Source organism: Pyxidicoccus trucidator (genome assembly GCF_010894435.1).
Classification (GTDB): domain Bacteria; phylum Myxococcota; class Myxococcia; order Myxococcales; family Myxococcaceae; genus Myxococcus; species Myxococcus trucidator.
Genome location: NZ_JAAIXZ010000004.1, coordinates 453929 through 566481 on the forward strand (window position 1 = coordinate 453929; position 112553 = coordinate 566481).

Sequence of the window (112553 nt, forward strand, 5' to 3'; positions counted from 1 at the left end):
CCCGGGCACGCCGAACGACGCCCTCCGCTACATGGACGACCCGGCCAAGGACGGCGCGTCCAAGGACTGGGCGGCCAACGTGACGTCGGGCACCGACGTGCACTACAGCTCGGGCGTGCCGAACCTGGCCTTCGCCCTGCTCTCCAAGGGTGGCCTGCACCCGCGCGGCCGCTCCACCATCAACGTGCCGGCCATCGGCGTCGAGAAGGCCGGCCGCATCTGGTACAAGGCCAACACGGACCTCTTCACCGCCTCCACCACCTTCGCGCAGGCGAAGACGTGGACCATCCAGGCGGCCGTGGACCTGGGCTATGACGTGGCCACGCAGGACGCCGTGAAGGCCGCGTGGGAAGCCGTGGGCGTGGGCGTCACCACCCCGCCGCCGGCCACCGTCCCGCTGACCAACAACGTGGCTGTCACGGGCATCTCCGACAGCGCGGGCAACAGCAGGTTCTACACCCTGGTCGTCCCGACGGGCGCCACCACCCTGAAGTTCACCACCGCCGGTGGCACGGGTGACGTGGACATGTACGTGCGCTTCGGCGCCGCGCCGGACTCCGCCACGTACGACTGCCGCCCCTACGCCAGCGGCAACGCCGAGACGTGCACCATCACCAACATCCAGGCGGGCACCTACTACGTGATGCTCAACGCGTACTCGGCCTACTCCGGCGTGTCGCTGACGGGCGCGTACACCACGGGTACTCCCCCCACGGGCAACGTGCTGACGCGCGGCGTTCCGAAGACCGGCCTGTCCGGCGCCTCGGGCTCCGTGTCCGCGAACTACACCCTGGCCGTGCCGGCCAACACCGCGTCGACCATCTCCATCAGCGGTGGCACGGGCGACGCGGACCTGTACGTGCGCTTCGGCTCCGCGCCGACGACGACCGTGTATGACTGCCGTCCGTACAAGTCGGGCAACGCGGAGACGTGCTCGCTGGCTGCCAAGACCACGGCGGGCACGTTCTACGTGAACATCCGTGCCTACTCGGCCTTCTCGGGCGTGTCGCTGGTGGGTAACTACTAGCCTTCAGCGCTGAATGAAGCACCGGCACCCGGGGGCCTCACGGCCGCCCGGGTGCTGTCGTTCCAGGGGAGGCCTCCGCCGCACGTGCAGCTCTAGGTGTCCACCCGGGGACGTGCCTCGGGCTCCTCGAGCGGAGGCCCGGCGCACGGCAGCTCCACGGTGAAGGTGGTGCCGACGCCCACGGCGCTCTCCACCTGAATCCGCCCACCGAGCGCGGTGAGGATGGCCCGCACCAGGTGCAGGCCCAGCCCCAGGCCGCCGTAGGCGCGGATGGACACGGCCCGCTCGAAGGGCTCGAAGATGTGGGGCAGCCGGTCCGGGGCGATGCCGATGCCCAGGTCGCGGATGCACAGCCACGCCGTGCCGCGCTCCACTCCGGCCGCGACGGTGATGGGCTTGCCGGCGCCGAACTTGATGGCGTTGGAGAGCAGGTTGAGCAGCACCTGCGCCAGCCGCGTGGTGTCCCAGCGTCCGGTGATGGGGTCCTCCACGCGCAGCTCCATGGTGCAGCCCGCCTTGGCCAGCGGCTCTCGCAGCCGCTCGGCCACGCGGAGGATGACCTCCCGCAGGTCCACCCGCTCCAGATTCAGGTCCAGCCGGCCGGCATGGAGGCGCGAGACGTCCAGCAGCTCCTCGATGAGCGTGGCCAGCTTCAGCGACTGCCCGTCGATGGTGCGCAGGGCGCGCAGCGCGGGCTCCGGCAGGCCGGAGGGCACGTGACGCTGGAGCGACTGCACCATCAACCGCAGCGAGGTGAGGGGCGTGTTCAGCTCGTGCGAGGCGACGCTCAGGAACTCGTCGCGCAGGCGGACGGCGTCCTGGGACGCGCGGTACAGGCGCGCATTGTCGATGCAGATGGCGGCCCGGCGCGCCAGCTCCAGCGCCAGGTCCAGGTCCGCTTCGGCATAGCGGCGCCCGGACGCCCCGGAGGCGAGGGTGATGACCCCCAGCGTCTTGCCGCGCGCGATGAGCGGCACATGCATGGCCGTCTTCGCCCCTATCGAGCGCAGCGTCTCCACGTACTCGGGGCCGTTCCCCGCCTCCGCCAGCATCGCGGGCGTGAGCTCCTCGCGCAGGACGGGGCGGCCCGTCCGGAGGGCCCGGATGATGGCGGGCGGTGAGTTCCAGTCGGGTGGGTACGTCGCCATCAGCGTGCGCAGGCGGGCCTCCTTCACGGGGTCCACGTGCGCGAGGGCCATGGTGCGGATGCGCTCGCCCTCCTCGAGGACGATGAACATGCACCAGTCGGCCAGGAAGGGCACCACCATGCGGGTGGCCTTCGTCAGCGTCTGCTCCAGGTCCAGCGACTCGGCCAGGGCGAGGCCGGAGTCGGCCAGGAAGCGCACGGCGGCCTCGGCCCTCCGGCGCTCCTGCACCTCCACCTTGAGCTGCTCGAAGAGATGGCTGTTCTCCAGGGAGATGGCCATCTGCGAGGAGAGCGCGCGCAGCACGCCGACGCGCTCGGGGGTGAAGGCGCGCGTGGCCAGGGCGTTCTCCAGGTAGAGCACGCCCACCGTCTTCGCCTGCCGCTGAATCGGCACGGCCAGGGCGGACTTCACGACGCGCTCGACGATGCGCGGGTCCGTGACGAAGCGGCCCAGGTGCGCCGCGTCTCCCAGCACGAGCGTCTCTCCCGTCCGCCAGGCGTGCTCCACCACCGTGACGGGGACGGCGCTCGCGGAGGCCAGGAGGACGGGCTCCAGGTTGACGGGCTCGGAGATGGCGCCCTGGGCGCGCACCACGAGGGTGCCCGCCTCGTCCAGCACCAGCGCGCCGCACGTCGCGCCCGCGGCCTCCAGGCACACCGCCATCAGCTTCTCCAGCAGCTTGCCGCGCACCACCTCGCCCAGCAGTGTCTCCGACGCCTTGAGGAGGCTGAGCAGGTCCAGCGTGGAGCCGGGCGCTCCGCCCCGCGTCGGCGCGGGCTCGCTCCACGCCCGGTTGCCCATGGGCTTGAGGGCTGGGAATTCCTCCTCCAGCAGCGACACCTTCGCCCACGCGCCCCAGCGGGCATAGGCCTCCAGGGCGGCGCGCAGGTGGAGCGCGGCGAAGCGCGCGCGGCCCAGCGAGTGGTAGAAGCGCCCCGCCAGCTCGTTCGCCAGCGCCTCGTCCTGGAGGAAGCCCTCGCGGTGGGCCCCGTCGATGGCTCCGTCGTAGAGGGCCATCGCCTCCAGGCTCCGCCCCTCCATTCGGGCCACCTCGGCGGCCACGAGCTGGTGCTTGTGGCGGAAGTTCTCAGGGCTCAGCTCCGCCCACGCGCCGAGCTGGCGCTGGTTGTCGGCGATGCGCGCCAGGGTCTCCGCCCGCGCCTCCGGGGTGGCGTGGCCCCGGGCCGCCAGCGCCAGCGACGTCATGCAGTTGTACTCGGGCATGCGGTGCGAGCCCTGGAGGTGCACGGCGTAGCGGACCGCCCGCTCGGACATCCTCAGCGCCTCGTCGAAGTCGCCCAGCAGGTAGGCGACCTGCAGGCGCAGCATGGCGTGGAGGGCGCGGTTGACCTGCGCGAGGTGCTTCTCGCGAAGGAAGGTCTGCTCGTCGAAGTCGTCGTCGTCGAAGCGGGCCGGCAGGCGGGTGTGGCCCTGGAGGGCGCGGATGGCCTGGCGGAAGAGGATGACCGTGTCCCGCATGGGCAGCTCGCCACACTTGCGGAAGAAGGCGAGGCACGTGTCGATGGTGCCGAGCACGCGGGGCAGCTCGGTGCCCATCGCCAGCTCGGCGGAGGGGCCGTTGATGAGCGCATAGCCCGCGAAGTGCAGGTCCCCTCCGGCGAGCCCCATGGCGAAGGCGCGCCGCACCAGGGGGAGGTTGGTGCGCAGCGGCTGCTTCCAGTGGTTGAGGTGCAGGAGCGTGATGAGCGCCTGGCACTCCTGCCGGGGGGCTCCCAGCCGCCGGCCCAGCTCCACCGCCATGCTCGCGAAGGCGTGGCCGGCGTGGGGGTCCCCCAGGCCCGCGGCCAGCATCATCCCGTGAGCCCCGTACACCGCGGGCGCCCACGGGGTGTTGCCGTGCTTCAGCATGAGGTTGAGGGCGCGCGAATTGACGAGGGCGAACAGCTCCGGGTGGATGAAGTAGGCCACGTTGTCCACCTCCGCCAGCAGCCGGACACAGGCGCGCAGCTCGGGGGACTCGATGGGCGGTGCGTCCAGCAGGTCCTCCACCGTGCGGCCCCGCATGTTGACGGCCACCTCGGTCAGCTCGGCGGCGAGCGCCGGGGCGAAGTCGCGCTCCGGCAGCTCCAGTCCGAACAGCTTCAGCCCCGCGCGTCCCCACTGGAGTCCCTCGGCGAAGCGGGCGTTGATGGCATGCGCGAGCACGAGGAGGCAGTAGAGGTCCACCTGCTCCAGCCGGCCAGGTGCATACTCCAGGGCGGTCCGCACCAGGTCCCCGGCGAGGCCGAGGTTGACCGAGTAGTAGGCGCACTCCGCCGCCTCCGCGTGCAGGCGGAAGACCTGCTCGCGGCGCGAGTCCCACTGCGCCCGGGGGAGCAGGTCGATGCCTCGCAGCAGGTACACCAGCGCCGCGCCGAACGCCGACGTCCCCTTGGCCTTGAGGCCCGCGCGGAAGTTGAGCTCGGACACCTCCTGCCCCTCCACTGTGCCCCCGGGCCGCTCCAGGCCCAGGTGGAGGTGGTCCACCACCGCGAAGAGCCGCTCGTCGAGCGTGTCGCCCGGGGCCTCACGCAGCAGCCAGCGTCCGGCCTCGTGGTGGAGACGCCGACGCTCGTCCTCGGAGAGCAGGGCGTACGCCGCCTGACGGACCCGGTCGTGCGCGAAGACATACGTGGCCGCGTGCTCCCGGGTGCCGTCTTTTCTGGGGACGAGGAGCCCCTCGCGCAGGATGCTCCAGAGGGTGGAGGCCGCGTCACCCTCGGAGGCGCCCAGGAGCGCGGCCAGGAGCGACAGCTCCACGCGGTCTCCCAGGCAGGAGGCCACCTTCAAGGCCCACTGGGCCCGCTGCGGGAGGCGGCGGATGGTGGCCATCATCAGCTCCACCACGTTCTCCGTCATCTCCACCTGCTCCATCCGGGCCAGGTCCCATCGCCAGGTGCCGAGGTCCAGGTCGAAGGCCAGCAGGCCGGAGTGGTGGAGCAGCCGCATCAGCCGCGTGAGGAAGAGCGGGTTGCCCGCCGTCTTGCGCAGGAGGATGTCCGCCAGCGGGCGGACGTGCTCGGGCGCGCAGCGGAAGGTGTCGGCGCACAGCGCGGTGAAGGCGGGCAAATCCAACGGGGCCAGCTCCAGCGTCCGGAAGGGCATGGCCTCCTCCGCGCGCAGGGACTGGAGCAGCCGGGACAGGGGATGTTCGGCGTCCACCTCGCGGGGCCGGTACGCGCCCACCACCAGCACGTGGCGGGAGTCCGGGTCCATGGCCAGGTGGTGGAGGAGCTGGAGCGAGCCGGCGTCGGCCCACTGCAGGTCTTCCAGGAACAGCACGAGCACGTGCTCGGCGGACGCGAGCGCCTGGACGAAGGACTGGAAGACGAGGTGCAGCCGCGCCGCGGCCTCCACCGGCTCCAGCTTCAGGGGCTCGGGCTGTGGGCCCAGCAGCGCCTCGAGCCCCGGGAGGAGGTCGGCGATGACGCGGCCATTGGGGCCCAGCGCATCCAGGAGCTTGCGCCGCCAGACGTCGCGCGCCTCGGGAGGTTTCTCTTCCAGTTGGTGGAGGAGTCCCTGGAAGGCCTCGACGAAGGCGGCATAGGGCACGTTGCCCTGGAGCTGGTTGAACTTGCCCTCGAGGACGAGGTCCCTGGGCCCGGCGCGGCGGCGCAGCTCGCGGATGAGGGCCGACTTGCCGATGCCCGGCTCGCCCACCAGCAGCACGCCCTCGCTGGAGCCCTGGCGCACCCGCTCCAGTGTCTCGCGCAGCTGCGCCAGCTCGTACTCACGGCCGTAGAGCCGGTCCGGGAAGGTGAGCTGCCGGGCCAGGTCCACGCGGCCCAGCTCGAAGGTGCCCAGGGGGCCCGAGGCCTGCCGGCGCCGCGCCTCCAGCAGGTCCGCGAGGAGTGCCTCCGCGCTCTGGTAGCGCTCCTCCGGCATCTTCGCGAGCAGCTTCAGCACCAGGTCCGAGAGGAGCTTGGGGACGGCGGGGTTGGCGAAGGCGGGAGGCACGGGTGGCTTCGCCAGGTGGGCATGCACCAGCTCCGCCGGGTCCATGGAGACGAAGGGCGGCAGGCCGGTGAGCAGCTCGTAGAAGGTGGCGCCCAGCGAGTAGAGGTCGGCGCGGTGGTCGATGGGGCGGTTCATCCGCCCGGTCTGCTCGGGGGCGACGTAGGGCAGGGCCCATTGGAGCTCGCCCGGCAGCTCGTGGCCGGGCGTGAGGCCGGCGACCCGCGTGGCGAGGTCGAAGTCGATGACGGTGACGTGCCGGCTGCCGGCGCCCACCACCATGTTGGTGGGGTTGAGGTCGCGGTGGATGACGTGCTGCTGGTGGAGGCTGGCGATGATGCCGGCGAGCTGGAGGGCCAGCTCCAGGAAGGCGTCCATGGCCACCGGCCGGCGGCCCAGCCACTCCTGGAGGTTCTGCGGGCCGGCGTCCTCCAGGAGGAGGGACGGAATGCTCGCCTCGTCCTCCTGTAGCGCCACGGCGCGCGCCACGCCGGGCACCTCTTTGTTCAGCGCGCGCAGCAGCGAGTACTCGTGGCGCAGCATGACCCCGCTGCCAGAAGCGAGCGGACCCGCACGGACCCGCTTGACGACCAGGGGCTCGCCGTCCTGCTTGAAGCCTCGCAGCACCACGTAGCGGCGCCCGCGATGGATTTCCCGCAGTCCTTCGTCACCGAGCGCCTGGAACATTGCGACCTCTCCCGTCTCCCCACCTCCATAAAATCTGGATGGAAATGCCCCGAGGCACGCCCGGCGACGGCCCCCGGAGCGCTCGTGAGGTCGTTGGTGGTGTCATTGCCGGGGCAGCGCTGGCTTCCCACCTTCCCGGTATGAATGCTGCTTCACCCGAGAGTCAGGACGCGCGCAGGGACCGCCTGTTCCAGGCGCTGGAGAGCCTGCTCGCGCTCCCGGCGGCCGAGCTGCGGCCCACGCTGAACAGGGTCAGCCTGCTCATCTCGGAGCTGCTCCGCGCCGACAAGGTGGACGTCTTCCTCTTCGAGCGGTCCACCCAGTGCCTCGTGGCGGTCGGCACGAGCGACACCCCCATGGGGCGCCTGCAGAAGGCCATCGGGCTGGACCGGATGGCCCTGGCCAACGGCGGCCGCGCGGTGCAGGTGTACGAGCGGGAGCAGCCCTTCATGACGGGCCGTCAGGATGAGGACCCGGAGGAGCTGCCGGGCATCAAGCACCGGCTCGGAGTGAAGTCCTCCCTGATTGTGCCGCTGCCCATCGGCGGGGAGACGCGGGGCGTGCTGGGGGTGGTGTCGGCCCAGCCCGACTTCTTCAGCCAGGACGACTTGCGCTTCCTGCTGGCGGTGGCCGGCTGGGTGGGCACGGTGGCCCACCGGGTGGAGCTGGCGCGGGAGCTGACGAAGCTGGCCACGCGAAGCGCTCGCCGCGCGGCGGCCGAGGAGCTCGTCACGGTGCTCGCCCACGACATGGCCAACCATCTCATGCCCCTGCGGGCCCGCATCGAGCTCATCCAGCGGCGCGCCCGGCGCGACGACGCGCGGGACTACCTGCGCGACGCGGACGGCGCCGCCCAGTCGCTCAAGGCCCTCTCGCGCCTCATCAATGACCTGCTCGACCTGAGCCGCCTGGACCAGGGGCTCTTCACCCTGCGGCCCCAGCCGATGGACGTGGTGGCCCTGGCGAAGGACGTGGCCTCCTCCATGCGTGGCCCGAACCATGACCTTCAGTACCGGGGCCCGGAGGAGCTGGTCATCGTCGCCGACCCGGACCGCCTGCGGCAGGTGCTGGAGAACCTCGTCGCGAACGCGCTGAAGCACTCACCTCCGGGGTTGTCCGTGGGGTTGGACGTCCAGACACGGACGCGCGCCGAGGAGCGGTGGGTGTGCATCCGCGTGAGCGACCAGGGCCCGGGCATTCCTCCCGACATGCTCGACACCCTCTTCGAGCGCTTCGCTCGCGGCCCCGGCTCCACCGGGCTGGGACTGGGCCTGTACCTCGCGCGGCGGATTGCCACCGCCCACGGCGGTACCCTGGAAGTGACGTCAGCGCCGGGCGAAGGGACGCGCTTCGAGCTCACGCTGCCCGAGGCACCGTGACTTCCGGCATATCGACGGGCCGGGTGCGCCGCATTAGCGTATCCACACCATGGCGGACACCCGGCAGCAGCAGCCCCCCACGCGCTTCTCCCAGGAGGAAGCGGCGGACATCATCCGCGAGGCCACCACGCGCTCGCTCTCGGGGGACGTGGAGCGGCCCCTCTCTCGCGAGGACGTGCTCGCCATGGCGAAGGAGATGGGGCTGAGTGACGCCGCGGTGGAGGCGGCGCTCGCCTCCCGCGTCAGCAAGCAGCAGGACCAGACCCGCGTCCGCCACGCCATCACCGCGCTGGCGTCGCACGGCCTCAGCTACACCATCGTCATCGGCGGGCTCACCTTCATGGACCTGTTCGGCGGCCCGGGCTGGTGGGTGCAGTGGCCCGCCATCGGCTGGGGCATGGGGCTGGCCTTCCATGCCGCGGGCACGCTCATCGCCATCGTCAACAAGGACCTGCCGCGCGGCCGGAAGCGGGACCGGCGGTAGCGGACGCTTCCGGCTAGCTCAGGCGCCGCAGCCCCGCCAGGTCCTCCGGCCGCAGCGCCCAGCGGGGCGCGGCCGGCGGCGTGGAGAGGGTGCCCGTCTGGACGGCGGGGAAGCCCTCCACCCGCGCGCCATCCGGGAAGCTGGTGAGCGGCTTCACCAGGCTGCCCGCGCCCACCAGGCAGCCCCGGCCCAGCCGGCTCCCGTCGCTGAGGATGGCGCCCGGCTCCACCACGGTGCCCGCGCCCACGTGGCAGCCATGCACCACGCAGCCCGGGCCGATGATGACGCCGTCCTCCAGCACCAGGGCGTTGTCCGGTGACAGGTGCAACACCGTATTGCCCAGCAGCTGCACCCCCGCGCCAATGCGCACCGGGGCGTGCGAGTCGCCGACAATCTTCACCCCGGGGCCGACGATGCAGCCGGGGCCGATGACCACGTCTCCCGACACCTCGGCGGTGGAGAAGAGGGTGGCCGTCGGGTGGACCAGCGGGTGCTTGTCGCGAAACGTATAGAGCTGTCCCATGGGGGCGTCCTCGGCACGGTCTCTCGCGGAGAAGGCGGTGAGTGGCTGACCGGGCAGCGCGAGGCCGCCACCTCGCAGCCTCCGGAGCCGCTCCAGGTCCTCGGCGGTGGCGCGGCGGAGGACCTGGCCAGGACGGCCCTCCACCACCGACTCGTCCGGCACCACCATGCCGGTAGGCAGGACGGTGCCCGCGCCCACGAGGCAGCGCGCGCCCAGGCGGACGAAGGGCATGAGGATGGCGCCGCTGCCCACCTCGGACAGGGGCCCCACCTCGGCGCCCAGGACGACGCACAGCTGGCCCAGCACGGCCCGCTCTCCCACCGTGACGGGGAGCTCGGGCGTGCCGATGACGGTGGCGTTCTCCCGGACGGCCGAGCCCGAGCCCAGCCGCACGCTGCCCCCCTGCGAGCGGACCACTGCGCCCTGGGCGATGACGGCCCCGGGGCCCAGATGGACCGTTCCAAGAACCCTGGCGCTGCTGGCCAGACTGAAGTGCGCGGCCCCCCCGGTGGGCACTGCGGGCGGGCTCACGAGCGGCGGGCTCATTCCCATTGTTTCAGCACCCTACACCCGGCCTCCTCACTTAAAGACGGCCCCGCGGCGCGTGTGGGCTGTCCACCGGCGGACGCTCTGCCCGGAGGAGTCGCCCTCCAGTCCAGGACTTCCGCCCCGCGGGGCATGGCCCCGGGCCAGGTGGCTTCGCGCCGCGCCCGCGCCCGGTCGTGGAGCAGGCCGCCGCTCGGGCTCCTTCGGGCTCACGGTGACAGGCCTCACCTGGCCGGTCAGGCCGGGTGCCGGGTGCCGTCCCTGGACGCGGCTGTTCCTTCCTGACACAAGGGCGGCACGGAGGCAGACAATGTCGGACACATCCCCCGCCGAGGCAGGTTCCTCGCCGGTGGTCGAGGTGGGAGGTCCGCCCGATGGCGCCGTCCCAGGGTTATGGGCGTCCTTGAAGGAGGCCGTGCACGGAACGCGGCAGGACCTCACGCGGCTGCCGGTGCGGCGGGCCATCTTCCTGCTCTCCGTGCCCATGGTGCTGGAGATGGTGATGGAGTCCATCTTCGCCGTGGTGGACGTCTTCTTCGTCGGCCGCCTGGGCGCGGACGCGGTGGCGACGGTGGGGCTGACGGAGTCGCTGCTCACCATCATCTACGCCGCCGCCATGGGCCTGAGCATCGGCGCCACGGCGCTGGTGTCCCGGCGCATCGGCGAGGGAGACCCGGAGCGCGCCGCGCGCACCGCGGTGCAGGCGATTGGCCTGGGCCTGGTGCTGGCGGTGCCGGTGGCGGTGGCGGGCGTCGTCTTCGCGCGGCCGCTGCTGGCGCTGATGGGCGGCTCGCCGTGGGTGCTGGAGCACGGCGTGCGCTACACGCAGGTGATGCTGGGCGGCATGGGCAGCGTGCTGCTGCTCTTCCTCATCAACGCCATCTTCCGGGGCGCCGGGGACGCGGCCATCTCCATGCGCGTGCTGTGGCTGGCCAACGCCATCAACATCGTCCTGGCGCCCCTGCTCATCTTCGGCGTGGGGCCCTTCCCGGAGCTGGGCGTCATGGGCGCGGCGGTGGCCACCACCTTCGGCCGCAGCTGCGGCGTGGTGTACCAGCTCTACCGGCTGGCGCGAGGCAACGGACGGCTCCGGCTGCGCCGTGAGCACCTGAGGCTGGAGCCGGGGACGATGCTGGCCATGCTGCGGATGTCGGGCGCGGGCACCGCGCAGTCGCTGGTGCACACCGTCAGCTGGGTAGTGCTGGCGCGCATCGTCGCCACCTTCGGCAGCGCGGCCGTCGCGGGCTATACGATTGCATTGCGCATCGTCCTCTTCGCGCTGCTGCCCTCGTGGGGACTGAGCAACGCGGCCACCACGCTGGTGGGGCAGAGCCTGGGCGCGCGGAAGCCGGAGCGCGGCGAGCAGGCCGTGTGGACCGCGGCCCGCCTCAACGCCGCCTTCCTGGGCACGCTGGGGTTGCTCTTCATCATCTTCGCCAGACCGCTGGTGTCGGCCTTCGCGTTCGAGCCCGAGGTGGTCTCCCACGCGGCCACCGCCCTGCGCCTCGTCAGCTCCGGCTTCCTCTTCTACGCGTTCGGCATGGTGGTGACGCAGGCCTTCAACGGCGCGGGTGACACCACCACGCCCACCGTGCTCAACCTCTGCTGCTTCTGGCTGCTGGAGCTGCCCCTGGCGTGGGTGCTCTCCGTGCCGCTGGGGTTGGGGCCCTCGGGAGCGTTCGTCTCCATCTCCGTCGCCTTCTCCGTGCTGGCGGTGGCCGCCGTCATCCTCTTCCGGCGCGGCACCTGGAAGCACCGCGAGGTCTAACGCATGTCCCACCGGCTCTCCTCCTGCGTCCTGGCCTGCGCGGTGCTGCTGGCCGCCTGTGATTCCACGGTGGAGGTGGCGGACGACGCCGTCGCCTGCGCCGGGGCCCCGTGCACCGCGGGCGCGTGCTTCTCCAACGGAGGGCAGCCCGCGTGCCGCTGCGGCGCCTGGGAGGAGGCCGCGAAGGTGACTTGCGCGGTCGCCGCCTTCGAGGAGCCGGACGACCACGGCGGCTCGCCCGGGGAGGCCACCGTCCTGACGCTCCCCATGGCCCGGAGCACGGGCAGCATCGAGCGGGGCCGGCGTGACGACATGCGGGACAGGGACCTCTTCGCCTTCACCTCCGCGGCGCGCCACGCGTATGCCTTCCGCTGCGGCCAGGGGACGCTGCCCGACTGCAAGCTCCGCCTGCTGGACTCCTCCGGCAAAGGGGTGTCTTTCCTCCTGCAGGCGGAGGGGCGAATCTCGGTGGTCCTGGCCCTGTTGGACGCCGGCACCTGGTACGTGGAGGTGGCTGGCGGGGCGGAGGTTGGGACGTACACCTACGAGCTGCTGGACCTGGGCCCGGACGACCACGGCGACACGCGGGAGCAGGCCACCGTGCTCCAGTCCTCCAGCGGGCCCTTCCCGGTGCGGCACAGCCTCTCGTCGGACCGGGACGTCTTCACCTTCCGCGTCGTTCCGGACCATGGCTACCGCTTCAGCTGTGAGCACGTGGGCGCCCTGTTCCAGGAGCTGCGGCTGACGACGGCCGGTGGCACGCTGGTGGATTCCCTCGAGTCGCCCGACACGCACCGCGCCGGAGTGGGAGGGCGGGCGCAGATGGCGTCGGACTGGTACGTGGAGCTGCGCGCGACGGCGTCTCTCGGCTCCTCGACGTCCTCCTGCCGCCTCGAGGACCTGGGCGCCGACGAGCACTCGGACGTGCAGGTCGGCGCCACCCCCGTCACCCCGGGCGTCGCGGTCCCCGTCACCCTCCAGTGGACGGGGGACGTGGACATGCTGTCCTTCACCGGGGAGCCCGGTCACCTCTACACGGTGCGCACGGAGCCCTCCGGGCCGTGGGACCTGAAGGTGCTGGACGCCTCCGGGGTCGTGCTGCGGGACGCCACCACGGACACGGTGAGCTTCACGCCGAGCGTGCCGGGGACCTACTTCCTCCAGGTCCAGGGCGGGCTGCCCTGGCAGCCGCGCTTCCTCCTCGCGGTGATGGACCTGAGGCTGGACGACGAGATGTGAGCGGAGTCCATCACTCGGGAGGCCACTGCCCGGCGCCTGACGGGTGGCGTGTGCGCTGAAGAACACGGGCCGCGAGCACGCGGGGGGCGGTGCGTTGGCGGGACGGGGCGCCGTTCATAGCTCCTGTGCGCGCCGTCAACCCGAGGTCCGCGCTTGCGTTGCTCATCGCTCCACGGGGGATTTGCTCCCCTGGCCATCGTCCTCTTCATCGCCCTCTCGGGCTGCGACCCCACCGTCGAGGCGGTGGACGACGAAGTCGCGTGCGCGGGCGTGCGGTGCACGGCGGGCGCGTGCTTCTCCAACGGGGGGCAGCCGAGCTGCCGCTGCGGCCCGTGGGAGGAGTCGGCGGGGCTGCTGTGCCAGGTCGCCGTCTTCGTGGTGCCGGATGATCATGGGGGCTCGCCCGAGGAGGCCACTCCGGTGACGGTAGGGGAGGGGCCGGTGGAGTCCCGCATCAGCGCCAGCACGCGTGGCATGTCGGACCGGGACCTCTTCACCTTCACCGCGAAGGCGGGCCACAGCTACGTCTTCCATTGCGTGTCCGTGTCGCTGCCCCACTGTCAGCCCCGCCTGCTGGATGCCGCGGGTCGCCACCTGGGGGCCTTCACCCTCGACGCGAAGCGGTCCGCGTGGCTCTTCACGGGGCTGGAGGAGGGCACGTGGTACGTCGAGGTGTCCGGAGACGGAGGCAGCACGGGGACGTACACGTACCAGCTGCTGGACCTGGGCCTGGACGACTACGGCAACTACCCGGAGGCCGCGTCCCGGGTCAGCCCGTCCGAGGTGCCCTTCACGGTGACGAGCACCTTCCTGGCGGACGATGACGTCGTCCGCTTCCAGGCCGTCGAGGGACATGGCTACCGCTTCGGCTGCGAGCTGCCGACGTTGGAGTCCGGGGTGGTGCTGCGGCTGCTGGAGGCTTCGGGCCGGGTGGTGGACTCCGCCGAGGGACTCGGGACGCGCCGCCTGCCCCAGCTGGACTTGAAGGCCACCACCTCCGGACCCCGGTTCGTGCAGGTGAGCCCGACGTACGGGCAGACGCCGATGACGTTCAACTGCCGGTTGACGGACCTGGGCCTGGATGACCATGGGGACACGACGGCCACCGCCACGCGGCTGACGCCCGGGGTGCCCGTCTCCGTCCGCATGCACTCCAGAAAGGACGTGGACGAGCTCGTCTTCACCGCGCAGCTCGGCCACCACTATGTGCTGCGGCAGCAGCCGCCGGTTCCCGTGGACATCCAGCTCTTCGATGCCGGCGGGCGACGGCTGGGCGTGAGCGTCCCCAACGGGTACCTCTACGTCCCGGGGGGTGCGGGGGCGTATCACCTCAGGCTCACGGCGCCCCGGAGCGGCTCCTCGGACGAAGCCTTCAACCTGGTGGTGGAGGACCTGGGCCCGGACGACTACCCCGCCTACGTGACGGATGAGGCGCCCCATCCACTGGGCGTCCCGATTCCAGTGCGTGCCCACTCCGCGGTGGACCCGGACAGCCTCGACTTCGGCGTGGAGGCGAACGGTGTCTACGCCATGACGTGCGAGCCCGAGTGCCGGGCGAACATCTTCGTCACCGGCTCGTGGGACACCTCGGCTCCCGCGCTGGTGGGCTCCAAGCACTTCAGCGCCAACGGCGACACGTCCCTCAACATCACCCTGAGGCCGAGCGCCGTCCTGGGGGGCGCGCACACCGTGAAGCTGGAGCGGGTGGGGACGGATGACCACCCGAGCACCCAGGCCGGCGCCACGAGGCTGGCGCTGCCAGTCTCGATAGCGGGCAACTTCGAGGCGGAGAACGACCTGGAGTTCTTCATCGTCCCGCTGCAGGCCGGACGGGCCTACAGGGTGGAGGCTCCACCGTCCGTGAGGGTGTCCTTCCTGGGGCCGGACGGTTACTGGGAGGCGGCCATGGGCGGCCGGTACGTGGCGCGGGCGACGAGCAACCACGGGCTGACGCTCCGTCTGGAGGAGGGTGGCTTTCCGGGGACGTGGAGCCTGAAGCTCACGCCGGAGTGAGGGCCGAGCGCTTGACTCGGTGGGCCGGGCGGAGGGCAATGCGTCCCATGCGACGAGCGCTCCTGCTGGGTTCCCTGCTCCTGTCCTTCTCCGCCACGGCGGCGGAGGCTCCCAAGTCCTCCGCGGCGAAGGAGGCTCCCAAGTCCTACGTCCTCAAGGCCGCGCGCCTGTTCGACGCGAAGACGGGGCGGCTCGTCACGCCGGGCGTGGTGGTGGTGCAGGGCGGGAAGGTGGCGGCGGTGGGGCAGGGGGCGAGCGTGCCCGCCGGGGCCCGGGTGGTGGAGCTGGGTGACGCCACGCTGCTGCCGGGCTTCATGGATGCGCACACGCACCTGACGGGCGAGCCCGGCGACGACTGGCGCCAGGACGTCATCGACGACCTGCAGCGCACCATTCCCGAGCAGACGCTGGAGTCGCTGCCGAAGGTGCGCGCCACGCTGATGGCGGGCTTCACCACGGTGCGCAACCTGGGAGCGCCGGACTTCATCGACGTGGGGCTGCGCAACTCCATCCGCCGGGGCACGGTGGTGGGGCCGCGCATCCTCGCGGCCACGGTGGGGTTGGGCAGCACGGGCGGGCACTGTGACGGGGGCAACTCCTTCCGCAAGGGGACGTTCGTGGAGGAGTCCACGCGCGGCGTGGCGGACGGCCCGGAGGCGCTGCGCGCCAAGGTGCGGGAGAACCTCAAGTTTGGCGCGGACCTCATCAAGGTGTGCGCCACGGGCGGGGTGCTGAGCCTGAACTCGGACGTGGACTCGCCGCAGCTCACGCAGGCGGAGCTGGACGCCATCGTCGACGAGGCGCACGCGCGCAAGCGCAAGGTGGCGGCGCACGCGCACGGGGCGGAAGGGGCGAAGCGGGCCATCCGCGCGGGAGTGGACTCCATCGAGCACGGCTCGATGCTGGACGACGAGGCGCTGGATTTGATGACGCGCAAGGGCACCTGGTACGTGCCCACGGCGATGGCCTTCCAGGGCGTGAAGGAGCGGGCGGACCAGGGGAAGATGCCGGAGGAGAACATCCGCAAGGTGCGCGCGGTGGACGAGGCGCGGAAGCAGGCGCTGCGCAAGGCGATTGCGAAGGGCGTGCGGATTGCCTTCGGCACGGACGCGGGCGTCTTCGCGCACGGGCGCAACGCGGGTGAGTTCGCGCTGATGGTGGAGGCGGGGCTGCCCGCGGCCGAGGCGCTGCGCGCGGCGACGGTGAACGCGGCGGAATTGCTGGGCGTGTCCGCGACGCTGGGCACGCTGGAGCCCGGGAAGCTGGCGGACGTGGTGGCGGTGCCGGGCAACCCGCTCCAGGACATCCGCAAGACGGAGGCCGTCTTCTTCGTGATGAAGGAGGGCGTCATCCACCGGCACGACACGGCGACGGTGGCGCCGAACGCGGCGCGCTGAGCGCGGCTACGGCAGGCAGATTTCGAAGCCGGTGCGTCCGGGCGGGAAGGTGTCGCGCGGGCGCGAGGCGGGCGTCACGGCGTAGAGGTGGAAGTCGAGCCGGCGCTGGAGGAAGCCCTTCAGCGCCGGAGCCAGCGCGTCGTCCTCACCCTGGTAGAGGGTGAAGAAGTGGAAGCCCTGGCCGTGGAAGTCCGCGTACACGCGCTCCAGCAGGGCGCGGAAGATGGCGGGGTCCTCGCCGCGCACGCTGGTGTTGCAGAGGTAGAAGTAGCGGAAGTCGCTGCCCGGCGCGGGGAGGCGCGGCGCCCGCACCACGGACGCCATGGCATTCCAGCCGAGCCGCACCCAGCGCATGCCGCCCCGGTACGCGTGCACGCGGTAGCGCTTCACCGCCTCCGGGTTCCACGCGGAGGTGCAGCCCACCAGCCGCCCGCCCGAGTCGAAGGCGAGGTACGTGTCCTCCACGCGCAGGCCCGGCCACCGGGCGAAGCGGTGCTCCAGCTCGCCGGTGTCGTAGCGGTAGCCGAAGGGGCGCGCGCGGTGGTCCTCGTCGAGGAGCGTGGCCAGGGCGGGCACGTCCCCGGGGGTGGCGCGGCGGACGGTGAAGGGGCTGGGGCGTGGGCGGCGACGCAGGAGGAACTGGATGGAGACGGCGGAGAAGCGGCGGAGCAGGGCGTAGTGGGGCTGGGCCTCGCGTCCGGGCCGCCTGCGCACGAGCGCCTGGAGGGCGGTGGCATTGGAGGCCATGACGGCGGTGAGGAAGGTGTCCACGCCCAGGCGCTGCGCGGTCTCCTCGAGCACGGGGCCGAAGTAGCGGGCGAGGCCGCGTGCACGGCGCGCGGCGAAGCGGGTGCGCAGGTCGCCCAGGTACCCCACGCGGCAGGGGCGGCCTTCGAGCCAGCCGTCCCGCACGTGGATGGCGCCCATGCCGTCGAGCGGGCCGCCCTCGCCGTGGACCCAGACCTCGGCGTCACCGCGCTGCATGTCGAAGAGGGAGAAGTAGTCGGGGGCGCGCTGGGTGGAGAGGACCAGCTCGCCCTGCATGGGCACCGCGCCGAACAACTCGAGCAGCGCGGCATTGTCATCACGGGTGGCGCGTCGGAGCAGGCTCATGCGGCGGCGGGGAGCCTACGCGAGAACGTCGCGCAAGGCCCCGCGCTGGCCGTGCGTTGGCGGGGAGGCCGGCGCCGTGCTCACATCCGGACGCGGAGTGCCCCAAGGGGTACGGAAGGAAGGGCCATGCGGGAGCTGTTGCTGCGCCTCAACCGCCACTTCGCTGGCCGCCTGGCCACCACGGTGGTGGTGTTGATGGGGACCTTCCAGTGCTACTGGTGGCTGAACGCGAACCTGCCGCCGCGCTTCGACTTGTCCCTGCCGGTGGATTCGGCCATCCCGTTCCTGCCGTGGACGTACGCCGTCTATACGTCCTTCTTCGTCTTCCCGCTCGTGGCGGCCTGGGCGCTGGAGGCCGAGGAGTACGTGCGGATGCTGGGCGCGGTGCTGGTGGTGAATGCGCTGTGCTACCTGGGCTTCTTCCTCTTCACCTCGCACTTCCCGCGCCCGTCGGTGGAGTCGATTGAGTCGCTCTACTGGCGCGAGCAGTTCCGGGTGATGTGGTCTCAGGATTTGCCGGGCAACACGTTCCCGAGTCTCCACGTCGCCGTCACCGTGCTCGGGGCGCTGCGGCTGCGGCACCGGCGCGCGGGTGTGCTGTGGCTGGTGTGGGCCGGGCTCATCTCGCTGTCCACGCTCACCGTGAAGCAGCACTTCGTGGTGGATGTGGTGGGCGGCGTGGCGGTGGCGCTCGCGGCGCATGCGGTGTTCTTCCGGCGGTGGTCCGTGGGTGGAGCGGACGCCGGGACACCCGTGGGCGCGGTGAAGGTGCCGGGCGAGGTCCGCCCGTGAGTGGCGCACCCGTGGACATTCCCGCTCCGCCGGGGCGGCTCAACGTGGTGCTCGCGCTGGGCATCGTCGGTGGGGGCGTGGCGCTTCAGTGGCTGGCCTCACGCGCGGAGGGCTGGCCCGGAGTGCTCGGCGCGGGAGTGGCCTTCTCGTTCCTGTTCCTGCCGCTGTACTCGCTGCTGCACGAGTCCGAGCACCGCGTGTTCCACTCGAGGCCGGTGGTCAACGAGGGCTTCGGCCTGTTGCTGGCGGCGTTCTTCCCCGGGCCGTTCTCCTTCCTGCGCGCGTGTCACCTGGGGCACCACCGCCGCAACCGCAGCGACGCGGAGATGTTCGACCTGTACTACCCGGGAGACGATGTGCGGAGAAAGCGCGTCATCTTCTACTCGCTCTACCTGGGAGGCTTCTGGCTGCTGGTGCCCCTGGCGATGGCGGTGGTGCTGGTGGCTCCTGGGGCGCTGCGCGGAAGGCTGGTGAAGGACCCCTCCGCCGTGGCCATGGTGGAGGGCGTCCCCGAGTCCTTCATGCGCCGCATCCGCCTGGAGTGTGTCGGCGTGGTGCTGCTGCACGTGGGACTGGTGCTCGGGCTGGGGCTGTCGCCTGGGCGGTACCTGCTGCTGTATGCGCTCTTCGGGCTCAACTGGTCGGCGCAGCAGTACGTCACGCATGCGCACAGTCCGAGGCATGTGCTGGATGGGGCGCACAACCTGCGGGCCCATCCGCTGTACGAGTCCCTGTTGCTGCACTTCAACTGGCACCTGGCGCACCACCAGCATCCGCGCGTGCCGTGGCTGTACCTTCCGCGCCACGACGACCCGACCCGCGAGCGGCCGGGATACCTCACGGCCTTCCTGCGCTTCTGGCGCGGGCCGAAGCCCGTGGGGCCGGTGTCCGTGGGTGACTCGGCCTCGTCAGCGGGCTGAGCGCTCGCGGAGGCTCACGGAGCACAGCCAGCGTCGGGTGCCTGGAAAGTAGGAGCAGGCCTCACGGGGGCCGCAGGCATGGGCGTCCTTCGCGTCACAGGGGCGCCGACACTTTCCCTGCTCGCAGAAGGTTCCCGCGGGGCAGGGTGGACGGCCAGCGCCGCACCGTTGGATGCACTCCATGGCAATTTCACCTGGACTGCCGGGGAGATAGCCCGTGCGACAGGAAGCTCCTTCGGGACAGCCCTGGCGCTGACAGTTCTCCCCCCAGATTTTGCCACACACCGAGGAGCCATCCTTGAAAGGGACGCACTCCTGTCCCTCAGGGCAGGTGCGTCCCTCACAGGTCGGCATGCAGGAAGGCCCTTCGCGACCCTGCAAACAGATTGAGCCCCCAGGGCAGGAGCCCAAAACTCCAAGCTGGCACGGGCGCCCACAGTGGCTGTTGCAGAGCAGGCCCGGGCGACAGATTTCTTCCTGTTTGAAGGTGAAGGAGGAGTAGCAGGGCTCCCCCTCTTCCGCCGTACCTCGGACAACGCAACTGTGTATCCAGGGGCCTCCGCCCCGGCTCTTCAACGCCCGACAGGTGAACCCCTCCGCGCATTGGAGGTCCGTCTGGCACTCACTGGCCATGCAGATTGAGTGTCCAGAGCCCAGGCTCAGGCATCCGAGCGGGGGCTCACAGTCCTCCGCCTTCCGGCAGGAGCGCTCATGGGTCATGAGTGCACGGCGCTCATCAAGAGTCAGGATGGGGCTTACCGCCCTCACCTCCCCACGGTCCTCCCGGGCCATGGGCTTGCTATCGGACCGGAATCGCCCTGCGCCAACCGCCAGAATGAGCGGCAGCGGGAGCAGGAGCGTTGCAAGGGTTGCGAGAAAGGGGCGCCACTTCATTGGCAGACCCGGGGACAATCCGAATCGTCCTGCCCATCGTCCTCGTCGGCTTTATCGCAGTCCTTCTTCCAGCTCTGGCCTGGAGGACACTCCTGTTCCTGGGCCTCCCTCGTGTCCTTGCGCGCCGCCCGGTCCAGGAAGCCATCGCGCATGTGGTCATGCGGGCACCCCGTCCCGGCCGTGAGCAATACCGCCGACATGACTCCGTGGCGCCAGCGCATGACTCCCCCCGTGGCGGCGACAGCCCATTCAGGGTAGCGCCAGGGAGGGACACGCTGCGCACGAGGGCCCGCGGGAGTGCTCAACAGCCGACGGCCAGCGTCAGCGTTCCGAGGCCTTCTTGAAGCGAAGTCGCTTCAACTCCTCGAAGCGAGCCCTGCTGCGCGGCGGAGTCGTCGCCACCAGCCCCTCGAGCATGCGCTTCGAGCTCTGGTAGATCTCCTCCACGGCGATGTCGAAGGCGTCGGTGTTCTGCTTCGACGGCTTGCGCGTGCTGGCGATCTTCCGGACGAACTGCAACGCCGCCGCGCGGATGTCGTCATCCGTGGCGGGAGGCTCGAAGTTGAACAGCGGCTTGATGTTCCGGCACATGCCCCAAGGCTAACCCGAGGCCCGGTCAGAGCGCTCGCGGTGTGGAAGTCCCGAGGATGCGGGGGGACTCGGAGGGGCAGGCGGCCTGCGCGGCGGCGGGCGCCGCCTCGCTCGTCGTCGAGTCCCTGGCCCGTGGCCGCACCCGTCTCAAGATTCCCTGGGCGAAGATGCGGCTGCCCAGCACACAGGCGACCGTCCCGGGGCGGGCCAGGCGGCTTGCAAGAATCCAGGTGGGGCGAAGCCCTGTCCCACGGTCTCGCTGACGGAGCGGGCCGCAGTCGTTATAGAAACCGGAACCATGTCCTCTTCGTCTTCGCCCCGGACCTGTCTCGTCACCGACCGCGCGGAGCTGGAGCAGATTCTCCAGCTCCAGGCCGCCAACCTGCGCGACCACGTCGCTCCGGAGCAGGCCGCGCGCGAGGGCTTCGTCACGGTGGCCCACACGCTGGACGTGCTGGAGAAGATGCACGCGCTCGCGCCGAGCGTCATCGCGAAGGATGGCGGGAAGGTCGCTGGCTATGCGCTGGTGATGCCAGTGGGCGCGCGCGCCTTCGTCCCCATCCTGGACCCCATGTTCCAGCTCCTGGAGACGCTGAGCTGGCGCGGACGGCCGCTGCACGAGTGGGGCTACTACGTCATGGGACAGGTGTGCGTGGCCGAGGAGTACCGGGGCCAGGGCGTGTTCGATGCGCTCTACCGCGAGCACTGCGTCAGCTACGCGGACCGCTTTGCCTGTACGGTGACGGAGGTGTCCACGAGCAACACGCGCTCGCTCCGGGCCCACGCCCGCGTCGGCTTCGAGACGCTCCAGACGTACCGGGACGCCACGGACGAGTGGGCGGTGATGGCGTTGAGCCTGCGTGACAGTGCTCGCTAGTTCCGGGGAATGAGCGGAGCTGTTCAGCGTTGCATGGCCCCGGAAGCCGCGGGGGGCCTCCCCTTGTGTCCGGATGCTACGGTCCGGCGCCGCTTCCGTTCTCTCTTCACCCGGAGGGCCATACCCATGACGAACCGTCGACTCACGTCGCACCTGAGCATCCCGACCCTGGCCGCGCTCGTCTTCCTCGCCGCCGCGCCCGCGCTGGCGCAGAAGAGCATTCCGCCTGCGAAGGCGCCCGTCAGCCCGCTGGAGATGACGGCGAAGAAGCTGGACGACACGTACGTGAAGGTGACGTACAACTCGCCGCGCATCCAGGACCCGAAGACGGGCCAGAAGCGCGTCATCTTCGGCAAGCTGGTGCCCTTTGGCGAGGTGTGGCGCATGGGCGCGAATGCCGCCACGGAGCTGACCACCACGGGGGACCTCGAGCTCGCGGGCAAGAAGATTCCGGCCGGCACCTACTCGCTCTTCACCATTCCCCAGGCCGACAAGTGGACGCTCATCGTCAACAAGGACGTGGGGCAGTGGGGCGCCTACAAGTACAACAAGGACAACGACGTCCTGCGCGTGGACGTGCCGGCGAAGAAGTCCGCGGACACCTACGAGGCGTTCACCATCGCCTTCGATGACAAGGGCACCGCGCTGAACATCTCGTGGGAGAACACGCAGGTCTCCGTCCCCGTGCGCCCGGTGAAGAAGGGCTAGACGCGGAACAGCTTCGCCTTCCAGATACGCACGGCGAGCTCCTCCCCCGCGCGGGCTTCGCGCGGGGGACCCACCACCCGCAGCAGCGTGCCACCCACCGGGAAGCGGTACTCCGCCGCGTGCCCGAGGAACAGGCGCGCGGAGAGCGGCAGCAGCGTGCCTTCTCCGCCCAGCTCCAGGTCCTCCGGGCGGACCACCAGCGTGTAGGCTCCATCGGAGGCGGTCAGCCCGGCGGGAAGCGGGAACCTCACGCCCCCCTGTGCTGTGTGGAAGTCCCCGCCGCGCACCTGGCCCACGAGGACGTTCGCCCCGCCGACGAAGCCCGCGACGAACGGCGTCGTCGGCTCGTGGTAGAGCCGCTCGGGCGTGTCCACCTGTTCGATGACGCCCCGGTTCATCACCGCGATGCGGTCCGACAGCGCCAGCGCCTCGCCCTGGTCATGCGTGACGAAGACCATCGTGGTGCCCAGCCTCGCGCGCAGGGCGGCAATCTCCGCTCGCAGCTCCTCGCGCAGCGCCGCGTCCAGGTTGGACAGGGGCTCGTCCAGCAGCAGCACGCGTGGGCCGGCCACCAGCGCCCTCGCGAGCGCCACGCGCTGAAGCTGTCCGCCCGACAGCTCGTGTGGCCTGCGCGTCGCGAGCGCTTCCAGCCGCACCCAGCGCAGCGCTTCCTTCACGCGCGACGCCACCTCCGCCCTGGGCAGTCGGCGCAGCGTCAGCGGATACGCGACGTTCTCCTCCACGGAGCGGTGGGGCCAGACGGCATAGCTCTGGAACACCATGCCCAGCCCGCGCCGCTCGGGCGGGACGCGCACTCCGGGCCCGGCCACCGTCTCCCCGCCGATGCGGATGACGCCCGAGTCCGGATGCTCCAGGCCCGCGAGCATCCGCAGCGTCGTCGTCTTCCCGCAGCCGGAGGGGCCCAGCAGGGAGACCAGCTCGCCCTCGCGCACGTCCAGGCTGAGGCCCCGCACCACCGGCGTGGTGCCGTACGACTTGAACAGTCCTTCCAGGGCAATCGCCGCCATCACCGTGCCTCCACCGCGCGCCGGCCCACCAGCGCGAGCACCGCCTGTCCCACCACCACCAGCGCGACGAAGGCGCAGGCCAGCACCGCCGCCGCCGCCGGGTCCGCGTAGCTCTGCAGCTCGAACAGCAGCGTGCCCAGCACCTCCGAGCCCGCCGGCACGAGGAGCACGGACATGGTGATTTCCGTGGCACACGCGAGGAATGCCAGCACGAAGGCCACGGTGAGCGCGGGCCGCAGCAGTGGCAGCGGCGCATCCACGAACGCGCGCAGCGGACCCGCGCCGCTCACCCGGGCCGCCTCCGCCAGCGACGGGTCTATCTGCGCCAGCGCCTCCGCGCTGTTCCGCGTCCCCAGCGCCAGGTACTTCGCCGAGTACGCAATGAGCAGCAGCCACGGCGTGTGCGCCAGCGCGAGCACGAAGGCGACGCGGCCCAGCAGGATGAAGCGCAAGTCCCGCGAGAAGGCGAGGAGCAGCGCCAGCGCGAGCACCGTGCCCGGCACCGCGTAGGGCCACACGGCGAGCGCTTCGACTCCCGCGCCCAGGCGGCGGAAGCCGCGCTGAAGCACCGCCGCCGCGAGTCCCAGCACGCACACCAGCGCTCCCGCCCCCGCCGCCAGCCACAGGCTGCGCCCGGTGGCGCGCAGCGTGCGCGGCTCCAGCAGCACGCCGGACCAGTGGGCCAGCGTCAGCTCCCGCCACGTCAGCTCCGCGCCGAAGCTGCGCTGCAGGGAGGTGAGGAGGATGGCCGCCAACGGGAGCAGCACCATGAGCGCGCAGGTGAGGCCCACGGCCGCCAGGGTCAGCCCCCGCGCACGGCCCAGCGGGAAGGGCCGGGAGGAAACGCCCTTGCCCGCGCTCAGTCGCACGCGGCCCGAGCGCCCTAGAAGCCAGGTCACCAGGAGCGCCACGGGCACGAGCAGCAGGAGTCCGGTGGCCAGCACCGCCGCGCGCGCCAGCCCCTCGTCTCCACCGAGCAGCACCAACTCATAGATGCGCGTGGTGAGCACCCGCGTGGGCGGCGACGCCGACACGCCCAGCAGGTACGGCACGCCGAAGGAGGACGCCGCCATGAGGAACACCATGACGGCGCCGGAGAGCAGCGACGGCAGGGCCAGCGGCAGCGTCGTCGTCACCAGCGCGCGCACGGGAGACGCGCCGCACACGCGCGCTGCCTCCTCCAGCGCCGGGTCCACCCTCCGGAGCGCGGCGGCTCCCGCCAGCAGCACCAGCGGCAGCCCGGACAGCCCCTCGACGAAGGCGATGCCCGCCGGGCCGTAGATGTCGAAGGCCCCTTCACCCAGCAGTCGGTTGAGGTAGCCCGCGCGAGGACTGGCGAGGGACAGCCACCCCATGCCCCAGATGAACGCGGGAATGGCGGAGGGCAGGGTGAACAGCACCGTGAAGGCTCCGCGCAGCGGCAGGTCCGTGCGGAAGAGCAGGAGCGACAGCGGCGTGCCGAGCACCAACGCCAGCAGCGCGGCCCCGGTGGAGATGAGGAGCGTGTTCCCCAGCGCCCCCAGCTCCGCGCCCAGCCAGGACAGGCTCCCATCCCCCTGCGCTCCCAGTCCGCGCAGGAGCAACAGGATGACGGGCCCCACGGCGAAGAACAGGAGAGGCACCAGCCACGCGCCCAGCCCGAGAAGCCGCCCTGAAGTCACCCGCGCACTCATTGGGAGAACGCCCGGGAGAAGGTCTCCTTGAGGGTCCCTCCACGCGTGAGGCCCCGCTCCACCAGCGCGGGTGTCCACGGCTGCGCGCGCTCCAGCAGCGCGTCCACGCCCGGCTCACCGCGTGGCCCTTCGAGCCGCGGGTCCACCGCGTGCATGTCTCCCTTCTCGACGATGAGGCGTTGGCCCTCGGGTGACAGGAGCACGTCCAGCACGGCCTTCGCCGCCACGGGGTTGGGCGTCGTGGCGAAGAGGGCCACGGGGCCGGGGATGACGACGGCGCCGTCCGTGGGCCACACCACCTGGATGGGACTGCCGCGCGCTCGGGCCGCCAGGGCGTTCTCCAGCAGCAGCACGCCCGCGTCCGCTTCGCCGCTCTCCACCTTCTGGAGCACCGCCGCGTTGCCTCCCGCGACGATGGCGCCTCGCGCGCGCAGTCCGGTGAAGAACGCGTCGCCGTACTTCGCCTGACAGAACACCGCCCACGTGAACGCGGTGCCGGAGGTGAGCGGGTCGCCAATGGCCACGCGCCCCTTCCAGCTCCCATCCGCCAGCGCCGCGAAGGAGGTCGGCGTGGGCGTGGTGCCCTGGCGGTGGACCAGGACCATGGTGGACAGACGGATGGCCGCGTAGCGCGCGTCCAGGTCCAACAGCGAGCGGGGGACGCGCAGCACGTGGGGCGAGGCGTAGCGCGCGAAGGCGCCCTCCCGCGCGAGCCGCTCGTAGAAGAAGGGGTCCGACGTGGCGAGCAGGTCCGCGCGCACGGCCCCGGCGGCACGCTCGGCTTCGAGCCGGCTGGCCACCTTCTCGCTGCCGGCCTGGTACCAGTGGACCGTCACTCCGGGGAGGCGCTCCTTCAGCAGCGGGTCCAACGCGTCCAGCACGTGCCGGTACATGGACGTGTAGATCCACACGTCCCCGGAGGGAGCACCCTCGCGCGAGGCCGTGGGCCCGGCGGAGGGCGCGGCGGACTCGATGCGGCACGCGGCGAGCAGGACGAGCGCGGCGGCCAGGCCGGCTCCCCGGACCAGGGCAGGGAAGGGCATTCCCGGTGGATTATGCGGAACGGGGGCGGAAAGTCACCGTCTGCAATTTGCGTATGTATTGCAATTGTATCAGACGCAGCGACTTCCACCCGTCTCCCAAGGTCAGTCACCCCGGAGTGCAACCGCGGGCGGCACGCGCGCGGCGCGTCGCGCGGGCAGCAGCGCGGCGACAACAGCCACCGCGCCGAGCACCAGCACCACCACCGCGTACGTCATCGGGTCCGTGGGCCGCACGCCGCTGAGCAGGTGCGTGAGCGCGCGGCTGGCTCCGGCGGCGAGCGCGAGCCCGATGACGAGTCCCAAGGCGGTGAGCCGCAGGTAGCGGCCCAGCACCATGCCCATCACCTGCCGGGCCCGTGCGCCCAGCGCCATGCGGATGCCCAGCTCTCGCGTGCGCTGCTGCACCGCGTACGCCACCACGCCGTAGAGGCCCACCGCGGCGAGCAGCAGGGCCACTCCGGCGAAGAGGCCCACCAGCAGCAGGTAGAAGCGCAGCGGGGCCACGGTGCCGTCCACCACGGAGGACAAGGTGCGCACGCTGCTCGTCGCGAGGCTCGCATCGAGCGCGCGAAGCTCCTCACGCACCGCCGAGGCCAGCGCGAGCGGCTCGCCCGGGGTGCGCAGCAGCAACGTCATGCCGGTGCCGCGCGCCTGCTCGTAGGGCACGTACAGCTCGGGCTCCGCCGGCGCCGCGAGCCCGTCGAGTGGCTGGTCCTCCACCACGCCCACCACCCGGCCCCCGAAGGGGCCGTTGCCCCAGTCCATCTCCGTGCTCACGGTGTGGCCGAGGGGGTCCTCGCCGGGCCAGAAGCGCCGCGCCGCCTCGGCGTTGACGAGCACCACGCGCTCGCCCGCGTCCCGGTCCCCGGCGCCAAGGCTCCGGCCTCGCAGCAGCTTCGCGCCCATCGCCTCCAGCGCTCCCGGGGTGATGATGCGCACCCGGGTCTCCCACGGTGTGGCCTCCGGGGGGACGGGCCGCTGCGTATCCTTTATAGGGAGGGTCCACCGGATGCCGCCGTCCATGGGGAGGGCGCTCACCGCGCCCGCCGCCTGCACGCCGGGCCGTGCGCGCAGCCGCTCCAGGAGCCGGTCGTAGAAGGCCGCGGGCGCGGCGCTGCCGAAGCGGTAGTGCAGGGGCGGCAGCTCCATCCTCACCGTCAGCACGCCCTCGGGCTGGAAGCCCAGGTGGGTGTTCCGGAGGTGGACGAAGGTGCGCAGCAGCAGACCCGCGCTCACCAGCAGCAGCACCGCGAGCGCCGTCTCTCCCACGATGAGGGCGGAGCGGGTGCCGTGGCGGTGCGCGCTGGTGCCGCCCCCGCCGCTCGCCGCACGCAGGCCGCGCCCCAGGTTCGCGCGCGAGGCGTGCAGCGCCGGCAGGAGGCCGAAGAGGAACGTGGTGAGCACCGCCAGCCCGGCGGTGAAGGCCAGGACGGTGCGGTTCATCGACACCTCGTCGAGGCGGGGGATGTCACGTGGGCCCAGCAGGGCCAGGGCATCCAGCGCCCACAGCGCGGCGAGCAGGCCCGCCCCGCCCCCGAGCACGGAGAGCAGGGCGCTCTCCAGCAGCAGCTCGCGCGCGAGGCGGCCCCGGCTGGCGCCCAGGGCGAGCCGGACGGACAGCTCCCCCTCGCGCGAGGCGGCGCGCGCCAGCAGCAGATGGGTGAGGTTCGCGCAGGCGATGAGCAGCACCAGCCCCACCGCTCCCAGCAGCAGCAACAGCGACGGCCGCACGTTGCCCAGCAGCACGTCGCGCAGGGGCTCCACGTGGGCACCCCGGTCCGCGTTCGTCTTCGGGTGCTGCTCGGCCAACCGGTGGGCGATGCCGGTGACTTCGGCGCGCGCGCCCTCCAGGCTCACGCCCGGGGCGAGTCGTGCGTACACCTCCAGCCAGTGCGCGCCCCGCGCCTCCGCCTTCACCATGCTCTCGTCCCACATCAGGGGCGTCCACAGCTCCGAGCGCGCGGGGAAGTCGAAGCCGGGCGCCGCCACGCCCACCACCGTCCAGGGCTCGGGGCCGCCGAGATTGAGCGGGCGGCCCAGCACGGACGTGCTGCCGCCGAAGCGCCGCTGCCACAGCCCGTGGGAGAGCACCGCCACCTTGGGTGCGCCCGGGGCGTCGTCACCCGCCTGAAGCCCGCGGCCAAGCTGCACGCTGGCGCCGAGCACCTGGAAGAACTCCGCCGTCACCAGGCCCGTCTGGACTTTCTCCGGCGAGGACTCGGGGCTGTCGGCCCCCAGCGTCATCGCCGCGCTCGCCAGGCCCACCATGCCGTCGAAGGCGCGGGCCTGCTCGCGCATGTCCCTCAAGTCGAGCGGCGAGGTGGGGCCGGGGCCCTGCTTGCCCACCGTGTAGATGCGCACCAGCCGCGCGTCGTCGCGCATGGGTAGGGGCCGCAGCAGCACCGCGTGCACCACGCTGAAGATGGCCACGTTGGCGCCAATGCCGAGGGCCAGCGTGGCCACGGCCACCAGGGTGAAGGTGGGGCTGCGACGCAGCCGGCGCAGCGCGAGCCGGAGGTCCTGGAGGAGGCTGTCCATTCCAGGACCCGCGAGCATGGACCATGCCAGCCCGAGCGGCCAGCCCCGCCCGGACAGCGGGCGGACACGGAGCCGGCCTCATGTGCCCGGCGCTGGGACTCCGTTTCCCGCATCCGGACAGCCGCCCTGGCGAGAGGGCTCAGAACGGAAGCTGACCTCGACGCCTTGTGGGTACCGATGAACCAGAATGGCAGGCGCACACGTAGCAAGAAGCAGGGGGGCTCCATGACACGTGAGGGACAGAAGTGGCTGGCATGCCTGGCATTGGTCGTTTGCGCGGCGGTGGCTGGCTGTGGTGCCGAGGAGGCGGCCCACGGGGCTGTCCAGGAGATGAGCGCCGAGGCTGCATCCCGATTGCAAGGTGGCTTCGTATCCGATGGCTCCGCGGGAGCCCGCCTTGCCGCGGGTTCCCGCCACACGGCGGTCCTGAATCCGGACGGCACTGTCTGGGCCTGGGGTGCCAACAGCTACGGGCAACTGGGAGATGGGACGACCACCGGGCGCCTCGCGCCGGTGCGGGTTCAGGGCCTGACCCATGTCATCGCCATGACCGCCGGCTTCCACCACACGGTGGCCCTGCGGCAGGACGGCACTGTCTGGGCCTGGGGTTACAACGCCTATGGCCAGCTGGGAGACGGGACGACCACCGGGCGCCTCACGCCGGTGCAGGTGCCGGGCCTGACGAATGTCACCGCCCTCGCCGCGGGGGCCTACCACACGGTGGCCCTGCGGCAGGACGGCACCGTCTGGGCCTGGGGCTACAACTACTACGGCTCACTGGGAGACGGGACGAACCTCGGACGCCTCGCGCCCGTGCTGGTGCAGGACCTGACGAATGTCACCGCCCTTGCCGCGGGCGCCTACCACACGGTGGCCCTGCGGCAGGACGGCTCCATCTGGAGCTGGGGCCGCAACTACTCCGGCCAGCTGGGGGACGGGACGACCACCCAGCGTCTCACGCCGGTGCCAGTGCAGGGCCTGACGAATGTCACCGCGCTTGCCGCGGGGTATGCCCACACGGTGGCCCTGCTTCAGGACGGCTCTGCCTGGGCCTGGGGGGAGAACGCCTACGGCCAGCTGGGGGATGGGGCGAACACCGGACGCCTCACTCCGGTACCCGTGCTGGGACTGACGGAGGTCACCGCGCTCGCCGCTGGCTTCTACCACACCGTGGCCCTGCGGCAGGACGGTACCGTCTGGGCTTGGGGTTACAACGCCTACGGCCAGCTGGGGGATGGGACGAACACCGGGCACCTCACGCCATTGCCGATGCAGGGGCTGACGAATGTCATCGCCCTCGTCGCGGGTTCCCATCACGCGGTGGCCCTGCGTCAGGACGGTACGGTCTGGGCTTGGGGCGACAACGCCCATGCCCAGCTGGGGGACGGGACGACCACCCAGGGCCGCACTCCGGTGCGGGTAAAGGCATTGGCGAAGGTCACCGCCGTCGACGCTGGCGACTTCCACACGGTAGCGCTGCTGCCGGATGGCACCGTCTGGACCTGGGGTTACAACAACTTCGGCCAGCTGGGGGACGGGACGACCACCCAGCGCCTCACGCCGGCGCGGGTGCCGGGCCTGACGAACGTCACCGCCATTAGCGCCAGCTTCGGCCACACGATGGTGCTGCGGCAGGACGGCACTGCCTGGGGCTGGGGCCGCAACTTCTACGGCCAGCTGGGGGACTGGTCGACGAGCGACCGTCCCACTCCGGTGCAGGTGCAGGGATTGACGAACATCACCGCCCTCGCCACGGGCGCCACCCACACGGTGGCCGTGCGTCAGGACGGCACCGTCTGGGCCTGGGGTTACAACTCCAATGGACAGCTGGGGGACGGGACGACGGCCGAGCATCAGGTTCCGGCACGGGTGCAGGGGTTGACGAATGTCACCGCCCTCGCCGCGGGTGACGCCTACACGGTGGCCCTGCGTCAGGACGGCACCGTCTGGGCCTGGGGCAGCAACACCAGCGGCCGGCTGGGGGACGGGACGACCACCCAGCGCCTCACGCCGGTGCAGGTGCAGGGGTTGACGAATGTCACCGCCCTCGCCACTGGTGACGCCCACACGGTGGCCTTGCGGCAGGACGGCACCGTCTGGGCCTGGGGCCGCAACTTCTACGGCCCGCTGGGGGACGGGACGACCACCCACCGCCTCACGCCGGTGCAGGTGCAGGGGTTGACGAATGTCACCGCCCTTGCCGCGACTGGTAGCAATACGGCGGCCTTACGGCAGGACGGCACCGTCTGGACCTGGGGCAACAACAACTCCGGCCAGTTGGGGGACGGGACGACCACCGGTCGCCTCACGCCCGCCCCGGTGCCTGGGCTGACGAATGTCACCGCCCTCACCGCTGGCTTGTGGCACACGGTGGCCGTGCAGCAGGAAGACACCGTCTGGATCTGGGGTGACAACAGCCTCGGCCAGCTAGGTGACGGAACGACGGCCGGCAAGCGTCTTACGCCGATGCCGTTACAGGGGCTGGGTAACTGAATACTCGCGCCGAGGGCCCGCGCCATGACGTGAGGCGCGGGCCCTGCGTGCTCAGGGGAGACGCGCACCCGCCGGGCTTCCTCAGAACGGCTCGAAGCAGTCGTAGTTCCGCTGCGAGACGATTCGGCCGTCCTTGAAGGTGAGGAACATGCCGCACGCGGCGCGCAGCTCCGCCCCGGCGGGCAGCGCGCGCAGGGGCACGGCCAGCGTGCCGCTCCAGTCCACCTCCAGCGCCACGCTGTCGCCCTGGGCCAGGGAGCTCCGGACGGTGTAGCGCTGCGAGGCCAGCAGCGTCTTCCCGCGCTCCACGTCCAGGAGCATCGTCTTCAGGTCGCGCGTCTGGCCGTTGCGGTGGAGCGCGTTGGGGTGCTCCCGCTGGACTGCCTCCGGGTGGAAGAGGGGCGCCAGCTCTTCGTCCGTCGCCCCGCGCTCCAGGGCCTGGAGGTAGCGCAGCGCGGTGTCGAGGTTCGTCGGGGACATGGACTCCTCCTGGGAAGGCAGCACCCGGGCATTGTGCCATGCTCCCGCGCCATGGCCCTTCCCCTGGAAGACTACGCCCTCATCGGTGACACCCAGAGCGCCGCCCTCGTCGGGAAGGACGGCTCCATCGACTGGCTGTGCTGGCCCCGCTTCGACTCGGACGCCTGCTTCGCCGCGCTGCTGGGAGACCCGTCCCACGGCCGGTGGCTGCTCGCGCCCGCCGGCGGCATCCTCAAGGTGACGCGCCGCTACCGCCCCGGCTCGCTGGTGCTGGAGACGGACTTCGAGACGGAGGACGGCGTGGTGCGCGTGGTGGACTGCATGCCCCCGCGCGGTCGCGAGCCGGACCTCGTCCGGGTGGTGTACGGGCTGAAGGGCTCCGTGCCCATGCGCATGGAGCTCATCGCCCACTTCGGCTACGGAGACCGCTCGCCCTGGGTGCGCTTCCAGGACGACCACGCCTCCGCCCGCGCGGGGCCGGACGCGGTGGCCCTGCGTACCTCCGTCCCGCTGCGCAGGCAGGGGCCCGCGCTCACCGCGGACTTCCCCGTGGAGCCGGGCGCGCGCGTGCCCTTCGTCCTCTCCTGGCACCCCTCGCACGAGCCGCCCCCACCCCCGCTGGACGCGCTGGCCGCCGTGGACGACACGGAGGCGTGGTGGAAGCAGTGGTCCTCGCGCTTCGCCTCCACCGGGCCGTGGCATGAGCCCGTCCAGCGCTCGCTCATCACCCTCAAGGCGCTCACCTACTCGCCCACCGGGGGCATCGTGGCGGCGCCCACCACGTCGCTGCCGGTGCCCTCCGGGGGTCGCCCCGGTGACGCGCGCTTCTGCTGGCTGCACGACGCGACGAGCGCGCTCCAGGCGCTGCTGGACGGAGGCTACGTGGACGAGGCCCGCGCGTGGCGCGACTGGCTGGTGCGCGCGGTGGCCGGCGAGCCGGAGGAGCTGCAGTCCCCCTACGGCGTGGCCGGAGAGCGCCGCTTCCCCGAGCAGGAGCTGTCCTGGCTGCCCGGCTATGAGGGCACGCGGCCGGTGCGCATCGGCCAGGCCGCGCGCCGGGGGCTGCGCACCGAGGATGTGGGCGAAATCATGGGCTGCTTCCACGAGGCCGCGCACCGGGGCCTGGCCCCCAGCGGGGATGCGTGGGCGCTACAGCGGGCCATGCTCGACCACCTGGAGGGGCCGTGGCTCCAGCCTTCGGCGGAGGGGCCGTCCCTCACATACTCCAAGGTGATGGCGTGGGTGGCGGTGGACCGGGCGATGGAGAGCGCCGCGCACTTCGGCCTGGACGCTCCGACGGAGCGCTGGAAGCGGCTGCGCGCGGACCTGCACGCGGAGGTGTGCCGCGACGGCTTCGACTCGCGCCGTGGCACCTTCACCCGGGAGTACGGCGGCCAGGGACTGGACGCGCGGCTGGTGCGCCTGGCGCGGCTGGGCTTCCTGCCCGCGACCGACGCGCGCGTGCGCGGCACGGTGGAGGCGGTGGAGCGTGGGCTGGGCGAGGGAGACTTCGTGCGCCAGGACGACTCGCGCGGCGCGGGGGTGTCACTGGTGTGCAGCTTCTGGCTGGCGGACAGCCTGCACCTGATGGCGCGGCGCGAGGAAGCGCACGCGCTCTTCGAGCGGCTGCTGCGCGTGCGCAACGACGTGGGCCTGCTGTCCGAGGAGTATGACCCGCGCCAGCGCCGCATGGCCGGCCACTTCCCCCATACCTCCAGCCACGTGGCCCTGGTGCGGGCCGCCATGGGCTTGTCGTGGGGCACGGCGCTGGAGAGGTAGGGCTCTCGCGGGACTCGTGGAGTGGAGCGCCCCTCCGCGCCGGCTGCGCGGAGGGGCCTTTCTAACTACGACGCTCGCTCCGGCCTACTTGCAGGAGCGGGCCGGCATGGAATCAATCCAGTCGGCGATGAGGCTGGAGCCCTGGTCGTGCCGCAGCGCACGGCCAATCTGCGGCATCATCTTTCCGGACTCCTCGGTGTGCAGCCGGTACCAGAGGATGGACACCGAGTGGTCGCCGGGGACGATGTCGAACTCGCCCCCCACGCCACTGCCCGCCGAGCCCGGCCGCTTGCAGACGCCCATGTTCAGGTTGAGCGTCGCCGTGCTGTCGAGGTCGAGGAACATGCGGCTGGTGTCCCCCGCCGTCGCATTCTCCCGGTGGCAGTGCGCGCAGTTGATGTCCAGGTAGGTGCGAGCCCTCAAGCCCAGCTCCGCCTCCGCGGGGTTGAACGCGTCCGGCGCGCGCGGCACGTTGGACGCGGGCAGCCCCGTCAGCTTCCCCAGGTCCGCCAGGTACTGGAGCTGGTTCGCCGGCTGCCCACCGTAGACGTAGTCCCGGTTGAGATAGCGGGCCTTCACGCCAATGGGCAGCAGGACCTGGTTCTGTGACGAGTCCAGGACGTGGTGGCACATGCTGCACTGGTTCTTGCTGGGCACCAGGTAGTCGAACTTCCGGGTGACACCGGCCTCGTCGATGAGCTCGATGTCCCGGACGACGCGGCCACCGACGGCCAGCGTGGCCGCCGTCTGCTCGGCGTTCCAGAAGTACGGGTACGCCTCCCAGCCGCCGGGCTGCCGCACCAGCACGCGCGTCTCGATGACGCGCACGTTCTTCTCCGGCTCGCGCAGGTCCGCGGGGAAGGAGAACGTCTTGGTGATGAGGGTGCCCACCGGCAAATCCAGCAAGTCATTGGCGCGGTAGGCGGCCGTCTTCCCCGGGGGGATGTAGAGCGTGCGGAACTTGAGCGCGTAGTCGGAGAACAGCGGCGTGGTCAGCTCATAGGGGATGTTGCCCTGCACCGGCTGGAGCCCGCCCGTCGCGGGGCTGCCGGTGAAGAGTCCCAGGTCCGCCAGGCTCGTGGGGATGACCACCGAGCCATCCGGCAGCCCCGGGCCGGCGTCCGGAGTGCCCGCGTCGTCGCCGGCATCCGGGGTGCCGCTGTCCACGCCGGCATCCACCCCGGCGTCCGGCGTGCCACTGTCCACCGGCAGGGTGCCGGAGTCCTCGGTGCCGTTGCTCCCCGCGTCGACGCCCGGGGGAGGCGGGTCCTCGCCACCGGAGCACGAGGCCATCGCCGCGGTCAGCAGCACCGCGGCGAGTCCGAGTCCGTAGCTGTACGGCTTACGCATGCGTGACGTCCTCTGGCGACAACCGCTTCAACAGCAGCCTCAGGGCAGCGCCAGCTTCGGGGAGAAGCCGGAGCAGTTGAACGGCGCGGCGCCCTGGGTGAAGCGGCGCGTCTCGCCCCAGGCGGCGGCCACGTTGGGCGACGCGGACAGGAGGTGCCCGCTGACGGCCTGCAGGTCCAGGTCGACAATGGCGGCCTTCGTGGTCGCCGGCAGCGTGTTGCCGGTGAAGCAGATGTTGACGGGGTTGAGGAGGCTCTCGTTGCGCGGCGCCGGGTCGATGCCGTCCCACAGCAGGTGCTCCACGAGCGACACGCCCGCCGCCGCGGCCCCGTACTGGTACACGGCCCCCACCAGCGCGCCCAGCGGCCGGCGCTCCGCGTCTGGGTGGCCGTTGTCCACCATGTCACCGCTGCCTTCCTGGAAGGTATTGCCGTGGATGTAGACGTCCGAGCTGGCGAAGTTGAAGAAGCCGGCGCTCCACAGCGTGAGGTCGGGCTCAATCGCCAGGCCGCTGAGCACGGCGATGTCGACGGTGTTGTTGTCACCCCACGTGTTGCCGACGAACTCCACCCGGCGCGACGCGAGGATGAACGTGCCGGTGCCGGCCGGCACCTGGGACACGGTGCTGCTGCTGGCCGACACGGAGGCGAAGTTGTTGCGGTTGTTCCCCGTAATCGTGTTGCCCGTCACGAGGACGTCCGTGCCCCGGATGGGGTTGCCCGGCAAGTCAAACACCACGAGGCCCGCCGTGTTGTCCTGCGCGATGTTGCCCTGCACGTAGGCGAACTTCGTGTTCTCGATTTCGATGCCCGCCACGTTCTTCTTCGCGATGTTGCGGCGGACGATGGCGTAGCGCGTCTGCCCCACGTAGATGCCGGCGTCGGCCGCGTTGTAGGCCTCGCTGTCCTCGATGATGACGTAGGACGACTTCACCGGGTAGATGCCGTACTTGCCGTTGCTCTCGTTGTTCTCGACCGCCCACTCCGTGCGGATGCGCTGGACGAGGATGTTGCTGGAGTTCTCGATGCGCAGCGCGTCCTTCTTCGCATTCCAGAGGGCCACGTCGCGCACGGTGAACAGCTTCGCGTCCGACACGTCGATGCCGTTGGTGTTGCCGGCGGCGTCGGAGAAGTCGAGCACCGTGCTGGCGCTCCCGCCCGTGCCCTCGCCCTGGGCGCCCTTGCCAGCGCCGACGACGGTGATGCCGTTCGCGCGGATGGTGAGGGCGTTGTCGAACTGGAACGTCCCGGCGCCGAGCTGAATCGTGGTGCACGCGGCCAGGCTGTTCACCGCGTCCTGGAGCTCCTGCACCTGGTTGGCGTTGAAGGTCAGCGTCTGCTGCGGCTTGCCCTCGCAGGAGAAGTCCTGCGGCCAGGCCGTCGTGGTGCCGGCGTCCGTCCCCGCGTCGGTGCCGGCGTCCGTCCCCGCGTCGGTGCCCGCATCGGTCCGCGTGCCCGCGTCAGGAATCGTGTTCCCGGCATCCGGCGTACCGGTGCCCTCTTCGTCGTCCGAGCATGCGGGAAGGGCGAGCAGACCCACCAGGGCCAGGAGCACGGCGCGAGGAGCGCGCGACAGCGGCAGACGTTGCATCAGGGTTTCCTCCTGCGAAAGCGCTGCGCCTCTTCACTCCCGAGGGTGGGGCTCCAGGGCGCAACAGGACCGGGCGAATCCTCCCCGTGAAGGTGCCCGACCTCAAGGGTCCGGTAACGAATTCGTGGCGCCCTACCCGTGACGCAGTGCGTTCTGCAATCGGGTTGAGGAAAGGCCGGTGCTCCCCGTGTTGCGGTGAAGGCGGCGTGCATCACCGCCCGCGCCTGGACTGCGTGTGCGGCGTCCTGCGCGGGCAGCCCGGGAGCCTGCACGGGTGGCCCAGGGGAGCCTGCACGGGCGGTGCGGTGTCATTCACCCGGCAAACACCGTCCAGCCCGGACCCTGCTCAGCTCCCCGGTGGAAGCCCCGTGGTATAGGGGCAATTACATCAGGGCCGGGATGTTGCAGGAGGGGGAAACATGCGGTTGAGACTGATGGGAGTGATTGCCCTGGCGTCCGTGCTGTCCATGGGCTGCGAGGTCTTGGGAGCCGGAGGGGACTCACCTCCGGCCGTGGAGCGGGCGGCCCTCACGCTCGCCCGGATTGACGACCTGAGCGTCAACGAAGGGGAGCAGCTCCAGGTCAAGGTGCTGGTGCTCAACACCACCCAGGAAGACGTGGAGCTGTCCGTGGAGGGCCTGCCGGGGTACGGCACGTTCTCCGGGGACACGCTGGTCTTCAAGCCGGACGCCGACAGCCCCCGGGAGACGACGGTGACGGTGACGGCCACGGCCGGCACCGTGGTGGACAGCACGCGGTTCACCGTGAAGGTGCTGCCGCTCTTCCCGAAGCCGCCGGTGTGCAACGACTCCGTCGAGGCGGAGGCGCCCCTGACGGCGAAGGGCGAACGGCAGTGGAAGCGCGTGCCGAGCAACACCTGCTACGAGCTGTTCGGGGTGTGGGGCAGCTCCGCCACGGACGTGTGGGCGGTGGGCGCCGGCGGCACCCTCATCCACTGGGATGGCAAGGAGTGGACGCCCTTCAGCAGCCCTACCAACCGTGACTTGCGCGCCGTGAGCGGCACCGGGCCGACGGATGTGATTGCCGTGGGAGGCAAGGTCGGCGACGCGCTGCCCACCATCATCCACTGGGACGGCAAGGTGTGGAGCCCGGCGAAGTGGAGCCCGGACGCCCGGGAGGACGGGCCGGAGTGGGGCCACACCCGTGGCACGCCCCGGGTGCTGCTCGGCGTCCATGCCATCGCCCCGGGCCAGGCCATCGCCGTGGGGCATGGCAGCCGCGTTGAGTTGAATGGCACGGAGTGGCGGGCCTATGGCTTCTACATGGGGCAGCCGCACAACTTCATCGGGGGCTTCGGCACCTACGCCAGCTGGGGTGTGGGCCCCGAGGGCTCCATCTGGCGCCAGTTCAGGGGTGGCTTCGAACGGGAGGGCTACTACCGGGGAGAGGTCAGCCGCGCCTCGAACCTGTTCGGGGCCTGGGTGGCCACGGAAGAGGACGTGTGGGCCGTGGGCGAGGTCCCTGTCCTCGCCGACGGTCAGGCCTCCCTCGCGGGCATCATCGCCCGCCGGAATGCGCAGGGGTGGACCTCCGAGCAGAGCACCGGCTGGCCCCGCTTCCGCGCGGTGTGGGGCGCCACGGCCGGGGACATCTGGGCGGTGGGCCTGAGCGGCCTGGCCCACTGGGACGGCACGGCGTGGACCCCGCTCCTCGGGGACAAGCTCACCTCCAACGCCATCTGGGGCACCAGCGCCACCGACGCGTGGAGGGTGGGGCCCGGAGGCCGTGTCATGCACCTCGAGTCCGCCCACTGAGCGGCTCCAGGCCCGGAGCCTCCGCCCGGCGGCACCCCGGTCGTGCGGGCGCTCCGAGGGCCGGGGTGATGAAAACACCCACCCCGGCCGGCGTCCCCGTGGAAGTCAGGGCCCTTGTCGCGAGTTGCTGGCGGGAGGTGACTCGGGGGCCCCGGAAGGGCCGGAAACGCCGCTAAGCAGATGACAGACCGTTTCTGTAGTAAGTCGCCCCCGGAACCGACACTGGCGGCGGTGTCTCGCTGCCGCACTTCAAGGCGAAGGAAGGGCAACGACATGCGGAAGACGTGGCTGGTCGCGACGATGCTGGTGCTGACGGGCTGCCCGCCGGCGAAGGACGACAAGGCGGCCGGCGGTGGCACCACCACCACCACCGGCAGCGCGGCCGCTGGCAACGCCAGCAACCCGCAGACCGAGGAGCAGAAGACGCTGTACGCGCTGGGCCTGTCCATCGGCCGCAGCATCAGCGTGTTCGACATGACTCCCGAGGAGCTCGAGTACGTCAAGGCGGGCATCACCACCCAGGTGAAGGGTGAGAAGTCCCCGGTCGACATGGAGACGTACGGGCCGAAGCTGCAGGAGCTGGCGCGCACGCGCAGCACGCGCAAGGCCGAGCAGGAGAAGGAGAAGTCGAAGAAGTTCCTGGAGGACGCCGCCAAGGAGTCCGGCGCCACGAAGACCGAGTCCGGCCTCGTCTACAAGGAGCTGACCGCCGGTACCGGTGCGCAGCCCCAGGCGTCGGACATCGTGAAGGTGCACTACAAGGGCACGCTGACGAACGGCACCGAGTTCGACAGCTCCTACAAGCGTGGCGAGCCCACGCAGTTCCCGCTCCAGGGCGTCATCAAGTGCTGGACCGAGGGCGTGCAGAAGATGAAGGTCGGCGGCAAGGCGAAGCTGACCTGCCCGTCGGACATCGCCTACGGCGACCGTGGCGCCCCGCCGAACATCCCGGGCGGCGCGGCCCTGGTGTTCGAGGTGGAGCTGCTGGAGATTGTGAAGGCGCCTGAGATGCCGCAGGGCATGCCGGGCATGGGCACGCCTCCGACGGGCGCGCCGCAGGGCAAGCCGACGCCTCCTCCGGCGCCGAAGAAGTAGTCACACCCCTGCTCCCAGCGGAGCGGGACTTCGAGAGGGCTGGCGAGGGGCGTTCCCCTCCCAGCCCTCTTCGTGTTTCCGGGGTCGCCCGGGTGCGCGAGCCGGTGGCGCGCGGTGCCGGCCCTCTTCGTATTTCCGGGGTCGCCCCGGTGCGCGAGCCGGTGGCGCGCGGTGCCGGCCCGGGGTAGGCCAGGGGACCACCGCCGTCCCCGTGCGGGGACGGGCCATGCACACGGAGGGAGCACGCCATGCGCCGGAGCCTGCTGCTGCTGTTGGGAGCGCTGTTGCTGGGAGCCTGTGTCCGGGGCCGTTCCGCGGAAGTCTCGCGCGAGCCGTCACCCACGGGCGCCGTGTCCGAGGCGGAGTTCAAGGAGCTGCACACGCTGCGCGAGGACGCCGCGCCGCCGCGCAAGGGGCAGGAGGTGGAGGTGGCCGGGACGAAGGCGTACCTGAGCCTGCCCGAGGGCGCGAAGGGGCCGCTGCCGGCCGTGCTGGTCATCCACGAGTGGTGGGGGCTCAACGAGCACATCCAGCACTGGGCGGACCGGCTGGCGGCGAACGGGTATGCGGCGCTGGCGGTGGACCTGTACGGCGGCAAGGTGGCCACCACGCGCGACGAGGCGATGGCGCTGGTGAAGACGGTGGATGCGGCGCGCGCGGCGGAGGTGCTGAAGGCGGCGCACACGTTCCTCCAGCAGGACGAGCGCATACGGGCGCCGCGCACGGGGAGCATCGGCTGGTGCTTCGGGGGCGGCTGGTCGCTGCGCGCGGCCATGGCCCTGCCGGAGCTGGACGCGGCGGTCCTCTATTACGGCAACCCGGTGACGGACCCGGACGCGCTCTCCACCATCCAGGCGGCGGTGCTGGGCATCTTCGGGACGAAGGACGCGTCCATTCCGCCGGAGAAGGTGGCGGAGCTGCGGCAGGCGCTGGACTCGGCGGGTGTGCGGCACCGCATCCTGGAGTTCGAGGCGGACCACGCCTTCGCCAACCCGTCCGGTGGTCGCTACGACGCGCTCGCCGCGTCCACGGCGTGGCAGGAGACATCCGCGTTCCTGGAGCAGCACCTGAAGCGCTGACGCCAGCGATGGAGGGGCCTGCCGAGCCGGAGGGGTGCGCACGGCGAGGACCTGGCGTGGCTGCCGCCATCAGACGCTCCGTCGTGACCTGCGCTCCTGCTGGCAGTCCTTCCGTGCTGGAGGCCATGCCACCGACGCAGGGAGCACGTGGCCTCAGGTCGCCCCGATGAGAGCCGCCCATCCGCGACAGTCACCCGTAGAGCCCCTGTCGGCCCCATCCTTGGTGCGGGTGAAGTGGAAGGAACCCTCATTCCGCCCCTGGGGTGTCCGGGGTATCGCCTCCCTGGCGCGGGTGGGGTGGAAGGAACCTTCATTCCATCCCGGGGTTGCCTCCCGTGGGCGGGTCTCCCTGGAGCGGAGTGGAAGGAACCTTCATTCCGCTCCGGGGCCGGAGGCGGACCTCCCTGGCTCTGGTGGGGTGGAAGGAACCTTCATTCCACCTCGGGGTTGCTCGGGGAGGGGCTCCCTGGTGCGGTGGGTGGAAGGAACCTTCATTCCACCCCGGCGTGTCCTGGGAGAGCCTCCCTGGGGCGCGGGTGGGGATGGAAGGAACCTTCATTCCGCCCGCCCGAGGGGCCCGGGGGGCCTGTGCGTGTGGAGTCGCGTCGCGGAATGGGCGGTGGAGAGCCGAGACCCGATGAGTGATCTGCGCAGTGGCTTCCGGCGTCTGAAGTGGGCCGGGGCGGTGCACCCAGGGTGCTCGCGAGGCGCGGGCTGGCGGGCTGCCAGGAGGCGAGGTGTTGTCCACTCGTCCCACTGGAGCCGGGCTGTGTGGCTGCCTGTTGCCCGGAGGTCCGGGGTCGGCTTGAAGGGTGTGCTCATCTTGGGGAGGCTCGGTGCTGAGGACAGGCGTGCGCGTCGTGGTGGGGTTGTGCCTGCTGCCGTGGAGCGGGTTTGGACAGGCGGATGGGAGCACGGCGGCGCGGCTCGCGGGCGGGCCGGTGGATGCAGGCGTGGCGGCGCCGCTCCCGGGTGGTGCGCTCCCCTTCGCTGGCGGCTGGCTGCGTCCCGACGGCGGGCTCGTGTCCGCCGGGCATGACGAGGCGGCACCCTTCCTCATGGACTTCGCTTCTCGGCGGCGGTGGCGCCTGGAGCCGCGCGAGGCGGGCGCGTGGGGGCTCGCGGGGAGCCAGCCTCCCGCCAGCGTCACCCCCACCGCTCGAGGGACGCGGCTGGCCCTGAGTGAGGGCGGCGCCAGTGCTTCCACCGTGGAGCTGCGGCCACTGCCGCTGCGCACCGAGGAGGTCACCTTCCGGAGCGGGGACGTCACCCTCTCGGGAACACTGTGGCTGCCCTCCAGCGCGGCACCCCGGGCCGCCGTGGTGTTGCTGCACGATGCGGACGCGGGAACCCGGCGGGCGCTGGAGCCGTATCCCGCGTTCCTCGTCCAACAGGGACTGGCGGTGCTCACGTACGACCGGCGCGGCGCGGGGCGCTCCTCGGGAGCAGGCCAGCCCTGGGAGTCGGGTGTGCGCGAGTGGGCGGACGACGGGCTCGCGGCTGCGCGGTTGCTGAAGGAGCGCGCGGGAATGCGCGAGGTGGGACTGCTGGGCTTCGGCCAGGGCGCCTGGGTGGCCGTGCACGCGGCGGCGCGCGCGCCGGAGGTGGTGGGCTTCCTGGTGCTGGTGTCCGGCGGCGGGGATGCCCTGTGGAAGCAGGAGCAGCACCGCCTGCGCAACGAGGCCCGGCGGCGGGGGCTCACCGGCCCGGAGGTGGTGGACCTGGCGGAGCACGTGAGCACGCTCCACGACGCGCGCCTCTACGCCCCCGAGCGCGAGGCGAAGGCGCTGAAGATGCTCGACTTCCAGCTCAAGCGCGCGAAGCGCAAGCGCTGGTTCGCGGTGTCGCCGCTGGCGGGGCGCGAGGACATGCCGCTGCCTCAGTTACTGGAAGTCCAACGCGCGGTGTGGCGCAACGTGCTGTCCTACGACCCGGCGGAGGACCTGGCGCGGGTGCGTGTCCCGGTGCTGGCGCTCCTGGGCGGCGAGGATGCGGTGACACCTGCCCGCGCCACGGCCCGCGCGCTGTCCCAGGGGCTTCAGTGGAGCGGTGACGCCGATGCCGGAGCCGCGAGGCCCCAGCGAAGCGGTGAGGCCGGAGCAGGAGCCGCCAGTCTCTACCGAAACGGTGAGTCCGATGCCGGAGCCGGGGCCGCCAGGCCCCAGCGAAGCGGTGCAGCGGTTGCCGGCGCCGAGGCCACCCGCGTGACGGTGAAGGTGCTGCCGGGAGCGGACCACCGGCTGGCCCTGCCGCCCGACGCGAAGCAGCCGGGCGTGGAGACGACGGCGGAGGACGTGTTCCCGGTGCTGGAGGCGTGGCTGCGCGGGCTGGCGCACTGAGACGCCGCCCGCGCGGGCACCATGCTCAGTAAGGCTTCTGGCCCCGGTAGTTACCCGGCGGGTCGTAGTTGCACACCCAGTACTGCCACGTCGGCGCCTGAGCGCCGAAGGGTGAGTTCTGCGTGCACACCTTCGTGGCGCAGCCCACGCGCGTCGTGGCTCGCCACACCACCTGCGTGTAGTGGCCGCACTGCTTGCCCGTCGCGCAGGAGTTGTTCTCGTAGTTGTAGTCCGCCACCTCGTCCGCCCACGCCATCACCACGCCCTCCGTGTCCCAGTAGTCGGGGGTGGCGGCGGCGATGTTCTCGCCCAGGTTGCCGCGCTCGGAGTTGTGCCCCCATTCGCACTTCTCCACATGCTTCTTCGCCACGGTCTCCGCGGCCGTGCTCCAGCCCAGGGGCTCCAGCGCCGGGCTCGGCCTGGGCGAGCTCACCCCTGCCCGCACCTCGTTGTGGGTGTCGAGCATGTCGCGCGCGAACGGGGGCAGCGTGGACGGGTCCGGGGTGGTGTCTTCGTCCGGGGTGGGCTCATCGGCTTCGCAGCCGGTGGCCAGCCACGGAGCGAGGATGGCCAGGGCCAGCAGGTGTCGGAGGGAGGGGCGGGACATGGAAGGCATTATGGCGGGGCGAGCGCCGCTCCAGGTGGGCTGGCAGGTGGAAAGCTCCATCACCCGGGGTCTGATCCGCGTCTGGAATCGCACGCCAGGGAGGGGGGACGGGCATTCGGGACGGAAGCCTGCTACCATCCCCACTCCGTCCGGAGACGTGCATGAGCTACGACCCCAACCAGAGCCGTGCGAGCAAGGTCTTCACCTCACTCGAGGGCATGGACGAGTTCAGCGTCATGTCGATTGACCCGCGCAGGCCGAAGCGGAAGGTCGAGCTGGAAGGCCAGCGCGCGTCGGTCGAGGGCCGTCCGGAGCCCGTCTCCGCCGGCCTCTTCTCGCGCATGTTCCGCCGCTTGTTCCGCGGCTGACGTACAACTCCGGGCGCCGGGCCCCTCCTCAATAGGGGCGCTTGCCCACCCAGTTGCCCGGGGGCGCGTAGTTGCACACCCAGTTCTGCCACGTGGGGAACTGCGCGCCGAAGGGCGAGTTCTTGTTGCACATCACCGTGGCGCATCCGACGGCGCCCGTCGTCCGCCACACCACCTGCGTGTAGTGGCCGCACACCTTGCCCTTCTTGCAGGTGTTGCGCGTGTAGTCGTAGTCGTCGGCCTCGTCCGCCCAGCTCTTCACCACCTCGGGCGTCGTCCAGGTGTTGGGCGTGGCGGCGGCGAGGTTCTCCCCGAAGTCGCCCCGGTTGGGGTTGTGCTCGAACCTGCACTCCTTCGCCCAGGACGCGGCCTTGCGCGCGGCCTCGTCGGACCAGGTGAGGGGCGGCAGCGCGGACTTCGGCGTGGGCTTCGCCTGGGCGCGGGCCTGGTTGTGCGCGGCCACCATGTCCCGAGCCAGGTCCTTGGGCGCGGGCAGCGTCGGCCGGGTCTCCGCGCTCACCGGCGTCTTCCCCCGCGAGGCCGTCGCCGTCTGCCGCTGGGGCGCCGCCTGTCGCTTTCCGCTCCGCGTCCCCTGGCTACAGCCCAGCAGCGGCGTCAGGAGGAGCAGGGCGGACCAGCGGAGCAATCGCGAAGACGGAGCCATGGCGCGCAATGATGCGCCAGGACGCCCACCAGTGCATGAGAAGCGTGAGCGGCGGGCGGGACGTGCAGGGGCCGCCCGCACGCCTGCTCCGCCGCGCTGTCCCTTCCCGCCTACTTGAGGTCGGGCAGGGGGCCAGTCCCGTTGTCCCCGAAGGTGGTGATGCCGGACACGCCCATGGCCTGCATCAGGGAGATGTAGAGGTTGGCGAGCGGGGCCCCGTTGTAGCGGACATGGCGGCCCGGAGTGAGCGCGCCGCCGCCGCTGCCGGCGAGGAGGACGGGCAGGTTCTTGTGCTCGTGCGAGTTGCCGTCGGCCACTTCGCTGGAGAAGTACACCATCGAGTTGTCGAGCAGCGTCTTCCCGTCCGCCTCCTGGATGCCCTTCATGCGCTGCAGCAGGTAGGCGTACTGCTCCACCTCCCACCGGTCGATGATGGAGAGCGCGTCGTAGTTGGCCTGCACCTTCTGGTGGTGCGAGTACGTGTGGTGCCCGCCGCTGAGGCCGAGGAATCCATACACCTTGTTGCTGCGCGCATTGGCCAGCATGAAGGTGGCGACGCGGGTGAGGTCGCACTGGAAGGCGAGGACGATGAGGTCCATCATCGCCTTCGTCTTCACGCGCGGGTCCTCGTTGTCCGCGGGCGCCGTGCCCGGGTTGCAGGAAGGCCCGTCCGCTTCAATCGCCTCCACCTGCTTCTCCAAGTCCCGCACGCTGGTGAAGTACTCGTCCAGCTTGCGCAGGTCCGAGCTGCCGAGCTGCGTCTTCAGCGAGTTGGCGTCCTCCCGCACGAAGTCGATGATGCTCTTCCCGTACGCGCGCCGCTTCTCCACCGTGGCCTGGGAGGCTCCCGGGTCGAAGCCCGCGAAGAGCCGGTCGAACGCCGCCTTGGGACGCGTCTCCTTGGCCACGGGCGTGGTGGGCCCCGCCCAGGCGATGTTGTTGGCGTAGGGGCAGGCATAGCCGGAGTCGCAGTTGCCAATGCCCTTGCCGGCGTCGTTGCCCAGCTCCAGCGAGGCGAAGCGCGTCGCCTTCCGCGCCGCCAGGCTCCTGGCGATGACCTGGTCCATGGAGATGCCCGCCTTGAAGTCGGTGCCCTCCGTCTTGAAGGCCTTGGCGCAGCTCAGGAAGGCGGCGGTGCCGGCGGCATGGTGGCCGTCCCCATCCGGCAGGCCGGGGAAGTTGGCCAGTCCGCTGAGGACGAGCAGGTCGCTCTTCACCGCGGCCAGCGGTGCCAGCGTGGGCGTGAGCGCCCAGTTCGCGCCGGTGCCCGTGGGCGTCCACTTCGGCATGTGGATGCCATTGGGCGTGTAGAAGACGGCCAGGCGCCGGGGCACGGGGCCGGTGGCTGCCCGGGCCGTCCCGGGCAGCATCTGTTCGAGCACGGGGAGGGCCATCAGCGCTCCCGCTCCGCGCAGGAGGGTCCTCCGGGAGAGTTGGAACTTCTTGCTCATGGCTGCTGGGCCTCCGTCTCGCCGCGCCGCATGGTGAAGTGGTCGCTGAGGACGATGCTGAGGATGTAGTCACTGAGTCGGCCGCCGCTGGCTTCCGCCGAGGCGGCGATTTCCCTCACCGCGCACTCGTCTTCCCGGGACATGCCCCGGCCGAGCGCGTAGGTGAGCAGGTGCTCGGTGAGGCACGCGGGCAGCTTCGGGTCGTCCTTCACGAAGCGTCGCATGTCCTCACTGCCTCGCAGGACGGTGCCGTTGGGCAGCTCGCCCGTGGCGTCCACCGGCGCTCCGCTGACCTCCTGCAGCCGCCAGCGGCCGATGGGGTCGTAGTTCTCCAGCGCCAGGCCCAGCGGGTCCATCATCCGGTGGCAGCCCTGGCACTGCGGCTGGCTGCGGTGCAGCGCCATCCGCTCCCGCATCGTCATGTTCGGCTCAATGGGCGGCGGCAGGTTCTCCACGTCCGGAGGCGGAGGCGGCGGCGCGGAGCACAGCATCTGCTCCAGCACCCACACGCCGCGCTGCACCGGCGAGGTGCGGTCCGAGTTGGAGGTGACGGTGAGCAGCGAGCCATGGCCGAACACGCCCTGACGCTCGCGGTGGGTGGAGAGCTCCACGCGGACGGGCGTGCGGCTGCCCGGCGGCGGTAGCCCGTAGTGCGTGGCCAGTGTGTCATTCACATACGTGAAGGGCGCGTCGACCAGGTCTCTCAGCTTGTGGTCGCCGGTGATGAACTCGCGGAAGACGAGCTGCGTCTCCTGGCGCATGGCCGTGCGCAGGTCTTCGCTGAAGGCACCGTAGAGCGTCTTGTCCGGCTCGGCCGAGTCCAGCGCGCGCGTGTAGAGCCACTGGCCGGCGAAGTTCTCCACCAGGGCCTGGGCCTTGGGGTCCTTGAGCATGCGGCGCACCTGGGCCTCCAGCTCCTCGGGGCTGTCCAGCTTCCCCGCCTCGGCGGCGGCCAGGAGGTCCTCGTCGGGCATGCTGCTCCAGAGGAAGTAGGAGAGCCGGCTGGCCAGCTCGAAGTCATTGAGCCGGTGCGGCGCGGAGGACGCCGGGTCCGGGTCCTTCTCGATGCGGAAGAGGAAGTTGGGAGACACCAGCACCGAGCGCAGCGCCAGCTTCACGCCTGCCTCGGCCTTGTCTCCGTGCCGCGTCGCCAGCGCGACGAAGGCCACCAGCCGGTCCACCTCGTCCGGCGTCACCGGCCGGCGCCAGGCGCGGCGGGCGAAGCGGGAGAGGATGTCTCGCGCGCAGGGCTCCGGGTTGGCCACGCCCAGCGCGCACGTGGCGAAGGCGCCCCGGCTCCAGGCCGCGTCCACGAGCTTCTCCGCCGCGGTGGAGTACTTCTCCATCAGCAGCGGGGACATGCTGAGCACGTCCGCGTTGTTGTCGAAGCCGTAGCCGTGGTCGTCCGCCGGGAAGCCGCGGCCGGGCTGGGTGGTGTCGCCCAGCAAGTCTCGCACGGTGGCGTCGTACTCGGCGCGGTTGAGGCGGTGCAGGGTGACGCGGCCCGGGTCTTTTACCGCGTTCTTGCACTCGTCGACCGGTTGCTGCGTATCGGGCGGTGGTGGTGTCTCCGCACCGGGCCCGTCCTCCCCGGGAAGCACCCGCGCCTGGGGAAGCTTGTCGCCATTGCAGCCGGCGAGCAGCAGCGCGGAGCCCGCGCCCGCCAGCCATTGCCAGCTCCTTCTTGTTCGAAGCCTGGGTGTCACGTCGCCTACCCCCTCCACACTCGCCATGGACCCGCGCGGCGGGGCCGCCCTGGGGTAAGCAAGACGCTCACCAACGCCAGGTGCGAAGTGGTGGACGGGTTGCGGAGGGTAGGGGCAGGCTGGCGTCCGTTACCGGGCAGCTTCCGGGTGGGAGCGGGGGGCCAGGTGGGAAATGGATTTCCACGGGTGGGAAGCCCCTGGGGCCGGGCGCGGCTCCGCACGGCTGGTGCCCTCCCGGCCGGGTTGGGTCTGCATGGCGGGCCGGGAAGACACAACGTTGACCAGGGGGCGTAGAGGGGCGGGAGATGACACCACCGCGTGCCGAGGCCGAAGCTGACGACTTCCTGCTGCTGATGAGCGTGCTGCCAGGACCGCTGCAGGCGGCGGTGCGAGCGCTGCCGCCCGAGCAGGTGCTGGAGGTGGTGATGGACCTGGGCCGCCCGCCCGAGGCCCGGCTGGTGGACCGGGTGGAGCGGCTGCGCGAGGAGCCGGTGCTCCGCGAGGACCTGGAGCACGTGCTGGCGCAGGTGGGGCCCCCGGGGGACGACAACCGCGCGGGCATCGAGCGCACGCTGCACCGCGTCTCCGCCATCCGCAACCGCAAGGGCAAGGTGGTGGGGCTGACGCTGCGGGTGGGGCGCGCCATCTACGGCACCATCGACATGCTGAAGGACCTCATCGGCTCGGGGCGCAACCTGCTCCTGCTGGGGCGGCCGGGCGTGGGGAAGACGACGAAGCTGCGCGAGGTGGCGCGCGTGCTGGCCGATGATTTGCGCAAGCGCGTCATGGTGGTGGACACCTCCAACGAGATTGGCGGAGACGGGGACGTTCCCCACCCGGGCATTGGCGGTGCGCGGCGGATGCAGGTGTCGCGGCCGGACCGGCAGCACGACGTGATGATTGAGGCGGTGGAGAACCACATGCCCGAGGCCATCATCGTCGACGAGATTGGCACCTCGGCGGAGGCGGCGGCGGCGCGGACGATTGCGGAGCGCGGGGTGCAGCTGGTGGCCACGGCGCACGGCAACACGCTGGAGAACCTGGTGCTGAACCCCACGCTGTCGGACCTGGTGGGCGGGGTGCACACGGTGACGCTGAGCGACGAGGAGGCCCGGCGGCGGCACACGCAGAAGACCATCAGCGAGCGCAAGGCGCCGCCCACGTTCGACATCGTGGTGGAGATGGTGGGCCGCGACGAGGTGCTGGTGCACCGGGACACGGCGGAGTCGGTGGACCGGCTGCTGGCGGCGCAGGACGTGGGCGGCGAGCGCCGCAAGCAGGACGTGGACTCCGGAGAGGTGGCGGTGGAGGCGGTGAAGGCCGCGCCGCCGTCACTGCCCTCGCTGCGGCCGGGGCGGCTGGCGCCGCCGGGAGCGGTGCGGGAGGCGGAGAGCTTCCAGGCGCGGGCGCCCGGCACGGGCGGGACGACGAAGGTGTACGCGCACGCGGTGAGCCGCGACTTGCTGACGAAGGTGCTGCGGGAGCTGGCGGTGGACGTGCGGCTGGTGAGCCGGCTGGACGCGGCGGACCTGGTGATAACGCTGCGCTCGCGGGCGAACGACCCGAGGCTGCGGCGCACGACGGAGAAGACGGGGGCTCGGGTGGAGGCGGTGAAGCGCAACAGCTCCACGGAGCTGCGCCGGGCGCTGAAGACGGCCTTCAACGTGGTGGAGGGCGTGGACGAGGACCAGGTGCGCGAGGCCGTCGCCGAGGTGGAGCACGCGATTGAGCGGGTGCTGAGCGAGGGCGTGTCGGTGCCGCTCGCGCCAAGGCCGCCGAGGCTGAGGAAGCTGCAGCACCGGCTGGTGAGCCGCTACCACCTGGAGGCGGTGAGCCACGGCAGCGAGCCGGTGCGGCACCTGACCATCTACCCCCTGGGCGCCGAGGTGGAGGCGGCGCTCGCGCAGGAGGAGGCCGAGGGGAGCGCGTGAGTCACACTCCCCCCGGCGGAGGTGCGGCCTAGTTGCGGTCCAGGAACGCCTTGTACGCGTCGAAGCCGTACTCGCGTCCGAGGAAGTCCTTCACCAGCTCGGAGGCGGGCTTGGAGCCGCCGGGCTCCAGCACGGTGCGGCGGTACTTCATCGCCGTCTCCCGGTCCAGGTACCCGTGCTTCTCGAACTCCGACTCCAGGTCCTTCGCGATGACCGACGACCACAGGTACGTGTAGTAGGCCGCCGAGTACGAATCCAGGTGCCCGAAGGCCAGCTCGAAGTGCGTGCCGTCCCGGTACTCGTGCTTGAACGGGCTGAGCTTCTTCTGCTGCTCCGCCATCGCCTGCGTCGTGTCGAAGCCCGGCTTGCGCGAGTAGTAGTCCAGGCTCACCGCCGACAGGAACAGCTGCCGGCGGGACCACAGCCCCTTGCCGAACTCCTTGGACGCGCGCAGCTTCGTCACCAGCTCCGCCGGAATCGGCTCGTTCGTCTGGTGGTGCTTCGCGAACTCCGTCAGCACCTGCGGGTTCGACGCCCACTGCTGGAGCAGCATGGACGGCGTCTCCACGAAGTCCCACTCCACGCGCGTGCCGGCGATGCCCGCCCACTTCAAATCTCCCCCGAACACGGCGTGCACCAGGTGGCCGAACTCGTGGAAGAAGGTCTCCACGTCGTCGTACGTCATCAGCTCGCCGGGGCGGCCGAAGTTGCAGACCAGCGTGGCCTCCGGGTAGCGCTTGCCGGCCTGGCCCGCGACGAGGTCGAACTGCGCCGCGTGCTTGTACTTGTCGTCACGCGGGTGCATGTCCAGGTAGATGCGGCCCAGCAGGCGGCTGCCGTCGAGCACGTCGTACGTGTCCACCTCCCGGTGCCACGTCTTCGCGTCGTCCACCTTCTTGTAGGTGATGCCCCACATGCGCGCGGTGATGTCCATCACCCCCGCCTTCACGCGGGAGTACTCGAAGTAGGGCCGCACCGCCTGCGAGTCGAAGCCGAAGCGCTCCGCGCGCAGCCGGTCCTCGTAGAAGTCCTGGTCCCACGGCTCCAGCGTCTTCGCCGCGGGCACGTCCTTCTGCTTGCGCGCCAGCAGCTCCGCGTGCTCCTTCTTCGCGCGCCCCTCGGTGGCCGCCGCCAGCCGGTCGATGAAGTCCGCCGCCACCTGTGGCTTGCGGGTCATCTTCGTCTCGGTGTTGTACGCGGCCCAGCTCTCGTAGCCGAGCAGCGTGGCCAGCTCGTGCCGCTTGGAGATGAGCTGCGACAGCACCTGCTGGTTCGCCGGGAAGGCGCGCTGGCGGTAGGTGCGCCACAGCTTCTCGCGCGCCTTCGTGTCCTTCGCGTACGTCATGAAGGGGAAGTAGTCGGGGTAGTTGGTGGTGATGACCACCTTGCCGTCCTTCCCCGGCGGGTGCGCCTTCCGGTAGTCCTCCGGCAGGCCGTCCAGCTCCTTGGGGCTGAAGGACGCGCTGCGCACGTCCTCGGCGATGTTCTTCCCGAACTGCTGCCCCAGCTTGAGGATGTCCTCGTTCAGCGACTTCACCTTCGCGCGGGTGGCGTCGTCGCGGTCCACGCCGGCACGGCGGAAGTCGAGCAGCGCGCGCTCCATCCAGTACTTCGTGGCCGCGTCCGCGCCGGACAGGTCCACCGCCACCAGCGCGTCATAGACGCCACGGTCCTGGGACAGCGCCACGTTGGCCGAGTCCACGAGCTGCTCGCACTCGCGGGCGGCCTCGCGGAAGGCGGCGTCCGGGTGCACCTCGCGGGCGAGGCTGGAGCGGTTCGTCGCGGCGACCAGCGAGCCCATGGCCTCGTCATACGCGGCGAGCACGGCCTGCGGGTCCTTGCGCGCGTCCAGCTTCTTGAGCGCGGCGACCTGCTCGCGGGCGCGCTCGAGGTCCGCCTCGCAGGCGGTGGTAAAGGCCTCCACGCTGCCGGACAGGACGTCCGCGATGCGGGGCGGCGGGGGCAGCTGGGCAGGGGCGGCCGGAGCCGGAGCGGGAGAAGGTGCCATGGCCTGGGCCTGCGGGGACACGGGCTCGCTGGCCGCGGTGCCATGCGTGCAGCCGGCCGCCGCCAGGGTCGCGGTGAGGGTGAGGGCGGTAAGTCTCTTCAAGGGTGGGTTCCTCCGGAGTCCATCGGAAACGCCCGAGCGTCATGCCACATCCCGGCGCCTTCCGCTCGGCGGTGGGGCAGGCGGGCCGCGAGCCGGGGCACGAGGTCCGCTCGTGCACAAAGGCCCTCCAGGGGGATGGCTTCCCCCGGGCGTGGGAGGCACTCCAGGCCGGCGGAAGGTGGCACGCGATGACGGACGGCGAGTGCGTGGAGCTGTTGCAGTGGGCCGCGCCCCGGCTGCGCCTGCGCTGGGACGGCTTCCGCCGCGTCCGGGGCCAGGTGTGCAAGCGCCTCGGCCGGAGGCTCCAGGCGCTGGGCCTGTCCGGGGCCGCCGCCTACCGCGCCCGGCTGGAGGCGGACCCGGGCGAGTGGGACGTGCTCGACTCGCTCTGCCGCGTCACCATCTCCCGCTTCTACCGCGACGCGCGCGTCTTCGACGTGCTGCGGGACGACCTGCTCCCGGCCATCCTGGAGACGCTGCGCGCACGGGGCGGGTCCACCTTCCGCGCCTGGAGCGCCGGCTGTGCCTCCGGCGAGGAGCCCTACACGGTGGCCGTCCTCTTCCGGCTCGGCCTCCAGCCCCGCTTCCCGGAGGCGCGGCTGGAGCTCCTCGCCACCGACGCCGACGAGGCGCTGCTCGCCCGCGCACGCCGGGGCTGCTACCCGCGCGGCGCCCTGCGGGAGCTGCCGTCCGAGTGGGCCACCCGGGCCTTCCCCGAGTCCACCCCTGAACCCTGTGTTGCCCCCGCGTACCGGGAAGGCGTCACCTTCCTCCGCCAGGACCTGCGCGCGGCGCTGCCGGACGGCCTCTTCCACCTCGTGCTGTGCCGCAATGTGGCCTTCACCTACTTCGCCCCGGCGCTCCAGCGCGAGGTGCTCGCGCGTCTCGTAGCGCGGCTGGTGCCGGGTGGGCTGCTCGTCATCGGCGGCCACGAGTCGCTTCCCGAACACGGCCGGGACCTGGAGCGCGCCGCGGGCCCACTGCCGGTGTTTCGCAGGGTGACAGACTGAGGCTCTTCGGACCCAGGCGGAGATGTCCCCGTGAAACATGAGCCATGTTTCATGGCGCCGTGACGCGCCCCGCCTTGAGCGTGTCCCGGGTGCCCGGTACCACGGTTGCCTCCTTTGGGGCCGAGCCCCTGGCCGGAGGGAAGGCAACGATATGCGCAAGGCGCTGTGTACCGCGGTCGCGACTTTGATGCTGTGGGCCTGTGGTGGTGCGAACGGTGGTGACACCGCCCCCTCGAAGCAGGAAGGGCTGTCGCTGTCCGCGGAGGCGGGCAGCACGGGCGGCAGCTTCGTCCACGGCGGCGGCGAGGTGACCTTCTCCTCGCGCGAGGTGGAGCCCGGCGTGTACCGGCTGGAGGTGCGGCTGCGCGGGATGACGCTCACCGGGTTGATGGACCCGGCCAGCGGCGTCTCCACGCTGGACGGCTTCGCGGACGGAAGCGCGACGGACACGCAGCTCGGTGACGCGGACCGCGAGCTGCTCGCCGCCCTCTACGGCGCGCTGAGCGCGGAGCTGCCCGTCGGTGACGCGGCGGCCCCGGAGGCCATGTACCTGCGGCGCGCGGTGAGCCTGTGGTCGCAGAACCCCGACAGCGTGGAGCTGAAGCGCTCGGTGCTGGGTGAGCAGGGCCGCGGCTACACCATGCTGTGCAGCTATACGAAGTGCAACGGCCGGCAGACGGGCAGCTGCGGCGGCGTGTACAACTGGTACTCGTACGCGAAGCACGACTGCAACAAGGGCAGCTTCTCCTACGCCGGCAACCAGCAGATTGCCCAGCTCGGAGACCACGCGTCGTGCGGCGGCGACGAGTACTACCTGAACGGCAGCACGTGGGTGTGCGGTGAGCCGGACCACTGGTCCCGCCCGAAGGTGATGGGCAACTGCTTCGGCCGCTGCGGCGGCGACTGTGGTGGTGACACCCAGTACACGCTGGACGCCACCAACCACGACGGCTGCGTGCGCAACGGCCACATGCTCGTGAGCGGCTACTGCGACGACCAGTTCGTGTCCGCCACCGACGACGAGCTGTTCGCGCCCAACTGCTACTGAGGCCATGCAGCCAGGCCGCATGACGAGGAAGCGGGCGGGTGTGTGGGCGTGCTGGCTGATGCTGGCCGCCCTCGCGTGCACGTCCTCCAAGACCGGGGCCGCGGAGGAGACGGTGCGCCGCTTCTTCGCGGCGCTGCCCTCGGAGGACTGCGCGGTGCTGGAGCCGCTGCTGGCCACCGGGGGCAGCGCGCGGCCCTGCGAGGAGACGGTGCGGGAGCTGCGGGAGCACGGACTCTCCCTGCTGGGCATCATCGGGTCGACCGTCGACGGGAGGGACTCGGAGGCGGTCATCGTCCGGGCCCGCGTGGCGCGGGACGGCGAGGAGCGCAAGGAGCCGTGGCTGCTGCGAGTGGAGCGGCAGGCAGGCACGTGGCGCGTGCGGTTCTGAGAACTGAAGTACGCTTCACGCCGGACGCAGGGAAGGCAAGCGAGACATGCGGATTCGTTACCGTCTGATGCTGGTCGCCGCCGTGGCGCTCACCGTGTCCCTGCTGACGGTGATGCTGTGGCCGGCGTCGCCTGTCGCGCCGGGGGCGGCGCCTTCCGAGCCGCCCATCGCGACGGGGCCCGGGACGCCCGCGCCGGAGTCGGTGCCTCCGAAGGTCGTCGCGCGGGAGCGGGTGGAGCCGGTGCCCGCGAGCAACGAGGAGCGGCCGGCCACGGTGGTGGCGCTGGCGCCCGGTGACGTGCCGCCGGAGCCGGAGGTGGCGAACCCTCCCCCGCAGGAGAATGACGCCATCGAACCCGAGCTGCCGCAGACGGCGCAGTGGCGGCTGGAGAAGACGACGCACCTCACCGCGCTGCTCGGGCGGGACGTGGAGCGGCTGGAGCGCGAGCGCGAGGACGCCGAGGCGCGCGGTGACGAGCGGCGGAGCGAGCAGCTCGAGACGCTCCTGAGCCGCAACCGGGCGCGGCTGCACGAACTACGCGAGGAGCTTCGCGAGCTGGGCGAGGCGGTGAAGGAAGAGTCCTCCGCCGAATGAGTCCCGGGCCCGCGTCACCGCGAGCTCTGATGGTGCAAGGGCCTCGCGGAGCGCAGCGGGCCGCGAGCCATGCCGTAACGCTTCTCGCGAGCTTCCGACACGGGCTGATGGTGTACGGGCGGCAAGAAGCGCGAGCCCGGCAACAGGACATGAGCAAGATCGTGCCACGTTCTGTTGAGCGCTTCCGGCAAGGGCCGACGGTGTACGGGCAGCATGAAGCAGGAGCCCGGCAGCGGGTCGCGAGCAAGGTCGTGCCACGTCCTGTTGAGCGCTTCCGGCAAGAGCGAGCGGCGTACGGGCAGCACGTCGCGAGGGCCCTGTTCCTGGTGTCAGCACTGGCGGCGCTGCTCGCCTGCCAGTCCGTGGCGGAGGAGTCACCCGCCTCTACGCCGCGCACGGACTCGCGCCCTGTCGTGGCGGGCTCGGACGCGCCAGACGACACCGCCGCGGTGGCGCTCATCGCCCGTCGCACCCGCTGCGCTGGGGAGCCGCCGGTGCTGCTCTGCTCCGGTGCGCTCATCGCGCCCGACGTGGTGCTCACGGCCGCGCACTGTCTGGCCATCTTCGGGCCGGAGGGGCCGCACGAGGTCTACCTCGGCCAGGTGTTACTGCCCCAGCCGGAGCCCTCCCCCCGGGGCCGCTTCGCCCGCGTGGCCCGTGCGCTCATCCACCCGGACTACGACGCCACGACCCACGCGTACGATGTCGCGCTGCTGCGCCTCGCGGCACCGGTGGACGTGACACCGTTCCCCCTGCCGGAGTCCACGAGTGTCATTCCCACCGCCGGTGCCTCCGTGCGGGTGGTGGGCTACGGGGACACGAAGGACGCCGCTGTTCCCTCCGGCCGTCGGAGGCAGGGCACGCTGACGGTGACGCAGGTGGAGCCCGCGGCCTTTCGCGCCGGCCCTGCTCCCAGCATGAGCTGCGTGGGAGACAGCGGCGGACCGGTGCTCCTCCGCGACGGCGGACGCGAGGTGCTGGTGGGACTCACCGCGAGCGGCGACGTCGCCTGTCAGGACGAAGCCCTCAACGTGCGCGTGGACGCGTTGCTCGACGGCTTCATCCGCCCGTTCCTCGCGGAAGCGCCTGCATCCGTCATCCCCACGCTGCCACCGGAAGACCTCTGCCGTGCCACCTGCACACGTGACGCCGAGTGTCCCTCGGGGCTCACCTGTGTCTCCGTGGAAGGCGCACCGGCCCGCTGCCTGCTGCCCGCGCTCCAGGCAGGAGCCTACGGTGCGACCTGCACGGACGACGCCTCCTGTGGCACGGGTGGGCTGTGCGCGCGGCTGGAGCCCGAGGGCACGGACGCGTGCCGCTGCTTCACGCCGTGCACGCCGCCTCCACCCGACCCGGACCCTGTCGACCCTGGCGGTCCGGACTCCGCGACGGACGCGGGAGGCTGTGCGGGAGCGCCGGGTGCCCTGCTCCTCGGCCTGCTGTCATGGGCGGGCCTGCTGAAGCCCGCGCGCCGGCATATCCGTTGAGGCGGGCCGCACCGGGCTGGCACGGCCAGTCAGGTTGCCGTGCCTCGCTGAACGAGGCCGCATGCACACCCGAGCGAGCCTCGGCAGGTGTCTCGAATCCGTGGGCGACCTGCCCGTGGGTGCACGTCAGGCGCGGATGCTCGTCTTGCGCGGTCCCTTGCGCTTGTAGGCCTTGCCCGCCTTGAGCGGCGTCGTGTCACCGCGCCCGGTGGTGCGCTTGGCCGTGCCTTCCTTGCGGTAGGCCGCGGCGGCCGGGGCCGGCAGCGTCTTGCGTCGCGACGTGCTGCTGCCCAGCTCCGCCACCGGCAGCCTGCGGCTCTTCGCCGTCACGCCCTTCCCGGACGCACTGCGCGGGCTGACCTTCCGGTCCTCGAAGTCCACGCTCCCCAGTGCCCGCCGGCCGCTCTTCTTCGCCTTGTGGGTGCTCGCCCCCGCGGCCCGGCCCACGTCCATGGCCTTGAGCGCCATCGTCGTGCCCTTCTTCTTCGCCACCTTCGCTCGTATCCCTCGACTCTTCTCTGGCATGTGACCTCCCAGGCCATCAGGTAGGAATGAAGCTTCCCGGTTGCCAGGGAGCAGCGGGGCGAGCGTGCCCCAGCGCTCATGTCAGCCGCGCCATTCCTTCCACCGCTCCACTTCCACGTCGTACCCGGGGACGAGGTTGCGCATTCGCGCGCCAGGGTGCTCCCATGGTGACACCGTGCAACGCCGCCCACCCCTCACGCTGGTCCCGTCAGACTCGGACGCGTCACATCGCGCCTGTCCCGGCTGTGGCCAGGTCGGCCTCCCGGGGCGGGACGAACGTTGCCGGGAATGTGGTGGCTCGCTGGTGGATGCACCCCGCGTCTCGCGAGGCGCCGGGCCGCCGCTGCCTCCGCGCCGGCTCACCCGCGCGCAGCGCAAGGCCATCCTCCGGCCGAGGCTCGTCACGCACCACTCGGTGGGCACGTTCTTCCTCGCCCTGGGTGTGCTGATGCTGCCGGTGGCGCTCGGCTTCCTCCGGCCCCTGCTGTTGATGACGGGCATCTTCCTGCTCGTGGGCGTTCTGCTCCGCCGCTCCGGCTGGCCCGGGGCGCTCCGCCGCGAGCAGCGCCGTCGCCTCCAGGCGCTGCGCTGGGGCCTGCCCGCCGCGGCGGAGCTGACCCGGGTGGAGCGCCACGTCCTCCCGGGCCTGGAGGCGGGGCGCGTCGCCCAGCTCGACTACGTCTTCCTCGCCCGCGGTCAGCCAGTGCACGGGAGCACACCTTCGCCCTGCCTCGCGGACGCACGGCGCAGCCCCGGCGAGCCTGTCTGGGTCGTCTACCTGGCCGAGGACCCGGCCGTCAGCGCGCTCTGGCCACCGCCAGAGTCCTGAGCGACACCTCGCGCTGGCCTGGACGTTGCTTTGGCGTGGGGGCACGTTCCCTTCCGAGCCTCTCCCGTGGTCTCCCGGCCACGGTGCGCGGCCCGGCTACCGCAAGTGCCACCATGTCCCAGCCGCCCACTGCCCCTCCCGCCTTCCTGTCCGTGCTGCGCCGCCATGGCTTCCTGCCCGCGGTGCTGAGCAGTGTCGCCGCGGTGGGGCTGCTGGCCCTGCGGTTGGACTGGAGTGAGCGTGCCAGCTACGCCTTCCTGTCCTGGAACCTGTTCCTGGCGTGGGTGCCCTATGTGCTGTCCCTGGTGGCCCGCCTGCTGATGGCGCGGGGCCTGGGCCGCTGGTGGCTGCTGGCGCCGCTGGCCCTGGGGTGGCTCGCGCTGTTTCCCAACGCGCCGTACCTGCTCACGGACTTCATCCACCTGCACCAGCGGCCCGTGGTGCCGCTGTGGTTCGACGCGGCGCTGCTCGCGCTGTTCGCCGCCACCGGGTGGCTGATGGGGCTGCTCTCGCTGGAGGTGTGGAAGGAGTGGCTGGAGCGGCGCTGGGGCCGCGCCCGGGCCTGGGCCTTCGTGGCCGCCACGTCCCTGCTGTGCGGCTATGGCATCTACCTGGGCCGCGTGGAGCGGTGGAACAGCTGGGACGTGCTGTCCGAGCCGGAGCGCCTGCTGTCCACCATGGCCTCCCACCTGCGCGAGCCCGGCGCCTTCCCCTACCTGACGCGCCTCACCATCCTCTTCGCCGGGCTGATGCTGCTCTCCTACGCCGTCTTCGAGGTGCTGGTGACGCGTCTGCGTTGCCGGCGCGCCGCGTAACGCTGTAGCTTCGTTGCAGGTGCAATAAAGGCTGGACTTCGCCGTTCAGCACCGTGCGCCAAAAAAAGTGGGATGCGCCGCCAGCTGGCGCCTCCTTCATGCATTGGCGCGCGCGCGCGAAGTACCTATCTCCGGGAGCTTGAATGAAGAGGTCAGAAGCCGTTGGCGTTTTCCAGGGTGCGTGGTGGCTCGTTGCTACCGTGTTGTTGCAGGCGTGCGGGGATACCACCCTCGTGGAGCCCTCCCAGGTGGAGGCTCCCGCGCGGGCCGTGAGCGCGCTGGAGACGGTGACGGACTCGGAGGACATCCTCACCCAGCTCCAGTCCATCCCCGGGCTCACCGTGCTCGACGAGCGGCCGTCGCCCTACGCGGGCACGCGCTTCTTCCGGATGGTGTTCGAGCAGCCCGCGGACCACCGGCGTCCCCTGGGTGAGCGCTTCCAGCTCCGGGTGAACCTGCTGCACCGCTCGGTGGACGCGCCCATGGTGCTCTCCGCCGGCGGCTATGGCCTGGGGGACGGCCCCTCGCGGTCCGAGCCCACCGCGCTGCTCGGCGCCAACCAGCTCTCGCTGGAGCACCGCTTCTTCGGCACCTCGCGGCCGGCCTCGAATGACTGGAAGCTGCTCGACATCCGCCAGGCCGCGGGCGACTACCACCGCATCATCGAGGCCTTCAAGCCGCTCTACTCCGGGCGCTGGTTGACCACGGGCACCAGCAAGGGCGGCATGGCGGCCGTGTACCACCGCTACTTCTACCCGGACGATGTGGACGTCACCGCGCCGTACGTCGCGCCCAACAGCCATGGACTGGATGACGGGCGCTACGCCCGCTTCGTCGAGCAGGTGGGGGACGCCGACTGCCGCGCGAAGCTCCAGGCCTTCCAGCGAGCGGTGCTGGAGCGCCGCGACGAGATGCTGCCCTTCATGGAAGCGCTGGTCGTCTCCGAGGGCACGGGCTTCGAGGTGCTGGGCGGCCTGGACCGGACCCTGGAGTTCTCCGTCGTCGAGCTGTCCTTCTACTTCTGGCAGTACTACGGCGCGCCCGTGTGCGCGGAGGTCCCCGCGTCCGACGTGTCGGCGGCGGAGCTCTTCGGGTTCCTGGACGGCATTGTCGGCATCGCCTTCACCTACGGCGACGTGTGGCTCGACTACTACGCGGCCTACTACTACCAGGCCGCGACGGAGCTTGGCTGGACGCGCTTCTCCACGCGGCACCTGCACCGGCTGCTGCGCTACCCGGGCGAGGACGAGCCCCGCTCGTACCTTCCCTTCCCGGTGAGGGAGCGGTTCGACCATGGCCTCATGCTCCGCGTGGAGCACTGGGTGCGCAACCACGGGGAGCGGATGCTCTTCGTCTACGGAGAGAATGACCCCTGGTCCTCCGGCGCCTTCTCCGTGCGCGAGCGCAATGACTCCTTCCGCTACATCGTCCCGGAGGGTGAGCACGGCTCCCGCATCAGCCGCCTGCCCGAGCCCGAGCGGACCCAGGCCTTGGAGAACCTCTACCGGTGGATGGGGCTGGACGTGTCGGCCGCGGGCGTGCGGGCCCGGGTGCTCGACGCCGAGGCGGAGCGCACCGAGTCGGGCCTGGAGCGGGAGCCGCGCTTCCGGCTGTAGCGCTGACGACACCCCGAGGACACCGCTTCCGCCCGCTGTGGCCGGGCGGGGGCGGTGTCCCCGGACTTCACCTGCGAGGGCCCAGGGTGTCAGCCGCCGTGCAGGGGCAGACGCTTCTTGGGCCCACCGCTGTGCTTCACGTTCATCTCGCTGGGGGCCTTCTTGCGGCCCTTGAGCATCGTCGCGCGGCGACGGTGGCTCTTGGGCTCATGTAGCTCGGCGGCGGGGCCCAGTGTCACCCGCTCCAGTGTCTTCTGCCGGCGCAGCGCCGCGGCGTCGTCCCGGGGCAATGTCTTGCGCCCCTTGCTGGCCTGCACGCTGGGCTGGGCCGAGTGCGCATCCACCCGCCGCTTGTTCTTGATACCTGCCACTTTGGTCCGCACGGCCATGATGCCCTCCTTCCGTGGAGAGGTAAGGACGGCGCCCTGGCTTTTCCATCCCCCTCCGGGGGAAGGGCCAGGGGCCATGCCGCGTGCCTGGGTGCTCACCAGCCAGCGGCGGGCCTGCCGGGAAGGCGCGGCGGGCTAGGTCGAGGAGCGCTTGCCCTTCTTGGGCGGGCGGGTGCCGGTGGTGCTCTCGGGCGGGAAGAGCCAGCCCTCGCTGTCTCGCGAGGTGGAGACGTTCGTCTGCGAGGGCTCCATGTGCATGCCCCGGCAGCCCCGGCACCAGGACTGGGGCCGGCGCCCGCTCTTCATGATGCGGTAGCCGAAGTCCTGCTCCGTGGGCCCCGTGTGCCCGCAGCGGGGGCACTTGCTCAGGGACGTGACGCCAATCTCCTTGGCCTTCTGGCGACCGTGCTCCACCACCAGCGCCAGGGCCGCCGCGAAGCCGATACGGCCCGTGGAGGCGACATGGAAGCTCCGGCCGCGCTTGCGATTGCCGCGGCCGAGCACCGGCATGAGGTCCGTTCCTCCAAGCAGGTTGCGCTGCTCGAGAACACGTGACGGCGAATTGTCCGGGGTCGAGTGGCTCACGGGACAACTCATACTGGGACGGTCTGACATGCCCTGCCCGGAGGGCCTGGCCCCCCGGTAGGCCTCCGGGGGAGGACTGAACAAAAGTCCAGCAATGTCGCGGATCTACGCCATTCCCACCCTGGAAGTGGGGTGGCGCGGGAGGGCCCCCGGCCGGCCGGCTGGCGCCGGAAGGGAGGTGGGGTGCGCAGGTTGTCGGGGGCGAACCGGAGGCCCCCAGCCATGACCCGCCCCACCAACGAAACCGAGCTGACGCAGCGCCGCGTGCAGCGGCATGAGTCCCACACCCGCACCACCTACGCGGCCTTCATCCGCCACTTGTGCGAGGTGGGGAAGCTGGAGCCGGCCCTGGCCGAGTGCGCGGCGGTGGCGGTGCTGAGCGCGCTGGAGCGGCGCATCCTCCCGGGCGAGGCGAAGGATTTGGAGGCCCAGCTCCCGCGCCGCCTGGTGGAGTTCCTGCCCCCGCTGGAGCAGCGCCCGCAGCGGCCGAGGCGCTTCGGCAAGGAGGCGTTCCTCCAGACGGTGGCGGACGACCTGGAGCGGCCGGTGGAGCAGATGGAGCCCGTGGTGCGCGCGGTGTTCCGCGCGATGAGGGACCTCATCTCCGAGGGCGAGGCGGACGACGTCGCCAGCAACCTGCCCCCGGACCTGCAGGCGCTGTGGCGGCTCACGCAGTAGCCCGCGGCCCCCGCCCTGGCGGACCCCGTCGCCAGGGTCCGCCCGCTCGGCTTGGAAGGGGAGGGACTACTCCGCGCCGTCCGGGCCGAGCATTCCGCCGCCGCCCCCGTCTGAGGACGGGAACACGGGTGTGCCTCCGGGCAGGCTCGGGTCATGCGGCAGGCTGCCGCGCGGGCTGCGCAGGTACACGAAGGGCGTGGCGAACAGGAAGTTGGACACGCGGGACGTGTAGATGTCCGCGTAGCGCTCCATCTGCCGCGCCAGGTGGCTCTTGTCGTTGCCCGCGCGGGTGAGCAGGCCCCAGAGCGGGTTGGACAGCTCGGTGGCCGCGCGCGCCATCGGGCCCAGCTCCGCGTCCAGCGCCTCCAGCTCCGTGCGCAGCTCGCCCAGCCGTGCCACCAGGTCCGCCTCGGAGATGCTGTCCGCGCGCGGGCCGTACTGGAAGCGGCGCCGCTGCAGCTCCAGGCGCAGCTGGCAGCTCTCCGCCTCCAGGCGCTCCTTGTGCTCCATGCGCTCGCCCAGCCGGGCCTCGGTGGCGCGGAAGCCGGCGATGGCGCGCACCTCGTCCTCCAACTCGCGGAGGATGAGCGCCGTGCGCCAGCGCAGCACGTCCTTCGTCACGTGCACGTCGCCGAACATGTGGTCGCCCACGTACAGAATCTGGTCCCCCTTCATCCCCAGGTGGCGCTCCAGCTCCAGCGCGCTGCCGCCGAAGTAGGGCGTGCCGGCCTTGAGGGGCCCCGAGTGCTGCCGCAGCAGGGCCTCGCCGCCGGACTCCACCACCTCGTAGAGCGGGGCACGCGTGGTGAAGAACTCCGGCTTGCGCGCGGACACAATCACCACGTCGAAGAGCTGCCGCCACGTCATCCCTGCCGGCAGGTGCTTGTCGAAGGCGAAGTGCATCATGGGCTCGGTGTAGGCCCACTCGCTGTTGGTAATCAGCAGCAGCTTCTTGCCGGCGTGGCGCTGGTCCAGCAGCGCCAGCGGCGTCTCCGGGTCGTCGAGGACGTAGCGCTCCGGGTCGGCGATGATTTCCGCCTTCAGCCTCCCCTGCATGTGCGTGGCGTCCAGGTTCTTCCGCACGTGCTCGTAGAGGTCCGTGTAGCCCATGGGCGTGGAGCCCGGGAGCTGGCCGGCGTCCAGCCGGTCCACCAGCTGCGCGAAGATGCAGGCCTCGGACAGCGAGAAGAGCGTGTTGAGGAACACCCAGCGCCGCTCGTGCAAGTCGATGAGGGTGCTGGCGTACTCGTCGCGCTGGGCCTCGAAGTCCATGGGCCGGGTGCCATGGAGGGCCTTCTTCACGATTCCGAAGCGGTTGGCCTTGAGGAGGTTGCCCTTCTCCGTGTCGATGATGAGGCCGCGGATGGCGAGCCCCGGGTCGAACGTCAAATCCCCCACGGGCCAGCCCTGCGCCACCAGCCGGTCTCGGATGTACTCGTACGCACGGCGCTCCCACGCTTCCACGCGGTAGTGGATGAGCGTGTAGTCCATGTCGTAGCCGACGGCCTTGATGCCACGCAGGTTGAGGGTGCGGTTGCAGAACAGGCCCCGCTCGGGCGGGGGACCGGAAAGGTGCGAGCGCATAGACTCCCTGGCTTTGCCTCGGCTGGAGGCAAAAGTCGATGCCCACGTGGAGCCTCGTCAGGTGGAGGCCAGATGCCACGGTCCTCCGGGGCCCCGGTGGCGGAAAAGGGAAGTGAAGGGTTGCCGGAAGCGGGGGACCTTCCTACCGTGCCCCGGTTCCCGAGGACCCCATGCCCGGAGTGTCGCGCCGCATCGCCATCAGTGCTGTCGTGCTGGCGGTCCTGGTGGGGACCGCCGTTGGCGCCGTCGGCTACACCTTCGTGTACGCGAAGGGGACGTCGTACCTCACCGACGACCCGAGCGCGTGCGCCAACTGCCACGTGATGAACGAGCAGTACGCGGGTTGGGTGAAGGGCAGCCACCATGGCGTGGCCGTGTGCAATGACTGTCACACCCCGCACAGCTTCTTCGGGAAGTACTACACCAAGGCGCTCAACGGCTGGCACCACTCGGTGGCCTTCACCTCCGGGGACTTCCACGAGCCCATCCACATCGGCGAGCGGAACCTGCAGGTGACGGAGGCGGCGTGCCGCTCGTGCCATCAGGACATCGTCCACGCAATCGAGCCGGGGCTGTGGGTACGGGTGTCGGCGCAGGGCGCGGGTGACTCCCGGAAGGACGCCGACCGGCACGGCACCCTGCACCCCGTGCCGGAGCAGGGGACGATGAGCTGCGTGCGCTGCCACCGCTCGGTGGGGCACCTGGAACTGGACTGAACCCCTCTTGGAGGAGCCCTCGCGTATGGCGAACCCGAATGCGCCCGTGAAGCGCCGTGGACTGCTGCTGCTGGTGGCCGTGGGCGTGGTGTCCGCCCTGGCCGCCGCGGCCGCCGTCGCGCTGGCCACCAACATCCTCGAGCGCAAGCAGGAGGCACGAAACCCGTTCTTCCGCGTGGTGGAGCTCACCGACGACACGGCGGACCCCGCCGTGTGGGGGAAGAACTTCCCCATCCAGTACGACATGTACCTGCGCACCGTGGACCAGACGCGCACGCGGTACGGCGGCAGCGAGGCGGTGCCGCGCGCTCCCACGCAGTCGGACCCGCGCTCGGTGGTGGCGCAGAGCCGGCTGGAGGAGGACCCACGCCTGAAGACGATGTGGGCCGGCTACGCCTTCAGCAAGGACTTCCGCGAGGAGCGGGGCCACGCGTACATGCTGGCGGACCAGACCTTCACCGAGCGCCAGCAGGTGACGCAGCAGCCGGGCACGTGCATCCACTGCCACGCCAGCACCTATACCGCCTACAAGCGGCTGGGGAACGGCGACCTCTTCAAGGGCTTCGACGCGCTCAACCACATGACGTACTTCGAGGCGCGCAAGCAGGTGGAGCACCCGGTGGCCTGCATCGACTGCCACGACAGCCAGACGCTGCAGCTGCGCGTGACGAAGCCGGCCTTCATGATGGGCATGGCGCGCATGAAGGCCGCGCAGGGCGTGCGGGACTACGATGTGAATCGCGACGCCACGCGCCAGGAGATGCGCAGCTACGTCTGCGGCCAGTGCCACGTGGAGTACTACTTCAAGGGCTCGGAGAAGACGCTCACCTTCCCGTGGGACAAGGGCCTGAAGATTGAGAACATCCTCGCGTACTACGACGAGAATCCGCACAAGGACTGGACGCACGCGGACACGGGCGCGCCGGTGCTCAAGGCGCAGCACCCCGAGTTCGAGCTGTGGAACCAGGGCGTGCACGCGCGCTCGGGGGTGTCGTGCTCGGACTGCCACATGCCGTACACGCGGGTGGGGGCGCAGAAGATTTCCGACCACCACGTGCGCAGCCCGCTGCTCAACATCAACCGCGCGTGCCAGACGTGCCACCACTTCTCCGAGGACGAGCTGCGCGCCCGCGCCGAGGCGCTCCAGGAGCGCACCTTCCAGCTGCGCAACCAGGGGCTGGATGCGCTGGTGGGGCTCGTCAGGGACGTGAAGGCCGCGAAGGCCGCCGGGAAGACGGACCAGGACCTGGCCGGGGTGTATGCGCTGCAGCGGCGCGGCCAGTTCATGCTGGACTTCATCGAGGCGGAGAACTCCATGGGCTTCCATGCTCCGGAGGAGGCCGCCCGCATCCTCGCGCAGGCCACCAACCTGCTCCGCCAGGCGCAGATTCTCGTGAGAGACCCCACCTTCAAGCCGGAGCTTCCCGACGCCCCGCACCCCAGCGCGGGAGACGCCCACCCCGGGCCCGGAGTGCGAGGCAAGACGGTGGGCAGTCCCACGGGTGGGGCGGGCGGCTCGGGTGGTGGCGCCGTTCCAGATGGTGGGAGCGGCGACGGTGGGCCGGCGCACTGAGGGACACGGAAGCTCCGGCTCGTGGCGTTGGCGTGGGTGGGCCCGGCTGATGAGGCTTGCGACTCACTGCCTCGCGGCGTTGGTGCGGGTGGGCCCGGCTGATGAGGCTTGCGACTCACTGCCTCGCGGCGTTGGTGTGGGTGGGCCCGGCTGATGAGGCTTGGGGCTCACGGCCTCGCGGCGTTGGTGCGCGTGGGCCCGGCTGATGGAAGGGCTCGGAAGTCAGCTTCCCTGGCGGTGGTGGACGACCCCTCAGCGTCTCGGGATGTCCTCACGCGCGAAGGTGACGCGGGGGCGTGAATGCCCGGGTTCGCCCGTCCGTTGGAAAGGTGCGATACAGGATGCGCGCCGGCCGGGCCGCCAGGGAAGGATGCATGCGGATGCTTGGGAACCCGAGGGCCTTCGTGGCCGGAGCGCTGGTGCTCTTCGCCAGCGCGGCCAGCGCGGAAGAGAAGTGGGAGACGGTGGCGGAGAAGCCGTACCTGGTGAAGGTGCGGCCCCGACCGGGCACCCAGGCCAAGGAAGTGTGGGCGGAAGGCGAGCTCGCCGCCAACGCCTCGGACGTGCAGGCGGTGCTGACGGACGTGGACTCGTACCGGCAATGGATGCCGTACGTGAAGGAGTCGCGCACCATCAAGGACCTGCCGGACGGCGCGCGGCTGACGTACACGAAGCTGGGCCTGCCCGTGGTGGCCTCGCGCGACTACGTGTGCCACGTGGTGCAGGAGTCGAAGCTGGCCGCTGACGGCACCGGCGTCTTCGTCCAGCGGTGGTGGGCGCAGCCGGACGCCATCCCCGAGCGCCGCGACACGGTGCGGCTGCGACTCAACGAGGGGAGCTGGCGCGTGGAGCCTCGCGGCGAGGGGAAGTCCCACGCCGTCTACAAGTTCACCGTGGACCCCGCCGGCTCCATCCCCGGCTTCCTGGCCAGCATGGGTCAGAAGGACGGAGTGGTGGACACCTTCCGCGCCGTGGAGAAGCGCGCCCTGCAGCACGCGGAGGCGCAGCGGAAGAAGAAGTGACGCGTTCCCTTCCTGGGCACGAGGAGCGGGACGACTCGCTCATCTCCAAGACGGACTTGAAGCTGTCGCTCCTCACTCCATTGGAGGCTTCCCTCGCTTCGACGAACCAGGCCAGGGCCGCTCCGAGCAGCACGGTGCAGCCGTCCGCCCCCGGGGCAGGGCTGGAGCGGAAGGAACGTTCGTTCCAGGTTCGCGAGCGGCATGGCGCGCAGGCCCAGGCGCCCCGAGCGGCTGACCGGCAGGGGCGGAAGGAACGTTCGTTCCAGGGGCGAGCGGCATGGTGAGGGCCCAGGCCCACCGCCGCCGACTGGCAGGAGCGGAAGGAACCTTCGTTCCAGGGGGACGCGCGGCATGGAGCGGGGCCAGGCCGCTGACCGGCAAGAGCGGAAGGAACGTTCGTTCCAGGCTCGCGCGTCCCGGTGGGCGCGCTGTACCGGCGCTTCAGGTCGGCCCCGGACGCGTGCCTTTACCTACCGCGTCTTGAATCAGGCCAGACCCGCGCCAAGCAGAACGGCGGTGGCGCAGCTCGCGGCGGCGAAGCTCCAACCGAGGCGCTTGAGGTGGCGCGGCGCGGGCAGCAGGGCCAGCGTGCCGAGCGCGACCACCGGAATGGGCAGCAGCGCCACCACGCGCCATGCCGACACGCCCGCGTTCAGCGCCCAGCCGAGACTGCCCGCGAGCCCTGCACTCGCTACGACGAGGCCCACGACGCGCAACAGCGCGCGGTCCGCGCCTGGCTTGTGGGCTCGGATGACGACGTGCACCGTCATCGTGGCCAGCGCGAACCCGAGCGCGAAGGTGCCCCAGAGCGTCAGTGCCGCACCCGGTGCCTGTCCTCCCGCGAGGGCCACCGGCACGGCCCATGCTCCAAGCGCCAGGGACGCGAGCAGCTCTCCGGAGAGGGTGCGCTCCTGCCGGCCCCAGGTCATCAACAGCACCTCCGCGCCCAGGATGCCTGGGAGCGCGAGGTAGGGCCGGGCACCCGGCGCGAGGCTCGGGACGGCGAGCACCAGGGCACAGGCCGCCACGCCCAGCAGCATCCACGTCCAGCGGAGGGCGACGACGCGGTCCCGCTGGGCGCGGGTGCTCCGGTGTCCGAGCAGGTGGAGCAGGGGCTCATGGACCCAGAAGCAGGCAACCGCCGCCACGGTGAGCCAGAGGGCCGGGGCGCTCGGGACGGTGACGGCGAGCGCGGTGGCCAGCGGCAACAGGAGCTGGAAGTACGCGCCGTGCTCCCTGGGCAGGAGTGCCTGGCGGGCGAGGGGGAGCTGCTGGCGGGAGGAGAGGGTCAGCATGGAGGAGGCGTGCGGAGGGAGGGCCACCGGCGCCTCCTGAGCAAGCGGCGTTCCGCGCCTGGGCTTGGGGGCGGAGTGGGAGGACGGCGCAAGGGGTGCGGAAGGCCCCGGGGCCCGCGCAAGCCTTGCGCCTCCCGCCCTTCCGGAGCGCCCGGGAAGGGGAGGCACGGTTCCTGAAGTGCGTCGCTGCCACCTGGATCCAGGGCTCCAGGCGTGGCCGTGGCGGGAGCGTCGCCGGTGGCCGTCGTGCGGAGGCGAACATGGACATGCTGGCCCGTGAGGCCCAAGAAGCGCTGCGCAAGCGCAGCCAGCGACTGCGGGCTCGGGCCCTGGCGTTCGCGGACGAGCTTGCGGCCGAGGCGGGCGCGCTCACCGAGTCGGAGCGGCAGGAACTGAGCGCCATCGATGCGGCACTCGCACGCATCGACGGCGGGGAGTTCGGCAACTGCGCCCGATGTGGTGGGGCCATCGGCCGCCACCGGCTCCGTGCCATCCCCGAGGCGCGTCATTGCCTGACGTGCTCGGCGGCGGAGCGGTGAGCGTGCCGCTGTGGGCGGCCTCGGCGGCGAGACGGTGAAGCGAGGAGCACCTCACGGCCGGCTGAAGGCGTGACCTCACAGGTCTGGGAATGTCACCGGGCTGAGCGTGAGGGTCCGGTCTCCCCCTGCCTCCTGCAGCTCCACGATGTGTGGGCCGTGGGCCTCGGTTCTTTCGGCCTCCGCTTCCACGATGATGCGGACCTCGGGGACCTCCTCCGTCGCAAGCCCGGACTGCCACGTTTGTACGATGCGCAGTCGGCGACCCTCGGGTCCAATGAGGGCCGCGCCTCCTATCGACCAGGGCCGCTCACTTCGAGAGAACGTCATGGTCAACTGCACCGCGACCCTCATTGCCGCACGGAAGCACGTGGTCTCCGCCTGTTGGAGCTCAGCGCTCGTGGCACGAGACAACGGGTGATTGAGTCGACTGACCGCGATGCCATGGCTCTTCATCCATGGAGTCTCGATGGTGCCGGTCAGGCCGACGGGACCGCGCTCCGCTCGCAATCGCGCGTTCTCCTCCCGCAGCCGCTGGAGTTCCTCCGCCATACGGGTGGCCACCAACAAGGCAGGCTCGGAAGAGCGCGGAGCGCGCACGAACTCCACCTGTGCATCAGCCTGACCAGGAACCACCACGAGGAGGAAGTGAGCTTCGGCGAGGGCCGCGCCATCCACGAAACGCACGGTGAGCCGCAGGCGCTCTCCTTCGCGGAGTGTCTCCGAGGGCAGCAGGGCGAGGGTGTCTTCACCCACGGCCACGCGGTGGAAGCGCTCCCGCTTGTCCAGTTCCACCCCGTCGCGTGCCAGAGGCACATCGAACAGCAGGAGGCTGGCGGTACCCGGCCGGATGGAAATCTCCGGAGGGGCACGGAGGGGCTCGGGTGCCAGCTCGATGCGGCGCATCCGCGGTGGCCCGTCAGCGTTGTTGATGGGGGCCTGCGCGGCGGCAGCGGTGCCCACCAGCATGACGAGCAGGAGGTGCGGGACAGAAGGCCGGGCGGACACGAAGGCTCCCCCGCGACTCACTCGAAACGTTCGAAGCGGGTCACCGCCCAGACGTCCACCCGGGAGTAGATGACGGCATTCTGGGCATCACCCCCAGGCTCGCGTGCGGTGCCGCGCAGCCGGGTTTCATCGTCATAGATCTCGAAGCAGACCGGGTATTGCACCCCCTTCATGCGGAGCACCGTGAAGCGGCCGTAGACGCGCTTGCTCCCGATGTAGAGCTGTCCGTCCATCTCCGACCCGTACCTGATGCCTCCTTGGCTCTTCACTGGAGCGGCAATGGCTCGACCCTCGCGAACGGTGAGGTTGATGCCTTTTTCGCCCCGGCTGAGCTCGGTGAGGAGGCTCTCCTCGATGCTGATATCCAGCTTCTTCATCGTCGCCACGGCCCCGGGTGGGCACTCCTCCGCGGGCGGAAGAGGCGGCTCCATCAGCGGCGGCGTGGTGGCGCAGGAGGCCAGTCCCGTACAGACGGCAGCCGCTGCGGCGCGAGTCATGCTTCCGGCGGAGCGGACGCGGGACGTCTGGGGCTGCTTCGCCGAGGGCGGGAGCCCGGAGGCAAGGTCGGTCTTCTTCACGGAAGAGGCTTCCTGGGGAGTCGCCACCGACACGGTGACGGCCACGGGGGTGGGCCTCGCCTCTGGCGGGACCGCGGCCGGGGCAGTGTGGGGGGCCTCCACGATGCTGGCCACTTTCTGACCGACTGAGGTGGTTGCCTCATGCCTCACCTGAGCGGTAGTGTGCGGCCATGCTCCCGATGCCAGAGCCCCCAGCGCTCCCAGGCCCGTCACGAGGACGAGGCCCACCGCCGCCACCAGCGCCCGCTGTCGTCGGCGCGGGTGCACCCGGCGCGCGCTGCCCTCCACCACGGCCTTTCCGGGTGAGGCATAGGGGGTGGGCTTGGGTAGCGGACGCAGCACCCCGAGCAGCTCCGCCCACAGGCGCAGCAGCTTCGCCCGCACCACCGAGGGCGGCCGGTGCGTGTGGGTCGGCCACTCCGGACGGCGCGTGCGCTGGCTCCGGGCGGACGCGCCTTCCTCGGCGGCGCGCGGCACGTCATGCCACTCGAAGACCTGCGTCTCCCAGGCTTCGGCCGGGTGCTGGCCCAGGGCCGTCACCAGCGCCTCGTGCAGCTGGGCTCCGGTCTGGAAGCGCTGCTCGGGGTCCTTCTCCAGCAGGCGGAGGATGACGCCGTCGAGCGCGGGCGGCACGCGCGGATTCACCGCCGAGGGCGCCGGAGGCTGCTGCGAGACGATGGCCGCGCACAGCACGTCCGGGGGCCAGTGGGGAGCGAAGGGGTAGTGGCCGGTGACGGCGCGGTACAGGCAGACGCCCAGGGCGTAGAGGTCATCGGTGGGGGCGAAGGCGTAGCGGACATCGATGCGGCGCCAGTGGCGCTGGTGGAAGCGGACGGACTCGGGGCTGCGCAGGTGGAGGGTGCCCGGGGGCAGGGGGCCGGTGGTCAGGGTGGGGGCGCCGGTGTAGTCGCCCGAGCCCAGGTCGATGAGCACCGGGTCGCCCTGTGGGCCGCGCATGAGGATGTGCTCGGGCTTGAGGTCGCGGTGCAGCACGCCCATGGCGTGAAGGGCATCCAGGATGAGGGACATGCGGCGCGCGGTGTCCGCGAACTGCTGGAAGGAGGGGTTGTGGAGGTCGGCCCACAGGTGGAGCGGGGGGCCGGGCACCCAGTCCATGACGAAGTAGAAATGGCCGGTGACGACGTCCGGCCAGCGCCCGCAGGCGTGGACGGCGACGATGTGTGGATGGACGGCCTTGTCCATCAGCAGGGTGAGCTCGCGCATGGAGCGGGGCTCGTAGGGGTGGTGGGACAGCTTGAGCGCGAAGTAGCGGCCCGGGTCATTGAGGGCTTCCACCTTGTAGACGGCGCCGTAGCCGCCGGCCCCGAGCCGCTCGAGGAGGCGCCAGCTGCAGCCCACCACCGTGCCGGGGGGCAGCTTGTCCGGGTTCACCTGGGGGTTGTCCGAGCTCATGGCCTTGGGAGGTCTCCTGAATTTTCCTCAACCTAGCAGGTTGGGCGGTATTGTGGGGACCTGGTGTGTTCTGTCGCAGATGTCCATGGGAGGTTGTCGATGAACGAGACCTGGTACGCGGGTGCCTACTGGCTGGGCCGGAGGGAGTCCGCCGAGTCGTGTGCGCGGCGGGCGGAGACCTTCTTCCGTTCCATGCGGCGGTGTGACCCGTCGTGGTCGACGTGGTGCGAGGCCGCGGAGTCCTTCGAGGCGTCGCGGTTGCTGCCCTTCGAGCCGGATGCGGCGAACCTGACGCGGATGTTCACCCGGCGGGAGAACCAGGAGCCCGGAGACGGGGTGAGCCTGTGGGCGTGGGCGGGCGAGCGCCGGGACGAGGTGACGGGCGTGAGCCTGCGGTGTGGCTCGGCGTCACACCAGACGTCGGCGGTGTGCCTGCTGAAGCCGCCGTCCTACGGGCCGGTGGCGGAGCGGGTGGTGAGCGCCGGGGTGATGAAGGAAGTGCTGAAGTGCATGGCGGTGGCGTGGGAGCCGGAGTGGGCGGTGGCCACGTCGGACAATCATCGGGACATGGTGTCGGGCCGCGCGCGGGCGGGCACCTTCGTGGGGTGGATGATGTATTTCTCTCGTCGACGCGGTGAGGTGCCTCCCCTGCCGAAGCCGGTGAAGGTGGAGCCGGTGGAGGGACTGGGCACGTTGATAGTGCTGACGCCGGACCGCTTCACGGCCGGCAACCCCGAGCACGTGCAGCTGGCCGAGCAGGTCTGCGAGGCCCTGCGGTGCGCGAAGCTGCTGGGCGCGCTGCGGCCGTGGAAGCCCTTCGGCAATCAAGGGCGAGGTGAGTAGCAGTTCGAGGCACTCCGGGCTCGCTGGCTCCCCCGCCAGCAGCCCGTAGGGGCTGACGAGCACCCGAGGGCCCGGCCCCGCCGGTGTCCTCCAGGTGGCGCTTGCCCCGGAGGACACCGGAAAGAAGCCGTGCATGAAGGCGTGTCTATGGGTATAGACAGGCCCACATGTGTCCCATGGTGAAGACAGAAGACCTCATCGACGCCCAGGGAGTGGCCGGGTTGCTGCGCCTGAGCCACACCAACAGCGTCAGCACCTACCTGCGCCGCTACCCGGACATGCCGCGTCCCGTGCTGGACCTGGGCACCGGGCGCCCCCGGCTCTGGCTCCGTCCCCAGGTGGTGCGCTGGATGCGCGCCCGCCAGTCCGAGCAGCTCAGCGTTGGAGGTGAATCATGACCACCGCCGTTCCCCCGCGTACGCCCCCCGCCGTCCTGCCCGGCCCCAATGACACCTGCTGGTGCGGCAGCGGCTCCAAGTACAAGAAGTGCCACCGTGGCGCCGATGCCGTCGAGGCTCGCAAGAAGGGGCCCGACACCGCTCGCAAGGGCGTGCGTCCCGGCCTCATCAGCCCGCGCCGCGACGTGCCCATCCACATTCCCCGCCCGGACTACGCGGCGTCGGGCCGGCCCTCGCGGCGCGCTCCCGCGTCGGAAATCAACACGCCGGACGTCATCGCCCGCATGCGCCGCGCCTGCAAGGCCGCCGCCGAGGTGCTCCAGGAGGTGTCCGCCCACGTACGCCCGGGCGTCACCACCGACGAGCTGGATGCGATTACGCACGAGGCCTACATCAAGCGCGGCGGCTACCCGAGCACGCTGAACTACCACGGCTATCCCAAGTCGCTCTGCACCTCCGTCAACGAGGTTGTCTGCCACGGCATCCCCGACAGCCGCGCGCTGGAGGACGGCGACATCATCAACCTGGACATCACCATCTTCCTGGATGGCGTCCATGGTGACTGCTCGGCCACCTACTTCGTCGGCAACGTGGACGCGGAGAGCCAGCGGCTGGTGAAGGTGACGCGCGAGTGCCTGGACATCGGCATCGCCGCGGTGAAGCCCGGCCGGCCCATCAGCGACATCGGCCGCGCGATTGAGGACCACGCCACGAAGAATGGCATGAGCGTGGTGCGCGCCTACTGCGGCCACGGCATCGGCGAGACGTTCCACACGTCCCTGCAGATTCCCCACTACTTCGAGCCCGAGTCCAACACCCTCATGGAGCCCGGGATGATTTTCACCGTGGAGCCGATGATCAACCTGGGTGGCTGGGGCAGCCGCACCTGGGATGACGGGTGGACCGCCGTCACCGCCGACGGCAGCCGCAGCGCCCAGTTCGAGCACACCCTCCTCGTCACCGAGAAGGGCCCCGAAATCCTCACGGTGCCCTGACGGACACCTCGGGCGCGGGCAGTCGCTGCGTGCGGCTGCCCGCCCGTGCCGTCAAGGCGCGTGGGCCTCGGGCTCTCGGGGCTCCATTGCCCGTGCGAGGCTGGAAGGCCACCGCACGAGGTTGAAGCGCGTGAGCCTCAGGGCCTGCACCACCACGTGTCCGGGGGCCTTCAGCCGCACGGTGTGCCCGGGGCCGAGCACGTAGTCCCGCGAGTCGCCTTCACACGTGAGCCACAGTTGCCCGTCATCGCAGGTGAGCGCCAGGTGCTCGCCGCCATGCGTGTGCATGCCCCACGTGGCACCCCGCTCCAGTAGCACCCGCTCCTCGCTTCCGTTCCGGTGGGCTCCGGGCCTCAGCCACTCCGCCAGCGCCCGCAGCCAGTCGTGAAACGTGAAGGTGAGAGTCGCCGCCATCGCCGTGTCCTCCTGTCCCGCAACATGCGCCCGGCGGGCGGAACAGAACAGATGCAGCGAATGTAGATTGTGACCGGTACAGTTCTGGGTGGAAGAACTGTACCGGTCACTGTGGTGGGCAGGTGTATCTGGGCGGCGGGACGCGGCCCGGTTACCCATGGTGGTTGGGGACGACACCTCCCGGAGGACGCATGGGCGCGCTGGCGCATAGACCGAAGCTGTACGAGCAGGTGGCCGAGCGGCTGGGAGACGCCATCGCCGCGGGCACGCTGCGGCCGGGAGACCGGCTGCCATCGGTGCGGCAGCTCAGCCTCCGCGAGCGCGTGAGCATCTCCACCGTGCTCCAGGCGTACCTGCACCTGGAGGCCGTCGGCGTCATCGAGACGCGCCCACAGTCCGGCCACTACGTGCGCCGCCGCGAGCGCCCGCGCCTCGCCGAGCCCCAGGTGTCGCGCCCCGCCGCCAGCGCCACGCCCGTCACCGTCAGCGCGCTCGTGGCCCGCGTGTACCGTGCCGCGCGTGAGCCGCGCCTGGTGCAGTTGGGCGCCGCGTGGCCGGCTCCGGAGCTGCTGCCCACCCGGCGGCTGTACCGCGAGCTCAACACCCTCACGCGCGAGGCGGGGGACACCGGCATCCTCTACGACATCCCTCCCGGTTGCCTGGAGCTGCGCCAGCAGCTCGCTCGCCGCTCGTTGGACTGGGGCTGCGCGCTGTCCGCGGATGACTTCGTCACCACGTGCGGCGCGTCCGAGGCCATCCACCTGTGCCTGCTCGCCGTGGCCCGCACGGGGGACACCATCGCGATTGAGTCCCCCGCGTACTACGGCACGCTGCAGGCGATTGAGTCGCTCGGGCTGCGCGCGCTGGAGATTCCGAGCAGCCCCCGCCACGGCCTGGAGCTGGACGCGCTGCAAGCGGCGCTGGAGCGGCGGCGCGTGGCCGCGGTGCTGGTGGTGCCCAGCTTCAGCAACCCGGTCGGCAGCTGCATGCCCGAGGAGAACCGGAAGCGGCTGGTGTCCATGCTCGCCGAGCGTGACGTGCCGCTCATCGAGGACGACATCTACGGCGACCTGCACTTCGGCCCGGAGCGCCCGCGCACGTGCAAGGCCTTCGACACCACGGGCAACGTGCTGCTGTGCGGCTCGTTCTCCAAGACGCTCGCCCCCGGCTTCCGCGTGGGCTACGTGGCCCCGGGCCGCTTCCGCGAGCGCGTGGAGTTGCTCAAGTTCGCCCACACCGTGGCCACTCCCACGCTGCCCCAGCTCGCGATTGCGCGCTTCCTCCAGGAGGGCGGCTACGACAGGCACCTGCGCACCCTACGCCGCCGGCTCGCCGCCCAGGTGGAGCGCATGGCCGAGGCCGTCGCCGAGCACTTCCCCGAGGGTACGCGCGTGGCCCGCCCGTCGGGCAGCTCGCTGCTCTGGGTGGAGCTGCCTCCGCGCGTGGACGCGCTGGAGCTGCACGCGAAGGCGCTGGAGGCGGGCGTCAGCATCGCCCCCGGGCCCATCTTCTCCGCGCGGCCGGACTCGTACCGCCACTTCATCCGCCTGAGCTGCGGCCAGCCGTGGACGCCCCGCATCGAGGGCGCCATGGCTACGCTGGGCAGCCTCGCGCGCAACGTCGCGTGAGGGCGCCGGCCGTGCTCACCGCGGCCGCATCCTGATGGACGCCAGCCGGTCGTCCGGCGCGAGCCCCACGGCGAACTGATACGTCTTCGTCCCGAACGTCACCAGGTACGTGTACTGGCGGTCATCGCCCAGCGTGCTCCGCTCGACCAGCACCAGCCGTCCCGTGGGCCCCAGCTCGCGCAGGTGCTCCTGGTACAGCTTCGCGATGCCCGGAAAGAACCCGGCGCGAACGTACGCGAAGTCGGCCGGCGCGAGCGTCCCTTCCCGTGCCTTCTCCAGCAGCGCCGCGACTCGCGCGGTGACCTGGGGCTCGCGGTCTTCGATGGGGGTGAGCGTCGGCGGGGCCAGCGCGGGGTGGATGATGGCCGCCAGGCCCTCCGCGAAGCGCGAGGGGTTCGCGGCCGAGGAGTTGGTCAGCACGATGAGGGAGAGGCCTTCGCCCAGGTAGCGGCCGAAGTAGGACGTGAAGCCCTGCCAGGCGCCGCCGTGCTGGTGCAGCGGCTTCCCGGCCCGCTCCAGGAGCTGCCAGCCAAAGCCATACGGATAGGTGGCGCCGCTGGTGAGCGGCGCGGGAGTGAGAATCTCCCGCCAGCTCTCCGGGGTGAGGATGGCTCGCGCCTGGACGGCCGCGTCCCACGCCAGCATGTCCCGCACGGACACATACATGGAGCCGTCCCCCGTGGTGTTGAGCGAGGGAGACACCCACTCCTGGTTCTTCAACGTCCCCTTGTCCATGCGGTAGCCGTCCGCGCGGTGCGGGATGATGTCCGCCTCGCTGATGATTCGCGCCGTCGTCATGCCGGCGGGCTTGAAGACCTTGTCGCGCAGCACGTCGCCGTAGAACGTGCCGGAGACGCGGTTCACGATGATGCCCAGCAGGACATAGCCGGTGTTGCTGTAGGACCAGCGCGAGCCGGGGGCGAACTCGAGCGTCAGCGTGTAGGCGAAGCGCGCGAGCTCCTCGTCGGTGTAGTCCTTCCGGTAGTCGAGCGTGCCCTCCAGGTCCGGAAGGCCCGCGGTGTGGTTCAGCAGGTGGCGCACGGTGATGCCGCCCCACGACGCAGGGGCCCCGGGGAAGAACTTCGTCAGCGGGTCCGCCAGCGCGAGCTTGCCCGCCTCCACCTGAAGCATCACCGCCATCGCGGTGAACTGCTTACCGACGGAGCCCGCCTGGAAGAGCGTCTCAGGCTTGACGGGGACCTGATGCTCCAGGTTCGCGAAGCCATACCCCTTCGCCAGGAGGACCTTGCCGTTCTTCACGATGCCGATGCCGACGCCGGGCACCTTCTGGCGCTCCAGCTCCTCCCGGACGAACGCGTCGATGCGCTTGCTGACCGGGGCCGGTGCGGCGGCGGCGCGGCTCGCTGAGAAGCCCAGCAGGAGGACAGACAGCATGGCGAGACGGCGGACAAGGCAACACACGTGGAGGGCTCCTTCAGGGCGGCTCGACCTGTACCGCTGGCACGGGACATACCGCGCCTCTCGGTGACGGGGCTACGTCCCGCGGGACGGGATGCGGCCAGCGGACCTGGACGGGCAGGGTGTCGTGTGCCGCGTTGCGTGAGGAGGGTTCAGCGGGCGAAGAGCAGCCCCGCGCCCTCGCGGGCCGCGCGGTCCACCGCGTGCGTCACCGCGTCCAGGGCGACGGCCGGGTTGCCCCGGCTCGCGAGGGACAGCCCGCGCTGGAGCATGGAGGTGAAGCGCGCCAGCCCGCGCACCGGCTTGTAGTCCGGCGCCCCGCCCAGGTGCTCGCGCAGGTCATCGCGCACCTGCTTCACCTCGGTGCCGGTCCAGTACCCCAGCGAGGGAACCTGGCGCCGCAGGCCGATGCCCTGGCCCACCTCCATTCCCGGGGCACGTCCCCACACCAGGTGTCTCCAGAGCTGGCGCGTCCGCTCGGGACAGGCCGAGCCGATGATGGCCTCCGCCGCCTGGAGGTCCCGGTCATCTGGCTTCCGGTCCGTGGCCAGCACCAGCTCGCCCTCCGGCCCGTCCTCGCCCCGGGTGAAGAAGTCGGAGAGCTCGTCGAGCAGGTCCACCACCGAGTCCTGGAGACCGGCCGGTGGCTCCCGCAGCGCCGTCGCGCCCCGCTGGAGGAGGTGGTCCACCAGCGTCACGGTGGCCTGGAGGTCTTCCTCCAGCTCCTGCTCGCTCGTGGGTGCCCCGTCTCCGTCCTTCGTCCACTCGTGGATGAACCAGGCGCGGAAGGTCGTGAGCCGCTCCGGGGTCAGCACGCCGGTGAGGCCCTCGGGAGGGGTGAGGAGGAACGAGACGTCCATGGCCTCGTTCTACCTCGGGACGCGGGGCCCGGGGGGAACCCGGGCGCGGGTCCGCTCAGCCGCGCCGGGTGGCCTGGGGCACGTCGATGTGCAGCTCGACACGTCGGTTGGCGCTGCGGCCATCCTCGGAGGTGTTGGGCGCCACGGGCTCCGTCTCTCCCTGGCCCAGCACCACCATCTGCCGCTCCTCCACGCCGCGCCCCTTCAGTACGCGCGCCACCGCGTCCGCGCGCCGCATGGACAGGGACTCGTTGTAGGGCTCCGTGCCCCGGCTGTCCGTGTGGCCTTCGATGGTGAGGCGGTCATCCGGGTACTTCGCGAGGATGTCGCCAATCTGCGTCAGCTGGGCCACCGCGCCGTCGGTGAGCACCGCGCTGTCCGTCTCGAAGAGCAGCTCGCTCTGGAGGTTGAGCAGCAGGCCGTGCTCCGTCTTCCGCGTCTCCGCGACCTTCTCCAGCTCCTGCGCGCGCTTGTCGAGGTAGTTGCCCACGCCGCCGCCCACCGCTGCTCCCGCCGCCGCGCCCACCGCCGCACCCTTCCAGCCGCCGGCAATCGCGCCCGCGCCCGCGCCCACGATTCCGCCCGCCGCCGCTCCCGTCGCCGTCCGCTTCCCGGGCGTGGCGCAGCCACCCGCGCCGAGCATCGCCGCGGAGAGGAGCACCGCCGCCGCCTTGTTCCGAACCGTCGCGTTCTTTCGAGTCGTCACGTGAAGCCTCCTTGTCACTGGCTTGGAAGGCTCAGCGCGGGGGAGATTCATGCGACGATTTTCGGACGCCGGACGGCTGCCTGCTGTCCAGGTATCGCTCGCTCTGCCGCTCGTGGGGCGACCGGCCAGACTCCCAGGTCTCCGGGACGAAGGGCACTATACGGGCTGGGAGCGCTTCGCAGCGCGCGGAGGCGCCTGGGAAAACCGGACAAGGGCCCATGCATAGCAGACAAGCAGCGCGACCATCGCGACGGACGAGATGATGAGCATCACCTCATGCCTCAGCCCCGAGCTGTGGAAGGCGCCCGACATGGAGAGGCCCGCCGCACCAAAGGTCGGGACGATGCCAACCGTCAGCACGATGCCCCAGACCCGCACGGCAGTGGGGCCTCGCACCCACACCCCGGCGAGGAAGGAGACGACGGCCCACAGGAAGACGGGCGGCAGGAACATCAGCATCACGAGCTCGCACATATCGTTGGCGTTGGCCCACGCGGGGGCGGAGACCAGGAGCACGGAGACGCCCATCGCCTGCTTCACGTCGCGCATCGACAACCCCTCATCCGGCAGACGTTGTGTCGTCAGGTCCGAGGGCCACCTTACACGCGGAAGGGGGGCTCAATCAGCACGGGCGGCGTGGCCTTCGGGTCATCCGGGTCGAAGGCGGGCGCGTAGGGGCCGGCGTTCGTCTCCTTCCACTTGCGCGGCACGCGCTCGACGCCCACCGGGTACACCCTGAGGTGCCCGTCCTCGTTGATGTGCAGGCGCAGGAAGTTCTTCCAGTCCGGCAGCGCCAGCGAGATGAACGCTTCGTTGGAGTGGGCTCCGAAGAAGTTCACGCTCAGCCACAGGTACAGGCCCATGACGAACGGGCCCACCATGAAGCCGCCCAGGAAGGTGAAGCCCGAGGACAGGAGGAACTTGCCCGCCAGGTGCCACCAGCCCGCCGTGCAGTTCAGCCCGTCCGGCGTCAGGTCCGGACAGACGCCCAGCCCGGTGACGGTGAAGTACGTCGCGGCCCACGCCGTGAAGAAGGCGCCGAAGATGTGGCCCAGCCCATGGAGCGTCCCCGCCAGCGTCCGCCACTTCCCGAACTGGGAGTCCGCCAGGGCGATGAGCCCGCTGATGGTGCCCAGCCCCAGCACCAGCGTCCAGGGCCGGCTCACCATGCTGTTGCCCACCGCCAGGACGACCTGGGGTAGCTGCGACAGCCCCAGCGAGCCCACCTCCGCGTAGGCCGCGAGCGCGAGCATCAGATAGAGCGCTCCGGTCATCAGCCCGAAGAGCGGGCTGTGGCGGATGAGCATCAGATTCTTTCGCGCCAGCTTCCGCGACGTCTTCTCGTCCGGGAAGCTCTTCTGCAGACGGTAGCCGTCACGCAGCACGTGCGCCGCCGGCGCGTGCGTGGGGTGGAGGAAGGCGCCGCCTCCGCCCGCCGTGATTTTCTGCCGGCCCGCGGCGTCCTCGTGCCGGCGGTAGTGGTGCAGGTCTCCCGCGAGGAAGACGCTGATGCGGCGGCCCAGCACCTTCTCCTGGAGGTACTCCAGGTTGTTCTCCAGGTAGCTGCCCTTGCGCCTCGAGGCCGCCGCGAGAATCCACGCGGGCTCCGCGTTGCAGAGGATGACGCGGTCGTCCGGCCCCATGTGCTGGGCCACCTCGCGGAAGTACTCCACCTGGGGCACGTCGATGTCGCTGTTGAGCTGCACGTCCGTGCCGATGAGCCACCAGCGGTGCGGCAGCTTCAGCGCGAAGTAGCTGCGGCTCTGCCGCGTGCGCCGGCCCGCAATCCACCGGTTCGCGCAGAACAGCCGCATGAAGGCCGAGAGCCCGTCGTACCAGTCATGGTTGCCCGGGATGACGAACAGGTCCGGGTTGGGCGCCTGGGTGCGGCGCATGGCCGCCTCGTAGGGCTGCACCAGCCGCTCCTCGTACGCCTCGCGGCTGGCTCCCGGGTACACGCCGTCCCCGCCGCACACGAGCACCCGCCCACGCTTCGTCTCGTACGGCTCGCCCCGCGCGACGCCGCGCACGGGCAGCGTCAGCCGGGGCAGCGCGAGCAGCCGGGCGATGCTGTACGTGGAGTTCCAGCCGTCGCCGGTGTCCGCCACGTAGTCCAGCCAGAAGTCGCCCTCGGGCAGCGCCTCCTGCGAGTAGTCGAAGAAGGGCGCCTGCGGTCGCACCACCGCCTCGATGAGCCGGTGGTCCGCCCGCGCGCCGAACACCGCCGCCACCAGCGCGTCCAGACCCGTGCGGAGCAGCTGCGCCGGATGCAGCCAGCGCACCATGTCCGCGCGACGACGGGGATGCGTCGCCATGCCGCTGTCGGAGATGGGCAACCCCTCACGCGGAGACACCAGGTGCGGGCGCTCGCCCGTTGCAGGCGCTGCTGGCGTCTGCCCGGTGGACTCGCCCTCGCGCGCGGCCGTTGCGTTCCGCTCACCTGCCATGTGGCGCGTTCTCCCGGGGGCCCTGCGTGAAGCGCATCTCGGGGCCGGGGCCGGCGTACACCTGCACCGCCTTCAGCGCCGTGTCCTTCGACACCACGCGCGCCGAGTGCTTCACGCCCGCGGGGATGTAGACCGCGTCCCCCTTGCCGGCGCGCAGCGTCTCTCCGGCGACGACCATCTCCGTCGCGCCTTCCTCGATGTAGAGAATCTCGGCGCTCGTCTCGTGGACGTGCTCGGGCACCTCGGCGCCGGGCTGGAGCTCCAGCAGCGTCACCGACGCGGCGGTGGCGCCCGTCGTCGGATTGAGGAGCAGCGTCGCGCGGCCCTTGCCTCCCGCGATGATGTGGCGCGGGGCCTCGGCCGTGGGGACCACGATGCGTACGGGCTTCGCGGCGGAGGGCGCAGGGGGCGCCGTCGCGCCGGGCTTCGCGGACGGAGGGACTGGCTGAGCTGCCGCGGCGGGCTTCGCGGAAGCAGGAGCGGCCTGGGGCGCCGGCTCGCGGGCCCAGGACAGCGCGGCGGCGCCGGTGACCGCGAGCACGGGAATCAGGAGGCGTGAGCGCATGACCCCCATGCATTACCACGCCCGTGGCCCTTGTCTGGAGGGCAGGCAGGCGCGGTTCGTCGTTCCCTGACCGCCCTGCCTGGGGCACCCTGGCCGTCATGTCGGACTCCCCCCTCAAGGACTTCCCCGTCGTCATCCCCTTCACGCTCCACTGGAGCGAGATGGATGCCTTCGGCCACGCCAACAACGCCCGGACCTTCACCTGGTTCGAGTCCTCCCGCATCGCCTACTTCGCCCGGGTCGGCCTGACGGGTCCGTCCGGGGCGGGCGAGGACCGGACGCCGGGCGGCATCGGCCCCATCCTCGCGGCCACCAACGCCGAGTACCTCCGCCCCGTCGTCTACCCAGCACGTCTCGTGGCCGGCACCCGCGTCACCCGCATCGGCAACTCGTCCATCTCCATCGAGCACGCCGTGGCCGGCGAGGACGACGGCCTCGTCTACACCCGGGGTGGCTGCACCATCGTCACCCTGCGCTACGCCACCAGCGAGAAGGTCCCCGTCCCGGCCCACGTCCGCGCCGCCATCGAGGCGCTCGAAGGGCGCTCCTTCACCCCGTGAGCCACGGTCCGGTGTGGGACGGACGCGCGCTCGCGGAAGGTGCGCGCCCGGCGAGGAGTGCTAGGACAGGCCGCACATGAGTGACCCCGTGCTGGGTTTCTACGAGGGACTGGCGGAGGAGTACCACCTGCTCTTCGCCAACTGGGCGCAGACGGTGGAGCGGCAGGGCGCCGCACTGGATGCCCTGCTGCGCCGCTGTGGCGCACCCCCGCCCCGGCGCGTGCTCGACTGCGCGTGTGGCATCGGCACCCAGGCGCTGGGCCTGGCCGCGCGCGGCTACGTCGTCCATGCCACGGACTTGAGCCCCGCCGCCGTCGCCCGCACCGAGCGCGAGGCCCGGGCCATGAACGTCACCCTCACCACGGGCGTGGCGGACATGCGCGAGCTGGACACGCAGGTGAACGGCACCTTCCCCGTGGTGCTCGCCTTCGACAACGCCGTGCCACATCTGTTGACGGACGAGGACCTGGACTCGGCCGCGTGCGCCATGGCGTCGAAGCTGGCACCTGGCGGCCTGCTGGCGCTGAGCATCCGCGACTACGACACGCTGGTGACCGAGCAGCCCCGCTTCACGTCGGAGCGCGTGCTCGATGCTCCCGAGGGCCGCCGCATCCTCTTCCAGCTCTGGGACTGGTCCGCCGACGGGCGCACGTACACGGTGCACCAGTTCATCCTGCGCCCCGAGGGAAGCGGGTGGCAGACCACCGAGCACACCGGCGTGTACCGCGCGCTCCAGCGTGTGGAGCTGGAGCGGGCGCTCACGCGGGCCGGCCTCATGGACACGCGGTGGTACTCGCCCGAGGAGACGGGCTTCTACCAGCCCATCCTCACCGCCCGGAGGCCGTGACGCGCCGGGCCCTCGGCTTGCTGGCGCTCTCGCGGGGCTTGTGCCGGGCACGCGCCTCGAGGATGCGGGGCATGCTCTCCTCGAGCCAGTCGACGAGCACCTCGACATGGCCGGCGACCTCGCGGCCCAGGGGCGTGAGGCTGTAGTCCACGTGCGGGGGAATCACCGGGTGGACCTCGCGCAGCACGAAGCCGTCCTCCTCCAGCGCATGCAGCGTCTGGGCGAGCATCTTCTCGCTCACCCCCGCCACCTGGCGCCGCAGCTCGCTGAAGCGGTGCGTGCCGTCCATCAGCGCGACGAGCACCAGCACTCCCCAGCGGCTCGTGACGTGGTCCAGGACGCCCCGGGAAGGGCAGTTGGGCGCGTACACGTCGCCTCGCTCCTCTGCCCACTTCACCATCAGCTTGCGCAGGCGCTTGGGCTGCTTCGTCTCGCTCATGTTAGTAGCTTACCCAAAGGTAGGTACTTACTGAAAGTTAGTGACGCCGTTAGGTTGCTCCTCGCGTCTCAACGAAACCTTCACGCCAGGAGCCCCCCATGATTCTCGTCACCGCAGCCACCGGAAAGCTTGGCCGTCTCGTCGCCGAGGAGCTGCTCAAGAAGGTCCCCGCCCGCCAGGTCGTCGTGGGAGTGCGCAGCCCGGAGAAGGCCAGCGAGCTCGCCGCGCGCGGCGTCCAGGTCCGCAAGCTGGACTACAGCCAGCCGGAGACGCTCGGACCGGCGCTCGCGGGAGTGGAGAAGGTGCTGCTCATCTCCTCCAATGAGGTGGGGCAGCGCGCCGTGCAGCACCAGGCCGTGGTGGACGCGGCGAAGAAGGCTGGAGTCCGCCTGCTGGCGTACACGAGCATCCTGCATGGGGACCGCTCGCGCCTGGCCCTGGCCGGAGAGCACAAGGCCACCGAGGAGGCCATCCGCGCGTCCGGCCTGCCCTTCGTGCTCCTGCGCAATGGCTGGTACTTCGAGAACTACACGGAGAACCTCGGCCCGGCGCTGACGCACGGGGCGCTGGTGGGCAGCGCGGGCGCGGGCCGCATCGCGGCGGCCACCCGGGCGGACTACGCGGCGGCCGCGGCGGCGGTGCTCGCGGGTGCGGGGCACGAGAACAAGGTGTACGAGCTGGCCGGTGACAGCCCGTTCACCATGTCCGAGCTGGCCGCCGAGGTGTCGCGCGGGGCGGGGAAGGCCATTGCCTACAACGACCTGCCGAGGCAGCAGTACCTGGGCGTGCTCGTGGGCGCCGGTCTGCCAGGGCCCTACGCCGAGATCCTGGTGGACGCCGACGTGGGCGCTTCCCAGGGTGAGCTGGACGACGCGTCCGGCGACCTGCGCCGCCTCATCGGCCGGCCCACGACGCCGCTCGCCGACGCCGTGGCCGTGGCGTTCAAGCGCTGAGGCGCACCGCGCGTCGCCCCTGTGATTCCGAAGGGTTGGGGTGCGCCCTTCCGCTCACGAGGTCGCCTCCCGTGCTTCCGCCATGGGAGGCCCTCAAATATCTTCGAAATGCATGTCGAGAACCCGCCGGCAGCTCCGACCTGCTCATGACCGCGCACTCAATCCAGGGGCGCTGGCACCGAGACGGAGTCGACCATGAAGTACATGCTGATGATGAACACCCCGGAACGTGGGTCGTACCAGGCCTTCAATTGGCCGAGGCAGGACTTCCAGGCGCACGTCGCATTCATGAAGGACTTCATCAAGAAGCTCGGCGCGTCGGGCGAGTTGGTGGCGGCCGAAGGTCTGGCCGGGCCCGACCAGGCGAAGCTCGTGCGCGCCGGGAACGACGGCAAGCCCGTCACCGACGGCGTGTTCCCGGAGGCCAAGGAGTTCCTCGCCGGCTACTGGATTGTCGACGTCGAGAGCCCCGAGCGGGCCTACGCGCTCGCCGCGCAGGCGTCCGCCGCGCCTGGACCCGGCGGCAAGCCGCTCAACATGGCGATTGAAGTGCGGCAGGTGATGAGCGGGCCGCCCCCAGAGCTGCTGTGAGTTCGTCGTCCCTGGATGCCCATGCCGAGCAGTTGCTGCGCGAGCTCGCGCCGCAGGTGCTTGGCGTGGTCGCCCGGCGGTTCCGTGACTTCAGCGCCGCGGAGGACGCGGTGCAGGAGGCGCTGATTGCCGCGGCCATGCAGTGGCCGCGCGACGGCGTGCCCGACGACCCTCGCGCGTGGCTTCTCCAGGCCGCCGCACGGCGCATCACCGACCACGTCCGAGCCGACGCGGCCCGCCGCCGCCGCGAGGAGCTCGTGGTCAGTCTCATTCCTCCCGAGCTGCAGCTCGTCCTCGCCCCCGACAGCGACGAGGCGGCGGGGCGGGATGACGCGCTCGCCCTGCTCTTCATGTGCTGCCACCCGGCGCTCTCGCCGGCCTCCGCCATCGCGCTGACCCTGCGCGCCGTCGGGGGCCTGACGACGGGCGAAATCGCCAAGGCGTTCCTGGTGCCGGAAGCGACGATGGCGCAGCGAATCAGCCGGGCCAAGCAGAGCATCAAGGCCTCCGGCATGCCGTTCCAGCTGCCCACGGCTGAGGAGCGGACGCAGCGGCTCGGCGCCGTGATGCACGTGCTCTACCTCATCTTCAACGAGGGCTACACGACGAGCTCCGGCCCCGAATTGCAGCGCAGGGACTTGTCGAGGGAGGCGATTCGCCTGACGCGGATGCTCCACACCCTTGTTCCGGAGGACGGCGAGGTGGCGGGGTTGCTCGCGCTGATGCTGCTGACCGATGCGCGGCGCGCGGCGCGGGCCGGGCCGGCGGGCGAGCTGATTCCGCTGAACGAGCAGGACCGACGCCTGTGGGATTCGGCCGCCATCGCCGAGGGCATCGCGCTCGTCAGCGCGACGCTGTCGAAGGGTTCCATTGGCGAGTATCAGGTGCAGGCCGCGATTGCCGCCGTGCATGACGAGGCGGCGCGCGTCGAGGACACGGACTGGCCGCAGATTCTGGCGCTGTACGAAGTGTTGCTGCGGATGTCCGACAATCCGATGGTGGCGCTCAGCCATGCGATTGCCACGGCCATGGTGCAGGGCCCGGCGGCGGGGCTGGAGCTGCTGAAGGCGCTTGATGCCGACGGGCGATTGGCGGGGAGCCATCGCCTCGATGCCGTCCGCGCGCACCTGCTGGAGCGGGCGGGCGAGCATGAGGCGGCCATCGAGCACTACAGAAGAGCCGCTGGCCGCACGACGAGCATTCCGGAGCGGAACTACCTGATGACACAGGCGGCACGGCTGAGCGACGCGCGGGAGTAGACGGGCGCGGCGCCTACCCTGGGCGAGCCGACCAGCCCTCCGGCGTGTCGTGATCTGGATGTTGATACGAAATCGGCTGACGCCGGCCGGCTGCGGCCACGGACGCCTCGGTGCTCCGGGCTGGCAGGTCGGGCACCCCGTCCACCCAGGAGAGATAGCTCTCCGTGCCGGTCGCGGAGACTGGCTCCGCCTTGCCGGGCGCATCCAGGCTGCCCACCATCAGCTCGAGGCCACCGTCTTCCAGATCCGCGAAGGCGAGCGGAGTTCCGCACGCCGAGCAGAACCAGCGCTCTGCAATATCGGAGCTGCGGAAGCGAGCCGGCGCGCCACGGGTCCAGGTCACCGCGGGGCCGGCCACCGCCGCCAGCACGGCGAAGGGCCCTCCTCCCGCCTTCTGGCACATGCGACAGTGGCAGACGGTGACATGTGGCTTCGCGTCGATTCTGTAGCGCACGGCGCCGCACTGGCATCCGCCGGTCCATCCGCTCATGTCCGCTTCCGGAGAGGGGTCCGTCATCTCGGGGGTATTGCTTCTCGTGCGGTCGAATCGCAAGCGACGCCCAGGCAGGAGCCCGGGCACCGTTCCGCTTCCCGACACCCGGACTGACGGGCACCCCCGGCGGCCGTGATGAAACGATGATGAATCGACGAGCGTGGCGTGAGGCAGGGGCGGAACGACTCGGTGAGCATGGACCTGCTCCGATGACGGGAGCCCCGCTGGAGGAAACCCATGCTCCGTACCGTCCTGCCGTGTGTCCTTCTGCTGCTCTCCTCGTCCGCCTGGGGGTACGACGGGCACGGCGTCCTCATGGGGACGACGCTTGGCCTGGAAGGGGAGACGGGACAGCCCCTGAAGGTATTGCCGGGCGTCACCGTGTCCGTCACCTCGCCCCGCCTGATGGGGGAGCGCATCGTGGAGTCCGACGAGAACGGCTTCTATCGACTCGCGCAGCTGCCTCCCGGCGTCTACAGGGTCATCTACGAGCGTGAGGGCTACAATCCCATCTTCATCCATGACGTCGTGGTACGGCTGAACCACACGCTGCGGATGAACATGGGCCTGGTGCTGCACGAGGATGCAAGGTGCGGGTTCTACGGCAGCTATTACCTGAGCGCTCCGTCCGGGTGGTGAGCAGGGTGCGCGGGGAGGTGTCTTGAATCAGCCGCCGCGCTTCGCGTCGGCGGGCGCGTTCGGATGGCGGGCGAGGAGCGTGCGCAGCTGGGGCTGCCGGCGCACCGCCTCCTGCTTCAACAGGTGCGCGATGAGGGCCGGCGGCGCCGCGCTCCAGCGCGCGATGTTCTGGATGAGCATCGGCGAGCGGTACGTACGCCCGCACAGCATCGACGCCGTCTTCCCATCCACCGGCATCCCGATGAGCGCCGCCAGCGCGCGGCCCTCCGTGTTGATGATGAGCTCCACCTTCTCCTCGGCGGGCCCGCTGGTGAAGCGCTGGCGGAGCACCTCGCGCCCGGAGCGGCGCGTGCCCTCGGGGATGTCACGGTCGTTCGTGACTTTGTACAGCTCCATGAGCCGCCGCATGCCCCATAGCCGGCGGAAGATGGACGCGGGCAGCTGCGGGTTGCGCAACAGCCACCGCCGCACCCCCGCATCCGCCGAGAAGGCCGCCCGCCCACACAGCGCCTCCAGCCCCACCGGGTTGCGGTGGTTGCGCGCCACCAGTCGCGCATGCGCCAGGCCCACGCGCGCGTTCTCCAGCACCGCCTTGATGACGGAGGGCAGCGGGTCGAAGCAGAACGCGGACAGCACCGGGTCCTCCGCCGCGTGCGCGTGTGCCACGCGCTGGTCCTCTGGCAACGGGTGCAGCCGTGTCTCGAAGAGCTGACGGTAGTTGCCCAGCGCCACCTCGGGCTCGTCCTCCTCGGCCTCCGCGTCGTCCGGTGCGTCCTCCGACTGGGGGCTCTCGGCCTCGTGCGTTGCCAGGTCGAGCGTGGGGAGTGTCTCCTCCTCCTCCTGCGTGGAGCCCAGGGGCCGGTGACTTGAGCCGCGCGCCGTGCCCACGGGACCCGGCGAAAGGGGATTCAGGCCAGGCGCCGCCGAACTCGCGGTGGCCAGGGGTGGCTGGGCGCCGGGCGCCGCTCCCGGGCTCGAGGCCGTGGCGGCGGGGAGCAGCGCGCCCTCGGAGACGAGCCGCGTGAGGATGGTCTTCAGCCGCTCCACCGGCAGCCCCGTCAGGGCTGGGAGGTTCCTCGCCGGCGTGGCCCCGTCCAGGCGCGAGAGCACGAAGCCCTCCTCGGGACTCAGGGTCAGCTTCCGCAGGTCCACCCCGGGGTTCAGCTTGGGAATCCAATCCGCCATTGCTCCAGAGTCTCCCACGACCCGCGAGCCTCGCGGAGCCCTGGCTTCCCTCCAGGGAACCCCTGTCACAAATTGCGCGTGAGACTGAACGGGCGGCCGCGGGACGGCCGCCCGGCCGGCACCCGGCCATGTCCATGCCTACACGCTCCGACCCGGGGCAGGTTGACGCGGACCGTTCCCCAGGACACAACTTCACCCCATGTCCGACCGCATCCAGACCTATGGGGAGTTCTGGCCGTTCTACCTGCGGGAGCACGCGCTGCCCTCCACGCGCCGGCTCCACTTCATCGGCACCAGCCTGGGCACGGCCATCGGCATCACCGCCGCCGTGACGGGGCGCGGGCTGCTCGTGCCGGCCGCCCTCGTCGCGGCCTACGGCTTCGCGTGGTTCAGCCACTTCGTCATCGAGCGCAACAAGCCGGCCTCCTTCAAGTATCCGCTCTGGTCGCTCATCTCCGACTACCGGATGGCGGGGCTCATGGCCGTGGGCCAGCTCGGCCCCCACATGGACCGTGCCCTCGCGGGCGGAGCCGGCTCCGGCGCAGCGAATCGGCTGTCCGCGGCGCAGCAGCAGGCCCGGTAGTCCCTCGCGGGTGTAGCCATGCGGAAGGGGGCCGACCTATACATCCCTTCCCATGGGACGCATTTTCGAGACACGCAAGGCCACGATGATGGCCCGCTGGAACAAGATGGCGAAGGTGTTCACGCGGATCAGCAAGGACATCGCCATCTCGGTGAAGGCGGGTGGGCCCAACCCCGATTCGAACTCGACGCTGCGCCGGATTCTCCAGAACGCCCGCGCCGCGAACATGCCGAAGGACAAGGTCGACGCCGCCATCAAGCGCGCCAGCGGCCAGTCGGCGACGGACTACGAAATCGTCCTCTACGAGGGCTACGCCCCCCACGGCATCGCCCTGCTGGTGGAGACCGCCACCGACAACGTGGTGCGCACCGTGGCCAACGTGCGCATGCGCTTCAACAAGTACGGCGGCAACCTGGGCACCACCGGCAGCGTCGCCTTCATGTTCCAGCGCATGGGCGTGTTCCGGCTCAACCCCGAGGGGTTGAACGTGGAGGAGCTGGAGATGGAGCTCATCGACCACGGCCTGTCGGACATGGGAGAGGGCACCGGCGAGAAGGGTGAGAAGCAGCTCATCCTCCACTGCGCCTTCACCGACTTCGGCCAGCTCCAGCACGCAATTGAAGCCAAGGGCCTGTCGCCCATCTCCGCCGAGTCCGAGTACGTGCCCCAGAACCTCATCGAGCTGCCCGAGGACAAGGCCACCGAGGTGCTCGAGCTGGTGGACTCGCTGGAGCAGGACGAAGACGTGCAGCGCGTCTTCCACAACCTGGGCTGAGCTTACGAAGGAGGGCGGCCGCCCGGACAGCACGGCCGCCCTGGTTCCTGGAAGGGCTACTTCGTGAAGGTGATGGGGCCGTTGGAGAGGGTGCTGTTGCCCGCTCCGTCGACCGCGCGCACGCGCCAGGTGTGGCTGCCGGCGTTCAGCCCCGTGATGGAGAGCTGCTCCGTGCCCACGCCGTACACCTCGAACTCCCACAGCGAGTAGCCGTAGGCCGTCGCGCGCTGCACGCCACGCATCCGCACGTAGCGCCCGACGCCGCTCAGGCCCGTGAGGTTGTCCTCACCGCCGTCGCCGTTGGTCTGGTTGGACAGCGTCTGCCAGCCCGTGGCGCCGTCGAGCGACGTCTCCACGACGTACTGGCGGCCGAACGCGGCCTCCCAGGTCAGCCTCACGCGCTTGATGGAGTAGACGGCGCCGAGGTCCACGGTGATGGACTCGGTGTCCGGGTTGGCCACGTCGATGCGGCTGGACCAGCGCGTGGTGGCAAGGCCGTCCACCGCGTCGTTGGGGCTGCCGAACTCGTTGGAGGTGGCCGCCACGTTCTTCCCGAGCGCGAGGTTGACGGTGGTGCCCACGTACGCACGCGGCGTGGCCGTGGGCGTGCGGTCCGTGCCATCCACGTTGAGCACGTATTGCGAGACGCCCGCGCCCACGTCGGTGGTCTGCTCCCAGATGAAGGTGGTGATGGTGCCCGGCACCGACTGGTTCGCCGCTGGCACCAGCGCCGCGAAGGCCGCGGGCGGCGCGGTGTCGTTCATGGTGAAGGTGGCCGTGGCCGAGGTGGTGACGCCCCCCGCCCAGTTGTAGGCCCTCACGAACCACGTGTGCGCCCCGTTGCCGATGGGCGTGCTGGTGAGCACGGCGGACGGCGTCTTCGTCGTCGCCACGGGGAAGGGGCTGCCGTCGAGGAAGACCTCGTAGCGGTGGATGCCCGTCTGCGGGTCGCTGCTCGCCGTCCAGGTGAAGGTCGGCTTGGTGGTGATGGTGGAGCCCGGCGTCGGCGTCTGCAGGGTGAAGGCCGTGGGCGGCGTGCTGTCGCTGAGCCCGAAGCCCTGGATGCCCGCGCCGTACTGGAACAGCGGGTTGCCGTAGACAGGGAGAATCGGCTGGCCCGCGGCAATCTTCTGCCGGATCTCCGTGCGCTGGGCGGCGGTGGCGCCCAGGTCGAACGGCAGGTCCCACTGCTCCAATTGGTTGTTCTCCACGTCGGTGCCAATCTGGTCCAGCGAGCGCGGGAGCTGCCAGGGCAGCATGCCGCGCGGGAGGACGTCGCCGAAGAGGATGTCCGCCACGGCCGGGCCACCGGAGTCGCCTGGGCGGTAGGCCGCGAGCAGCGCGTTCGTCTGGGGGACGACGTTGGTGAGGATGTACGGGCGGGGGAGGATGAGCACCGTCGTCGTCGGGATGTTCCGCGACTTGAAGCTCGTGATGACGCCGTACTGGTTGCCCCACTTCGCGTCATGCGCCGGGCCGATGGGGTCGCCCGGGAGGTAGGGCTTCTCCTTGTCCCACTCGGTGCCGTGGGTGAAGTAGCTCTCGCCCACCACGACGATGGCCGCGTTGGGCGTGACGCCCGCGGGCGCGTTGTCCTTGTAGACGGTGATGCCCGCGGCCTCCGCGCGCTGTTTGATTGCCTGGTAGATGGTCAGGTCGCCGAACTCCGTGCCGTGGAAGTCCGAGCGCCAGGTCACCATGCAAGACGGGTCATCCGCGCGGGGGCCAGCGACGACAATCGACGCGCCGGCATTCAGGCGCAGCGGCAGGGCGCCGTCGTTCTTGAGCAGCGTCATCGCGTTGGCCGCCGCGCGGCGCACGAGCGCCTTGTGGTCCGCCGTGTGCCACTCGGAGGTGCCGGCGGGACCGCGACGGTACGGGTCCTCGAAGATGCCCAGGCGGAACTTCAAGTCGAGGATGCGGCGGACGGAGTCGTTGATGCGGGTCAGCGACACCTCGCTCTCGAAGGCGCCCATCTGCGTCGGGGTGGCGCCGCCCATGACGTCCGAGCCCGCATTGGCCGAGCGGGACCACGCGCCCGACGGCAGCCAGTCCGAGCAGATGACGCCCTGGTAGCCCATCTGCTGGCGCAGGTAGTTGAGGATGCCCGGGTTGTCACCGGCGCCGTAGCCCTCCGGCCCCAGCAGCCAGCTTCCGGCGTAGCCCGGCATGATGCCGCTGGTGCCCGCCTCCAGCGCCGCGTGCCACGGACGCATGTGGTAGTGGATGGTGGTGCCGTCGTAGGTGATGCCGGCCTCACCGCCCGCGCCCTGGCCCGGCCAGTGCTTCGTCGTCACCCAGATGGAGTGGGGATTCACCTCCGGGCCGCCCTGCAGGCCCGCGATGAGCGCGCGGGTGATGCCGGCGGCCAGGTCCGCGTCCTCGCCGCTGCCCTCCTGGATGCGCGGGTAGAGCACCTTGGTGCCCACCTCGGCCAGCGGGGACAGCGTGCCGCGGCTGCCCACCGCGACCTGCTCGCGGCGCTGCATGTCGCCCAGCTCGTAGATGGTGTCGAGGTCTCTCGTCGCGGCCAGCGCGGGCTGCGTGGGCCAGCTCGTCTTGAAGCCGTGGATGCTGTCGCCCGCGTCGACGTGGGGGATGCCCAGCCGCGTGGCGGCGGAGGCGCGCTGAAAGTCGACGATGTCCTGAGGGCTCAGCGGGCCCATCATGAAGCCGGCCTCCGGCGTCGTCTTCGCGTCGAAGAACATCTGCAGCGCCTTCTCGTGCAGCGTCATGCGCGACAGCAAGTCATTGACGCGCGTGGTGACGGGGTTGTGCCAGTCCTCGTACGGCTCAATCGTGCCGTTCTTGTTCAGGTCGCGCATGCCGTTGATGAGCGGCACGGCGTCCGCTTGCGTCTCCACCGTGGGGAGGTACACGGAGAAGGTGCGCAGGTCCGAGCGGCTGGTGTTGCCGCTGGGGAAGGTGGCCACGACGTACCACTTGTACGTCCAGCGGTCCGGCAGGTCCTGGGTCAGCGTCCACGAGGTGCCCGTGGTGGTGGCCATCAGCGTGTAGCGGTCCAGCAGGCTGCCGCGCGCCATCCAGTCGTAGTCGTCACGGCTGATGTTCACGTAGACCTGATAGTTCGTCGCGCCGGTGGCGGCCGCCCACTGCAGCGTGGGGCGGCGGGTGTTGGTCACCATGGCGTTGTTGGCCGGGGCGACGACGGCGAAGGCGCCCGTCACCGCGGGCGGAGGGACCTTCACGTACGGGTCCGGGATGATGGTGCGGTCTCTCCCGTCCGGGTTGGTGCCGGTGGAGAAGATCTCCACCTTCCACTCGGCTCCCTGCACCGCGAGCGCGGAGACCGACTGCGCTCGGAGCACCGTGCCGGTGGACGTCGTCACCACCATGCGGATGTCCGTGTTCGGCGCCGTGGGCGAGAACTGGTTCTTGGACATCGTGACGGTGGTGTTGGGCGGGAAGGTCAGCTCGTAGATGAAGGGCCCGGGCGGGTTGCGCACCGACGGCGTGGTGGGGCCTTCCTCGGGCGTCGGGGTGATGCTGATGGGCGCGGGCGAGACATTGATTTTCGCGTACGCCAGCTCGGGGAACATGAGCTTCACCGTCTGGTTCGTGGTCTGCGGGGGCGGGTCGGTAGGACCTCCGCCGGGCCCGTACACCTCGAAGGACCAGAGCGACAGGCCGTAGCCGGTGCCTCGGGTGATGCCGCGCATGCGCACGTAGCGGGCGCTGCCCGACACGGTGACGTCGCGGCGGCCCGCCGTGCCGTTGGTGACGTTGGGGGCGAGCGCCGTCCAGTTGGCGTCGTCGTTGGAGCCTTCAAGCACGTACACGCTGGCGTACGCGCCCTCCCAGTCCAGCGACACCTTGCCCAGCGTCTGCACCGAGCCGAGGTCCACGCGAACCCACTGGTTCTCCAGCACGGCCGAGGACCAGCGCGTGCCGACATCCCCGTCGAACGCGTACTGCGCCGCGAGGTGGGCGGCGTTGGCCTCCACGCTGGACGCGGTGGCGGGCCGGCCCCTGGCGAGGTCGCCCGAGGCGGCGCCGACGCCGTAGATGGCGAGCTCCCAGAGCGAGTAGCCGTAGTCGATGGCCCCGCGCACCTGCCCGAGGATGCGCACGTAGCGGCCGGTGCCCGTCACCGCCAGGTCATCCGTCCCGCCGTCGCCATCCGTGATGACGCGCGCGTTCGTCCAGTTCGTCCCGTCCGCGGACACCTGGACCGAGTAGCCCTTGCCGTAGGCCGTCTCCCAGGTGAGCACCACGCGGGCGATGGTCGTGCTCGCCCCGAGGTCGACTTGAATCCACTCGTTGGTGGTGAAGCCGCTGCCCCACCGCGTCCCGGCGTCTCCGTCCACCGCGAAGTTGCCGGTGAGCCCCGGCTCCGCGGAGGACGTCGTCACCGGCCGGTTGAGGGCGAGATTCACCGTCCCGGCCTGCGCCTGCGCGACGGGCGCGAAGATGACTGCTCCCACTGCCGCGAGTACCACGCACACCCTGGCCAGCCACGGGCCGGGGCGTTGCGCGCCCTGCACACGCTGCGTCAGCACATTCATAGGGAAAAGCGGACCGTTGGAGAAAGTGGGGGAGGGGTACATTCGGCGCGTATCGAGGAGAGCCTGCGTCCGAGCGGTCCTTTCCTTTCTGGTTGGGATTTTAATTGTTCGGACTGTGAAGAAAGTCAAACCAAGTCAGGATAACGTGGCAAGCCGAGACATCCACGCGAGCCATGACGCGAGACGCCAACGGCCTCCGGTTGGACTTCTACCGGGTTGCTGTTGCCGCCAGATTGCGTTGCGGAGACGCGGGCTCGGGAGGGACTTCCGGAGGCGGGGCACGGCCGGGGCAGGCGCTGTCGCGTCGCTGCCCCGGCGGCCTCACGGCTTCCAGTCCTGTGCGCGGGACGTGCGTCCCGCGCGCCACTTCAGGCGCTGACGCCCACACCAATCGGGCAGCTCACGCCGGTGCCGCCCAGGCCGCAGTAGCCGCCCGGGTTCTTCTCCAGGTACTGCTGGTGGTAGTCCTCGGCGTAATAGAAGGCCGGCGCAGGGAGGATTTCCGTGGTCACCGCGTCGAAGCCCTTCGCCTGCAGCGCCTTCGCATACGCGTCGCGGCTGGCCTCGGCGGCGCGCTTCTGGGCCTCGCTCGTGTAGTAGATGCCGGAGCGGTACTGCGTACCCACGTCGTTGCCCTGGCGCATGCCCTGCGTCGGGTCATGGCTCTCCCAGAACACGCGCAGCAGTTGCTCGAAGGAGAGCTTCTTCGGGTCGAAGACGACGCGCACCACCTCGTTGTGGCCCGTCTGCCCGCTGCACACCTCGCGGTAGGTGGGGTTGGGCGTCAGGCCGGCCGCGTAACCCACCGCGGTGCTGTACACGCCGGGCGTCTGGTAGAACTTGCGCTCCGCGCCCCAGAAACAGCCCAGGCCGAGCACCACCTCCTCGTGGCCCTCCGGCACCGGGCCCTTGAGCGGGGTGCCGAGCACCTCGTGCTTCGCGGGAACGGGCATCTCTTCCGACCGACCCGGCAGTGCCTCCTCCGGGCCCGGCAGCTTCAGCTTCTTCGTGGGGTTGAAGAACATGCCCCAGGAATAGCGGTCTCCCCGTCCGGTTTCACCCCCAGACGGAGCAGGCGGCCGGGCGAAGGGTGGAAGGCCCGTTCCGCTGGTGGGCCGCCCTGTGTCCCTGGACTACGGTTCCCCCACATGCGCCCAAGACTCACCGCTGTACTCCTATGTGTCCTGCCCTCCCTGTCCTTCGCCGCGAAGGACGCCCGCTGCCAGGGGACGCCGAAGGCCCGCGCCGCCCGCTTCTCCGAGCAGGCCATGAAGGGCGCCCCCGCCGCCGAGCGCTACGCGGCCTATGTCCAGGCCTGCGCGCTGGACGAGGTGGTGGAGCTGACGAAGCAGTTGGTCCGCTTCCAGACGGTGAGCAGCGAGGTCCCCGCGGCGAAGAGCCCGGGTATCGCCGCCATGGGCCGCTTCCTCCAGAAGTGGGCGAAGGCGCATGGCCTGGCGTACCGCACCGTGGGCAACAACGACGTCTTCGAGCTGGCGTGGGGCGAGGGCGCGCCGCACCTGGGCCTCGTCTTCCATGGCGACGTGGTGCCCGCTCCCGCGCACGAGTGGAAGAAGCCGCCCTTCGAGCCGTACGTCGAGGGCGGCCGCCTCTACGGCCGTGGCGTGGAGGACGACAAGGGGCCCCTGGCCCAGGCGCTCGTCGCGCTCGACTTCGCGCGGCAGCTCGGCCTGAAGCCCCAGGGCCGGGTGCTCGTCATCGTCGGCAACGGCGAGGAGAGCGACTGGACGGGGATGACGAAGTACGCCGCGTCCGAGCCGAAGGCCACGCACGTCATCTCCGTGGACTCCAGCTACCCGGTGGTGGCCGCGCAGTCCGGCTTCGTCGCATGGAGCCTCGAGACGCCGGTGGGCGAGCCGGTGAAGGGCGCCGCCGCCACGGTGCGCGCGGTGGATGTCACCGGCGGCGAGTTCCTCACCCAGGTGCCCGGCGCCGCCACGCTGAAGCTCGCGCCTTCCGCGGGCCGCACGCCCGAGCAGGCCCTGGCCGACGTGCAGGCCGCCGTCGCGGCGGAGAAGGGCGCGCGCGCTACGCTCCAGGCGGACGTGAAGCGCGACGGGGACACCGTGGTGCTCACCACGCACGGCAAGGCGGTGCATGCGTCCATCGCCGACGAGGGCCACAACGCGATGTGGGACCTGGCCGCCGTGGCCGCGCGCCTGCCGCTGGAGGACAACGGCATCTCCGCCATGCTGCGCGTGGTGGCCCGCCGCTTCGACGGGGACCACTTCGGCCAGAAGCTGGGCGTGGCGTACAAGGACGACGGCCTCATGGGCCCGCTCATCTCCGCGCCCACCGTGCTGCGCGTGGCGGACGGAAAAGTCACCCTGGGCGTCAACATGCGCCGGCCCCAGGGCAAGGACGCCGTCGCCTTCAATGCCTCGCTCGACCAGGCCGCGGCGCTGGTGGGCGAGGACACCGGAGGCCGGGTGAAGGAGGCCGCCGGCCGCTACGTGGGCGACGCGCACGTGGCGGACACGTCCGGCACGCTGGTCACCACGCTGCTCGACATCTACAAGCGCCACCGCAACGTCCCGGACGTGAAGCCCGGCTCCGTGCGCGGCGGCACCTACGCGCGCCTGTTCCCCAAGGGCGTGGACTTCGGCCCCGGCTTCCCCGGCGAGCTGTACACCGGCCACGCGCCGGACGAGTCCATCTCCCTGGAGAGCCTGGACGCCGGCACGCGCATGTTGGCCGAGGCCGTGCACACGCTGGCCATCGCGCCTCAGGCTCCGGCCACGCCCGCGCCGAAGTAATGCGCTGCCTCATGAGGCTCTCAGGCGCCCAACCTGGAGTTCTTCCACAGCCCAAGCCGCGGCGCGGCTGACGTCCGTGCCCGCCGTACTTCCCGGCCGGGCCAGGCCTGCACCGGGACGGGGCACGGTGAAGCGTTACAACCTACTTGCCTGCACGCTTGAGGAAGGCGCCCGGGGTGAGCCCGACGAGCTCCCGGAAGTTGGCAATGAGGTGCGCCTGGTCGTAATAGCCCGCGGATGCGGCGATGTGTCCCCAGTCCTTCGAGGCCGCCGCCATCCCCACGGCACGCTGCAGGCGAACGGCCCGCGCGAAATCCTTCGGCCCGATGCCGACACTCTCCGTGAAGGCGCGGCGAAGATGCCGCGCCGTAACGCCAAGCTGCTTCGCCACGCTCTCCACCCGAACCTCGTCTCCTTCGAGCAAGCGGACCGCGCGGCGAGAGAGCCGTGCCGATGCCGGGTCGAAGGTCTGGCGGGTCCGAAGAGCGACCGCATGGGAGATTCGGTCAAGCATCTCCGGCAGGCTTCGCGCCGCGAGGAGCTCGTGGCAGAGGTCGCCGCCCGAACGGCCCCAGAGGTCCTCCAGCGGGATGATCCGGTCCGTCAGCGCACTCGCTGCCACGCCCAGGAGCGGCGCGGACCAGCCTGGCTTGAACTGAAGGACGACCGCCCGCGCGAAGCCGGTTGCGTTCTTGAACAGCGCCCGCGTTCGCGGGCCCGAGACGCACACATCCCCTTTGCGCCCCTCCTCAAGCACTCGAAAGACAAGGATCGTTCTTCCGTCGGGCAGCCGTTCATGACTTGCGCGTCCAGCGACTGGCACGACATCGCGAACATCCTCGATGAAGCGGGAGAGCGAGAACGTCGAGGCGGTAGGGGCCATCGTGTGCTGCATCCTCGCATCGTCGCGCGTCCACCTCGGCCGTTCAAGGCGGCGCGGAAGGCGCGATGAAATGTCCGGTCCATCCAATCCACGGAGCGCGCCGCGCCACATAGTCCTCGCTCTCGGCTCCGGGCCTTTTCACGGGTCGAGCCCACGAAAGGACATCAACCTCATGAGCGAACCGACTCCCGCGGCCAGCATCCCCAGCGCTCCCACGCCGGTCCTCTCGATCAGCCCCGTCGTACTGCCAGCTCCCGGCCGTCCCGTCGAGCTCCAGGTGCGGGTCTCCGCGCCCGTGACCGGAGGCAACCTGCCCATCATTCTGCTCTCGCACGGCCACGGCCGCTCCAACCACCTCTCCTCGTTGAATGGCTACGCCCCGCTCGCCAACTCCCTGGCAGCTCACGGCTTCGTCGTCATCCAGCCCACCCACCTCGACTCGAAAACGCTCACCCTCACCTCGGATGTCCCCGATGCGCCTCTGTACTGGCGCTCGCGGGCCGAGGACATGACGCGCATCCTCGACCAGCTCGACGCCATCGAGCGCGCCTTCGCCGCGCTCGCCGGGCGCTTGGACCGAAGCCGGGTGGCCGTCATCGGGCACTCGATGGGCGGGCACACCGCGAGCCTGCTGCTTGGCGCGCGGCACAAGGACCTCCACGACGGAACGGAAGTGAACCTCACCGAGCCCCGGATCAAAGCGGGCGTGCTGCTCGCCGCGCCGGGCAGAGGCGAGACCCTCAGCAAGTTCGCAGCGGAGAACTACGCCTTCTTCTCGACCATCGACTTCTCCAGGATGACGACGCCCGCGCTCGTGGTCGCCGGCGACAAGGACGACTCTGCCTACCTGACGGTCGCGGGCGCCGCCTGGCACGCCGACCCCTACTTGCTCGCCCCAAGCCCCAAGTCCCTCGTCACCCTGTTCGATGCAGGGCACGGGCTCGGCGGAGTCTCGGGATATGACGTCGCCGAGACCACGGACGAGAACCCCGAGCGAGTGGCTGCCGTCCAGCGTCTCATCTGGGCCTACCTCCGCACCCGGTTCTACCCCGGAGACTCCGCCTGGCCGGAGGCGCAGAGGGCGCTGACGGGCGCAGCCAAGCCGCTCGGACGGGTCGAGTCCAAGTAGGAGGAGGAGGCCCATCCGAAGTAACGCGCTGCCTCAGGCCCCCGCTCACGCGGGCGGGAGCCTGCGTGGCCAGTGCACGAGGAAGGTGGTGCCCTCGCTGGCCGTGGAGCGGACTTCCACGTGGCCTCCGTGCACCCCGGCAATCTGGCTGACGATGTAGAGCCCCAGCCCCAGGCTGCGCTTCTTCTTCGCGGGGTCCTGAAGGCCGGGGTGCGTCTTGAAGGGGTCGAAGATGCGCACCATCAGCTCGGGGGAGATGGGGTCGCCGTGGTTGTGGACCTCCAGCACCACCTCGTCGGGCTCGCCGCGCACGAGGGTGCGCACCGGCATGCCTTCCTGGCCGTGCTGAATCGCGTTGGCCACCAGGTTGCCCAGCACCTGGGACACGCGGTCCGGGTCCCAGTCTCCCCACGTGTCCCCGCTGCACTCGAACACCAGCTGTCGCTCCGGGTGGCTGACCTGCAGCTCCTCCAGCGCCGCCTGGCACACCTCGGCCAGGTTCATGTGCTGGCGCTCCACGGGAATTCCTCCGCCCAGCCGGCTGCGCGCGAAGTCGAGGATGTCGTTGATCATCCGCCCCATGCGCGCGGTGGCCTTGCGGATGCGGTCCACGGCGCGCCGCTCCGGCGGCCCCAATTCCTCCGAGCGCGCCAGCTGGAAGGCCGAGGCGCTGATGGCGTTGAGCGGGTTGCGCAAATCGTGTCCCAGCACGGCGAGCAGCTGCTCGCGGAAGTCCACTGCCCGCTGGAGCGTGGCCTCGGCCTGCTTGTGCTCGGTGATGTCCACCACGGTGGCGCCCAGGCCCAGCACCTCGCCCAGGGGGGTGCGCACCGGATAGAAGCTGGCCTGCCACGAGCGGCCTCCACCCCGGGGCGCGGAAGGGGGCAGGCTGAACTCGAACGAGCGCACGGGCTCGCCTGTCTCCAGGGCGCGGTGGAGCATGGGCTCCACCGCGTCCACCACCTCCTTCAGGTGGAGCTCGCGGAAGGGGCGGCCCACGTGCCCGTCCGCCGGGGTGGCGTTGATGTCCGCCATGGCCTGGTTGACGCGCAGGTAGTTCAGCTCCCGGTCCAGGAAGGCGATGCCCATGGGCGTGGCGGACAGCAGCGCGTCCAACTGGGCCAGGGAGCGCTGGGCCTCCACGCGCGCGGCGCGCTCATCCGCCTGGAGCCGCGCCTGGACGAGGTACGCGGTGGCCCGCTGGGCGATGCTGCGGAACAGCAGCGTGTCCGGGTCGGAGAAGATGAAGGCGGTGCGCGAGCCCATGTACGCCACGCCCAGCAGCCGCTCGTCCTCCAGCATGGGCACGCCGTAGATGGCGCGCAGCCCCGGCTCCTTGAGCGAGGGCAGCATCACGCGCGGGTCCGTGGTGGCCGAGCGCAGCGCCAGCGGCTTGCGGGTGGTGGCCACCTGACCCATGAAGCCCTCGTCCCTCCGCAGGGAGCTGCCGAGGGCCGTGTCCGCCCCCAGCCCCACCGCGGCGCGCACCACCAGCCGCTCGCCCTCCACCATCATCATCGCCGCCGAGTCCACCGCGAGCGCGGACTCCATCAGCACGGTGAGCAGCCGCACCAGGAGCGTGTCCACGGGAGGGTTGTCCAGCGTGGCCTGCGTCATGCGGTCCAGCGCCTGGAGGATGCGCTGACGGGCCTGCGAGAAGCACGTCATCGTCCGGGTGACGACGCGGTCCAGCGCCTCTTCCAGCCGCTCCAGCTCGCCCGGCGCCAGCAGGCGCGACTCGGCCTCCAGCCGGCGGAGGATGCACTTGCGCAGGAGCGCGTACTCGGCCGCCACCTCGCCCAGGTCAAAACCCTGGTCCAGCCGAATCACGGCGTGCTCGTCCCAGAGCGCGGTGCCGAGCCCCTCGGGGCCATGCTCGATGACCTCCGCCAGCGCGAGCAGCAGCTCCGGCATGTGGTCCATCAACCACGAGTGCCGCTCCGCGCGGTCCGCGTGGAGCGCGTGCATGCCCTGCTCCCAGTCCGCCAGCAGCGCAGGGCGGTGCGCACGCAGGAAGTCCGCGGCCCGGAGCGTCCTCGCCCCACCGGGCTCTTCTTTATTCACGGAGGGTGAATCCGGCTCCAGCATCACCGACCTCCCGAGGCCCTGCCCGCTCCCGCCACCCAGCCTCAATGGTGGGCACGATGGCACCGACGTGCCTTGCCCCCGGGCCTGGGTGAAGGGCCACTCGCAGGCGCCACGTCGCGCCTTCGCCACCCGGGCCCGCGAGGCACCGCCCGCCGGGGACGACTGCCGCTCCCCTCGGGGCGATGCACCTTCGTACCAGCCCACTATCGTCCACCGGCGGGCGCTTGCCGTCCTGGAGGGCCACGGAGGGCTGGGGTGGTGGCCACACTGGCATTAGGGTGTTCGAGAGATGCGCACCCTTCTGCTGAACCGCTCCGATGTGTCCCGCAACCTCCAGGCGCTCACCCTGCTGGAGGACATGCGAGAGGCCTTCCGCACCGATGCCCTGGCTCGCACGGTGGCCCCGCAGCGCGCTCGCGTGCCCCTGCATGCCGAGGGCACCGCGCTGGTGCTCTTTCCCGGCAGCCTGCCCGGCATCCCCGCCTACACGGTGAAGGTGCATGCGAAGTTCCCCGGGCAGACGCCGGCGATTCAGGGCGTGGTGCAGCTGCACGACCTGGCCACGGGAGGGCTGCTGGCCATCATGGACTCCGGCCACCTGACGGCGGTGCGCACGGGGGTGGCGGGGGCGCTGGCGGCGGACGTGCTGGCGCGGCCGGACGCGAGCCGGGTGGCGCTCATCGGCGCGGGGCGGCAGGCGGTGCTGCAGCTCAAGTCCCTGCGGCTGGTGCGCTCGCTGTCCCACGTGCGCGTCTACGACACGGAGCCGGAGCGCGCGCTCGCCTTCGCGACGCGCATGTACCAGGAGTTGAGCCTGCCGGTGCGCATGGAGGAGTCGGTGGCGGACGCGGTGGCGGACGCGGACATCGTCGTGACGGCCACGTGGAGCCGCGAGCCCTTCCTGCACCCGGGCATGGTGCGGCCGGGCACGCACGTCATCACCCTGGGCGCGGACGAGCCGGGCAAGGCGGAGGTGTCCGCGGAGCTGCTCAAGCAGTCCCTCTTCGTCGTGGACCACCGGGGGCTGGCCGTCAGCAGCGGCGCGGCGGGCGGCGTGGGGCTGGGCGAGGACGCCATCCACGCCGAGCTGGGGGAGGTCATCGCCGGCCTGAAGCCGGGGCGCACGTCGCCGGAGCAGGTGACGGTGTTCGGCGCGGTGGGGCTGCCGTTCCAGGACCTGGCGGCCGCGTGGCACGTGTACCAGGCGGCGCAGGGTGACGACGCGGTGCAGGGCCTGGACTTCAGCGCATGAGGGCCACGTGGAACGCCTTGCTGGCGCGCATCGGCCTCACCCGGCCGGAGCTGCGCGCGTGGGCGTGGTACGACTGGGCCAACTCCGCCTACGTCACCACCGTCATCGCCGTGGTGTTCCCGCTCTACTACGCGTCCGTGGTGTCGGACGGGCTGCCGCGAGAGGTGGCCACCAGCCGCTACGCCACCGCCACCGCCGTGGCGCTGGGCACGGTGGCGCTGGTGTCGCCGGTGCTGGGCGCGCTGAGCGACAGGGCGGGGCGCATCAAGCAGCTGCTGGGCCTCTTCCTGGGGCTGGGCGTGCTGTGCACGGTGGGGCTGGCCACGGTGGGCCGCGGCGACTGGGCCTGGGGGCTGGTGCTCTTCGGCCTGGGCAACGTGGGCGTCGCGGGGAGCATCGTCTTCTACGACGCGCTGCTGCGGCACGTCGCCCGGGACGACGAGCTGGACCGGGTGTCCACCGCCGGCTACGCGCTGGGATACCTGGGCGGAGGGCTGCTGCTGGCCGCGCAATTGGTGATGCTGCTCCAGCCGCGCTGGTTCGGGCTGGCGGACGCGGCCGCGGCGTCGCGCGTGGCGTTCCTGTCCGTGGCGGTGTGGTGGGCGGGCTTCTCGCTGCCGCTGTTCCTGCGGATTCCAGAGCCGAAGCCGATGAACAACGGCCGGGACAGGCGCGTGTCCCTGCGCGGCACCTTCACGCAATTGGCGGAGACGCTGCGCGGGCTGCGCCAGCACCGGCAGGCGCTGCTGCTACTGCTGGCGTACCTCCTTTATAGCGACGGCATCGGCACCATCATCCGGCTGTCCACGCTGTACGGGACGGAGCTGGGCATCGGCCGCGGGGCGCTGATTGGGGCGCTGCTGCTGACGCAGACAGTGGGCGTGCCATGCGCGGTGCTGTTCGGCAAGGGCGCGGCGCGGGTGGGCGCGAAGCCGGCGCTGATGCTCGCGCTGGCGGTGTACGTGGGGGTGACGTTCCTCGGCTACTTCATGACGTCGGCGGCGCACTTCTTCGCGCTCGCGCTGCTGGTGGGCATGGTGCAGGGCGGAAGCCAGGCCTTGAGCCGCTCGCTGTTCGCGCAGATGGTGCCGCGTGACAGGGCCGCGGAGTTCTTCGGCCTCTTCAGCGTCTTCGAGAAGGTGACGGCGGTGGCGGGCCCGCTCGTGTTCGCCGCCACGGTGGAGCTGACGGGCTCCAGCCGGCAGGGGGTGCTGTCGCTGCTGGTCTTCTTCGGTGCGGGCGCGGCGGTGCTGTGGCGCGTGGACGTGGAGGCGGGCCGGCGCGCGGCGCGCGAGGCGGAGGCGCGCGCGGGCTGGAGCGAGGCGCCGCTGGCGGCCGGCGCCCCGCCGGGCGTGTCCTGAGGAGGCGTTACTGGTGGATGGGCGGGACTTCCCGTGGCGCGGCGAAGAGGCTGTCGCGTCCGTGGTTGAGCACCACCTCACCGTGCACCACCTCGCGGACGTCCGCCAGGGACACCGCGAAGTCATGGTGACGGAAGAATCCCTTCTCCACGATGAGTTCGTCCTCCGTCATCTCGATGATGCGGCCGATGATGTGGCCATCATTGCCGCGCACCTTCATCCCCTTGTGGATTTCCGACCGGTTGAACATCGTCTGCTCCCCGGGGGCCAGGATGGGGACCCCTCCGGAGAACCTGTCGAGAGGCCTCGAGACACGCAGCGGGAATGCGGCGCAGTGGCGCCCTTCCTGGCTGCTGGTGAAGCAGGCTTCCAGCCGGCTGGGCCCGTGCTCGGGTTGCGTCTGGTGACGCTCGGCCACATCGGTTGAAGGGCGGAGGACCGGGCGAGGCGTCATCGCGCGCGGGCCTTCCGCCCGTGGGGCGCGGGCGCGGGCCGGCGCCGCCCCCGCGGCTTCTCCTGGCCTCGAGGAGTGCGGATGCGCCGCATCGCCGACTACGCGCTCCTGGGGGACTGCCACTCGGCGGCCCTGGTGGGGAAGGACGGCTCCATCGACTGGGCCTGCTTCCCGCGCTTCGACTCGCCCGCCGTGTTCTGCCGCATCCTCGACGTGCGGCGCGGCGGCAGCTTCGGCGTGGCCCCGGAAGGGCGCTACCAGTCCTCGCGCGCGTACCTGGAGGACACCAACGTCCTGGTGACGACCTTCACCACCCCGCGCGGGGTGCTGGAGGTGGTGGACTGCATGCCCGTGTTCCCCGGCGGCGGCGCGCGCGGCACGCACGTGGGCACCCGGCACGCGCTGCTGCGGCGGGTGCGGTGCGTGGCCGGCGAAGTCCTGGTGCGCGTGGTGCTGACGCCGCGCTTCGAGTACGGCGCCTTCGTCCCCCGCACGCGCCTCACGTCGTGGCGCACGGCGGAGGTGGTGGGCGGCGCGGACGCGCTGTGGGTGACGACGACGCACCCGCTGGTGGCCCGCGAGGACGCGCTGCGCGCGCGGTGGAAGCTGCGCGCGGGCGAGGAGGCCTGGGTGGAGGCGGCGTGGACGCCGTCCTTCGTGGAGCGCTCGCCCGCGGACGCGCCGGACCGGACCACCTTCCGCCAGCGACTGGAGGACACGCTCACCTTCTGGCGCACGTGGATTGCCCGCTGCGCGTACACCGGCGAGCACGAGCGCGCGGTGCGGCGCTCGGCGCTCACGCTCAAGGCGCTCACCTATGCCCCCACCGGCGCGCTCATCGCCGCGCCCACCACGTCGCTGCCCGAGGAGCCCGGAGGCGTGCGCAACTGGGACTACCGCTTCACCTGGCTGCGCGACGCGTCCCTCACGCTCATCTCCCTGCTGGTGCTGGGCTACCGCGAAGAGGCGGACGCGTTCCGCCACTGGCTGCGGCGCACCAGCGCGGGGCGCGCGGCGGACATCCAAATCATGTACGGCATCCAGGGCCACCGCCTGCTGCCCGAGGTGGAGCTGGCGCACCTGGAGGGGCATGGGGGCGCGCGGCCGGTGCGCGTGGGCAATGGCGCGGTGAAGCAGCTCCAACTCGACGTGCCCGGCGAGGTGCTGGAGGCCGTGTGGCTGTACGCCCGCGCGGGCGGGCCGCTGTCGGAGACGAACTGGGCCTTCCTGTCCGGGCTGGTGGAGGAGGTGTGCCAGCGGTGGCGCCTGCCGGACCAGGGGCTGTGGGAGATTCGCGACGCGCCCCGGCACTTCGTCCACTCCAAGCTGCTGTGCTGGGTGGCCCTGGACAGGGCGCTGCGGCTGGCGCGCGCGCGCGGGCTGCCGGCGCCGCTGTCCCGCTGGGCCCGGGAGCGCGCGGCCCTGCGGCGATATCTCCTGGAGTGCGCGGAGGCGGGCTGGTTCCCCCAGGCCCGGGGCTCGGGGGCGGCGGATGCGTCCACGCTGCTGGTGCCGGCCCTGGGCTTCCTGCCGGTGGCGCACCCGCTGGTGCGGCGCACGGTGGGCGTGGTGCGCGAGCGGCTGGAGTCCCACGGGCTCTTGTACCGCTACCTCGCGCCGGACGGGCTCGAGGGAGGGGAGGGGACGTTCCTGCTGTGCTCGTTCTGGCTGGTGGACGTGCTGGCCCATGCGGGCCAGCGGGACGAGGCGGAGGCGGTGCTGGCGCGGCTCCTGGGGCTGGCCAACGACGTGGGGCTGTACGCGGAGGAGGCCGTGCCCGAGACAGGGGAGGCGCTGGGCAACTTCCCCCAGGCCTTCACGCACATGGCCCTGGTGTCCTCGTGTGCCCAGCTCTCCGCCGTGTACTCCACGGCGCGGCGGCCACCGCCCGGAGCGGCGTATGACTTCGCGAGCTTCGCGCTGGAGCCATTGCTGACGCGCCGGCGCGGGCGGGTGGACCGGGTGCCCGGGTCGACGGCTCCCTTCGGCCTGCTCGGGCTCATGCAGGACGCGGCGGCGCCGGAGTGACAGGGCTGCGGACCCGGAGCGGCTCACGGGCTGCGGCGCGCATCGCGCCAGCCCTCGGGCTCATGACTGCAGTGACTCCCCTGGTCGGAGCGTGGGCCGTGCCTGCCCGGCTGCCCTCCCTGCGTCCGGTCAGGAGCTGCCGGGCAGGCTGCTCGCCGTGGTCGGCTCGCGCGGCGTGTCCATCTTCGCCCTGGGGAGGTGTCTATGGTCGTTGGCTTCTTGGCGTCGCGAACGGGGCGGTGGCTCCGCATCGTGACGGGCGCTGGGTTGGTGCTCGGGGGGCTCGCATCGGGGACGTCGCGCGGCGCGGCCTTGGCACTCGTGGGCCTGGGGCCGCTCATCGCCGGCACGCTGGACCTGGTGCTCGTCGCTCCCCTCTTCGGCCTGCCGATGCGGGGCGAGGAGCTCCGGCGCGAGCTGGGCGTGCCCGAGGAGGAGCCGCTGCTGCAACGAATCCAGGCCTCGGCCACGCGGCCCCCGCCCGTCACCATCCACTGAGCACGCCCGTCAGGGCGGAAGAGGGCCATGCCCCCGGCGGGCCCTGGCCCTCCTTCGCGTCACTGCTTCTGGACCTGGAAGGGGATGTCGAGCGTGCCGAACGGCTCGCCCGTCTTCCCATCCACGAGCCGGGCCTGGAGCACCACCTGGCTCTCGCGCTCGGCCACGCCCTGGAAGTAGAGGAAGCCCGCCATCCGGCCTCCCGCCCCGAGCATGCCCTCGGGCAGCGCATGCTCCAGCATGTCCTGCGTGGGCAGCGGCTCCGCGCATTGATACGCGCCGTAATACGGGCCCGGGTAGTAGGGGTAGGAACCGACGAAGGGCCAGTGCTGCCCGTAGCCGTAGCCAAAGCCGTAGCGGCCATAGGGCCCATACCCCCAGCCCGGCCCGACGCCCATGGACATCCCCACCCAGCCCTGCCCTTCCTGTCTCACCGAGGAGGCCACGCTGGTGCTCAGGCTCAGCGGTGGCAGCGCGGCGTAGCGGAAGCGCGACTCGCGGCTGACAATCGCGAAGTCTCCATACTGGACGCGAAGGGGGCGCCCGCTGCCATTCTCCAGCCGGACGAAGACGGGCGTGAGGCTGCGCTCCAGGTTCTCCGGAGTGCCCTTCCACGCGGCGCCATCCGCCACCAGCACCACGCCGGACGCCTCCACCCTGGCGGCGGTGGCGTCACCCTGTTGCAGCTGAGCACCCGTCGAGGGCCGCAGCTGCGCCTCGGGAATGCAGCCCACCGCGACGAGCAGCGACGCGGCGACGAGCCCGATGACACGCATGACCTTCCTCCTCCCTCTGAAAGGTAGGAAGCCATGTGGCGGGCGCGGGCACTGGCGGCGGCGCCGCCTCGGGAGACGAGCGGACCGGGCGGGCCCTCAGTGGGTGGCTGGCGGCGTGGGCTCCGCGGCCGCGTGGGGCCAGGCGGGCGAGGTGAGCGCGCTCCAGTCCTGGCCGCGTGCCCAGTCCTCGAAGGTATGCCAGCGAATCTCCCGGAAGTGGTGCCGCAGGGTGAGGATGTCCGCGTGGTAGCCGACCCTGTCCAGCCACTCGTACATGGCCGCCAGGTCCTCGCTGCGCTTCGCGATGAAGTCCAGCGGGAGCTGCTCGTAGTGGATGCGGTGGCCGCTCACCATGGAGAGCAGCCCCGCGGCCTGCTGGCCCGTCACCTCATCCGACGCCACGTCGATGCGCTCCTCGATGAAGCGGTCCGGCTCCTCCAGCACGCGCACGGTGAAGGCGGCCAGGTCGTCCAGCGCCACCATCTGCAGGCCGCGCGTGGGCGGCAGGCCCATGGCGAGCACCCCCGCCTTCAGCCCCTCTTCGAACATGGGGCTGGTGAAGTTCTCCATGAAGAAGGTGGGCCCCAGAATCGTGTAGGGCAGGCCGCTGCGCCGCACATGCAGCTCCACCCGGTGCTTGCTGTCGAAGTGGGGAATGCCCGTCATCCGGTCCGCACCGGCCACCGACGAGTAGACGTAGTGACGCACCCCCGCCAGCCGCGCCGCGTCCGCCAGGTTCAGGCCCTGGCGTATCTCCGTGTTCACCCCCGCCTCGAAGGGGGTGGCCATGGCGTATATGGCGTCCATTCCCTGCGCGGCCCGGACGATGGAGTCCACGTCGTCGAAGTTTCCCACCGCCAGCTCGGCCCCCAGCGAGCGGAGCTCCACGGCGGCGGGCGCGCCCGCGTCGCGGACGAAGGCGGTGACGCGATGGCCCCGTGACAGCAGCTGACGGGCCACGGCGCCGCCCTGCCGGCCGGTGGCGCCAGTGACGAGCACGGAGCGGAAGAAAGCCATGGGCATGATTCACACCTCGAGACGATGGATGTGGGGAAGTTGGGGACGGCGGGCGCCTCTGGCGAGCACGGGCGGGCAGGCTGCACGGGCTCCTGCCTGAAGCCGGCGGGCCGGAGGGCGGGCGGGGTGGCTGGCACTGCCGGGCCCGGTCTCCACGCTTGCCCCCTCCGGCAACAAGAGGGGGCCCTCCCGTCCATGCGGGCGGCGACGCGCGGCGGCGCTAGCGCTTCTTCGGCTTGTCCTTCTTCGCGCCGGACTTGTCCGCCTTGGCGGAGGTCTTTTCCGGCTTCGCGGCCGGCTTGCTCCGGCTGGCGCGGACCTCCTTGGCCAGGGCGGAGGCGCGCGCGAGTCCCTTCGAGCCCGTCGCCAGCGCCGTGCCCACCACGCGCCCGAGCAGGCCCTGCTTCGGCGCGGCCGTGACGCGCTTCTTCGGGGCGCTGGTGCGCTCGGACGTCGGCTCCGCGCGCTTCGCCGTCTTCTTGCGAGCCGTCGCCGCCTTCGAGTGCTCCGCCGTGGCCGACTTCGCCGCCTTGCCCGCCGGCTTCGCACGAGCCGTCTTCCCGGTGCGCGCGGGCTTCGCGGAGGACTGGCCGGTGGCCGCCTTGCGGGTGCCCGACGGGCGCTTCTTCGCCGCGGCGCTACGGGCCTCCTTCTTCGCCCGGGCCGCGCGGCGCTCCTGGAGCCGCTTCACCGTCTCCGAGTGCGCCATCCCGTAGTGGATTTCACCCTGGTGCGCGCCGAGGCCGGAGTCCAGCTCGTGCAGCTCGCTCTTCAGCGGCTTCTGCTTGTCCTCGTCGTTGCCGAGTCGCTCCGGCGTGCCGATGGCGCTCTGCTGCGACTTCTTGGATTGGAAATGGTCGAAACTGTAGGTCCTGGGCATCCCGCTCTCCTTGTGTGCCGCGCGCGCGTTCGCGCGCTTTCCGCACAAGGTAGGAACCCTCCGCGCCAGTGGGCAGGTGTCCCGGGCGACCTGATGGCCCCGTGTTGCGTGAGTGCGGACACTCGGAGCCGGGAAGAAGGCTCCGCGCGCGGGCGCTCTGTCGGGAATCAGAAGCGTGGGCACCACACCGGCCGCCGTGCGTGCCATGTTCCCGCCCATCATGAGCAAGCGCGACAAGCCGCAGGAATCGGAGCTGGTGGCCGCCGCACAGGCCCTCGACGAGGGACTGGAGCGCTTCGAGGCCCTGTCCGAGCAGCTCCAGAAAGCTCCCCTCCAGTCCGAGAAGCACCTGGAGCGGGCCTCCGCCACCCTCAAGAGCCTGGCCGACATGGACGACCAGCTCCGCCAGCGCGTCACCGCGCTCGTGGGCGCCATCTCCCGGGTCCGCGACAGGCAGCAGGCCCAGGCCGAGGCCGTCCACCAGCGCGCCCAGGAGCTGCAGGCGCGCACCGAGGTCTTCAAGGACTTGCTCGTGCGCTACGGCAACATGGGCCAGAGCGCGGGCGAGCTGAACGTGCAGATGCAGCAGTTCGCCCAGCAGCGCCAGCAGGCGAAGACGCCCGAGGAGAACGCCGCGCTGGCCACCACCTTCCAGGCGCTCCAGGACCGCATGGCCCAGGTGGCGATTGAAGCCGAGGACCTGTCCAAGGCGGCGGACGAGAAGGAGTTCCACGACATCGCCCGGCAGGCGGACTCGCTGCGCCAGCAGCTCCTGTCCGCGCGCAACAAGATGGGCCTGCTCCAGAAGAGCTTCAGCGCGAGCTGAGCGTCCCCCGGCCTCGCGCCCTCAGCTGAGGTAGGTGGGCGCGAAGTCGTCCGGGCTGTCGATGGGGCGCCGTCCCGCGAAGCCCTCCTGCAGCTCGTGCCAGTGCGTGACGGCCGGCTCGCCGAAGCGCCAGCAGAGGTACACCGGGTCGTCCCCCCGGTGCGCGCGGAAGTCCACCAGCCCGTCCGCGCCCTTGATTTCCAGGCCCATCTCCTGGAGCTGGAGCAGCTCTTCGCGGATGCGCTCCAGCAGGACGTCCCGCTCCTCGCGCAGCGTGTCCAGGTGGACGTCGCTGGTGCTCTCCCGCGAGCTCAGCGTGTCGGCGAGCTGCTGCGCCCGCTCCACCCATGGGCGGACGCGCTCGAAGGTGCGGGTCAGCAGCGGCACCAGCCCGTTGGCTTCTTCCACGCTGAAGTAGCGCATGCCCCCGGAGCATGCCGCCTCCGGGCCTCCCACCGCTACTGCCTCGCGGCACGGGCGGGCCCCGCTGCTTCGTTCTGGTCAGCCGCGCATCAGGGAAGTGAGGTTTTCCGCGAGCCAGCGCTGGGCGGAGTCGCGCAGGGGGAAGGCGGCCTCGCGCTCGGAGAAGGCGGGGGTGTGCTCGGGGGCGCAGCGGCCGGCGGCGTCCAGCGGCGCCTCGTCCGGGTCCGCGAGGTCCGCGTGCAGCATGGCGTGGAAGACGAGGTAGTCCACCACGAAGGCCGGCACGTGCGGCCGGTCCAGCGCGGGGTGGATGCGAATCTCGCGGAGCCGGACGTCGTAGCCGCCCAGGTGGATGCTGCGGCGCCGCGCCCGGCCGGGCTTGCGCGCCCAGCCGACGTCCACGCGCACGCGGCCATCGAAGTACGTGGAGTTGAGGCGGGCGGAGAGGGCGCTCAGGTCGAAGCAGCGGCCCCGCGCGCGCAGGGGCTTGCCGGGGCGGCGCTCGCGGCGCACGAGGCTCCGGCGGGAGCGGGCGTAGGTCTCCAGCACCTCGCGCGCGTCGGCGTCGTTTCGTCCCGCGTAGCGCGCCATGGCCTGGACGACGGGGTCCGGAGCGCCGAGGAAGAGGTGGTGTGCGCGCAGGCGCAGTCCTTCCGGGCCCCGACGGAAGCTCACCAGCGTGGCGCGGTTGTCCGTGAGCCGCAGGTGGACCGGCGCGCCCAGCTGTGAGGACAGTCGCCGGGCCAGGTCCGCGGCCTGGGGGAGCGCGTCCTCACGCATGGGCAGCCGGTGCTGGACGGCGGGGCTCGCACGTGGCGCGGCCTCGACAGGCGTGGGACGGGTGGTGCCCTCAACGCGTGCGGGACGCTCAGGACGCGCGGGGGCCAGAGCGTCGAACAGCGCCAGCTGCGAGGGTGGGTGCGAGTCCATCCGCCGTCAAAGGTAAGCCTCTCGACGGAAGGTTTCCAGGTGGATGGCCGCCCGCCTGACGGGTAGCAGGGCGTCCTGTTCACTTATGTCGGGGGTTTTGCGCCGCGAAATGTCCCGACATTCCCGAACAGGGCGCCACCCGGACGCTCCGGGCCGGGGCTCCCGGCTCGGTCCGAAGGGGTGGGTGAGCGCGGGGCCCGGTCAGCTCAGGGGCCGCCCGTGAATCAGGCAGCCTGGGTGCGGAAGGGGCCCGTCACCTCGTAGGTGATGCCCCGTCCGTCGGTGCCGCGCTGGGAGCTGATGTAGAGGCGCCGGCCATCCGGGCTGAACGCCGCGCCGGCCAGCTCCGAGCGCGAGTGCCCCACCACCTGGAGGAAGGGCGACACCTTCCGCTCCGGCGTGAGGAGGCAGACCTGCATGTCGTCCCCGTCCTCGCAGACGAAGAGCTCCCGGGCGCGCGACACGGTGACGTTGTCCACGCCCGCCAGCGGCGAGCCGGGGTAGCGCGCCGCCTCGTAGAGCACCTCCAGCCGGTGGGTGAGCAGCGTGAGCGCCCAGACGCGGTTGTCCCGCTTGGTGGTGAAGTAGACGACCCCGTCGTCGTACCAGCAGCCCTCGCCGCCGCGGAACACCGTCGTCTCCTTCGCGGCCGGTTGCGCGGAGGCGGGGGCCTCGGGCGACACGGGCACCCACTCCACCTTCGCGCCCTGGTGGATGTCTCCCAGGACGCGCGCGGCCTCCAGCGTGCCCGTCTCCAGCGAGGGCCACTTCGCCGGGGTGAAGCGGTAGAAGCGTCCGCTCTGCGTGTCCTCGGTGAGGTACAGGCGCTGGCCCAGCGGGTCCGCCGCCACGGCCTCGTGGGTGAAGGCGCCCATCGCGGGCCTCGCCACGCCCTGGCCCGCGCGGGACGGGTCGCATTCCCAGACAAGGCCCCGGGAGTGCTCCTCGCAGGACAGCCACGTGCCCCAGGGAGTGAGGCCGCCGGCGCAGTTGACGTCCGTGCCCGAGAGGATGCGGTACGCGTCCGTCACCTCGCCATCCGGCCCGAAGCGCACCGAGGACACGCCGCCGTTCGGCGACGCCTCGCTGTTGGACGCGTACACCCAGCCGCCATCCGGCATGGTGAAGCAGGCGCCGCCATCCGGAGCCATGTGCCACGCGTAACGCGTGCCCGGCACCACGTCCCCGCTGCGGGCGATGACGCGCGAGGTGAAGCCCGGGGCCAGGAGCAGGCCATTGGCATCCGGAGCGTTCGCC

General features: G+C 71.1%; 95 protein-coding genes and 1 pseudogene (2 of these 96 running past the window's edge). 52 read left to right on the top strand and 44 right to left on the bottom strand.

Going from position 1 to position 112553, the window contains the following annotated elements; translation table 11 throughout:
* Positions 1-1027 carry the final stretch of a M4 family metallopeptidase gene (locus G4D85_RS15145; protein ID WP_164012434.1) on the top strand. Its footprint begins 1214 nt before the window's first position, so the window shows 1027 of its 2241 coding nt (coding positions 1215-2241); its start codon lies off the left edge, out of view; it ends in the stop codon at positions 1025-1027.
* A gap of 92 nt (positions 1028-1119) precedes the next feature.
* On the opposite strand, the gene G4D85_RS15150 is transcribed toward G4D85_RS15145, so the two are convergent.
* Complete coding sequence (locus tag G4D85_RS15150) at positions 1120-6816, bottom strand: AAA family ATPase (protein WP_164012436.1); 5697 nt, start codon at positions 6814-6816, stop codon at positions 1120-1122.
* Between the two features lie 140 nt (positions 6817-6956).
* Here G4D85_RS15150 and G4D85_RS15155 point away from each other — a divergent pair, with 140 nt between their 5' ends.
* Both G4D85_RS15155 and G4D85_RS15160 read left to right on the top strand, forming a co-directional pair.
* Positions 6957-8195, top strand: coding sequence for a GAF domain-containing sensor histidine kinase (locus G4D85_RS15155; RefSeq protein WP_164012438.1), 1239 nt, complete (start codon positions 6957-6959; stop codon positions 8193-8195).
* A 49-nt stretch (positions 8196-8244) separates the two neighbouring features.
* A complete protein-coding gene (locus G4D85_RS15160) occupies positions 8245-8679 on the top strand; it encodes a 2TM domain-containing protein (RefSeq protein ID WP_164012440.1) in 435 nt (144 codons plus the stop codon).
* A 13-nt stretch (positions 8680-8692) separates the two neighbouring features.
* Here G4D85_RS15160 and G4D85_RS15165 read toward each other — a convergent pair whose 3' ends face one another.
* Positions 8693-9733 carry a UDP-3-O-(3-hydroxymyristoyl) glucosamine N-acyltransferase gene (locus G4D85_RS15165; protein WP_240359281.1) on the bottom strand — a complete coding sequence of 347 codons (1041 nt, stop codon included), beginning with the start codon at positions 9731-9733 and terminating at the stop codon, positions 8693-8695.
* A gap of 325 nt (positions 9734-10058) precedes the next feature.
* Here G4D85_RS15165 and G4D85_RS15170 point away from each other — a divergent pair, with 325 nt between their 5' ends.
* The 4 genes from G4D85_RS15170 to G4D85_RS15185 all read left to right on the top strand — a co-directional run bounded on the left by G4D85_RS15170 (position 10059) and on the right by G4D85_RS15185 (position 16165).
* Positions 10059-11516, top strand: coding sequence for an MATE family efflux transporter (locus G4D85_RS15170; RefSeq protein WP_164012444.1), 1458 nt, complete (start codon positions 10059-10061; stop codon positions 11514-11516).
* 3 nt (positions 11517-11519) lie between these two features.
* Positions 11520-12755, top strand: coding sequence for a PPC domain-containing protein (locus G4D85_RS15175; protein ID WP_164012446.1), 1236 nt, complete (start codon positions 11520-11522; stop codon positions 12753-12755).
* Between the two features lie 153 nt (positions 12756-12908).
* Positions 12909-14768, top strand: coding sequence for a hypothetical protein (locus tag G4D85_RS15180; RefSeq protein ID WP_164012448.1), 1860 nt, complete (start codon positions 12909-12911; stop codon positions 14766-14768).
* 47 nt (positions 14769-14815) lie between these two features.
* Positions 14816-16165 carry a metal-dependent hydrolase family protein gene (locus tag G4D85_RS15185; RefSeq protein WP_164012450.1) on the top strand — a complete coding sequence of 450 codons (1350 nt, stop codon included), beginning with the start codon at positions 14816-14818 and terminating at the stop codon, positions 16163-16165.
* 6 nt (positions 16166-16171) lie between these two features.
* Here the strand turns inward: G4D85_RS15185 and G4D85_RS15190 are convergent, their stop codons facing one another.
* Positions 16172-17278 (bottom strand): GNAT family N-acetyltransferase, encoded by a 1107-nt coding sequence (locus G4D85_RS15190; protein ID WP_164012452.1) that lies wholly within the window; start codon positions 17276-17278, stop codon positions 16172-16174.
* 126 nt (positions 17279-17404) lie between these two features.
* Between G4D85_RS15190 and G4D85_RS15195 the strand changes: the two genes are divergently transcribed.
* Both G4D85_RS15195 and G4D85_RS15200 read left to right on the top strand, forming a co-directional pair.
* Complete coding sequence (locus G4D85_RS15195) at positions 17405-18070, top strand: phosphatase PAP2 family protein (protein ID WP_164012454.1); 666 nt, start codon at positions 17405-17407, stop codon at positions 18068-18070.
* Positions 18067-18990 (top strand): fatty acid desaturase, encoded by a 924-nt coding sequence (locus G4D85_RS15200; RefSeq protein ID WP_164012456.1) that lies wholly within the window; start codon positions 18067-18069, stop codon positions 18988-18990. The genes G4D85_RS15195 and G4D85_RS15200 overlap by 4 nt, the downstream gene beginning before the upstream one ends.
* A 1215-nt stretch (positions 18991-20205) precedes the next feature.
* Here G4D85_RS15200 and G4D85_RS15205 read toward each other — a convergent pair.
* Positions 20206-20475 (bottom strand): DUF2277 domain-containing protein, encoded by a 270-nt coding sequence (locus tag G4D85_RS15205; protein WP_164012458.1) that lies wholly within the window; start codon positions 20473-20475, stop codon positions 20206-20208.
* A 298-nt stretch (positions 20476-20773) separates the two neighbouring features.
* On the opposite strand from G4D85_RS15205, the gene G4D85_RS15210 reads away from it, so the two are divergent.
* On the top strand, positions 20774-21352 hold the full coding sequence (locus G4D85_RS15210) for a GNAT family N-acetyltransferase (protein ID WP_164012460.1): 579 nt from the start codon (positions 20774-20776) through the stop codon (positions 21350-21352).
* A gap of 126 nt (positions 21353-21478) precedes the next feature.
* The gene (locus tag G4D85_RS15215; protein ID WP_205525557.1) at positions 21479-22060 is read left to right on the top strand and encodes a DUF2911 domain-containing protein; all 582 of its coding nucleotides are present in this window, start codon (positions 21479-21481) and stop codon (positions 22058-22060) included.
* On the opposite strand, the gene G4D85_RS15220 is transcribed toward G4D85_RS15215, so the two are convergent.
* The 4 genes from G4D85_RS15220 to G4D85_RS15235 all read right to left on the bottom strand — a co-directional run bounded on the left by G4D85_RS15220 (position 22057) and on the right by G4D85_RS15235 (position 28360).
* On the bottom strand, positions 22057-23088 hold the full coding sequence (locus tag G4D85_RS15220; RefSeq protein WP_164012462.1) for an ABC transporter ATP-binding protein: 1032 nt from the start codon (positions 23086-23088) through the stop codon (positions 22057-22059). The genes G4D85_RS15215 and G4D85_RS15220 overlap by 4 nt on opposite strands.
* Entirely contained in the window at positions 23088-24749 is a 1662-nt protein-coding gene (locus tag G4D85_RS15225; protein WP_420821708.1) for an ABC transporter permease, read from the bottom strand. The genes G4D85_RS15220 and G4D85_RS15225 overlap by 1 nt, the downstream gene beginning before the upstream one ends.
* 8 nt (positions 24750-24757) lie before the next feature.
* Positions 24758-25804 carry an ABC transporter substrate-binding protein gene (locus tag G4D85_RS15230; RefSeq protein ID WP_164012467.1) on the bottom strand — a complete coding sequence of 349 codons (1047 nt, stop codon included), beginning with the start codon at positions 25802-25804 and terminating at the stop codon, positions 24758-24760.
* A gap of 102 nt (positions 25805-25906) precedes the next feature.
* Positions 25907-28360: an ABC transporter permease gene (locus G4D85_RS15235; protein WP_240359282.1), complete on the bottom strand. Its 2454-nt coding sequence runs from the start codon at positions 28358-28360 to the stop codon at positions 25907-25909.
* 207 nt (positions 28361-28567) lie between these two features.
* Here G4D85_RS15235 and G4D85_RS15240 point away from each other — a divergent pair, with 207 nt between their 5' ends.
* Complete coding sequence (locus G4D85_RS15240) at positions 28568-30835, top strand: RCC1 domain-containing protein (RefSeq protein WP_164012470.1); 2268 nt, start codon at positions 28568-28570, stop codon at positions 30833-30835.
* An 81-nt stretch (positions 30836-30916) separates the two neighbouring features.
* On the opposite strand, the gene G4D85_RS15245 is transcribed toward G4D85_RS15240, so the two are convergent.
* Positions 30917-31315 carry a nuclear transport factor 2 family protein gene (locus G4D85_RS15245; RefSeq protein ID WP_164012472.1) on the bottom strand — a complete coding sequence of 133 codons (399 nt, stop codon included), beginning with the start codon at positions 31313-31315 and terminating at the stop codon, positions 30917-30919.
* Positions 31316-31366: 51 nt separating this feature from the next.
* Here G4D85_RS15245 and G4D85_RS15250 point away from each other — a divergent pair, with 51 nt between their 5' ends.
* Complete coding sequence (locus tag G4D85_RS15250; protein WP_164012474.1) at positions 31367-33094, top strand: glycoside hydrolase family 15 protein; 1728 nt, start codon at positions 31367-31369, stop codon at positions 33092-33094.
* Between the two features lie 84 nt (positions 33095-33178).
* Here the strand turns inward: G4D85_RS15250 and G4D85_RS15255 are convergent, their stop codons facing one another.
* Both G4D85_RS15255 and G4D85_RS15260 read right to left on the bottom strand, forming a co-directional pair.
* Complete coding sequence (locus tag G4D85_RS15255; RefSeq protein ID WP_164012476.1) at positions 33179-34444, bottom strand: SO2930 family diheme c-type cytochrome; 1266 nt, start codon at positions 34442-34444, stop codon at positions 33179-33181.
* 39 nt (positions 34445-34483) lie between these two features.
* Positions 34484-36034 carry a parallel beta-helix domain-containing protein gene (locus G4D85_RS15260; protein ID WP_164012478.1) on the bottom strand — a complete coding sequence of 517 codons (1551 nt, stop codon included), beginning with the start codon at positions 36032-36034 and terminating at the stop codon, positions 34484-34486.
* A gap of 419 nt (positions 36035-36453) precedes the next feature.
* On the opposite strand from G4D85_RS15260, the gene G4D85_RS15265 reads away from it, so the two are divergent.
* From G4D85_RS15265 to G4D85_RS15280, 4 genes are all read left to right on the top strand, one after another.
* Entirely contained in the window at positions 36454-37809 is a 1356-nt protein-coding gene (locus G4D85_RS15265; RefSeq protein WP_164012480.1) for a hypothetical protein, read from the top strand.
* A 273-nt stretch (positions 37810-38082) separates the two neighbouring features.
* Positions 38083-38904 (top strand): FKBP-type peptidyl-prolyl cis-trans isomerase, encoded by an 822-nt coding sequence (locus G4D85_RS15270; protein ID WP_164012482.1) that lies wholly within the window; start codon positions 38083-38085, stop codon positions 38902-38904.
* A 248-nt stretch (positions 38905-39152) separates the two neighbouring features.
* Entirely contained in the window at positions 39153-39983 is an 831-nt protein-coding gene (locus G4D85_RS15275; RefSeq protein WP_164012484.1) for a dienelactone hydrolase family protein, read from the top strand.
* Between the two features lie 836 nt (positions 39984-40819).
* Positions 40820-42322, top strand: a complete 1503-nt coding sequence (locus G4D85_RS15280; RefSeq protein ID WP_164012486.1) for an alpha/beta hydrolase family protein — start codon at positions 40820-40822, stop codon at positions 42320-42322.
* Between the two features lie 25 nt (positions 42323-42347).
* Here the strand turns inward: G4D85_RS15280 and G4D85_RS15285 are convergent, their stop codons facing one another.
* The gene (locus tag G4D85_RS15285) at positions 42348-42929 is read right to left on the bottom strand and encodes a CAP domain-containing protein (RefSeq protein ID WP_164012488.1); all 582 of its coding nucleotides are present in this window, start codon (positions 42927-42929) and stop codon (positions 42348-42350) included.
* Positions 42930-43090: 161 nt separating this feature from the next.
* Between G4D85_RS15285 and G4D85_RS15290 the strand changes: the two genes are divergently transcribed.
* Entirely contained in the window at positions 43091-43297 is a 207-nt protein-coding gene (locus G4D85_RS15290; RefSeq protein WP_164012490.1) for a hypothetical protein, read from the top strand.
* 28 nt (positions 43298-43325) lie between these two features.
* Here the strand turns inward: G4D85_RS15290 and G4D85_RS15295 are convergent, their stop codons facing one another.
* The 3 genes from G4D85_RS15295 to G4D85_RS15305 form a co-directional block, all read right to left on the bottom strand.
* A complete protein-coding gene (locus G4D85_RS15295) occupies positions 43326-43961 on the bottom strand; it encodes a CAP domain-containing protein (protein ID WP_164012491.1) in 636 nt (211 codons plus the stop codon).
* Positions 43962-44071: 110 nt separating this feature from the next.
* On the bottom strand, positions 44072-45412 hold the full coding sequence (locus tag G4D85_RS15300; protein ID WP_164012493.1) for a DUF1552 domain-containing protein: 1341 nt from the start codon (positions 45410-45412) through the stop codon (positions 44072-44074).
* Entirely contained in the window at positions 45409-47118 is a 1710-nt protein-coding gene (locus G4D85_RS15305; protein ID WP_240359283.1) for a DUF1592 domain-containing protein, read from the bottom strand. Before G4D85_RS15305 ends, G4D85_RS15300 begins: the two co-directional genes overlap by 4 nt.
* A gap of 305 nt (positions 47119-47423) precedes the next feature.
* On the opposite strand from G4D85_RS15305, the gene G4D85_RS15310 reads away from it, so the two are divergent.
* Positions 47424-49049, top strand: coding sequence for a R3H domain-containing nucleic acid-binding protein (locus tag G4D85_RS15310; RefSeq protein WP_164012497.1), 1626 nt, complete (start codon positions 47424-47426; stop codon positions 49047-49049).
* A 28-nt stretch (positions 49050-49077) separates the two neighbouring features.
* Here G4D85_RS15310 and G4D85_RS15315 read toward each other — a convergent pair whose 3' ends face one another.
* The gene (locus tag G4D85_RS15315) at positions 49078-51159 is read right to left on the bottom strand and encodes a M3 family metallopeptidase (protein ID WP_164012499.1); all 2082 of its coding nucleotides are present in this window, start codon (positions 51157-51159) and stop codon (positions 49078-49080) included.
* A gap of 41 nt (positions 51160-51200) precedes the next feature.
* Between G4D85_RS15315 and G4D85_RS15320 the strand changes: the two genes are divergently transcribed.
* The 5 genes from G4D85_RS15320 to G4D85_RS15340 all read left to right on the top strand — a co-directional run bounded on the left by G4D85_RS15320 (position 51201) and on the right by G4D85_RS15340 (position 55687).
* Positions 51201-52169, top strand: coding sequence for a CheR family methyltransferase (locus G4D85_RS15320; RefSeq protein WP_240359284.1), 969 nt, complete (start codon positions 51201-51203; stop codon positions 52167-52169).
* Positions 52170-52320: 151 nt separating this feature from the next.
* On the top strand, positions 52321-53217 hold the full coding sequence (locus tag G4D85_RS15325) for a hypothetical protein (RefSeq protein ID WP_164012501.1): 897 nt from the start codon (positions 52321-52323) through the stop codon (positions 53215-53217).
* A 19-nt stretch (positions 53218-53236) separates the two neighbouring features.
* Complete coding sequence (locus tag G4D85_RS15330) at positions 53237-53605, top strand: type I phosphoribosyltransferase (RefSeq protein ID WP_164012502.1); 369 nt, start codon at positions 53237-53239, stop codon at positions 53603-53605.
* Between the two features lie 46 nt (positions 53606-53651).
* Complete coding sequence (locus tag G4D85_RS15335; protein WP_164012504.1) at positions 53652-54200, top strand: hypothetical protein; 549 nt, start codon at positions 53652-53654, stop codon at positions 54198-54200.
* A 251-nt stretch (positions 54201-54451) separates the two neighbouring features.
* The gene (locus G4D85_RS15340) at positions 54452-55687 is read left to right on the top strand and encodes a S1 family peptidase (RefSeq protein ID WP_240359285.1); all 1236 of its coding nucleotides are present in this window, start codon (positions 54452-54454) and stop codon (positions 55685-55687) included.
* A 126-nt stretch (positions 55688-55813) separates the two neighbouring features.
* On the opposite strand, the gene G4D85_RS15345 is transcribed toward G4D85_RS15340, so the two are convergent.
* Complete coding sequence (locus G4D85_RS15345; protein ID WP_164012508.1) at positions 55814-56212, bottom strand: hypothetical protein; 399 nt, start codon at positions 56210-56212, stop codon at positions 55814-55816.
* Between the two features lie 304 nt (positions 56213-56516).
* On the opposite strand from G4D85_RS15345, the gene G4D85_RS15350 reads away from it, so the two are divergent.
* The 3 genes from G4D85_RS15350 (at position 56517) to G4D85_RS15360 (ending at position 59472) form a co-directional block, all read left to right on the top strand.
* Positions 56517-57041, top strand: coding sequence for a hypothetical protein (locus G4D85_RS15350; protein WP_164012509.1), 525 nt, complete (start codon positions 56517-56519; stop codon positions 57039-57041).
* 113 nt (positions 57042-57154) lie between these two features.
* Complete coding sequence (locus G4D85_RS15355; protein ID WP_164012511.1) at positions 57155-57856, top strand: DUF1361 domain-containing protein; 702 nt, start codon at positions 57155-57157, stop codon at positions 57854-57856.
* Between the two features lie 233 nt (positions 57857-58089).
* Positions 58090-59472, top strand: a complete 1383-nt coding sequence (locus tag G4D85_RS15360) for a S28 family serine protease (RefSeq protein ID WP_240359286.1) — start codon at positions 58090-58092, stop codon at positions 59470-59472.
* Between the two features lie 89 nt (positions 59473-59561).
* Here the strand turns inward: G4D85_RS15360 and G4D85_RS15365 are convergent, their stop codons facing one another.
* Both G4D85_RS15365 and G4D85_RS15370 read right to left on the bottom strand, forming a co-directional pair.
* A complete protein-coding gene (locus tag G4D85_RS15365) occupies positions 59562-59861 on the bottom strand; it encodes a hypothetical protein (RefSeq protein WP_240359287.1) in 300 nt (99 codons plus the stop codon).
* Between the two features lie 135 nt (positions 59862-59996).
* Entirely contained in the window at positions 59997-60476 is a 480-nt protein-coding gene (locus G4D85_RS15370) for a hypothetical protein (protein WP_164012515.1), read from the bottom strand.
* A 192-nt stretch (positions 60477-60668) separates the two neighbouring features.
* Between G4D85_RS15370 and G4D85_RS15375 the strand changes: the two genes are divergently transcribed.
* Complete coding sequence (locus G4D85_RS15375; RefSeq protein WP_164012517.1) at positions 60669-61124, top strand: DUF2267 domain-containing protein; 456 nt, start codon at positions 60669-60671, stop codon at positions 61122-61124.
* Positions 61125-61190: 66 nt separating this feature from the next.
* On the opposite strand, the gene G4D85_RS15380 is transcribed toward G4D85_RS15375, so the two are convergent.
* On the bottom strand, positions 61191-62708 hold the full coding sequence (locus G4D85_RS15380) for an HAD-IG family 5'-nucleotidase (protein WP_164012519.1): 1518 nt from the start codon (positions 62706-62708) through the stop codon (positions 61191-61193).
* Between the two features lie 170 nt (positions 62709-62878).
* Here G4D85_RS15380 and nrfH point away from each other — a divergent pair, with 170 nt between their 5' ends.
* The 3 genes from nrfH to G4D85_RS15395 all read left to right on the top strand — a co-directional run bounded on the left by nrfH (position 62879) and on the right by G4D85_RS15395 (position 66019).
* Positions 62879-63424, top strand: a complete 546-nt coding sequence (gene nrfH, locus G4D85_RS15385; protein ID WP_164012521.1) for a cytochrome c nitrite reductase small subunit — start codon at positions 62879-62881, stop codon at positions 63422-63424.
* A gap of 25 nt (positions 63425-63449) precedes the next feature.
* Entirely contained in the window at positions 63450-64997 is a 1548-nt protein-coding gene (locus tag G4D85_RS15390; protein WP_164012523.1) for an ammonia-forming cytochrome c nitrite reductase subunit c552, read from the top strand.
* Positions 64998-65371: 374 nt separating this feature from the next.
* Complete coding sequence (locus G4D85_RS15395) at positions 65372-66019, top strand: START domain-containing protein (protein ID WP_240359288.1); 648 nt, start codon at positions 65372-65374, stop codon at positions 66017-66019.
* 485 nt (positions 66020-66504) lie between these two features.
* Here the strand turns inward: G4D85_RS15395 and G4D85_RS15400 are convergent, their stop codons facing one another.
* Complete coding sequence (locus G4D85_RS15400) at positions 66505-67341, bottom strand: YwiC-like family protein (protein WP_205525558.1); 837 nt, start codon at positions 67339-67341, stop codon at positions 66505-66507.
* Positions 67342-67574: 233 nt separating this feature from the next.
* Between G4D85_RS15400 and G4D85_RS15405 the strand changes: the two genes are divergently transcribed.
* Positions 67575-67853 carry a TraR/DksA family transcriptional regulator gene (locus tag G4D85_RS15405; protein WP_164012527.1) on the top strand — a complete coding sequence of 93 codons (279 nt, stop codon included), beginning with the start codon at positions 67575-67577 and terminating at the stop codon, positions 67851-67853.
* 75 nt (positions 67854-67928) lie between these two features.
* On the opposite strand, the gene G4D85_RS15410 is transcribed toward G4D85_RS15405, so the two are convergent.
* Together G4D85_RS15410 and G4D85_RS15415 are read right to left on the bottom strand one after the other, a co-directional pair.
* Entirely contained in the window at positions 67929-68858 is a 930-nt protein-coding gene (locus tag G4D85_RS15410) for a DUF2381 family protein (RefSeq protein WP_164012529.1), read from the bottom strand.
* A gap of 17 nt (positions 68859-68875) precedes the next feature.
* Entirely contained in the window at positions 68876-70849 is a 1974-nt protein-coding gene (locus tag G4D85_RS15415; protein WP_164012531.1) for a serine/threonine protein kinase, read from the bottom strand.
* Positions 70850-70948: 99 nt separating this feature from the next.
* Between G4D85_RS15415 and G4D85_RS15420 the strand changes: the two genes are divergently transcribed.
* The 3 genes from G4D85_RS15420 (at position 70949) to map (ending at position 73085) form a co-directional block, all read left to right on the top strand.
* Positions 70949-71692 carry an immunity 52 family protein gene (locus G4D85_RS15420; RefSeq protein ID WP_164012533.1) on the top strand — a complete coding sequence of 248 codons (744 nt, stop codon included), beginning with the start codon at positions 70949-70951 and terminating at the stop codon, positions 71690-71692.
* Between the two features lie 176 nt (positions 71693-71868).
* Positions 71869-72090 (top strand): hypothetical protein, encoded by a 222-nt coding sequence (locus G4D85_RS15425; protein ID WP_164012535.1) that lies wholly within the window; start codon positions 71869-71871, stop codon positions 72088-72090.
* A complete protein-coding gene (gene map / locus G4D85_RS15430) occupies positions 72087-73085 on the top strand; it encodes a type I methionyl aminopeptidase (RefSeq protein WP_164012537.1) in 999 nt (332 codons plus the stop codon). Before G4D85_RS15425 ends, map begins: the two co-directional genes overlap by 4 nt.
* A gap of 51 nt (positions 73086-73136) precedes the next feature.
* Here map and G4D85_RS15435 read toward each other — a convergent pair whose 3' ends face one another.
* Complete coding sequence (locus G4D85_RS15435) at positions 73137-73499, bottom strand: DUF2917 domain-containing protein (protein ID WP_164012539.1); 363 nt, start codon at positions 73497-73499, stop codon at positions 73137-73139.
* 191 nt (positions 73500-73690) lie between these two features.
* On the opposite strand from G4D85_RS15435, the gene G4D85_RS15440 reads away from it, so the two are divergent.
* The gene (locus G4D85_RS15440; RefSeq protein ID WP_164012542.1) at positions 73691-75127 is read left to right on the top strand and encodes an aminotransferase-like domain-containing protein; all 1437 of its coding nucleotides are present in this window, start codon (positions 73691-73693) and stop codon (positions 75125-75127) included.
* 15 nt (positions 75128-75142) lie between these two features.
* On the opposite strand, the gene G4D85_RS15445 is transcribed toward G4D85_RS15440, so the two are convergent.
* From G4D85_RS15445 to G4D85_RS15470, 6 genes are all read right to left on the bottom strand, one after another.
* Positions 75143-76522 carry a serine hydrolase domain-containing protein gene (locus G4D85_RS15445; RefSeq protein WP_240359289.1) on the bottom strand — a complete coding sequence of 460 codons (1380 nt, stop codon included), beginning with the start codon at positions 76520-76522 and terminating at the stop codon, positions 75143-75145.
* Between the two features lie 176 nt (positions 76523-76698).
* Positions 76699-77406 carry a hypothetical protein gene (locus G4D85_RS15450; RefSeq protein ID WP_164012546.1) on the bottom strand — a complete coding sequence of 236 codons (708 nt, stop codon included), beginning with the start codon at positions 77404-77406 and terminating at the stop codon, positions 76699-76701.
* Between the two features lie 55 nt (positions 77407-77461).
* Positions 77462-78112: a YiaD family glycine zipper/OmpA-like lipoprotein gene (locus G4D85_RS15455; RefSeq protein ID WP_240359290.1), complete on the bottom strand. Its 651-nt coding sequence runs from the start codon at positions 78110-78112 to the stop codon at positions 77462-77464.
* A gap of 156 nt (positions 78113-78268) precedes the next feature.
* Entirely contained in the window at positions 78269-78661 is a 393-nt protein-coding gene (locus G4D85_RS15460; RefSeq protein WP_164012551.1) for a hypothetical protein, read from the bottom strand.
* A gap of 50 nt (positions 78662-78711) precedes the next feature.
* A complete protein-coding gene (locus G4D85_RS15465; RefSeq protein ID WP_240359306.1) occupies positions 78712-80427 on the bottom strand; it encodes a metallophosphoesterase in 1716 nt (571 codons plus the stop codon).
* Positions 80428-80548: 121 nt separating this feature from the next.
* Entirely contained in the window at positions 80549-81124 is a 576-nt protein-coding gene (locus G4D85_RS15470) for a cupin domain-containing protein (protein WP_164012552.1), read from the bottom strand.
* Between the two features lie 98 nt (positions 81125-81222).
* Between G4D85_RS15470 and G4D85_RS15475 the strand changes: the two genes are divergently transcribed.
* Both G4D85_RS15475 and G4D85_RS15480 read left to right on the top strand, forming a co-directional pair.
* Positions 81223-81684, top strand: a complete 462-nt coding sequence (locus tag G4D85_RS15475; protein ID WP_164012554.1) for an acyl-CoA thioesterase — start codon at positions 81223-81225, stop codon at positions 81682-81684.
* 76 nt (positions 81685-81760) lie between these two features.
* The gene (locus G4D85_RS15480; protein ID WP_164012557.1) at positions 81761-82531 is read left to right on the top strand and encodes a class I SAM-dependent methyltransferase; all 771 of its coding nucleotides are present in this window, start codon (positions 81761-81763) and stop codon (positions 82529-82531) included.
* On the opposite strand, the gene G4D85_RS15485 is transcribed toward G4D85_RS15480, so the two are convergent.
* Positions 82512-82970: a winged helix-turn-helix transcriptional regulator gene (locus tag G4D85_RS15485; RefSeq protein WP_164012559.1), complete on the bottom strand. Its 459-nt coding sequence runs from the start codon at positions 82968-82970 to the stop codon at positions 82512-82514. The genes G4D85_RS15480 and G4D85_RS15485 overlap by 20 nt on opposite strands.
* Positions 82971-83068: 98 nt before the next feature.
* On the opposite strand from G4D85_RS15485, the gene G4D85_RS15490 reads away from it, so the two are divergent.
* The 3 genes from G4D85_RS15490 (at position 83069) to G4D85_RS15500 (ending at position 85773) form a co-directional block, all read left to right on the top strand.
* On the top strand, positions 83069-83923 hold the full coding sequence (locus G4D85_RS15490; RefSeq protein ID WP_164012561.1) for an SDR family oxidoreductase: 855 nt from the start codon (positions 83069-83071) through the stop codon (positions 83921-83923).
* Positions 83924-84118: 195 nt separating this feature from the next.
* Positions 84119-84514 (top strand): YciI family protein, encoded by a 396-nt coding sequence (locus G4D85_RS15495; protein ID WP_164012562.1) that lies wholly within the window; start codon positions 84119-84121, stop codon positions 84512-84514.
* Positions 84511-85773, top strand: a complete 1263-nt coding sequence (locus G4D85_RS15500) for an RNA polymerase sigma factor (RefSeq protein ID WP_164012565.1) — start codon at positions 84511-84513, stop codon at positions 85771-85773. Before G4D85_RS15495 ends, G4D85_RS15500 begins: the two co-directional genes overlap by 4 nt.
* 13 nt (positions 85774-85786) lie before the next feature.
* Here the strand turns inward: G4D85_RS15500 and G4D85_RS15505 are convergent, their stop codons facing one another.
* A complete protein-coding gene (locus G4D85_RS15505; protein ID WP_164012567.1) occupies positions 85787-86263 on the bottom strand; it encodes a GFA family protein in 477 nt (158 codons plus the stop codon).
* Positions 86264-86503: 240 nt separating this feature from the next.
* Between G4D85_RS15505 and G4D85_RS15510 the strand changes: the two genes are divergently transcribed.
* Positions 86504-86905: a carboxypeptidase-like regulatory domain-containing protein gene (locus G4D85_RS15510; RefSeq protein WP_164012569.1), complete on the top strand. Its 402-nt coding sequence runs from the start codon at positions 86504-86506 to the stop codon at positions 86903-86905.
* Positions 86906-86932: 27 nt separating this feature from the next.
* On the opposite strand, the gene G4D85_RS15515 is transcribed toward G4D85_RS15510, so the two are convergent.
* The gene (locus G4D85_RS15515) at positions 86933-88090 is read right to left on the bottom strand and encodes a hypothetical protein (RefSeq protein ID WP_205525559.1); all 1158 of its coding nucleotides are present in this window, start codon (positions 88088-88090) and stop codon (positions 86933-86935) included.
* 199 nt (positions 88091-88289) lie between these two features.
* Here G4D85_RS15515 and G4D85_RS15520 point away from each other — a divergent pair, with 199 nt between their 5' ends.
* On the top strand, positions 88290-88673 hold the full coding sequence (locus tag G4D85_RS15520) for an Mpo1-like protein (protein ID WP_164012573.1): 384 nt from the start codon (positions 88290-88292) through the stop codon (positions 88671-88673).
* Positions 88674-88725: 52 nt separating this feature from the next.
* A complete protein-coding gene (locus G4D85_RS15525) occupies positions 88726-89448 on the top strand; it encodes a YebC/PmpR family DNA-binding transcriptional regulator (protein WP_164012575.1) in 723 nt (240 codons plus the stop codon).
* A gap of 56 nt (positions 89449-89504) precedes the next feature.
* Here G4D85_RS15525 and G4D85_RS15530 read toward each other — a convergent pair whose 3' ends face one another.
* Together G4D85_RS15530 and msrA are read right to left on the bottom strand one after the other, a co-directional pair.
* Positions 89505-93974 (bottom strand): galactose-binding domain-containing protein, encoded by a 4470-nt coding sequence (locus G4D85_RS15530; RefSeq protein WP_164012576.1) that lies wholly within the window; start codon positions 93972-93974, stop codon positions 89505-89507.
* Between the two features lie 368 nt (positions 93975-94342).
* Positions 94343-94999, bottom strand: a complete 657-nt coding sequence (msrA, locus tag G4D85_RS15535) for a peptide-methionine (S)-S-oxide reductase MsrA (protein ID WP_164012578.1) — start codon at positions 94997-94999, stop codon at positions 94343-94345.
* A gap of 123 nt (positions 95000-95122) precedes the next feature.
* On the opposite strand from msrA, the gene G4D85_RS15540 reads away from it, so the two are divergent.
* Entirely contained in the window at positions 95123-96751 is a 1629-nt protein-coding gene (locus tag G4D85_RS15540) for a Sapep family Mn(2+)-dependent dipeptidase (protein ID WP_164012580.1), read from the top strand.
* A gap of 142 nt (positions 96752-96893) precedes the next feature.
* Here G4D85_RS15540 and G4D85_RS49445 read toward each other — a convergent pair whose 3' ends face one another.
* A complete protein-coding gene (locus G4D85_RS49445) occupies positions 96894-97646 on the bottom strand; it encodes a helix-turn-helix domain-containing protein (RefSeq protein WP_240359291.1) in 753 nt (250 codons plus the stop codon).
* Between the two features lie 160 nt (positions 97647-97806).
* Here G4D85_RS49445 and G4D85_RS15550 point away from each other — a divergent pair, with 160 nt between their 5' ends.
* Positions 97807-98763, top strand: coding sequence for an alpha/beta hydrolase family protein (locus tag G4D85_RS15550; protein ID WP_164012582.1), 957 nt, complete (start codon positions 97807-97809; stop codon positions 98761-98763).
* Between the two features lie 45 nt (positions 98764-98808).
* On the opposite strand, the gene G4D85_RS15555 is transcribed toward G4D85_RS15550, so the two are convergent.
* Positions 98809-100851 carry a PAS domain-containing protein gene (locus G4D85_RS15555; RefSeq protein ID WP_205525560.1) on the bottom strand — a complete coding sequence of 681 codons (2043 nt, stop codon included), beginning with the start codon at positions 100849-100851 and terminating at the stop codon, positions 98809-98811.
* A 289-nt stretch (positions 100852-101140) separates the two neighbouring features.
* Between G4D85_RS15555 and G4D85_RS15560 the strand changes: the two genes are divergently transcribed.
* Together G4D85_RS15560 and G4D85_RS15565 are read left to right on the top strand one after the other, a co-directional pair.
* Complete coding sequence (locus tag G4D85_RS15560; protein ID WP_164012584.1) at positions 101141-102103, top strand: ornithine cyclodeaminase family protein; 963 nt, start codon at positions 101141-101143, stop codon at positions 102101-102103.
* Positions 102100-103464, top strand: a complete 1365-nt coding sequence (locus G4D85_RS15565; protein WP_164012586.1) for an MFS transporter — start codon at positions 102100-102102, stop codon at positions 103462-103464. The genes G4D85_RS15560 and G4D85_RS15565 overlap by 4 nt, the downstream gene beginning before the upstream one ends.
* A gap of 7 nt (positions 103465-103471) precedes the next feature.
* Here the strand turns inward: G4D85_RS15565 and G4D85_RS15570 are convergent, their stop codons facing one another.
* A complete protein-coding gene (locus tag G4D85_RS15570; protein ID WP_164012588.1) occupies positions 103472-103714 on the bottom strand; it encodes a hypothetical protein in 243 nt (80 codons plus the stop codon).
* A 276-nt stretch (positions 103715-103990) separates the two neighbouring features.
* Between G4D85_RS15570 and G4D85_RS50300 the strand changes: the two are divergent.
* The 3 genes and pseudogenes from G4D85_RS50300 to G4D85_RS15580 form a co-directional block, all read left to right on the top strand.
* Positions 103991-104389: pseudogene (locus tag G4D85_RS50300) on the top strand (trehalase-like domain-containing protein); the annotation flags it as partial.
* A gap of 186 nt (positions 104390-104575) precedes the next feature.
* Entirely contained in the window at positions 104576-105946 is a 1371-nt protein-coding gene (locus G4D85_RS50305) for a glycoside hydrolase family 15 protein (RefSeq protein WP_338052896.1), read from the top strand.
* Between the two features lie 204 nt (positions 105947-106150).
* On the top strand, positions 106151-106444 hold the full coding sequence (locus tag G4D85_RS15580; protein WP_164012592.1) for a hypothetical protein: 294 nt from the start codon (positions 106151-106153) through the stop codon (positions 106442-106444).
* A 59-nt stretch (positions 106445-106503) separates the two neighbouring features.
* Here G4D85_RS15580 and G4D85_RS15585 read toward each other — a convergent pair whose 3' ends face one another.
* From G4D85_RS15585 to G4D85_RS15595, 3 genes are all read right to left on the bottom strand, one after another.
* On the bottom strand, positions 106504-107220 hold the full coding sequence (locus tag G4D85_RS15585; RefSeq protein WP_164012594.1) for a hypothetical protein: 717 nt from the start codon (positions 107218-107220) through the stop codon (positions 106504-106506).
* A 96-nt stretch (positions 107221-107316) separates the two neighbouring features.
* A complete protein-coding gene (locus G4D85_RS15590) occupies positions 107317-108243 on the bottom strand; it encodes an NmrA/HSCARG family protein (protein ID WP_164012595.1) in 927 nt (308 codons plus the stop codon).
* A 214-nt stretch (positions 108244-108457) separates the two neighbouring features.
* Positions 108458-109117, bottom strand: a complete 660-nt coding sequence (locus G4D85_RS15595; RefSeq protein WP_164012597.1) for a hypothetical protein — start codon at positions 109115-109117, stop codon at positions 108458-108460.
* A gap of 175 nt (positions 109118-109292) precedes the next feature.
* On the opposite strand from G4D85_RS15595, the gene G4D85_RS15600 reads away from it, so the two are divergent.
* A complete protein-coding gene (locus G4D85_RS15600) occupies positions 109293-109943 on the top strand; it encodes a hypothetical protein (RefSeq protein ID WP_240359292.1) in 651 nt (216 codons plus the stop codon).
* Positions 109944-109964: 21 nt separating this feature from the next.
* Here the strand turns inward: G4D85_RS15600 and G4D85_RS15605 are convergent, their stop codons facing one another.
* The 3 genes from G4D85_RS15605 to G4D85_RS15615 all read right to left on the bottom strand — a co-directional run.
* Positions 109965-110366: a DUF2203 domain-containing protein gene (locus G4D85_RS15605; RefSeq protein ID WP_164012601.1), complete on the bottom strand. Its 402-nt coding sequence runs from the start codon at positions 110364-110366 to the stop codon at positions 109965-109967.
* 78 nt (positions 110367-110444) lie between these two features.
* Positions 110445-111296 carry a hypothetical protein gene (locus G4D85_RS15610; RefSeq protein WP_164012603.1) on the bottom strand — a complete coding sequence of 284 codons (852 nt, stop codon included), beginning with the start codon at positions 111294-111296 and terminating at the stop codon, positions 110445-110447.
* Between the two features lie 224 nt (positions 111297-111520).
* On the bottom strand, positions 111521-112553 hold the 3' portion of the coding sequence (locus tag G4D85_RS15615; protein ID WP_164012605.1) for an alkaline phosphatase PhoX. Its footprint extends 128 nt past the window's final position; the window shows 1033 of its 1161 coding nt (coding positions 129-1161); its start codon lies beyond the right edge, outside the window; it ends in the stop codon at positions 111521-111523.

What these genes read in the sequence shown, in the direction of transcription:
- G4D85_RS15150 (WP_164012436.1), bottom strand. Translation starts at nt 6,816, where the DNA reads ATGTTCCAGGCGCTCGGTGACGAAGGACTGCGGGAAATCCATCGCGGG.
- G4D85_RS15155 (WP_164012438.1), top strand. Translation starts at nt 6,957, where the DNA reads ATGAATGCTGCTTCACCCGAGAGTCAGGACGCGCGCAGGGACCGCCTG.
- G4D85_RS15160 (WP_164012440.1), top strand. Translation starts at nt 8,245, where the DNA reads ATGGCGGACACCCGGCAGCAGCAGCCCCCCACGCGCTTCTCCCAGGAG.
- G4D85_RS15170 (WP_164012444.1), top strand. Translation starts at nt 10,059, where the DNA reads ATGTCGGACACATCCCCCGCCGAGGCAGGTTCCTCGCCGGTGGTCGAG.
- G4D85_RS15175 (WP_164012446.1), top strand. Translation starts at nt 11,520, where the DNA reads ATGTCCCACCGGCTCTCCTCCTGCGTCCTGGCCTGCGCGGTGCTGCTG.
- G4D85_RS15185 (WP_164012450.1), top strand. Translation starts at nt 14,816, where the DNA reads ATGCGACGAGCGCTCCTGCTGGGTTCCCTGCTCCTGTCCTTCTCCGCC.
- G4D85_RS15190 (WP_164012452.1), bottom strand. Translation starts at nt 17,278, where the DNA reads ATGAGCCTGCTCCGACGCGCCACCCGTGATGACAATGCCGCGCTGCTC.
- G4D85_RS15195 (WP_164012454.1), top strand. Translation starts at nt 17,405, where the DNA reads ATGCGGGAGCTGTTGCTGCGCCTCAACCGCCACTTCGCTGGCCGCCTG.
- G4D85_RS15205 (WP_164012458.1), bottom strand. Translation starts at nt 20,475, where the DNA reads ATGTGCCGGAACATCAAGCCGCTGTTCAACTTCGAGCCTCCCGCCACG.
- G4D85_RS15210 (WP_164012460.1), top strand. Translation starts at nt 20,774, where the DNA reads ATGTCCTCTTCGTCTTCGCCCCGGACCTGTCTCGTCACCGACCGCGCG.
- G4D85_RS15215 (WP_205525557.1), top strand. Translation starts at nt 21,479, where the DNA reads ATGACGAACCGTCGACTCACGTCGCACCTGAGCATCCCGACCCTGGCC.
- G4D85_RS15220 (WP_164012462.1), bottom strand. Translation starts at nt 23,088, where the DNA reads ATGGCGGCGATTGCCCTGGAAGGACTGTTCAAGTCGTACGGCACCACG.
- G4D85_RS15230 (WP_164012467.1), bottom strand. Translation starts at nt 25,804, where the DNA reads ATGCCCTTCCCTGCCCTGGTCCGGGGAGCCGGCCTGGCCGCCGCGCTC.
- G4D85_RS15235 (WP_240359282.1), bottom strand. Translation starts at nt 28,360, where the DNA reads ATGCTCGCGGGTCCTGGAATGGACAGCCTCCTCCAGGACCTCCGGCTC.
- G4D85_RS15240 (WP_164012470.1), top strand. Translation starts at nt 28,568, where the DNA reads ATGACACGTGAGGGACAGAAGTGGCTGGCATGCCTGGCATTGGTCGTT.
- G4D85_RS15245 (WP_164012472.1), bottom strand. Translation starts at nt 31,315, where the DNA reads ATGTCCCCGACGAACCTCGACACCGCGCTGCGCTACCTCCAGGCCCTG.
- G4D85_RS15250 (WP_164012474.1), top strand. Translation starts at nt 31,367, where the DNA reads ATGGCCCTTCCCCTGGAAGACTACGCCCTCATCGGTGACACCCAGAGC.
- G4D85_RS15255 (WP_164012476.1), bottom strand. Translation starts at nt 34,444, where the DNA reads ATGCGTAAGCCGTACAGCTACGGACTCGGACTCGCCGCGGTGCTGCTG.
- G4D85_RS15260 (WP_164012478.1), bottom strand. Translation starts at nt 36,034, where the DNA reads ATGCAACGTCTGCCGCTGTCGCGCGCTCCTCGCGCCGTGCTCCTGGCC.
- G4D85_RS15265 (WP_164012480.1), top strand. Translation starts at nt 36,454, where the DNA reads ATGCGGTTGAGACTGATGGGAGTGATTGCCCTGGCGTCCGTGCTGTCC.
- G4D85_RS15270 (WP_164012482.1), top strand. Translation starts at nt 38,083, where the DNA reads ATGCGGAAGACGTGGCTGGTCGCGACGATGCTGGTGCTGACGGGCTGC.
- G4D85_RS15275 (WP_164012484.1), top strand. Translation starts at nt 39,153, where the DNA reads ATGCGCCGGAGCCTGCTGCTGCTGTTGGGAGCGCTGTTGCTGGGAGCC.
- G4D85_RS15285 (WP_164012488.1), bottom strand. Translation starts at nt 42,929, where the DNA reads ATGTCCCGCCCCTCCCTCCGACACCTGCTGGCCCTGGCCATCCTCGCT.
- G4D85_RS15290 (WP_164012490.1), top strand. Translation starts at nt 43,091, where the DNA reads ATGAGCTACGACCCCAACCAGAGCCGTGCGAGCAAGGTCTTCACCTCA.
- G4D85_RS15295 (WP_164012491.1), bottom strand. Translation starts at nt 43,961, where the DNA reads ATGGCTCCGTCTTCGCGATTGCTCCGCTGGTCCGCCCTGCTCCTCCTG.
- G4D85_RS15300 (WP_164012493.1), bottom strand. Translation starts at nt 45,412, where the DNA reads ATGAGCAAGAAGTTCCAACTCTCCCGGAGGACCCTCCTGCGCGGAGCG.
- G4D85_RS15310 (WP_164012497.1), top strand. Translation starts at nt 47,424, where the DNA reads ATGACACCACCGCGTGCCGAGGCCGAAGCTGACGACTTCCTGCTGCTG.
- G4D85_RS15320 (WP_240359284.1), top strand. Translation starts at nt 51,201, where the DNA reads ATGCCACATCCCGGCGCCTTCCGCTCGGCGGTGGGGCAGGCGGGCCGC.
- G4D85_RS15325 (WP_164012501.1), top strand. Translation starts at nt 52,321, where the DNA reads ATGCGCAAGGCGCTGTGTACCGCGGTCGCGACTTTGATGCTGTGGGCC.
- G4D85_RS15330 (WP_164012502.1), top strand. Translation starts at nt 53,237, where the DNA reads ATGACGAGGAAGCGGGCGGGTGTGTGGGCGTGCTGGCTGATGCTGGCC.
- G4D85_RS15335 (WP_164012504.1), top strand. Translation starts at nt 53,652, where the DNA reads ATGCGGATTCGTTACCGTCTGATGCTGGTCGCCGCCGTGGCGCTCACC.
- G4D85_RS15345 (WP_164012508.1), bottom strand. Translation starts at nt 56,212, where the DNA reads ATGCCAGAGAAGAGTCGAGGGATACGAGCGAAGGTGGCGAAGAAGAAG.
- G4D85_RS15355 (WP_164012511.1), top strand. Translation starts at nt 57,155, where the DNA reads ATGTCCCAGCCGCCCACTGCCCCTCCCGCCTTCCTGTCCGTGCTGCGC.
- G4D85_RS15365 (WP_240359287.1), bottom strand. Translation starts at nt 59,861, where the DNA reads ATGGCCGTGCGGACCAAAGTGGCAGGTATCAAGAACAAGCGGCGGGTG.
- G4D85_RS15370 (WP_164012515.1), bottom strand. Translation starts at nt 60,476, where the DNA reads ATGTCAGACCGTCCCAGTATGAGTTGTCCCGTGAGCCACTCGACCCCG.
- G4D85_RS15375 (WP_164012517.1), top strand. Translation starts at nt 60,669, where the DNA reads ATGACCCGCCCCACCAACGAAACCGAGCTGACGCAGCGCCGCGTGCAG.
- G4D85_RS15380 (WP_164012519.1), bottom strand. Translation starts at nt 62,708, where the DNA reads ATGCGCTCGCACCTTTCCGGTCCCCCGCCCGAGCGGGGCCTGTTCTGC.
- nrfH (WP_164012521.1), top strand. Translation starts at nt 62,879, where the DNA reads ATGCCCGGAGTGTCGCGCCGCATCGCCATCAGTGCTGTCGTGCTGGCG.
- G4D85_RS15390 (WP_164012523.1), top strand. Translation starts at nt 63,450, where the DNA reads ATGGCGAACCCGAATGCGCCCGTGAAGCGCCGTGGACTGCTGCTGCTG.
- G4D85_RS15395 (WP_240359288.1), top strand. Translation starts at nt 65,372, where the DNA reads ATGCGGATGCTTGGGAACCCGAGGGCCTTCGTGGCCGGAGCGCTGGTG.
- G4D85_RS15405 (WP_164012527.1), top strand. Translation starts at nt 67,575, where the DNA reads ATGGACATGCTGGCCCGTGAGGCCCAAGAAGCGCTGCGCAAGCGCAGC.
- G4D85_RS15415 (WP_164012531.1), bottom strand. Translation starts at nt 70,849, where the DNA reads ATGAGCTCGGACAACCCCCAGGTGAACCCGGACAAGCTGCCCCCCGGC.
- G4D85_RS15420 (WP_164012533.1), top strand. Translation starts at nt 70,949, where the DNA reads ATGAACGAGACCTGGTACGCGGGTGCCTACTGGCTGGGCCGGAGGGAG.
- G4D85_RS15425 (WP_164012535.1), top strand. Translation starts at nt 71,869, where the DNA reads ATGGTGAAGACAGAAGACCTCATCGACGCCCAGGGAGTGGCCGGGTTG.
- map (WP_164012537.1), top strand. Translation starts at nt 72,087, where the DNA reads ATGACCACCGCCGTTCCCCCGCGTACGCCCCCCGCCGTCCTGCCCGGC.
- G4D85_RS15435 (WP_164012539.1), bottom strand. Translation starts at nt 73,499, where the DNA reads ATGGCGGCGACTCTCACCTTCACGTTTCACGACTGGCTGCGGGCGCTG.
- G4D85_RS15440 (WP_164012542.1), top strand. Translation starts at nt 73,691, where the DNA reads ATGGGCGCGCTGGCGCATAGACCGAAGCTGTACGAGCAGGTGGCCGAG.
- G4D85_RS15445 (WP_240359289.1), bottom strand. Translation starts at nt 76,522, where the DNA reads ATGCTGTCTGTCCTCCTGCTGGGCTTCTCAGCGAGCCGCGCCGCCGCC.
- G4D85_RS15450 (WP_164012546.1), bottom strand. Translation starts at nt 77,406, where the DNA reads ATGGACGTCTCGTTCCTCCTCACCCCTCCCGAGGGCCTCACCGGCGTG.
- G4D85_RS15460 (WP_164012551.1), bottom strand. Translation starts at nt 78,661, where the DNA reads ATGCGCGACGTGAAGCAGGCGATGGGCGTCTCCGTGCTCCTGGTCTCC.
- G4D85_RS15465 (WP_240359306.1), bottom strand. Translation starts at nt 80,427, where the DNA reads ATGGCGACGCATCCCCGTCGTCGCGCGGACATGGTGCGCTGGCTGCAT.
- G4D85_RS15470 (WP_164012552.1), bottom strand. Translation starts at nt 81,124, where the DNA reads ATGCGCTCACGCCTCCTGATTCCCGTGCTCGCGGTCACCGGCGCCGCC.
- G4D85_RS15475 (WP_164012554.1), top strand. Translation starts at nt 81,223, where the DNA reads ATGTCGGACTCCCCCCTCAAGGACTTCCCCGTCGTCATCCCCTTCACG.
- G4D85_RS15480 (WP_164012557.1), top strand. Translation starts at nt 81,761, where the DNA reads ATGAGTGACCCCGTGCTGGGTTTCTACGAGGGACTGGCGGAGGAGTAC.
- G4D85_RS15485 (WP_164012559.1), bottom strand. Translation starts at nt 82,970, where the DNA reads ATGAGCGAGACGAAGCAGCCCAAGCGCCTGCGCAAGCTGATGGTGAAG.
- G4D85_RS15490 (WP_164012561.1), top strand. Translation starts at nt 83,069, where the DNA reads ATGATTCTCGTCACCGCAGCCACCGGAAAGCTTGGCCGTCTCGTCGCC.
- G4D85_RS15495 (WP_164012562.1), top strand. Translation starts at nt 84,119, where the DNA reads ATGAAGTACATGCTGATGATGAACACCCCGGAACGTGGGTCGTACCAG.
- G4D85_RS15505 (WP_164012567.1), bottom strand. Translation starts at nt 86,263, where the DNA reads ATGAGCGGATGGACCGGCGGATGCCAGTGCGGCGCCGTGCGCTACAGA.
- G4D85_RS15510 (WP_164012569.1), top strand. Translation starts at nt 86,504, where the DNA reads ATGCTCCGTACCGTCCTGCCGTGTGTCCTTCTGCTGCTCTCCTCGTCC.
- G4D85_RS15515 (WP_205525559.1), bottom strand. Translation starts at nt 88,090, where the DNA reads ATGGCGGATTGGATTCCCAAGCTGAACCCCGGGGTGGACCTGCGGAAG.
- G4D85_RS15520 (WP_164012573.1), top strand. Translation starts at nt 88,290, where the DNA reads ATGTCCGACCGCATCCAGACCTATGGGGAGTTCTGGCCGTTCTACCTG.
- G4D85_RS15525 (WP_164012575.1), top strand. Translation starts at nt 88,726, where the DNA reads ATGGGACGCATTTTCGAGACACGCAAGGCCACGATGATGGCCCGCTGG.
- G4D85_RS15530 (WP_164012576.1), bottom strand. Translation starts at nt 93,974, where the DNA reads ATGAATGTGCTGACGCAGCGTGTGCAGGGCGCGCAACGCCCCGGCCCG.
- msrA (WP_164012578.1), bottom strand. Translation starts at nt 94,999, where the DNA reads ATGTTCTTCAACCCCACGAAGAAGCTGAAGCTGCCGGGCCCGGAGGAG.
- G4D85_RS15540 (WP_164012580.1), top strand. Translation starts at nt 95,123, where the DNA reads ATGCGCCCAAGACTCACCGCTGTACTCCTATGTGTCCTGCCCTCCCTG.
- G4D85_RS49445 (WP_240359291.1), bottom strand. Translation starts at nt 97,646, where the DNA reads ATGCAGCACACGATGGCCCCTACCGCCTCGACGTTCTCGCTCTCCCGC.
- G4D85_RS15550 (WP_164012582.1), top strand. Translation starts at nt 97,807, where the DNA reads ATGAGCGAACCGACTCCCGCGGCCAGCATCCCCAGCGCTCCCACGCCG.
- G4D85_RS15555 (WP_205525560.1), bottom strand. Translation starts at nt 100,851, where the DNA reads ATGCTGGAGCCGGATTCACCCTCCGTGAATAAAGAAGAGCCCGGTGGG.
- G4D85_RS15560 (WP_164012584.1), top strand. Translation starts at nt 101,141, where the DNA reads ATGCGCACCCTTCTGCTGAACCGCTCCGATGTGTCCCGCAACCTCCAG.
- G4D85_RS15565 (WP_164012586.1), top strand. Translation starts at nt 102,100, where the DNA reads ATGAGGGCCACGTGGAACGCCTTGCTGGCGCGCATCGGCCTCACCCGG.
- G4D85_RS15570 (WP_164012588.1), bottom strand. Translation starts at nt 103,714, where the DNA reads ATGTTCAACCGGTCGGAAATCCACAAGGGGATGAAGGTGCGCGGCAAT.
- G4D85_RS15580 (WP_164012592.1), top strand. Translation starts at nt 106,151, where the DNA reads ATGGTCGTTGGCTTCTTGGCGTCGCGAACGGGGCGGTGGCTCCGCATC.
- G4D85_RS15585 (WP_164012594.1), bottom strand. Translation starts at nt 107,220, where the DNA reads ATGCGTGTCATCGGGCTCGTCGCCGCGTCGCTGCTCGTCGCGGTGGGC.
- G4D85_RS15590 (WP_164012595.1), bottom strand. Translation starts at nt 108,243, where the DNA reads ATGCCCATGGCTTTCTTCCGCTCCGTGCTCGTCACTGGCGCCACCGGC.
- G4D85_RS15595 (WP_164012597.1), bottom strand. Translation starts at nt 109,117, where the DNA reads ATGCCCAGGACCTACAGTTTCGACCATTTCCAATCCAAGAAGTCGCAG.
- G4D85_RS15605 (WP_164012601.1), bottom strand. Translation starts at nt 110,366, where the DNA reads ATGCGCTACTTCAGCGTGGAAGAAGCCAACGGGCTGGTGCCGCTGCTG.
- G4D85_RS15610 (WP_164012603.1), bottom strand. Translation starts at nt 111,296, where the DNA reads ATGGACTCGCACCCACCCTCGCAGCTGGCGCTGTTCGACGCTCTGGCC.